Source organism: Bradyrhizobium sp. AC87j1 (genome assembly GCF_002936975.1).
Classification (GTDB): domain Bacteria; phylum Pseudomonadota; class Alphaproteobacteria; order Rhizobiales; family Xanthobacteraceae; genus Bradyrhizobium; species Bradyrhizobium shewense.
On the sequence record NZ_PTFE01000007.1, the window covers coordinates 1 to 114,300 of the forward strand.

Genomic DNA, 114,300 nt, shown 5'->3' on the forward strand with positions numbered 1-114,300 from the left:
GGCGTGACGGCGTCGTTCTCGGCGGAAGACGCGACGGCCTACTACCAGGCCGGCAACGTGAACCTGACCGGCGCGACCGTCGGCAGCATGGTCGGCGGTACGTACGGCACCAACGCCATCGGCGGCTCGCGTTCGCCGAACCTCGTCGGTATGGTCCGTGTCGACCAGGCCTGGGGCATGTTCCAGGCGTCGGTCGCTGCGCATGACAACCACGTCGCCTACTACGGCGCGACCGAAGCCACCGGCCACCCCGACGACAAATGGGGTTGGGCTGTTCAGCTCGCTCTGTCGATCAAGAACATCCCGACCGGTGCGGGTGACGTGATCAACATTTCGGGCGTCTACACCGACGGTGCGACCCGCTACAACTTCCAGAACTTGGCGGGCAGCAGCTACTCGATGTTCGGCAGCTCGGGCGTTGCCTATCAGAGCGTCGGCTTCGCCTATGCTCCGGACACCGTGTTCGTCACGGGCGGCCAGCAGGAAACCGTCAAGACCTGGGGCTTCCGCGGTGCTTACACCCACAACTGGGATCCCTACTGGAACACCGCGCTCTACGGCGCCTACGCTCAGGCGCAGTATGGCTCGGTCGCCAAGACCGCTCTCTGCGGCGCTGGCGGTGCAGGCGGCGTGTTCGGCGGTCTCGCCGGCGTCACGGGTTGTAACCCTGACTTCGCCGTCGGCCAGGTCGGTATCATCACCCGCTGGACCCCGGTCAAGAACCTGACGTTCTCGGGCGACCTGAACTGGACCCGTCTCGACCAGAAGTACTCGGGCACGGTTGGTTACGCCGGTGCCGGCACGACGGCCAAGCCGGCCGCCCTGTACCAGCTGAAGGATCAGGACAGCGTCACCCTGCTGCTCCGCGCCCAGCGCAACTGGTAAGATCTTTCGAACCACGTGATGAACACCCGGCGGGAAACCGCCGGGTGTTTTTTTGTGCGCCCATTCCGCGTGATGCCTGACGCCCCCGTTGCCCGGATCGAGCCAACGGGTCGCGCGAATGCGCTGCCCGATGGTGTAGGGACCGCTCGCCCGGCATCGTGCGCCGTCCCGGATTACGCTGGCGCTCCATCCGGGCTACGGCACCGAGCCTGTTTCGCTGCTCTGAGAATCTCCTCGCGCAAATATTCCGTTCTATCGAAATTCGGTTTCGGCGACAGTGGTGATTGCAGGACGCTCAATCATTGCGAGGAGCCCGCGACAAATTGCGAAGCAATTTTGCGCTGGTGATGAAGCACTCCAGAATCTTTCCGCGGAAAGACTCTGGATTGCTTCGCTGCGCTCGCAATGACGGCGTGGAGAGAGCGGGCGTCATAACACTGCTCGCCGGGGCCCATCTATCCGCGTCGCACTCTGTCGCTTTCTGGGTCCCGGCTCTGCGCCGCAACGCTGTCAGCGTTGCGGCTTGTCCGGGACACGGGAGAACTGCATGCGTCGTTCAGAGACAGGCGCTGCGAAGTTGTCCGCGGGCTGTGCCGCAACCACTCGCGCGGAAATTGCGTGTGCCTCAGCCCTGGCTTGCCATCCGCGCGCGGTCGAGATGCTCCTCGATCTTGGGGCGGTCGCGGGTGCGCTCGAAACTGGTGCACAGCAGTTCGGTCTCATCGAGCGAGACCGGAGCGCGATACAGACGGCACATGAATTCGGCGCTCGCGCGACCTTTTGAGGTGCCCGGGCCGCGTTCGGCGAGAAACATGCAGTCCCGGCAGACGCTGGCATCGAGCCGCTGATGGGCCGCGTCGAGGTGATTGAGAACTTCGCGGAGCGAGTCGCGCAGCCTGACGCATTCGTCGTTTCCAAGCGAGGTGACCGCATTCACCACGTGATTGATCGGGTCGTGCTGGTTCAGGCATTTCTCGCCCTGGGCGGTGACGTGCAGGACGACAGAACGCTTGTCCTCTTGCGACGGCTTGCGCACCAGAAAGGATTTGCTCTCCAGCGTCTTCACGATCTGCGATGCAGTTGCTCTGGTGGCGCCGATGAAGCCGGCCAGCGCGGATGGCGTGCGCGAAAACCTGTTGGCGCGGCCGAGAAAGCGCAGCGCCATCCATTCGCGATCGCGCAATCCATGCTGATTGCCTTCGAAATACCAAGCCCTCGCCGCCTGAACCAGCAGCTCGACGGCTTCCCGTGCCAACGGCATGAATCTACCTCGTCCCCGGAACTTCGTCTGCGGCGCCCCGAAGCCGCTTTGCACCCTGGCCCGCGAAACCATCGAAAGACATCGAACGGTTGCAGCTGTCCGGCGAACACGTCGTGTCGAGCTCTCGTTCGAAGGAACGAATCGCAGTGCGCCCGATCTGGACCGATGCGCGTCGCGTGCTTCGGAGTGACGAACTGCGTCGTTGGCGTCCCAACAGCGTCGTCGCACGGGAGCCCGAGTTGCCGTCGCCAGCCGACGATGGATCGGAATAGTTCAACCGAAGCCCCTGAGTTCAAGTCACACGCAGACGTTTCTTATATTCCATTGAAACGATGAATGAGCTTCTCAACAAAATCAAGTAGAGACGCTCGCGAGCCCAGATGTCGTTGCAGGCGAATGTAACGTTCAAGACAATCTCGCTCATCGGGACACATGATAGTGAACGCAATACGCTGCCCGGCAAGCAACATGCACTCAATTCTGCGACGCCATGATTGCACGGCATCCTGCTGACCGTGATCGACGCAAATTGATCGAAGCTTGTGCACGACGACGATGAGTTCGGCACGTCATCCACAACTTGTGGGTGGAGCCGGAGAATCGTCAAGGGAACTCGGAGGAACTACACGCGTCGGTTGTTGACCGTTATGCTCGCAGAATCGCCGGTGCGGTCGCTTCTAGCGCTGTCGTCCGCTGTTCTCACCCGAGTGGTGACGGCGCTCAGGACGGAAAACCGGCGACGGCCGTGCGGCGCATGCGCCGGCGGCGTGGCGGCATGCGCAATCTCCTGTCGAAAACAACGGGCAGGAGCAGGATAGCGGCCCATGTTGCGAGCGGTCGCGGCCTCTTGCGCGGTTATTCGCCCTTCAGCATGTCCCGCAGCTCGCGAAACGGATCGGCACTCGGCGGAGCCGAAGCGTCTTGCCGCATCGCGCCGTAGATTCCCGGAACCATGTCGACCGCCTGGTCGAGGCCCGAATCACGTCCCGACTGATAGCCGCCCATCAGGCGAAGGTCGCGCGTGTCCTCGTATTTGGCGATCAAGGCGCGCAGCTTGCTGACCAATTCGCGCTCTTCGGGATCCCAGACGTTGTGGGCGAGGCGCGAGACCGAAGCCAGCACATCGACGGCCGGATAGCGCGCCTGGTCGGCAATGTGCCTGGAGAGCACGATGTGCCCATCGAGCGTGCTGCGGATGGTATCGGCGATCGGCTCGTTGTGATCGTCGCTGTCGACCAGCACCGAGAAGATCCCGGTGATGGTGCCGGAACCTTCCTCGCCGGGCCCGGCGCGCTCCAGGAGGCGCGGCAGATCGGTGAAGACCGTCGGCGCGTAGCCGCGCGCGACCGCAGGCTCGCCGGCGGCGAGCGCGACCTCGCGGGCGGCGTGGGCGAAACGCGTGATCGAATCGACCATGAGCAGCACCGATTCGCCCCGGTCGCGGAAATATTCCGCGACCGCCATGGCCGTCTTCGGCGCCAGCCGCCGCATCATCGGGCTTTCGTCTCCGGTCGACACGATGGTGACGGCGCGCTGGCGATCGTTGCCCAGCACGTCCTCGATGAACTCGCGCACCTCGCGGCCGCGCTCGCCGACCAGGGCCAGTACGACAGTATCGAAACCCTGGCTGCGGGCGAGCATCGCAAGCAGCGTCGATTTGCCGACGCCGGAGCCGGCAAAGATGCCGACGCGCTGGCCGGCGCAGATCGGCGCGAACAAATCGATGACACGTACGCCGGTGCGCAGCGGCTTGTGCACGCGTGCGCGCTTCATGGCCGGCGGCGCCTCAGCCTCCGCCGAGACCGCTTGTGGGCCCGGCGTGAGGGGCCCCAATCCATCCAGCGGCGCACCGAGAGCGTTGATGACGCGACCCTTCCAGCTCGGATCGGGCGCAAAGGACAAGGGCGGCATCCGGTAGGCGACCGAGCCGAGGCCGCCGGCGAACTGCCGGTCGAACGGCTTGGCGATGATGCCCTCGCTGTCGATTCGCACCACCTCGCCGATCTGCGGCTTGCCGCCCGAATTGACGCCGATGAGCTCGCCGAGCCTGACGAAGCGCGACAGGCCGGAGACACGGAAATGCGTCGGCGCGATCTCGGAGATCGCGCCGCTGACGCTTGCCAGGGGAGTGCTCTGCTGAAGCTCCAGCAGCGCCCACTCGAGTTGCCGAAGAGCGTTCAAGGAAACCGTCCAACCTCAATCTCAATGCGCGCGGGGCGCGGTCTACTTGCCGGGTTCGCCCAGCGTCCGGATGGCGTTCTGCAGCGAGCTCTCGGTGCCCTCGATCATCGAATTGGTGCCGTCGAAGGCGCGTGAGGCCGCGATCAGTTTGGTCAATTCCATCATCGGATTGGCGCCGGAGCCCTCGACATAGCCTTGCTTGAAGCCGTCGCGGGAGAAATCGGCGATGGCGCTCGCGGGCCGGTCCGGCGTCACGCCGGAATTGCCGTAGCGCTCGAGATTGGCGTCAGCGGGGATGTTGAACAGGCCGATGGTGCCGATCTCGTTGTTGTCCTGGGTGATCGCGCCGCTGCGCGAGATCGAGACCGGTCCGCCGTTCGGGTCCAGCGTGATCTGCGCGCCGCCGGAATCGACGACGGGAAAGCCGCTCACGGTCTGAAGATCGCCGTTGGCGGCGATCTGGAGCCGGCCGTCGCGGGTGTAAACCGTGCCGTTGGGACCTGCGAAGGCGATCCAGCCCTGGCCGACCACGGCGACGTCGAGCGGATTGCCGCTCTCGGTGATGTTGCCTTGCTCGCGCGAGATGATGTTGTCGCCGGGCGAGGAGAAGGCGACCGGGTTCGCGCCGGCCTTGGACAGCACGGTCTCGAACTTCACCACGTCGGTGCGGAATGCCGCCGTGTTGACGTTGGCGACGTTGTTGGCGATCGTCTGGAGGCGCTTTTCGAGAGCGACCTGGGCCGACAATCCCACATAGAGGGCCGATTGCATGATCTACTTTCCGAACCGGAGGGACTGAAGTTTCGAGAGCATGTCGATATCCATGCTGGCCGAGCTGGCGCCGCCGATCAGGACCAGCGCGGGATTGGTCGAGCTGTTGCTCTGGGCCTGGGTCGCATCCCACATCGCCGCGAAGCGCTGCACGAATTTGGTGACCTTGGCCGGGTCCTGGAAATCGGTGAGCTTGACCCTGTTCGTGATCATCTTGGCCTGGGCGTCGATGTTGGCCGCGCTGATCGTCGAGGGCAGGCCGAGCGCAGTCTGAACCACCTGCGTCAGCGCCTTGTCCGCGAGGACCTGGTAGGCGGTCGTGATTGTGGACGCCTTGCGGGTGAAATAGAGCGCCAGCCGCAGGCCCTCGTTCTGGTCACCGGCTTTCTGCTCCATCGTCTGCGTGACATAATGGGTCGCCGTCCCGGTCGTGGCCTGGGTGGTCTTCGTCGCGTTGCTGCCGAGGGCGGCGAAATTGAAGGTGGTGGCGAATTCCCGGTAGCGGATGTCGGTCAGCTTGTTGGCGAAGGTGTTCTTGTTGCCGACACCCTCGGTCAGCACCTTGCGCATGAACGCCTTGGCGTAGGTCATGTCACTGAGGCCAAAGGCCTTCATCGCGTAGGAATAGAGGCGAAAGTCCTTCAGGAAGTCGTCGATCGTCTTCACGTTGCCGATATGGCTCAGGAAATAGTCGGTCTCGCGGCTGACATCCGGCTGTGTCGCGACCTGCGTCAGCGACTTGCCCATGTCCTTGGTCAGTCTGGTGTAGTCCGCGATGGTGGATAGCATGACACGCGCCCCTCTGGCCGCTGTTGCGACGCCGCCCCAAGCTGCCGCCGATTGCTTGCGCGGGGCTGGCGAGGCGGGAAGCCAGCTTCGCGCAAGGCTCGCCGGCTAGATATTCCCGGTGGGATTGGCGATGGAGCGGCGCGTTGGGCAGTTTCGTGGGGATTTTCATCACGGTAGCGGCGCTGCTCGGCGGATTTGCCGCCATGGGCGGGCATCTGGCCGTGCTCATGCAGCCGTGGGAGTTCGTCATCATCATGGGGACCGCGGTCGGCACCTTCATCGTCGCCAATCCGTGGAAGACGGTGGTGGATACCGGGGTTGCCTGCATGCAGGCCATCACCGGCGCGGTGCCCGGCCAACGCTACTACCTTGATCTGCTCGGCGCGCTCCACGCCCTGATGCGAGAGCTCAGGGGCAAGGGCCGCAACGAAGTCGAGGCCCATATCGACGATCCCGCGTCCTCCGAGATATTCAAGGCGTTTCCGAGCGTGCTCGGAGACCCCTCGCTGCTCCAGTTCATCTGCGACTACGTCCGCCTCATCATCATGGGCAACGCGCGCACGCACGAGATCGAGGCGCTGATGGACGAGGAGATCCACACCATCGTGAAGAGCAAGCTGGCGCCCTATCATGCGCTGGTGACGGTGTCCGAGGCGCTGCCGGCGCTGGGCATCGTCGCCGCGGTGCTCGGCGTCATCAAGGCCATGGGCGCGCTCGACCAGTCGCCGAAGCTGCTCGGCGGCTTCATCGGCGCGGCCCTGGTCGGCACCTTCGCCGGCATCTTCCTGTCCTACGGCGTCCTTTCGCCCTTCGCGATCAAGATCAAGATGACGCGCGAGAAGAAGTGCCGGCCCTACATCATCGTCAAGCAGACGCTGCTGGCGTTCATGAACGGCGCCATGCCGCAGATCGCCGTCGAGCACGGCCGCAAGATGATCGCGAGCACCGAGCGGCCGTCGATCGACGTCGTCGAGAACGAGACCATCGCAGGTCCCAAGGCCGTCGTCACCGAGCCCGAACCCAAGGCTGCCCGCGCATGATGATGGAAGACGTCGAGGTCGATCAGCGCAAGCAGCTGCCGAACTACCTGCTGGACGCGGCCGGCATATCGATCGAACGCATGCCGATGCTCAATGTGATCTTCGATCGCATGGCGGCATCGTGTACCGACAGCCTGCAGCCGATGGCGGGAACACCGTGCTATTTCTCGGTCAACGGCATCACCAACGATCCACTCGGCGACATTATCAAGGACTACGAGGGCAACGCGGTCGCGGCGGTGCTCTATGCGGAGCAATGGGACTCGCGCGTCATCATCATGCTGGACCGCGACTTCGTGTTTACGATGGTCGAGGCGATGTTCGGATCCGACGGCGCGGAACCGCCGCTCGATGTCGAACGCACGTTCTCGAACATCGAGATCCGCCTGGTCCAGGCACTGTTCGAGCGGTTCGCCAAGGCGCTGCAGAGCGCCTTTGCCGGCACGTCGAACGTCACCTTCCGCGTCGAGCGGGTCGAGACGGCGATGGCCTCGCTGGCGATCGGGCGCGCCAGCAACATGTCGATCTGCGCGAACATGATGGTGCAGGCACTCTACCGCGGCGGCCAGATGTTCCTGATCATTCCGCACTCCGCGCTCAACCCGCTCAGGCAGAAGCTCGCTCACGTCGTCGTCAGCGACGGCCGGGCGACCGATCCGCGCTGGCGCGAGCAGATGGAGAGCGAGGTTCACCGCACCGAGGTGACGCTGAGCGCGGTGCTCGACGAGAAGATGATTTCGCTCGAGGACGTCGTCAAGTTCAAGGTGGGGCAGGTGCTCGAGCTGGAGGCGACGCCGCGCACGCTGGCCCGTCTCGAGAGCAACAACCAGGTGCTGTTCTGGTGCCAGATCGGCCAGCTCGATGGCTATTACGCCATGCAGGTGGCCGATCCCGTCGATCAGAAACGGGAGTTCGTCGATGATATCCTATCTCGTTGATGCCGTGCTGTTGATCGCGCTCGCCTTCACCAGCATGCGGGTGACCCGGATGCACCGCGAGCTGGCGCGGCTGCGCAGCTACCAGGGTGAATTCTCCACCATCGTCCACGAGACCGCGGGCGCCTTCGACACTGTCATCACCGCGGCGCATGATTCCACAGCCAATCTCGGACGGCTCGCCAACGTGCTGACCACCAAGATCGATCAGGCCCATGAGGCGATCGCAGCACTCGATGCGAGGAGCGGGCTCACGTCGGCCGCGACCGCAGGCGGCGCTGAGGTGAACAAGCACTGAAGCGAGAGCCGGCAGAACCAATACGAGCGGAACGCCAAGGCGCTCCGGGAGCGGAAATACCAAGAGGCGATACCAGATGGCGCAATCCTTCGACTATGAGTCTGCCACACGAGCACCGGCCGCCGACGAGGGCCATACCGAAGCGTCTCCGTTGGAGCGGCTGGCGGAGATCGCCGCGCGCACGGCGGAGGAGAGCGGCAAGTTCGCCAACGTCGATGCCATCCTGCGCATTCCGGTCACCATGCAGGTGGTGCTGGGATCGGCGACCATTCCGGTGGCAAACCTGATGAAGCTCGGGCGCGGCGCGGTGGTTCCGCTCGACCACCGGGTCGGCGAGCCCGTCGACGTCGTTGTCAACGGCCGCATCGTCGCCCGCGGCGAGGTGGTCGTCGTCGAAGAGGACAATTCCCGCTTCGGCGTCTCGCTCACGGAGATCGTCGGTCCCTTGGGGCAGGGTGACAGCTGACCATGGCGGCACAGGTCGGCATCGCTCCCGTAAAACAGCGAGGCGTTGCCACGCTGGGCGGTACGGAAAAGGTCGCGGCGCTCCTGCTGGCCATGGGCCGGCAGGCGGCCGCGAGTGTGCTTGCGCAATTCGAGCCGCAGGACATTCGCATCGTTACCAAGGCCGCGGCCGAGCTGCGGCCGATCACGGCGCAAGAACTCGAATCCATCGTGGAGGAGTTCGCCCAGCAATTCTCGATGGGCGCGAACATTCTCGGCACCCTCGGTGGCTTGGAGGCGGTGCTCGGCGACGTGCTTCCAGCCGACCAGGTGTCGGCGATCATGTCGGACCTGCTCGGCAATTCGAGCCGGTCGGTGTGGGACCGTGTCTCGTCGGTGTCCGAGAACTCGCTCGCGAGCTACCTGTCTAAGGAGCATCCGCAGACCGCGGCGCTGATCCTGTCCAAGGTCAAGCCGGCCTGCGCCGCCAAGGTCATGAGCCAGCTGCCCTCGAGCCTGCGCAACGAATTGATGCGGCGCGTGCTCAGCCTCAAGCCGATCGCCGACGACGCCATGAGGGTGCTCGAGAAGACGCTGCATGAGGATCTGACGCTGAACTTCGCCCGCAACCTCGGCGCCGACACCTACGCCCGCGTCGCCGACATCATCAACAAGATGGAGCGCGGACATATCGAGGACATGCTGAAGAGCCTCTCGGAGAAGCGGCCGAAGTCGGCCGAAGTGCTGAAGGAGCTGCTGTTCACCTTCGACGACGTCATCAACCTGGCGCCGAAGGCGCGCACCATGATCTTCGATCAGGTGCCGACCGATCGTATCGTCGTCGCGCTGAAGGGCACCGACAAGCATTTCCGCGAACTGATCCTGTCCGCGGTCGCCTCGCGCGTCCGCCGCGTCGTCGAGCACGAGCTCGCCATCGGCGAGCCGTCGAACCAGCGCGACGTGCTGGAGGCGCGCCGCGTCATCACCGACCTGGCGCTCGACCTCGCGGAGAAGGGCGAAATCGAGCTCAACCCCGATCAGGAGGATGAGCTGGTCTTCCGCTGACCGCTGAACGGGCATGGCAGAATCATCCGATCAGGAGAGCAAGACAGAAGAGCCGACCGAGAAGAAAGTCCGTGATGCGCTCGAACAGGGCAAGATCCCGGTCTCTCGGGAGGCCTCTATTTTCGCCTCGATGGCCGCGCTGATGGTCATTCAGGCGTTCCTGATCGGCCAGGGCGTGCAGCAATTGACGCCGACGTTGAAGAACCTCCTGGACGATCCCGAGGGCTTCCCGCTCTCGACCGGCGCGGACGCACAGAACCTGCTCACCGTGGTCGGTCTCGAGGCGCTGCGCTTCCTGGTGCCGCTGGTCGTCACCCTCGGCGCGTTCGGACTCGCCGCCTCGCTGCTGCAAAACGCACCGCGTCTGGTGCTGGAGCGCATCAAGCCCGACCTGTCGCGAATCTCACCGATCAGCGGCTGGAGCCGGCTGTTCGGAACGCAGGGACTGGTCGAGTTCGCCAAGTCGCTGTTCAAGCTGGCCGCCGTGACCTCCGTAGTTGCCTTCGTGCTGCGCGCGTCGGAGGCGAAGGCGTTCGAGGCGATGTACACCGATCCGGTTGCGCTGCCGGAGATGATCCTCAATATCGCGATGCGGATCGTCTCGGCAATCTGCATCGCGACCATCGTCCTGGTGGCGATCGATCTCGCCTGGGCGCGCTTCCACTGGCGGCGCCAACTACGCATGACCAAGCAGGAGATCAAGGACGAGCACAAGCAGGCGGAAGGCGACCCGCTGATCAAGGCGCGCCTGCGCTCGCTGGCGCGCGACCGCTCGCGGCAGCGGATGATTGCATCCGCATCGCGCGCGACGCTGGTGATCGCGAACCCGACGCATTTCGCGATCGCGCTGCGCTACAAGCGCGAGGAAAATCCGGCGCCGCTCGTGGTGGCCAAGGGCATGGACGTGATCGCGCTGAAGATCCGCGAGGTCGCCGAGCAGAACCGGATTCCCGTGATCGAGAACAAGGCGCTGGCGCGCGCACTCTACGAGGCGGTCCAGGTCGATCAGGTGATTCCGGCGGAATTCTTCCGCCCCGTGGCCGAGATCATCTACTTCCTCCAGTCGAAGCAGGCGTCGCGGACCGAGAAGGTCCAGTAGAATTCAGAGGACGACGTCCGGCCCAACAGCTTGACGAAAGCTTAACGCCCTAGGCTTCTCCCGAATGGACCAGAACGGGGCTGTCGTGGGACCGCTTTATCTCTTCGAACTCGCATCGTCGCAGGCGCGGTACCTCGAACTCCGCCAGTCGACCATCGCCACCAACGTCGCCAACGCCAACACGCCCGGTTTCAAGGCGCGCGACGTCGAGCCCTTCAACAAGGTGCTCGACGGCATGCCGGTGAGGCTTGCCATGACGTCGCCGTCGCACATGCAGCTGGCCGCGGCCGAGACCGACACGCGGGCGACCGCGAAGAAGGACAGCTGGGAAGTGGTTCACTCCGGCAATTCGGTCAGCCTCGAGCAGGAAATGATCAAGGGTAGCGACGTCAGTCGCGATTACTCGATGAACTCGGCAGTCGTGCGGTCGTTTCACCGCATGCTGCTGTCGAGCGCGAAGAGCTGAGGTGAATTGAGATGCTGGACTCACTGCAAGCGTCATTGACGGTCGCGAGCTCCGGGCTCGAAGCGCAGTCGACGCGTATGCGCATCGTCTCTGAGAATCTCGCGAACGCGACCTCGACGGGGCGTGCCGCCGGCGCCGATCCGTATCAGCGCAAGACCATCACCTTCGATGCCGCCATGGACCGCGCCTCGGGCGCGCAGCTGGCGAAGGTCAAGGAGATCGGGGTCGACACCACGCCGTACCGCGTGGAGTACGACCCGGGACATCCCGCTGCCGACAAGGCCGGCTACGTCAAGCTGCCGAACGTCAACATGATGATCGAGATGGCCGACATGCGGGAAGTCAACCGGTCCTATGAAGCCAATCTCCAGGTCGTGAAACAGGTGAGGTCGATGCTCGGCATGACCATCGACCTCTTGAGGAGCTGACAATGCTTGAGGCAATTTCATCCACTGCGATTTCCGCTGGGCAAGCGGCGAGCCGTGCGACCGAGGCGCAGGCCATCTCGCCGGCGGCGCCGACCGCCATTCAGTCCACCGACGATGTCGGGTTCGAATCGGTGATGAAGCAGGTGACGACCGACGCGATCGGGACGCTCAAGGCAGGCGAAGCGGCGTCGATCTCGGCGATGCAGGGCAAGGAATCTACCCGGAAAGTCGTGGAGGCGCTGATGTCGGCCGAGCAGGCCCTGCAGACGGCGGTCGCGGTTCGCGACAAGGTCGTGCAGGCCTATCAAGAAGTCGTCCGGATGTCGATTTGATCTGAAGGAATGAAGCTGTGAAATCGCTCGCCATTGCGGCCACGGGCATGAACGCCCAGCAGACCAACATCGAAGTCATCGCGAACAACATCGCCAACATCAACTCGACGTCGTACAAGCGCGCCCGCGCGGAGTTCACCGATCTGTTCTACCAGATGGACCGCATGCAGGGCGTCGCGAACGTCAACGGTTCGTCGCCGATCCCGGAAGGCGCCAATCTCGGTCTCGGCGTCAAGTCGGCGGCGATCCGCAAGCTGCACATCCAGGGCGCGCTGACGCAGACCGGCAACCCCTACGATATGGCGATCAACGGTCGCGGCTGGTTCCAGGTGCTCGGTCCGAACAACGAGGTGCAATACACCCGCGCGGGCTCGTTCAACACCAATGCCAACGGCCAACTCGTCACCATCGACGGCTATCTGCTGGATCCCGCGATCACAATACCGCAGGGCACGGTCGAGGTCACGGTCAACCAGACCGGCCAGGTCTTCGCCAAGCTGGATACCGAGGTGAACCCGCGCCAGATCGGCCAGCTCAACCTCGCCAACTTCGCCAACGAGGCGGGCCTCGAGCCGCTGGGCAGCAATCTCTACAAGGAGACCACGGCGTCGGGCACGCCGGTCGTCGGCCTGCCGGGCGATTCCGGCTACGGCAAGATCAACCAGAAATGGCTCGAAGCCTCCAACGTCGACCCGGTCAAGGAGATCACCGAGTTGATCTCGGCGCAGCGCGCCTACGAAATGAACGCCAAGGTCATCCAGGCCTCGGACGAAATGGCCCAGACCGTATCGAAGGGCATGCGCTAGTTCCGGTGTCTCGATGTTGAACAGGGTGGGCCTGATCGTGCGCGGGTTGGCCGCCGTGCTGCTGGTTCTGGCTTCGGCGCGCCTCGCCATGGCCGAGGAGAAGCGGCTTCCCGTGCCGGCGGTTGCGATCCGCGCCGGCGAGCTGATCCGGGACGACATGATCACCGAGCGCGCCTTCGCGCCGAGCCTGCTCGGCGTCGCCATGTTCGTCGAAGGGCGCCAGGTCCTGGTCGGCCGCATGGCGCGGCGCGCGCTGCTGCCGGGCCAGCCCATCCCAACCAACACGGTGGAAGACCCCTGGACCGTCGCCCGCGGCGCCATGGTCAAGGTCGTGGTGGAAGACAGCGGCCTGTCCATCGTCACTTACGGCTCGGCGATGCAGTCGGGTGCGTCCGGCGCGCTCATCCCGGTGCGCAACACGGATACCGGGGTGATCATCAGGGGCGTGGTCCAGCCGGACGGCACCGTGAAGGTCGTGGACGGGTCATGACCAGAATCCTGCTTGCGCTCGTCCTGCTGCTTTCGGCTGCCAGCGCCCATGCCGCCGTCCGCATCAAGGACATCGCGGACATCAAGGGTCTGCGCGAAAACCAGATCGTCGGCTACGGCCTCGTCATCGGCCTGAACGGCACCGGCGACACGCTTCGCAACGCTCCGTTCACGGAGCAGTCCCTGCAATCGATGCTCGAGAACATGGGCATCAACGTCAGGAACGAGACCACGAGCACCAACAATCCGACGCGTCCGACGACGCTGCGCACGCGCAACGTCGCGGCCGTGATGGTGACTGCTGACCTGACGCCCTCGATCGGGCCTGGCGAGCGCATGGACGTGACCGTGTCGTCACTCGGCGATGCGACGTCGCTTCTTGGCGGTACGCTGGTCATGACATCGATGCGCGCAGCGGATGGCGCCGTCTACGCGGTGGCGCAGGGCGCGATCACGGTGGCCGGTTACAGCGTCGGAGGCCAGGCGCAGAACGTCAGTCAGGGCACGCCGACGGCCGGGCGCATCCCGAACGGTGCGCTGGTCGAGCGCGAGGTGCAGGGAAGTCTCCACGAGATGGAGTTCCTGGTGCTGCAGTTGAAGAACCCCGACTTCGTCACCGCAACGCGCATCCTGGACGCCATCAACCGCTACGCCGGTGGACGCTACCGCGCGCAGATCGCCTTCGAGCGCGACTACCGTACCATCGTGCTGTCGAAGCCGCGCCACATCGGCCCTGTCCGCTTCCTTGCCGAGATCGGCGAACTGACGGTCGAACCTGATACGCCGGCACGGGTGGTGATCAACGAGCGCACCGGCACGGTCGTGATCGGGCGCGACGTGCGGATATCGACCGTGGCCGTGACGCACGGCAATCTGACGGTGCGTGTCACGGAGATGCCCGTGGTGTCGCAGCCGGCGCCGTTCTCGCGAGGGCAGACCGTGGTGGTCCCGCAGACCGTGGTCGAGGCCAACGAGGCCGGATCGCAGGTGGCGATCCTCAGCGGGGTCGATCTGCAGCGCCTGGTGCGCGGGCTGAACCAGATCGGCCTGAAGCCGTCGGGCATCATCGCGATCCTGCAGGCGATCAAGACGGCTGGTGCGCTCCAGGCCGATGTCATCGTCCAATGATGCGCAAGCGTCGTGCAAGCTTGGTCGCTCAATGCTCGGGTCTCGACCGAGAATCGCACGCCGCCCGATGCTGAAGCTGGATCACAAAGCCAAACTCCTCCTGCTGGTCGCGGCATCCGTGCTCGCGGGCGCGTCGCCCGCGCTGGCCCTGGATGAGGCCAAGCAATCGAAGCCGCTCAACCTGCTCTCCTTCGCGCGCGCCCGCGCCCCCGGCCCGCAGAAGCCGCAGCCGGTCACGGCGATGCCTGGCGACAATGCGTCGATCCGGGCGACGGCTTGGGCGGCCGAAGACCAGGGACCTGCGACCACTGGCGCAGTGCCCGCTTCCGAGACGCCAGCGGCTGCTGCACCACCATCTGCACCGGCGCGTCCGGCCAAGCCCGGCAGCGTCACGGCACCGCCGAAACCTGCGCCGCCGCAGGCCGCGGTATCCGCGGACAACGAGGTCGCCCTGTTCTGCAGCAACGTCGCCGATCCCGCCGTCGATGCGAGGCTGGCCTGGCAGCTCAAGGAGCTGGAAAAGGCCGAGAACCTGCTGCGCGAGCGGCTCGCCGAGGTCGAGGCCAAGCGCGTCGAATACGAGAAGTGGATGGCGCTGCGCGACGACTTCCTGAAGAAGGCCGAAGCCAGCGTCGTCGAGATCTATTCGCGCATGAAGCCCGAAGCCGCGGCGACCCAGATTGCCGGCATGGCGGACGAGACTGCCGCCGCCGTGCTCGCCAAGCTCAGCCCGAGGAATTCGAGCGCGATCTTCAACGAGATGGATACGGCACGCGCGGCGCACCTCGCCGACCTGCTTGGCGGAATGCGTCGCGTGGATGACGGAAAGACCAAATAGATGAAGAAGCCGATCCTCATCCTCTCGCTGGTGCTGGCGTCCGTGCCCCTGGCCGGATGCTTCCATGATCCGTCCGAGGTCCTGACCGGCCCGCAAATGTCGCCGGTCGGCAGCGGCCTCCGGACCCAGGCCGATCCGATTCCCGTGACGCCGCGCATGCGCACGCCTGTCAGCTATCGCTCGACCTGGGACGACGGCACCGACCTCTACCGCGATCCCCGCGCCCGGCGCACCGGCGACGTCGTGACGGTGATCATCTCGATGCAGGACAAGGCCAAGCTCGACAACAAGACCGGCCGCTCGCGCGATTCGCAGGTCAAGTTCGGGCTCGACTGGCTGATGGACGTCGCAGGGTGGAGCGACAAGGGATCGACCAACGCCAACCTCAGCACCAATACCCAGATCAAGGGCAACGGCCAGATCGATCGCACCGAGGATATCAAGCTCTCGATCGCGGCCATCGTCACCGACGTGTTGCCGAACGGCAATATGATGATCAGCGGCTCGCAGGAGTTTCGCGTCAACACGGAGATGCGCGTGCTCAACGTCGGCGGCATCGTGCGTCCGCGCGATATCTCGCGCACCAACACGATCTCCTACGAGAAGATCGCCGAGGCCCGCGTGTCCTATGGCGGTCGCGGAAATCTGTCCGACGTGCAGCAGCCTGGATGGGGACATCGGATCTATGACGCCGTGGCACCATTCTGAAGTTCGCGCCGGTCTGGCCGCATCGCGAGGGCAGGGGACGTGATGCGCCTGATTGGGGCCATCGTAGCGCTGACCCTTGTCGCGATCGGTGCGGGCGCGCTGGCCGGGCTGCATCTATTCGCGGCCGCCGAGCGCGTCGCCGACGCGAAGAAGACCGCCACGCCGCCGCCGCTTGCCTCGAGCTACGCCGGCAGCGCGCGGCTCAGGAAGCTGTCCCCGATCGTGACCAATCTCTCCGCGCCGGCCAACAACTGGGCCCGCATCGAAGCCTCCATGGTGACCGAGAGCATGAGCGACGAAGACGCCGGCATCCTGGCCGCCCACATCAGCGAGGACATCGTCACCTATCTGCGGTCGGCGACGGTGACGCAGTTCGAGGGATCGCGCGGGCTTCAGCATCTGCGCGACGACCTGACGGAGCGCGCCAATATCCGTTCGTCGGGCAAGGTGCGCGAATTGATCATTGAGACCCTGGTGATTCAGTGAGAGTGAAAATCCTGCTGCTCGCGTTGGTTCTGGTCGTGCTGCCCGAAGTGGCGCTCGCCCAGATTCCGGACCTCAACTCGCTGCTGCCGCCCGGAAACGGCTCGACCAGCGGCCGGATCATCCAGCTGATGGCGCTGATCACGGTGCTGTCGGTGGCACCGGGACTGCTCATCGTGGTGACGAGCTTCACGCGATTTGCGGTGGCGCTGTCGTTCCTGCGCGCCGGTCTCGGCCTGCAGACCACGCCGGCCAACCTGGTGCTGATCAGCCTCGCGCTGTTCATGACCTTCTACGTGATGGCGCCGACCTTCGACCGCGCCTGGGAGACCGGCGTCCAGCCGCTGATGAAGAACGAGATCTCGGAAGAGCAGGCCTATCTGAAGATCACGGATCCGTTCCGCGAGTTCATGCTGGCTCATGTCCGCGACAAGGATCTGCAGACCTTCGAGTCGCTCGCCGCGGAGAGCTTTCGCAAGAAGTTCGACGACAAGCGCGTCGATTTGCGCGTCATCATCCCGGCCTTCATGATCTCCGAGCTGAGGCGTTCGTTCGAGATCGGATTTCTCATCATCCTGCCGTTCCTTGTCATCGACATGATCGTGGCGACGCTGACGATGTCGATGGGCATGATGATGATGCCGCCGACGATCCTGGCGCTGCCGTTCAAGATGCTGTTCTTCGTGCTGATCGACGGCTGGAATTTGCTCGCCTCCGGACTTGTGCGGTCGTTCTCGTAACGGCGGCGATCGTCGGCCCGGCTCGTTATGGTTAGCGGAAAGTAATATTAACCATATGATATTGCTGAGGAATTCAAGCCGATCTTAATCCGCCGGCAAGATTCGACGTGTTAGCAAGGCGTCACGGCGGGTTGGACCTCACCCATATCGGTCCAAAGGCATGATGCCGCCCCTCCGTACCGGTGCAAGTCCGGTATGTCCCCTGATGAAAATGTAACGCGTACATAAAGGGACATTCGCAATGTCAAGCCTGCTCACGAACTCGTCCGCCATGACCGCGCTCCAGACCCTGCGGTCTGTCAGCTCGCAACTCTCCACCACGCAGAGCCGGATCTCCACCGGCCAGCGCGTGGCTACCGCCGCGGACAACGCCGCCTACTGGTCGATCGCGACCTCGATGCGCGCCGACAACGCCGCGCTCTCCGCCGTCTCCGACTCGCTCGGTCTGTCGGCCGCGACCGTCGACACCGAGTACACCGCTCTGAACAAGGTCCTCGGCGACAGCAACTCCGGCCTGACCAAGCTCCAGTCGCTGCTGGTCGAAGCCAAGACCGCCGGTATCGATCGCAGCAAGATCCAGTCGGAAATCACCCAGATTCAGCAGGACATGAAGAACGTCGCCAGCGCGGCGACCTTCAACGGCGTCAACTGGCTGAGCACGAACGCCTCCACGCCGACGACCGTCAATCTCGTGTCGTCGTTCTCGCGTGTCGGCTCCACGCCGACCACCAGCTCGATCACGGTGACCGTCGCCAACTACTCGCTCTACACTTCGAGCACGAGTGGTATCCTCGACACGGTGAGCGGCAGCGCGTCGGTCGACAGCCTCAACATCGGAGCACTGACCGACTCGTCTGCTGACCAGACCATTCTCGATGGTTACATCGCGAAGGTCACCGCAGCGATCGGCACGGTGTCTTCGGGCGCCGCCAACCTCGGCGCCATCAAGAACCGTATCTCGAACAACTCGGAGTTCGTGAAGTCGCTGATGGACTCGGTGGATCGCGGTATCGGCCAGCTCGTCGACGCCGACATGAACCAGGAGTCCACCCGCCTGGCGGCCCTCCAGGTCCAGCAGCAGCTCGGTGTTCAGGCGCTCTCGATCGCCAACAACAACAGCCAGAGCATCCTGTCGCTGTTCCGCTAAGCCTTTAGACGATCTCGGGAGGGCCGCGCTTCTCGCGAAGCGCGGCCCTTTCGTTTGCCCGACGCGCGCACCGTGATTTCGGCTGCCCTGTTGCAGCGGGGGCACGGTGCCACAAGCCCCGCACAAGCTTCGCTGGCTAGTCTCGCCGCTACGACGGATTGGGTTTACGCGCATTTCCGCAGCCCAAAGGCATGATGCCGCCCTGTCGTACCGGTGCAAGCCCGGTATGTCCCCATCCAATCTGTTTTCAAAGGGACATCAAAGATGGCTTCCAGCCTGCTTACCAACTCCGCTGCAATGACTGCGCTCCAGACCCTCCGGAATGTCAGCGCCAGCCTGCAGACGACCGAAAACCGCATCTCCACCGGCCAGCGCGTCTCGACCGCTTCGGACAACTCGGCCTATTGGTCGATCGCGACCTCGATGCGCGCCGACAACGCCGCGCTCTCCGCCGTCTCCGACTCGCTCGGTCTGTCGGCTGCGACCGTCGACACCGAATACACCGCTCTGAACAAGGTCATCGGCGACCAGAACTCCGGCCTGACCAAGCTCCAGGCGCTGCTGGTCGAAGCCAAGACCGCCGGTATCGACCGCAAGAAGATCCAGTCGGAAATCACCCAGATCCAGCAGGACATGAAGAACGTGGCCAATGCGGCGACGTTCAACGGCGTTAACTGGCTGAGCACCAACGCCTCCACCCCGGCGACGGTCAACCTGGTGTCGTCGTTCTCGCGCGTCGGCGCCACGCCGACGATCAACACCATCACGGTGACGGTCGCCAACTACTCGCTCTACACCTCGAGCACGAGTGGTATCCTCGATACGGTGAGCGGCAGCGCGTCGGTCGACAGCCTCAACATCGGTGCGCTGACCGACTCGACGGCCGACCAGACCACGATCGATACCTACATCGCGCAGGTCACCGCCGCGATCAACACGGTCAGCCAGTCCGCCGCCAACCTCGGTGCCATCAAGAACCGCATCTCGAACAACACTGAGTTCGTGAAGTCGCTGATGGACTCGGTGGATCGTGGTATCGGCCAGCTCGTCGACGCCGACATGAACGCGGAATCGACCCGGCTCCAGGCGCTGCAGACCCAGCAGCAGCTCGGCGTTCAGGCGCTCTCGATCGCCAACCAGAACAGCCAGAGCATCCTGTCGCTGTTCCGCGGCTAAGCGACGCTTTCGAAAACGACCGTGCTCCCTTAAGGGAGCACGGTCCCCGCCGTGACCGGCGGACGCGACGGCGCGACGTGCCCGCAATCGATCTCCCGACGTTGAATTTCATGCGACGCGCAGCGGCCGATCGTGCGGCCAGGCGTCCCGGCGCACGTTGCCGCTGGCCCGATTGCGTCGCCCCGGGCTGCTTGTAAAATTGCAACGCCTCGCCTGCGAACTGACACATTCGTGTCCTCGCGCAACCTTCAGACAAGGTTGGCAGCGGAGTGTCCCGTACGTTCGCATTGGTACGAGGTCATATGCTCAGTCGTGCGCAGGTACAGCAACTGCTCAACAATCTGCTGGAGCTTGGGCCGCGACGCCTGATGGCCCTGGGCCTGATCGGTTTTGCCGTTCTCGTGACCGTCGTCGGCGGCGCGTACTATCTGAGCCGACCTGAATTCGAGACGCTCTATACCGGCCTCACCCGCGAAGACGTGACGCGCATGGGCGCCGCGCTGCGCGAGCAGAACATCACCTTCGACGTCAATACGGCCGGCGACGCGCTCTCGGTGCGCCCGAGCCAGACCATGCAGGCGCGGATGCTGCTGGCCGAGAAGGGGCTGCCGACCAGCGCCAATTCCGGCTACGAGCTGTTCGACAAGATCGGCTCGCTCGGCCTGACCTCGTTCATGCAGGAGGTCACCAAGCTCCGGGCGCTGGAAGGCGAGATCGCGCGCACGGTGCAGTTGATGAAGGGCGTCAAGGCGGCGCGGGTGCATATCGTGCTGCCGGTGCGCGGCTCGTTCCGCGCGACGCAGCAGCCGCCTTCGGCATCGGTCGTGCTGCGCACCGACGGCGCGATCGAGGCCCGCACGGCGCAGTCGATCCGCCATCTCGTCGCCGCCGCCATTCCAGGCATGAACCGGGACAAGGTGACGGTGCTGGATGCCGACGGCTCGATGCTGCTCGCCGAAGAGGACGAGGCGACCGCTGCCCCGACCAAGATGGCGAGCCTGCAGAAGACGGTCGGCGGCATGGTGCAGGAGAACATCCGCAAGGCGCTGACGCCCTATCTGGGCCTCGACAATTTCGAGGTCAGCGTCGCACCACAGCTCTCCACCGACAAGCGGCAGATCAACGAGACCGTCTACGATCCGGAAAGCCGGGCCGAGCGTTCGGTGCGGAACGTGCGCGAGAAGGAATCCTCGCAGAACGCCGACCGTTCGACGCCGACCACGGTGCAGCAGAACCTTCCCGATCAACAGGTCAACGCCGGCGGCGGCAAGAACTCCAGCGAAGACAAGACCCGCCGCGAGGACGTCACCAACTTCGAGGTCTCGTCCAAGACCACGACGACGGTGAGCGACGGCTATTCGGTGAAGAAGCTCTTCATCGCCGTCCTGGTCAATCGGGCGCGGCTGGTCGCCGATCTCGGCGACAAGAGCAACCAGGCCATCGTCGACAGCAAGCTCGCCGAGATCAGCCAGCTCGCGGCGACGGCCGGCGGACTTGACAAGCAGCGCGGCGACCAGATCCAGGTGACGGCCGTCGACTTCATCGAGGGCTCGCGCGAGATGGCGCCGGTGCCACCGATCAGCTTCGTCGAGATGATCAACAAGCAGCTCGGCAGCGTCATCAACGCGGTGACGATCCTGGCCGTTGCGTCGATGCTGGTCTGGTTTGGCTTGCGGCCGGCGGTCAACGGTATTCTGACCCATCGCGCGGAGCAGGAGCAGGTGGAGGCCGCCGAGGCGGCTGAGATCGAGGCTGCTGCGGCCCTTGCATTGGCCGAGAGTCAGGACCCCGAGCTCAATCTCGTCGAAGATCTCGAAGGCAAGATGCAGCGAACGCCGCAGAAGCGACTGGAGCAGATCGTCCGGCTCGACCAGGCGCAAGCCGCAGCGATCCTTAAAGACTGGATGCGACGCGAGGAGGCGGCATGAACGCGGCAATCGGAAAATTCCTGACGCAGTTCGACGCGAACGGCCGGGTCAAATCGCCGCCGCCTCCGCCGCCCAGGATCCAGGACGTGCTGACGAGGCCGAAGGAGGTCATGCGCGAGCCTCCGCCGCAGCCCCAGGCCCATTCGCAGCCGCTGCCGCAGTCGCCGTCTCCAGCGCCGAAGGCGGAAGCCCCGCCGGCCAATCTCCTGGACGACGCCTACCGCCGCGGCCATGCGGCCGGCGTCGCGGAAGGCGACGCCAGGCTTGCCGAGGAGCGCGTCCGCAGCGCGATCCGTCTCGGCGAGGAACGCGCCAAATGGTCCGACCAGCAGGCAGTCGCGGTCGTCAGCGGCTTCGAGACGGCTTGCCGCGAGATCGAGACCAACATCGCAAGCTCCGTGGCGCGGATATTACTGCCGTTCCTCACCGAGGCGGTCCGCGACAAGGCGATCGGATCGCTGGTCGAGCAGATCGCGGCGCTGACCGGCAACTCGTCGGTGCCGGCGTTCAAGGTCACCGGTCCGAGCGAGCTGCTCGACCTCGTGAAGACGCAGCTCGAGGCATCCAGGCGCACCGGCATCGAGTACGAGGCGGCCGACAGCGTGGAGGTCCGCGTCGTGGCCGACCAGACCGTGATCGAGACGCAGATCGCGGCCTGGGGCGAACGCCTGAAGGAAGCACGCCGGTAGCCCATCATGGAAGAGGTCAAGCATGAACTCGTGATCGTCCGCCGGCGCAGCGCTTTCGCTGAGGAGGCGCATCACGGCGGCGTATGGAAGATCGCCTATGCGGACTTCATGACCGCGATGATGGCGTTCTTCCTGGTCATGTGGCTGCTCAACGCGCTCAACCAGGATCAGAAGCAGGTCGTCGCGAGCTATTTCAATCCGATCCAGCTGGCGGAAAATGCCCCCGCGCCGAAGGGCCTGAAGAATCTCTCAAAGAAGGAGCCGACCTCGTTCGAAGGTCAGGATGGCAAGCGTCAGCCGGCCGGCTCGAACGAGGAACGTCGCGGCGACTCGCCGACGGCCGAGAAGCCGGCCTCCTATGAAGAGAAAGTCCTGTTCCGTGATCCCTATGCGACGCTCTCCGAGATCGCGAACAGCGCGAACCAGTCCACGGGACAGCGGCGCGCCGGCGCGCTGACGTCCGCCGAAGAGGATGGTCTCAAGGGCGGCGACGCCTACCGCGATCCCTTCGACCCCGGCTATTGGAAGCTGGCGCCGCAAGCATCCAAGGACGCCGATCGCATGATGGAGAGCGAGCCCAAGCCGAATGCCTCCGCGCGCGACGGCGCCTCAGGCACAAATCAGGGCGAGCCGCAGGCCCGTCGTGCCAAGGCGGACGATGCCGGCGGAAGCCTGGCGCCGAACGCGGATGCGTCGTCCGCAAACCTGTCGCCGTTGCTGCCGCCGGGGCCCGCGCCGGCGCAAGCCCCGCGCGAGGGCAGCGCTCAGGCGAGCCTTCAAGCCAACGCCGCCGCGCAGGCACGTCCCAACGATACGACGAAGGAGTCCGAGCCGCGCGATGCGGCGCAAACCCAGCAGCCGACCGTCAAGCAGCTTCAGGCCGCGATCGCGGACGCGCTCTCGGACATCAAGGCGGGCGCCGGGCCGGCGGCCGAGGTGCGTCAGGTCGAGGAGGGCCTCCTGATCAGCCTGACCGACGATGCGAGCTTCGGCATGTTCGCGGTCGGCTCGGCCGAGCCGCGGCCCGAGCTGATCCGCGTGATCGACAAGATCGGGCCGTTGCTGACGAAACGCCAGGGCATGATCATCGTCCGCGGCCATACCGACAATCGACCGTATCGTTCTGAGACTTACGACAATTGGCGGCTGTCGACCGCCCGCGCCCAGATGACCTATTACATGCTGGTTCGCTCCGGCGTCGACGCAATGCGGATCGAGCATGTCGAAGGCTATGCCGACCGACGGCCGAAGCTTCCGAACGATCCGGCGGCCGCGCAGAACCGCCGGATCGAGATCCTGATTCGTGAGAAGCGCCCTTGATGAGGCCGCTCCTCTGCGCCGCCTTGCTGCTCCTGCCGTTCACGGCAGCGAACGCGCTCGCACAACCCGCGCGCCAGTCGGGCGAGCCCTATGAGCTCGTCCGCGCGTTGCAAGCCGTGCAGGACGGCATCGCCAACGGTGACACGGCCGCGCATGGCAGCCACATCGCGCTGATCCGGCAGATCGGAGAGAAGTTTCTCGCCGCCGATCCGGGCGTGTGGAGCAATGCGCAGAACAGCCAGGCTGCGGTCATCTACCTGCTCAGCGGCGGCGCGCCGCAAATCGTACGCAAGCTGCCGCGCGACAAGATGAACGTCGACGAGCGGCTGTTCAACGGCGCGCTCGCCTATGTCGAGGGCCGTCAGGAGGAAGCGCGGGAGCTGCTCAAGGACGTCAGGCCGCGGACGCTGTCCTCCGGCCTCGGCGGACAGGTCGCGCTGGTCCAGGGTGCGTTGTTCGCACGTTCCGAGGCATCGCTCGCGATCGAGCGTCTGGACGACGCGCGCCTGCTCCTGCCTGGCACGCTGGTGGAGGAGGCGGCGTTGCGGCGCGAGATCCTGCTGGTGGGGCAGGCGGAGGATTTCGACAAGTTCGAGTTCCTGGCGCTGGCCTATATCCGCCATTACCGTAACTCGATCTATGCCGGCGATTTCTGGCAGCGCTTTTCCTCGGGCCTGACGCAATCGAGTCTGGCGCTCGATGATCGCCGCTTCGCGCGGATCGCAGCGCTGCTCGAGCAGATTGATCGCGCGAGCCGCCTCAAGCTCTATCTCGTGATCGCGCGCGCGGCGATGGTGCGCGGGCAGCTGGCCGTGACGCGGCTTGCCGGCGAACGGGCGCTGACGCTCAGCGCCGACGCCTCGGCGGATCGCGAGCGGGCGCATTTCTTCCGCGGCGCCGCGCGGGCGCTCGCCAACGAGTATGACGGCGGTCTTGCCGAGCTGAAGGCAGTCGACCGGTCGAAGCTGCCCGAGCGGGACGTCCCCCTTTTGAATGCCACGGTGCAGCTCGCGCTCGATATTCGCAAGCCGCTTCCGGGCGGATCCGCCACTGCTGCCGACAAGCCTCCGGCAACGCCGGCGCGTCTCGATCTGGCGTCATCAACCGTGACGCTCGCGCGCGCGCAGAAGCAGCTCGGCGAACTCGAACTCCTTACCAGGGACCGCCGCCCATGACCAAGCTCAGTGGAACCTCCGGACAGCTTTTCTCGGGTCTCGCCGAGAGCCTCAACATCCGCGGCACGTCGCGTTCGGCAAAGAGCGCCGGGGGCAAACCGCAGGCTGGCTCGTCGTTCAACGATCTGCTCCACACCGTCTCGAACCTCGCCAAGCAGGCACTCAACGATGAGGGCAGCGATACGACCGCGAAGGCCGGAGCGCTGCGCACGCGTCTGGCCCACCCAGCGGGCAAGGACAAGTCGAAGGACGAGACGGACGAGCGCACCGAGGCGACCGACGTGCTCAAGGCTGGCGATCAGACAACCGACAAATCGTCGGAGACGCAAAGTCCAGTCGGGCATGATCCGAAGCCGGACGTTTCGAACCGCCCGAACGCTCCCGCGATCGTGGCACAGGATCTCGTTGCCGCATCGGCCGCGAAGCCGCAAATGCCGTCGCAGTCGGGCGACAGGAAAGACGTGCCCGCGCGCGACGAGCGCTCATCCGGGACGAAGCGCGAAGTTGCGGCCACAGGCATGGCGAAGGCAACGACGGCGGATTCCGCGCCGTCTGCTGCCGTTCCGACCGGCGCGCGTGCACAAGGCGATGCATCGCAAGCCGCGGCCGCACAGCCAGGCAGCGAGGCTTCCGCCAAAGCCATGCCCGCGACATCAGGCTTCGAGGCGGTCACGGCCAATGTCGAACGCGCCGCCAAGGTCTCGACGCGCGACGCGTTGCCCGAGACGACCAAGGTCACCGTGGTCCAGCAGGAGACCCATCTGCCCCCGGCGCAGTTCAACGCCCCGCAACAAGTCGCCAATGCGGTCGTCGCCGAACTGAAGGACTCCGCAACCCCGGCGGCGTCCGCAGCGCCCGATCTCGCAGCATCCCAGACCAATGCGCCGGATCAGCCGCTCAAGATCCTGACCATCAATCTTGAGCCGCCCGCGCTCGGCAACGTCACCGTGCGCCTTCGTCTCGTCGGCACCGAAGTGTCCGTCCACCTTGCGGCCGCGCGCAAGGACACGAGCCAGATGCTGGATCAGCAGCGCGACCAGATCCGCGATCTCATGCAGACGGCGGGTTATGTCGCCGACGTCGCGCCCGTGCAGCACGGCTCGCTGGATGGATTCCAGAGCGGCTCCGGCCAGTCGCAGCCGCAGCTCTCGGGCCAGCAACAGCCCTCGTCGCAGTCGCAAGGTGCGTTCGGTGGCGCAGGCACGTCGTCGGGGCAATCCGATGGCGGCGCGAAGCAGGCCCGCCAGGAGCGCCAGCCCAGCCAGGAGACGCGTCATGACCAGGACGTGGCGCCGCATCTTCGTCGCGGCCCTGTTTATCTGTAATGCGGGCGCCGCGGACGCGGCCGCCGACGCCGCGCGCCCCTGCGAGCGCGAGATGGCGCGCGCGGCCCAGCAGCATGGGATTCCGCTCGGCATTCTCTATGCAGTCGGTCTCACCGAGACCGGGCGTCGCGGCGCGCTGCATCCTTACGCCCTCGGCGCCGACGGCCAGACCGTGTTCGCCAGGGACATGGACGATGCGATCGCAAATTTCGAGGCCATGCGCGGCAAGGGCATCAAGCTGATCGATCTCGGCTGCATGCAGATCAATCATTACTATCACGGCGACAAGTTCGTCTCGGTGCGCGCGATGTTCGATCCCGCGAAGAACGTCGAATATGCCGCGCGCTTCCTGAAAGAGCTGAAGCAGCGCGAGGGCAGCTGGACCATGGCGGTGGCTCGCTACAATGCCGGCCCCAACAATCAGCCGGCGCAGAAGCGCTATGTCTGTCACATCGTGGCTCACCTCGTGTCGAGCGGCTTCGGCGCCTGGACCGACAAGGCGCGCTCGTTCTGTCAGCCGAAAACGACATGACGACGTGAAGTTGTGCATGGTTCCGAACCATCAGCCCCGCGCAAGCAAGATCCCCCATTGTAACTGCAACCTACCAAAGGAGCCCACTTCATGAGCCTGTATGGTGTTATGCGCACCGGCGTTTCCGGTATGAGCGCGCAGTCCAACAAGCTGTCGACGGTTTCGGACAACATCGCGAACGTCAACACCACCGGTTACAAGCGGGCTTCGACCGAATTCTCCTCGCTGATCCTGAAGAGCGGCTCTGGCAATTACGACTCCGGCGCTGTCGAGACGACCGTCCGTTACGCCATCAGCGACGCCGGGCATACGCAGTTCACGACGTCGTCCACGGACCTTGCCGTGCAAGGCAACGGCTTCTTCGTGGTCTCGAACGCCACCAACACGCAGCAATATCTGACGCGCGCCGGCTCCTTCGTGCCGGACGCTCAGGGCAACCTCGTCAACGCGGCCGGCTACTACCTTCTGGGCCAGCCCGGTAAAGTGACCAATTTCTCGCAGAACAGCCTGGCTGGAATGCAGATCGTGAACATCGCCCAGGTCTCGCAGGTGCCGGTGCCGTCGACTGCGGGGACCTTAACGACCGGCAATCTCGATCCGAAGGCGGCTGTCATTGCCGGTCCGCCAGGTCCGGCGTCATATTCGTCGAAGAGCTCGATCGTCGCCTACAACAATATCGGTCAGGCCGTTACGCTCGACGTCTATATGTCCCACACCGCGACGGCGGCCGGCTCGGATACCTGGCAGGTTCAGGTCTACAACTCCGCGACGGGCACCTCGCTCGCCGCCGCCACCACTTTCACCTTCGACACCACCGCGACCGGAAAGGGCGCGCTGGCCGCGGCGAGCCCGACGGGCCTTACGTTCACGGTCCCGGGCGGCGCGGCGATGACCATGGACCTGTCGAACATGACGCAGGTTGGAGCCGACTTCAGCTTCAAGGCCACCGTCAACGGCAGCGTGCCCGCGGCGATCGACAAGGTCGATGTCGACGAGGCGGGCCATGTGACGGCGATCCTCAAGAACGGGCAGCAGTTGACGCTCTACACGATCATGCTCGCCGACGTCGCGAGCCCCGACAATCTGACCCCCGAGCCGGGTAACGTCTATTCGACCAACATGAATTCCGGCAATGCGCAGGCCGGGAATGCCGGCACCGGCGGGCTCGGCACGGTCCAGTCCGGTGCGCTGGAGGACTCCAACGTCGATCTCGCGGACGAGCTCACCGGGATGATCGAGGCGCAGCGCGGCTTCACCGCCAACTCGAAATCGTTCCAGACGGGCGCCGACCTGCTCGACGTCGTCGTCAACCTGAAGCGCTGAATTCTTCGGCGCTCACCCCCGGCAAGAGCAGATCATGTCCCTTACCGCCGCTCTCGACTCCGCTCGCGCCTCGCTCATGGCGTCGGGCATCCAGTCGTCGACGATCTCGCGCAACATCGCCGGTGCCAGCGCCACCGGCTATTCGCGCAAGATCGCCGTGCTGGACAACCTCCCCGGCACCGGCGTCTATGTTGCGGCGATCCAGCGTGCGGCCAGTTCGGGTCTCTATTCGAACGTGCTGACCGCGACCTCGTCGTCGGCCAAGCAGAGCGTGATCTATGACGGCCTGCAGAAGATCGCGGCCGCGACGGTGGACGATCCCGAGCTCGAGCAGTCGCCGACCGCCCAGCTCAACAAGCTGAAGCAGGCGCTGCAGCAATACGCCAACTCCACCGACAATGCGACCCTGGCGCAGGCCGCCGTGACGTCCGCCAAGGACATGGTGACCGGGCTCAACCAGGCCACCAAGACGGTGCAGTCGGTCCGCGAGGGGGCCGACGCCGACATGGCGAATTCGGTCGCCAACATCAACCAGCTGCTGTCCCAGTTCCAGACCGTCAACACCGCCGTCGTGAAGGGCACGATCTCCGGCGACGACGTCACCGACTATCTCGACCAGCGCGATAGCATCGTATCGAGGCTGTCGCAGGAGGTCGGCGTCTCGATGTCGATCCGGCCCAACGGAGACGCCGCGCTCTATACCGACAGCGGCGTCGTGCTGTTCGACAAGACGGCGCGGACCGTGAGCTTTGCGCCGACCAACGCCTATACCGCCGGCACCACGGGCAATGCCGTCTTCATCGACGGCGTTCCCGTGACCGGTGCCAATTCCGTCATGCCGCTCAAGTCCGGCAAGCTCGCCGGCCTGGCCCAACTGCGCGACAAGGACACGGTCACGTATCAGAGCCAGCTCGACGAGATCGCGCGCGGCCTGATCGACGCCTTCAAGGAAAGCGACCAGTCAGCTGTCCCGACGCTGGCGGACCGGCCCGGCCTGTTCACTTATCCCGGCGCGCCCGCGATGCCCGCGAGCGCCACGATCTCGGTGGGCCTCGCCGGGAGGATCTCGGTTGCCGCTTCGGTCGATCCGGCCGTGGGCGGAAACCCGAACCTGCTGCGCGACGGCGCGATCAGCGGCGTTGCCGCCTATAATTACAACACGACCGGCAATGCCGGCTTCTCGGCGCGGCTGCAGCAGCTCATCAACAAGATGGAAGCGCCGCAGCCGTTCGACGCCTCGGCCCAGGGCAAGCCGAGCGGCAGCGTGATCGAGTTCGCGTCTTCCTCGGCGAGCTGGATCGAAAGCCAACGCAAGACCGCCGACGACAATGTCCAGTACCAGAATACGCTGCTCGACCGCAGCACCGCGGCACTGTCCAACGTCAGCGGCGTCAATATGGATGACGAGATGTCGTTGATGCTCCAGGTCGAGCGCACCTATTCGGCGTCGTCGAAGATCATTTCCACCGTCGATGAGATGCTGCAGAGCCTGCTGGCTGCCGTGGGGAATTAAGTCATGATGAGCGCGAACTACATCTCGACCCTGATGCTGTCTTCATCGTTGAGGTCGTCGATCACGAACAACCAGAGCGCGCTGACCAAGGCCTCGAAGGAGGCGACCACCGGCCGTTTCGCCGATGTCGGCCTCGAGCTCGGCACGGGAACGGGCCGCGACGTGGCGCTGCGCGCCGATTTCAACTTCGCCGATCAGCTCGTCGACACCAACGAGCTGGTTGCGGGGCGCCTCGACGTGACCCAGAACCGGATCACGCAACTCGGCAAGACCGCGTCGGAATTCCTCAAGAACCTGATCGCGGCCCGCGACGCCGAGAGCGGCGCGAAGATCATCCTGCCGAGCGCGTCCGCGAACCTTCAGGACGTCATCGGCGCGCTCAACGTTTCCTACAACGGGTCGTATCTGTTCGGCGGAATCGATACGCAGACCGTGCCCATCACGAACTACACGGCCGGCTCGGCCAGCAAGAACCAGGTCGATGCGGACTTCCTGGCGACGTTCGGCTTCTCGCAGTCTGCACCCGGCGTGAGCACCATCACGCCGGCGCAGATGCAGAATTTCCTCGACAATGCCTTTGACACCGAGTTCGCAAGCCCGGCCTGGAACGCCAACTGGTCGTCGGCCACGGACCAGACGTTGTCGAGCCGCATCTCCACGACCGAGGTCGTCGACAGCTCGGTCAGCGCCAACCAGCCCGGCTTTCGCAAGCTGGCCGAGGCCTACACCATGCTCACCGATCTCGGGAACACGAGCCTGAGCAAGGACACGTTTCAGGTCGTCGTCGACAAGGCGATCGGTCTGGTCAGCGGCGCGATCAACGATCTCGCCGTGCTCGGCGGTACCGTCGGCTCGATCCAGCAACGGGTCACCGGAGCGACCGAGAAGCTGAAGATCCAGAAGGACATCCTCAACGACCAGATCGTCAAGCTGGAGGCGGTCGACCCGACCGAGGCCTCGGTCCGCGTCAACACCCTGCAGACCCAGATCAAGACGGCGCTCGCGCTGACCTCGCAGCTCCAGCAGATCAGCCTCATCAACTACCTCTAGAGCCGAGGCTCGCAGGCCTCGTCTTGTTATCCGGTCTCCTGCGCAGAGTGATGCTGATGACGTTTGAAGCCTATGAATCGGTCGTCGACGAGAGCGGTTACGAGGCGCGGGGCCGCGAGCGGCAGGCGCTCAGCCTCGGCATTGACCGGCTCGAGCGGATTCAGAGAGGCGTGTTCCGCCTCGAGGATCTGGTCGAGAGCCTGCTCTATGTGCGGCGGCTGTGGACGATCTTCATCGAGGACCTCTCGCACCCCGAGAACGGGCTCCCGGACAAGCTGCGCGCCGACATCATCTCGATCGGCCTGTGGGTCGTGAAGGAGGCCGATCGCCTTCGCGAGGAGAGATCGAACGACGTGATGCAGCTCATCGAAATCAACCGCCTGATCCGAGACGCTCTTTGATGAAGATCTCCTTGCGGGCGGGCGAACGGATCTACATCAACGGCGCGGTGCTGCGCGTGGACCGCAAGGTCTCCGTCGAGCTCGTCAACGACGTGATGTTCCTGCTCGAAGGGCAGGTCATGCAGGCGTCCGACGCCACCACGGCGCTGCGGCAACTCTACTTCATCGTCCAGCTCATGCTGATGAACCCGACCGACATCCGCGACGCCGCGGCGCTCTATGCCCAGCATCATGCAGCCCTGTGCGCGGTGTGCGAGAGCCGCGAGATGCTGGACGGACTGGGCGCGGTCGACGAGCTGGTCGAGGCGACCCGCTACTTCGAGGCGCTCAAGCGGATCCGGGCCCTGTTCCCGGTGGAGCAGGCCATCCTGGCCGGCGCCATCACCGAGTCCCCATTCCAGGCTGCCTGACAGCGGAGAGGTACATGAACGTCAACAGTGCGACCGACAGCACGAGCAAGTCGTCCAGTTCGACCGGCTCCACCAATTCGACCTCGAGCAACAGCGTCGACTACAACACGTTTCTTCAGCTTCTCGTCGCCGAGATGAAGAATCAGGATCCGACCAATCCGATGGATACCTCGCAATATATGAGCCAGTTCGCGCAGCTCTCGACGGTCGAGCAGGCCATGCAGACCAATTCGAAGCTGGATGCGCTGCTGTCCTCGCAGTCGTTGTCACAGGCCAACGGCCTGATCGGGAAGACCGTCAGCTTCACCGACGCCACCGGCGCCAGCTTCAGCGGCAAGGTGGTCTCGGTCTCCATCAACGCCGACGGCTCCATCGCGACCCTCGAGAACGGCACCAAGGTCGCGGTCGGGCCGGGACTCACGATCAGCCAGTCATGAACGAACGCGACGCTCTCGACATCGTCCAGGCGGCGATCTGGACCATCATCGTCGCCTCCGGGCCCGCGGTCGGCGCCGCGATGCTGGTCGGCACCATCATCGCGCTGATCCAGGCCCTGACCCAGATCCAGGAGGTGACGCTGACCTTCGTTCCGAAGATCATCGTCATTCTCCTGGTCGTTGCCGTCTCCGGCTCCTTCATCGGCGCGCACCTGTCCACCTTCACCGAGATGGTCTATTCGCGGATCGAGCGCGGCTTCTGATCCGTGCGGGCTTCGGCCACCATCCCCGCGTAAGCTTTGCGGGGCAGATTAGGGGTGGACCCTCTGCCGGTGACCCATGGCCGATACGTTAGCTGCTAGCCTGCCGACCCCACGACGATTGGGGGCCGACGCCTTTTTCGCCGGCGGTATCGTGGCCATGCTCACGATCCTGTTCCTGCCGATCCCGCCGATCCTGATCGATCTCGGCCTTGCGTTCTCGATCGCGCTGTCGGCGCTGATCCTGATGGTCGCGCTGTGGATCCAGCGACCGCTCGACTTCTCGGCCTTCCCGACCGTGCTGCTGATCGCGACCATCTTGCGGCTGGCGCTGAACGTCGCGACCACCCGTCTGATCCTGTCGCGCGGCGGGGAAGGCGAACAGGCCGCCGGCCACGTCGTCGCCGGCTTCTCCAAGTTCGTCATGGGCGGCGACTTCGTCATCGGCCTGATCATCTTCGCCATCCTGGTCACCGTGAATTTCGTCGTGATCACCAAGGGTGCGACGCGTATCGCCGAAGTCGGCGCCCGTTTCACCCTCGACGCCATCCCCGGCAAGCAGATGGCGATCGACGCCGATCTGTCGGCGGGCCTGATCGACGACAAGGAGGCCCAGCGCCGGCGCCGCGAGCTCGAAGAAGAAAGCGCGTTCTTCGGTGCCATGGACGGTGCCTCGAAGTTCGTTCGCGGCGATGCCATCGCCGGCCTGCTCATCACCGCGATCAACATTTTCGGCGGCATCATCATCGGCGTCACCCATCACGGGCTGACCCTGTCGCGCGCCGCCGACGTCTACACGAAGCTCTCCGTCGGCGACGGTCTGGTGTCGCAGATGCCGGCACTCATCGTGTCGCTGTCGGCCGGCCTGCTGGTCTCCAAGGGCGGCACGAGAGGATCGGCCGAGCAGGCCGTTCTGCGTCAGCTCGGCGGCTACCCCCGTGCTGTGTCGGCCGCCGCGCTGATGATGTTCGTGCTCGCCTTGATGCCGGGGCTGCCGTTGGCGCCCTTCGTGCTGCTCGGCGGCGTCATGGCCTTCGTCGGCTACTCCCTGCCGAAGCAGCAGGCGGCCTTGAAGCAGAAGGAGGACGCGCGCAAGGCCGACGAGCGCGCCCAGGCTGAGGCCAAGGAATCCGTCAAGGACCAGCTCAAGACCGCCGAGATCGAGCTTGCGCTCGGCGGCCATCTTTCGGTCCATCTGCTGGGCTCGCGCACCGAGCTTGCCCACCGCGTCGCCAAGATCCGAAAGAAGTTCGCCAAGCAGTACGGCTTCGTCATTCCCGAGATCAAGCTCAGCGACAATCTGTCGATCGATCCCAAGGGTTATCAGATCCGGATCCACGATACCCGCGTCGCCCATGGCGAGCTCAGGCTCGGCGAGGTGCTGGTGCTGGTCGACAAGGACGGCAAGCCCGACGTGCCCGGCGAAGAGGTGGTCGAACCCGCTTTCGGCATGAAAGCGTTGTGGGTGACGGAAGCCTTCACGGACGAAGTCAAGCGGCAGGGCTGCAAGCCGGTCGACAATCTGTCGGTGCTGCTCACGCATTTGAGCGAAGTGATCCGGGCGAACCTCGCCCAGCTCCTGTCCTACAAGGACATGCGCGCGCTGCTCGACCGGCTCGATCCCGAGTACAAGCGTCTCGTCGAGGATCTCTGCCCGTCGCAGATCTCCTATTCCGGCCTGCTGGCGATCCTGAAGATCCTGCTGGCCGAGCGCGTCTCCATCCGCAATCTTCACCTCATCCTTGAGGCGATCGCCGAGATCGCACCTCACGTGCGCCGCTCCGAGCAGGTCGCGGAGCACGTGCGGACGCGGCTTGCCCAGCAGATCTGCGGCGATCTCTCCGACAACGGCGTGCTCAACGTCGTCCGTCTCGGCAACCGCTGGGACCTGGCGTTCCACCAGAGCCTGAAGCGCGACGCCAAGGGCGACGTCGTCGAGTTCGACGCCGATCCGCGCCTGATCGAGCAGTTCGCGACCGAGGCCAGCGCCGCGATCCGCAAGTTCACCGAGAACGGCACCAGCGTGGTGCTGGCGGTGACGCCGGAAGCCCGGCCCTATGTCCGGATGATCCTGGAGCGGGTGTTCCCGACCTTGCCGATCCTGTCGCATGTCGAAGTCGCGCGCAGCGCCGAGATCAGGGCGCTCGGAGCCGTGTCGTGATCAGCGGCCTTGCCGACAGCGTGCTGGTGACGTTCATCGTGTTCTGCCGCATCGGCGCCTGCCTGATGCTGGTGCCCGGCTTTTCCAGCGTCAACGTTCCGGCCCAGGTCCGCCTGTTCGTCGCGCTCGTCACGACGTTCGCGCTGACGCCGATCCTGATCGCGGTGCTGAAACCGCTCACGGACAACGCCGCGCCGCTGACGCTGGCGCTCCTGATCTGCTCCGAGCTCGTGGTCGGCAGCGTCATCGGGCTCGGCGGGCGGGTGTTCTTTCTCGCGCTCCAGACCATGGCGACGGTGATGGCGAGCGCGATCGGGCTCAGCAACATCCCGGGAACGCCGGTTGCCGACAGCGATCCGGCGCCGGCGCTGGTGCCGCTGATCATGGTGTCCGTTACCACGCTGTTCTTCATGACCGACCAGCATTGGCAGGTCCTGCGGGGGCTGATGAACTCCTACGACGTCTGGCGTCCCGGCGACAGGCTCGGCGGCGGCATGGCGCTCGACCTGCTCGTCGGCCGCCTGTCGGAAGCATTCGTGCTGACGCTGCGGATCGCCAGCCCGTTCATCGTCTATTCGGTGATCGTCAACCTGGCGGTCGGTCTGGTCAACAAGCTGACGCCGGCGATCCCGGTCTATTTCATCTCCGTGCCCTTCGTGTTGTTCGGCGGCTTCCTGCTGCTCTACCTCACGAGCGACGAGCTGCTGACGCAATTCATGCTCGGCCTCTCGTCCTGGCTGGCGGAGTGAGCCTGTGATGACGTCGCGCGCGGACAAGCTCGGCCGGATGGTCTCGTTGGTGAGGCTCCAGCTCCGGCTGTCCGAATGGCAGCTCGCGCAGCTGCGGCAGCAGGAGAGAAGCCTGCAGGACGAGCAGGAATGGCTGGTGGGAGCCCTGAATGATGGCAAGCCGCCGGTGGGATCGTCGAGCGAATCGATCGCGCGGCGCTTGAACAGGACGAGCGTCGGTGCGCGCGCGATCCAGACGCAGGCCGCGCAGCAGCTCGACCAGGTCCGCGCCGAGAGCCGCCGCGTGAAGCAGCTCGAGCAGGTCGCGAAGGCGGCGCTGGCCGACAAGCTCCGTGACGCCGAGAAGCGCTCCCTCGAGGAGATGACGGGAATAAGCCCAGCCGTGCGCGCGTGGACGCCACGGCCAGCCAATCGGAACAAGCCATGATCGTGACCGCGACGCCCGACCTCGTTCTCGACGTCCTCGAGGCCGCCGATCCCGTGACCCAGCGCACGGCGACCGCGAAACTCGATGCACTGAAATCCTCCGATGCCGACTTCGCCGCCACGATGGACGCGGAGGCCGGCAAGGCGGCGGCAGCTGCCGAGCAGCCCGCCACGAAGGTTTCCGAGGCGCAGTCGGATGCAGTGAACGGGGCCCCGGTGCGGATGATCAAGGCGCCGGCGTCGGGCGAAGTGTACCGGAAGTTCGAAGCTTTCATCCTCCAGACCTTCGTCGAGACGATGTTGCCGAAGGAATCCGAGCAGGTCTTTGGCAAGGGCACGGCCGGCGGCGTCTGGAAGTCGATGCTGGCGGAGCAGCTTGGCAGCCAGCTGGCAAAGGGCAACGGCATTGGCATCGCCAAGCAGCTGGCCGCCGCCAATCCGGCGGGGCCGAACGGTGCCGGCAAGGCCGGATGATGATCCGCGAACGGGTGACAGAAGTTGAAGGGTGAATTTCCTATGCAGGCACAAGACAGCGCGGCGGCCATGGTGATCGAGCAGCCGGTCGTGGACACCGGGGTGATGACGACGGAAGCAGCAGAAGCCGATGCGCTTCTGCCGGTGCTGCTGCCGATCATGAGCGGCGAGGCCGTGGTCGGCGGCGCGGATGCGGCGAGATCGGATGAAGTGCGGGGCCTGCTGGCAGCGATCCGCCGGCTCGAGAGCATCGTAGAGGAGGAGACGGTCGCGCTCACGACGCGTCAGAAGATCGATTTCGACGACTTCAGCGCGCGGAAGAGCCGGAGCATGCTCGAATTCGTCCGCCTGATGCGGGCGCGGATGCATCTCGGCGGCGACGTCGAGGTCACCGAGGAAATTCGGCGGCTGCGCGAGAAGCTCGAGCGGAATCGCTCGATCCTCGAAATGCACTACGACGCGGTGCGCGAGGTCGCGGGCATCATCGTCAAGGCGATCAAGGAGGCCGAGTCGGACGGTACCTATACCGGCCGCGCAGCGCAGGACGGAAAATGATCAGACTGGTGCTAGCCGGGCTCTGGGTATGCATCCTCACCGCGGGCACGAGCTATGGCGTGGCCTATTGGAAGGAGAACGGCAGCCTGCTGCCGGCGAAGGACGAATATCTCGACGGGCTGCAATACCAGAAGACCCGGGCATTGAGCGTGCCCATGGTCGAGAACGGCAATGTGCAGGGCTATATCGTCGCGCGCTTCGTCTACACCGTGGAGGCGCGGACGATGCACCAGCTCAACGTTCCGCCGGAGCCGTTCGTCGTCGACGAGGCCTTTCGCAGGATCTATGCCGACGACCGTCTCGACTTCAGGAAGCTCGCCCGCTACGACCTCTCCATCCTGACGACCGCCATCAAGCAGCGCGTCAACGAGCGGATGCAGGCTGACGTCGTCCAGGACGTCCTGGTCGAGGATTTCAATTACGTCTCCAGGGAAGAATTCCAGCAGAAGCCGTAAGTCGGGATGGCTTGGAGGCAATTGAGTTCGGCCGACAGCAGCGCTCTCTCCGTTCCCTCCCCCACAAGGGGGGAGGGAACGCATCTCCATCGAGGTGCTAGCGGGGCTCATCCCATGTCTCCGCCCCCGAACGTGCAACGGCCTCTGCGAAGGTGCTTCGCAGAGGCCGTTGTCGGTTTCGCCCGCAGGCTTGTGCCGTGTCAGTTGCCGACCGGGTAGGCCGCCGGGACGGCATGCGCCCTGTTCAGGATGATGCCGACCTCGTCGAGCTCCTGCATCGGCAAGTCGAGGGTCTCGCCGGCCGGGATGTCGAGGCGGTATCCGACGTAGCGCCGGGCCACGATCGCGTCGAAGCCGAGGCGGTCGCGGAGTTTCTTGCGCAGCTTGCTGACGTGGCTCTCGATCACGCTCTCGTCGAAGGTGGACTCGAAGATGCCGTAGACCGCGTTGAAGATCTGCGTCTTGGTGATCCACTTGCCGTGATTGCTGACCATATATTCGAGAATGCGCAGTTCGCGGCGGGGCAGCGTGAGGGCGTGGCCCGCGATCTCGGGGTCACGGCCGTTGAAGAAGACCTGGATCCTGCTCTCGCAGGGCCTCGGCAGCTCGCCCACCCGGCGGCGCGCGATCGCGGCCGTTCGGGCAAGGATCTCACGCAGGTGGATCGGCACGTGCACGACGTCGTCGACGCCCGATTCGAACAGCTCCAGCGTGTTCTTGAGCATCTTCTGGCCGCTCATGGCGATGATGGGAGCCGAGGAACGCTTGCGCATCGCCCGCGGCAGGCTTCCGCGGGCATCGCAATCCCCGAGGAGGAAGGCGTCCACCGCTGCCAGATCCGATTCACTCGCGGATTGCAGCCAGTCCCAGAATTCTCCGGAGGAGAAGCCGATCGACGATACGCCTTCGCGAACGAGCCCTCCGACATAGCTGTTCGCGACGCTCTCGCGATCATCAACGATAATATACATCAGTCTTTCGCCCCTGTTTCGCACCTGTCGCGGCCGGTTGGTTGTTGTGATGCCCGGCTCGGCAACGATGCTGTTTGACGACATTCCTTCCCGCGAACCGTTGTTATGGTTTCGATATTCGCGGGCAGCCCTACGCATTCAGTGCCTGCGTCTCGCAGACCTGGTACTTCAACTCGATACTGAACGCTTACTGCGTGAGGCCCGGCGGGTGTCTTACGGATCACCTCGCGGGGCGGATTGAGAAACGACCTAGAACAGTTGCGCCAAGTTGCTCATCGCGTCCGAACGCCACTGAATCTGTGTCGATCTCCTCGCCAACTGGCGAGAATCACTTGAGTAGGACCGTAACAATTGCCGATTTCCGATCAAGCGTGCGTAACAAAGCGATTGCTACGTGTGCTTGATGCTGTTGGTTTGTTTCGGGTTGTTTCTTGATATATGCAAACGCATCAGTTGATTTGGAAACTAAACTAGTTCTGCATCGTGATGGGTCTAAGGTTCCGCATCCCCGTACAATCACAGCTATTTTAGGTGGTGTGGTGGATCAGGCATATCGAGGGGTTTTCAACCCGGGATTGACTCTCGTGGGCGTGTTTCCCCGTGCGACAATTCGACTCACGTGTGGCGGCGAGACTCCAGCCTGGCGAAATCTTGGCGAGTGTGTGTCTTTCGAGTCGCACTCTTGCCACGTCCATGACGCGATTGACTCATGCGACGTCGCATCGCGCGCGATGGAAAAGTTTTCGATGCGCACGTTTCAGGCAAGCTTCGGCAAATAACGTCACCGTTCGACAGATCGAACCGAACGGAGCATTTTCACATGTTGTCCGATGGACAAGCTCGTCCCAACGCGACCGCTGATGTTTCCGCAACGACGAAGCCGGCTCCCGAAGTACGCGATACGAAGGACGATACGGCACGAGCGCCCAGGCCTGCTGCGGGCGCAAAGCGAGCGTCGGCCGCGGCAAGCGATGAAGCTCTCGCGAAGGAGGCACTCGAGGGGCTGAAACGTATTCGCGCCAAGGCGCGTCTCGACAAGATGGCGATCCCCAAGCCTGCGCCGACCGTGATCAAGCCGGCCGTGATCGTCGCCAAGCCGCCGCCGCCCCGTCCGACTTGGGTTGCGCCGCTCGCGACATTGGCGGTCGCCGCCATGTTGGTGGTCTGCGCCTGCACCGGCGTGATCGCCTATCTCACCACGCAGCCCGCCCAGAACAACGTTGCAGCCAATACGGAGATCAGGAATCTGCGCGAGACCGTCGCGCATCTGCGCAAGCAGGTGTCGGGCGTGTCGGAAAATCTCGACGGCCTACGCACCGCGGTGGATCAGTCGAGCAAGGCGACCAATGACCGTTTCGGCAGGTTCGCCGAGAATTTGGACCGCATCGAGCGGGTGAGCTCGTCCTCGACGGTGAAGCTCGACAAGCTCGCTCAAGCGCAGGTTCAGACGCCGGCTCCGGCGCCGGCCATGGTGCAATCGCAGCCCTCGCCACAGCAAGGATCGATGATGGCCTCGGTCGCAGCGCCCGAGTTTACGGGCTCGGTATCCCCGTCCGAGCGCGCGCCGGCGCCGCGGAAGGTGATCAAGGGTTGGTCGGTCCGCCAAGCCTATGAAGGCATTGCGATCCTGCAGGGTCCGAACGGCGTCATCGAGGCCGTGCTGGGACAGCAGGTGCCAGGTCTTGGCCGCATCGAGGAGATCAGGAGCGAGAACGGGCGCCTGGTGGTGGAGGCGAGCGGCGGCGTCATCTATTCGTCACGCAAGGCGACGCCCTGATCGAGGGCTGTCCTCTATTGGCGGTGATGCTCGAAGCTGGTGCATAGCAGATCGACCTCCGCCTCCGCGATCGGCGAGCGGAACAGGCGGCAGCTGAACTCGGCCGCTGCCTTGCTGTCGTTGGTGGTGCGCTCCTCCCGGAGGAAGATGCATCGTTTGCAAACGTCGGTGTGGTGCCGCTGCTCGGCCGCGTCCGACTGATCCAGCACGTGCCGGAAGGTGTCGCGGAAGCGGATCTTGACCTCGTCGTCGAGAACGGCAATCGCCTCGATGAGAACGCTGACGGGGTCGCGCACCAGGAACTTCTTGCCCTGCTGCGTCACGCTCAGCATCACCGAGCGCTTGTCGGTGGCCGAGCGTTTTCGCTCGATATAACCCAGCCGCTCGAGCTCCCCGATGATGAACGAGGCGGTGCCGCGCGTAGTGCCGACGTAACTCGCGAGCGCCGAAGGCGTCCGCGAAAAGCGGTTGGCGCGGGAAAGGAAGCGCAGCGCCATCCACTCGCGGTCGCGCAAGCCGTGCTTGGTGCCTTCGAACCACAGGATTCGTGCGACCTGCTCCAACAGTTCAATCGATTCGCGAGCCAAATTCATTTCAATTCCAGATCGGATAAAGCTTTATTCAATTGAGCCTTGGGGTGCGCAATCTGTGTGGACGAGAATGAAGTCCTCGCGTGACCCTTCGTCCGTTGCCGGACGGCGGACCGCGTGGGGAAGAAGCTCTCCGTTGCAGAGATGGAACTTCCGGCCGTGGAACTAGGGCGTCACAAAGAAAGTTCGAGTAAATCGCACGGCTCAAGTCCTCCGAAAATTTCAATCAAATGACGACGGCTCGCGCGTGATTGACGGCGATGTGCGATGCGCGAGCAACATGATGTGTCATCGTGGCCACTGCGGTGCCCATTTGTTGCGGGTGAGCGTGTCGAATGCGCGCACATGCGCATCACCTGCAGCGCCTGGCGGTGTGGCCAGCCGAGGGAGAGTCTTCTTTTTCGGTTAATGGATGTTGCGATGCGGTGCAGCTAGACGGTTAAGTCGGCGCACGAGCGATCGCAGCCGCCGTCGCCTCCGGCGTGCCGCAGTCGTCTAACTTTGTCGCGATGAGCCCGATGCCCGAGACTGCGCCGGTGCAGAAACGGCACTGTCTGGCCTGAAAGCGCGCGTGCTCGCAGGCTGGTGATTTGCATCTCGCCGGCAACTATTGGCGAATGCGTCGCCCCCGGGGCACCAGCATAGGCAGCAGCAAGGGATAGACCGATGAGCTTCGAAACCACCATGACCTCCGACGTCGTCGGGTTGACGAAAGTCGCCCCGGTCTCGCGACGTGGATTCATGAGCGCGACCGCGGCCGTCGCCGCCGGCTACACGCTTGCGGCCGGGCCCGTGCGCGCCGAGGCGATCACGACCGACGCCAATGGTCTTCAAGTCGGTGACGCCAGGATCAAGGTCGGCTCCGAAGAGATGCCCGTCTATTTCGCCCGTCCCGCCGGCAACACCAAGGCGCCGGTGATCATCGTGGCGATGGAAATTTTCGGCCTGCACGAATACATCAAGGACGTGACGCGGCGCCTCGCCAAGCTTGGCGCGTTCGCCATCGCGCCCGATTATTACTTCCGCAAAGGCATCGATCTGACCAAGGTCGCCGAGGTCAAGGATCTGCTGCCGGTGGTCAATTCCAAGCCGGACGCGGAGCTGCTGTCCGATCTGGACGCGGTGGCGGCCTGGGCTGGATCACAAGGCGGCGACACCGCAAAGCTCGGCATCATCGGCTTCTGCCGTGGCGGGCGCACCGTCTGGGAATATGCCGCCCATAGCAGCACGCTCAAGGCCGGCGTCGCCTTCTACGGCACCTTGGTCGACCCCGAAAATCCGCTGCTGCCGAAGAGCCCGATGCAGCTCGCGCCCGAGATGAAGGCGCCGGTGCTCGGCCTCTACGGCGGCGCCGATACCGGCATTCCCGTCGCCCAGGTCGAGCAGATGAAGGCCGCACTCGAGCAGAGCAAGAAGACGGCCGAATTCAAGATCTACCCCGAAGCGCCGCACGGCTTCCATGCCGACTATCGCGGCAGCTACCGCAAGGACGCCGCGGAAGATGCCTGGAAGCAGGCGCAGGCCTGGTTCAAGAAGCACGGCGTGTTGAGCTGACGCTGGTCAAAACAAGGGGCGGCCCGATCGGCCGCCCTTTCTCTTTCAATGCGTGCCGATCTTACTTCACCATCGCGCCATAGACGATGTCCTGAACCTGCTCGCGATAATACTTCCTGAGCTCGCCGGGCGCAGCCGTTCCCACCACGACGACGAGACGCTCCTTCGGGTCGCAGAAGAATTGCGTTCCGTAGGCGCCGTTCCAGGTGAACTCCCCGGGATTGCCGGGGACCGACGACAGCCCTTCGCTGGTGCGAACCGCGACCGAAAGGCCAAAACCGAAGCCGCCGCGATGCGGCTCGACATTGGCCACGTTGTTCTTGATCTCGGGGCCAAGGTGGTTGGTCGTCATGTGATGCACGGTCTTCGGACCGAGGATGCGCTGGCCGTCGAGCTCGCCGCCGTTGAGCAGCATCTGCCCGAAGCGGGCGTAGTCGCCGACCGTCGCAAACGAGCAGGCGCCGCCGCAGTCGAACTTGGTCGGGGTGTCGAGCAGCTTGATCGCCTGCGGCTTGCCCGTCAGCGGATCGTTGGCAAAGGGGCGGGCGAGGCGAGGGCGTTGCGCGTCGGTCGGGTGGAAGGTCGCGTCCTTCATGCCGAGCGGCTGCCAGACATTGGCGGCGAGATACTCGCCGAGCTTCTGCTCGCTCACCTTCTCGACGACGGCGCCGAGCACGTCGATCGAAAAACCGTATTCGAACTCGGTCGAGGGCTGATGCGCCAGCGGCAGTTTGGTGATGCGGTCGATGAACGCCTGGGTGTCGCCTTCGATCGCGGGCGCGACGCCGTCAGGATATTGCCGGGCCACCGGGCTCGAACTGTCGGGCCGGCCGCCATACATCAATCCGGAGGTGTGCCGGTAGAGATCGTGGATGAAGATCGGCGAGGCCTGCGGCTCCAGCTTGAGCGAACCGTTGGCCTCGGTCACGCCGACCTTCATGTCGGCAAAGCCGGGATAGTAATCGGACAGCTTGGCCTGGAGCGGCAGCCGTCCCTGCTCCATCAGCGTCAGGCTCGCGACCGCGGCCATCGGCTTGGTCATCGAGGCCAGCGCGAAGATCGCATCGATCGGCATCGGCGTGCCCTTGTCCGGATCCAGCATGCCGTAAGCCTTGTAGTGCACGAGCTTGCCGTCGCGCGCGATGGCGACCACCGCGCCGGGCACGCGCTTGGCGGCGATCTCGCGGGCGAAGAAATTGTCGAGGCGCGCAAGGCCCTGACTGGAGAAGCCGACGTCATCGGGTTTGGCTTCGGGCAGCGGCGCGGCGATGGCCGTGCCGAATGTGATGACGGCAGCCGCCGCCGCGATCATAGCGATCGTCTTGTTCATTATGTCCTCCCGCACGAGCTCGTTGTGTGAGTGGCTCGTTGCACGCCTAGATCACGACTGCACCGGCGCGAAGTCAAGCGCGGGCAGGGCATGTCTGGGACGTGCCGGACGCGGCGGTGCCTTATCGTGCTTCGCCTGCATGCCACAGCGCATCAAGGCCGTGCCGATAGGTCGGGTGGACAAGCGTGACGCCGAGCTCGCGCTTCAGTTTTGCGTTGGAGACGCGGGCGCTGCTGGTATAGAAGCTGCGGGCCATCGCCGACATCTCGGCCGTCGCGAACGCCTCTTCGGGCGGCGGCGCAACGCCCATCAGTTTCGCCGCATAGGCGATCACATCCTGCGGCGGCGCCGGCGCGTCGTCGCAGAGGTTCCAGATGCCGCCGCCTCGGTGGTGAATGGCAGCCATGATCGCATTCGCGATGTCGTCGACGTGGATGCGGTTGAAGACCTGTCCCGGCTTGATGACGCGGCGGGCTGTCCCGGCCCGCAGTGTCGCCAGCGCGTTACGGCCGGGGCCGTAGATGCCCGCAAGCCGCAGGATCGCGGCATCGCCGCGCGCAATGTCCATCCAGGCCTGCTCGGCGGCAACCCGCATGCGGGCGCGGTCGAGCGTTGCCTGCGGCGGAGTACTCTCGTCGACCCAGCCGCCGGCGTGATCGCCGTAGACGCCGATGGTGGAGAGATAGACGATCTTGAGGCGGCCCGTCGCAAGCACATCGCCGAACGTGGCGATGGCAGGATCGTCGGCGCCGCCGGGTGGGATCGACACCACAAGGACATCGGCATCGCGAACCTGCTCGACCGTCTCGCGTGCAGGAGGCTCGCTCGAAAAGGCGTGGACCTCGATGCAGGCGAGGTCATCCCGCTGCGCGGGATCGCGCACGGTGCCGGCGATATGCGAGAAGCTGCCGCCATGTTTGCGGACGAAATGCCGGGCACTATAGCCGAGGCCAAGGATGAAGAGCCGCATGCGTCTCCTGTGCAGGTCGAAAGTTCCCGTCCGCGCCGTCGCGTCGTTTGCTCATAAGAGATTTTTGGGTCCGGCAAAAGATATTGCGATTTGTCTCGCCTCCTGCCTCGGGCGATGTTCGCCTGTCACAGGGAGGCATCGATCATGCAGGCAGAAGCGCTCGCCTTGGTGCCGGCGGACGCCAATGAGCTGGTCCGGCGCGCGGCCGCGCTGATCTTCGACGTCGACGGCACCCTGGCCGAGACCGAGGAGCTGCATCGGCAGGCCTTCAATCATGCCTTCGCCCGCCACGGTCTCGACTGGCAGTGGGACCGCGCCGTCTACAAGGACCTGCTGCGGGTGACCGGCGGCAAGGAGCGCATGCGCGCCTACCAGGAAAGGCTAGGGATCGCGCCGGCCCTGTCGGATGCGGACATTGCAGCGCTTCACCGCATCAAGACCGCGCATTACGCCGGGCTGGTCGAAACCGGCTGCTGTTCCCTAAGGCCGGGCGTGATCGAGCTGCTCGCCGCGGCGAAGGCGCGCGGCCAGCGGCTCGCGATTGCGACCACGACCTCCCACGGCAACATCGATGCGCTGCTGTCGCAGGCGCTGGGGGCGGATTGGGCTGCAGAGTTCGACGCCATCGTCGCCGGTGACGATGTCAGGCACAAGAAGCCGGCACCGGACGTCTATCTGGAAACGCTGGCATGGCTGCAGCTGAGCGCGGCCGACTGCGTCGCCATCGAGGATTCCGCCAACGGGCTGATCGCGGCCTCACGCGCCGGCATTCCGGTTCTGATCACCCGGAGCATGTTCTTTGCGGATGATGATTTTTCCGCGGCGCGGGCCGTGCTGGATGACCTGTCGGAACTCGGGGTCGCCAAACAAGAAACTGAAAAACAACCCCATGCACAGTAGCTCACGCCCGGGTGCTGGCAGCGTTCAGTGGACCCGGTGGCTCGCTCTATCGTCCTCAGCCTGCTCGACAATCTGCGCGATCGGGCTCGACTGGTGGTGCACCAGGCGCCACTCGTCGCCAACGCGGCGAAAATGGTTGGCGGCGGCCAGAGCGGTGCCGTCGACGATCTCGATGCAGAGCACGCGGGCGCTGTCGCCGTCGACGATGACCTGCGGCTCGGCGCAGACGATCTGCGGCCGCTCGGGGTTTTGCAGGATGTCGCGCCAGCTTCCGATCACCGTGGCGCGCCCGATGATGGCCGGCCAACCGGGATGGATGCAGGAGATGCCGTCGTCGTCCGCCCACATCTGTTCCATGCCGTCGAAGTCGCCGGTCGAGAATGCGGCGTAAAAGGCCGCGTTGGCGGCGATGATCTTACTGTCTTTTGCCATCGCTCTCGGGTGGGGCAAGGCCAGGCAAAAATCAAGCGCGACTTCCGTTCGACTTTGAACGCAGTGCAGCATTGCCCGCTTTGTAGTCACACCGAGACGTGTGTCTCTACGGCACGCCGCGCGCCATCCTTGTAGAGCCGGCCGAGCGCCGTGGTCACGGCCTCGCGCAGGCGCGGCTCGGCGCCCAGCGGCCCGAATACCTTCTCGACCCCGAGCAGCGCAGGCGCGAGCCGCTCGGCAACAGGCCCGGCCTCGCGCGCCAGCGCGGCGAATTCGGCGGCAAGGGGATCGCGCACGTCGATGGTGCGGCCCTGCTCGTCGAGGCCGGTGACGTAGCGCATCCAGCCCGCCACCGCGAGCGCATGCGTTGCGATCGGGAAGTTCCTGGCGAGGCGGTCCTGCATCGCGCCGAGCAGCCGCTGCGGCAGCTTTTGCGAGCCGTCCATTGCGATCTGCCAGGTGCGGTGATGCAGCGCCGGATTGGCAAAGCGCTTGAGCAGCGAGGCGCGATAGGCGGCAAGGTCAGTGCCGACAGGCATCGTCAGCGTCACCGCGGCTTCCTCCATCACTTGCGCGGCAAGCCGGGCGAAGTGCGGATCCTGCATGGTGTCGGCAATGGTCTCGTAGCCTGCGAGATAGCCGAGATAAGCCAGCGCCGAATGGCTGGCATTGAGCAGCCGCAGCTTCATCAGCTCGAACGGCTTGACGTCGGCGACGAGCTCGACGCCGGCGGCGGCAAGGTCGGGCCGGCCGGCCGTGAAACGATCCTCGACCACCCATTGCGTGAACGGCTCGGTCATCACGGGCCAGGCGTCGCGCATGCCGAGCGCGTTCGCGACCGCATCGCGGTCGGCATCATTCGTCTCCGGCACGATGCGGTCGACCATGGTTGAGGGGAAAGCGGCATTATCCACGATCCACTTGCCGAGTTCCCTGGAGCGGAGCGCGGCGAACTGCGTCACGATGCGCTGCAGGGTGTGGCCGTTTGCGGCGAGGTTGTCGCAGCACAGCACGGTGAAGGGCGGGGCGCCCAGCGCGCGCCGCCGCGCCAGTGCAGCGACGATGAAGCCAGGCGCCGAGCGCGGCACGTCGAAATTGTTCAGATCGTGCACGATATCAGGATGCCGTCCGTCGAGATCGCCAGTCTGCGGCGTGTGGCAATAGCCTTTCTCGGTGACCGTCAGCGAGACGATGCGAATGGCGGGATCGACCATCCGCTCGACCAACGCTGCCGGGCTTTCGCGCGCGACGACGCTGTCGAGCAGCGCGCCGATAACGCGATGCTCGGTGCCTTCGGCGGCGCGCACGGCAACGGTGTAAAGATGATCCTGCGGGGCGAGGGCGTCGCGCGTATCCGGGCTGCGCAGGCTGGCGCCGACGATGCCCCAGGACGAGCTGCCTGCCGCAAGGCAATCGTCGATGACGACGGCCTGATGCGCGCGATGAAACGCGCCGAGGCCGAGATGCACGATGCCGGGCGTGATGCGCGACCGGTCGTAGGCCGGACGGCGGATGCCAGCTGCCAGCCGGTCGAGATTGGCGCGGCCAAGGCGCGTTGAACCTGGGCGCATGGACGTCTCCCCTTTGCTTTGCCGCTGCTTGACATGGCGCCCGTATCGGGTCAATGCTCCGGTCAATTGGTAAGACCAATTTTCCAAAATTGGCGGGCCGTGGGCATTTCAGGTGCCCCGCGCGACCCTTTCGGGAGGACCAGCGTGCCGCTGGAAGCTGTGGAGGCGAGACGGCTCTATCGCCAGGTCGCCGATCAATTGCGAAGCCTGATCGACAGCGGCGAGTACGCGGTCGGCAGCCGCTTGCCGACCGAGCGCGAGCTCGCCGAGCAGCTCAGGGTGTCGCGGCCGACCGTGCGCGAAGCCCTGATCGCGCTCGAGGTCGAGGGCCGCCTGCGCATCCGCGTCGGCTCCGGCATCTATGTGATCGAGCCCGCCGCAATCGCCGCGCCCGCAGCCGCGTCCGTCATCGAGGGCCCGTTCGAGCTGCTGCGCGCCCGCGAGTTCCTCGAAAGCGCCATCGCCGAACAGGCCGCGCGCGTCGCGACCAGGGACGATATCGCCCGCATCGACGCCTCGCTCCTCGCAATGGAGAATGTCGAGCATCCCGGCGAAGCCTCGATGGTGCACGACCGCGCGTTTCACGTCGCGATCGCCGGCAGCCTCGGCAACGCCGTTCTGGTGCGCGTAGTCGGCGAGCTGTTCGACCAGCGCCTCAATCCCTATTTCGCGCAGCTCGCGCATTATTTCGAAAGTCCGGGCACCTGGCGCACCGCGCTCGACGAGCATCGCGCCGTACGCGAGGCGATCGCGGCGCACGATCCGAAAGCCGCGCGCGATGCGATGCGCGCGCATCTGGCGCGGTCGCAGGAGCGCTTCGCGCAGAATTTCGGCGCCGAGAACGCGCCGGGATCGTCTTCGGGGCGGAGCCGCACCGCGCGATCCCCGGCGAAGCCGGCGGCACCAAAGCGTCCACCGAAGAAGCAGGCCAAGAGCGGCAGCGCGCGGCGGCGATGAGATTGTACGGCCCGCATCCGTGCTGGGGCGGGCGAACAAGAAGCAGACTTGAACGATGGAGGAAAAGTCGATGTTGAAGAAAATGACGATTGCAGCAGTGATGTCCGCCGCCACGCTGTTGGCTGCCACCCAGGCCAGCGTGGCGCAGACCAAGCTCAAATGGGCCCATGTCTACGAGACCTCGGAGCCGTTCCACACCGCTTCGGTCTGGGCCGCGCAGGAGATCGGCAAGCGCACCAACGGGCGCTATGCGATCGACGTCTATCCGGCCTCGCAGCTCGGCAAGGAAGCCGACATCAACCAGGGCCTGTCGCTCGGCTCGGTCGACATCATCATCTCCGGCTCGAGCTTCGCGGCCAAGAGCTTCCCCCCGATCGGCGTGACCTATTATCCCTATACGTTCCGCGATGCCGATCATCTGCTCGCCTACACCAAGAGCGACATCTTCAAGGAGCTCGCCAAGGGCTATGAGGACAAGAGCGGCCACCACATCGTCGCGGTGACCTATTACGGCGTACGCCAGACCTCGTCGAACAAGCCGATCAAGACCTGCGCCGACATGAAGGGCCTGAAGATGCGCGTGCCGGACGTGCCGGCCTATCTCGCGATGCCGCGCGCCTGCGGCGCCAACACCGCGCCGATCGCCTTCGCCGAAGTCTATCTCGCGCTCCAGAACGGCACCGTCGAGGCCCAGGAAAACCCGCTGACCACCATCGAGGCCAAGAAGTTCTACGAGGTGCAGAAGCACATCGTGCTGACCGGCCATATCGTCGATCACCTCAACACGGTTGTCGCCGGCGCGCTGTGGAAGAAGCTCTCCGACGAAGACAAGAAGATCTTCACCGACGTCGCCCAGGAGGCCGCCGCCAAGGCGACCGCGGAGATCAAGCAGAACGAGGCCAAGCTGGTCGCCTTCTTCAAGGAGAAGGGCTTGAGCGTGACCGAGGTCGACAAGAACGAGTTCCGCGACACCGTGCTGAAGAACGTCGCCTTCGAGACGTTCGGCTATCGCAAGGCCGACTGGGAAAAGATCCAGGCGGTGAAATAACTAGCGCTGTCGTTCCGGGGCTCGCGAAGCGAGAACTACGGTGCGCAATTGCGCACCTGAGAACCTCGAGATTCCGGGTTCGGCTCTTCGAGCCGCCCCGGAATGACGTGTTAATCACGTGCTGCAAGTTTGAGGAGCAACCCATGTCCACCGCCGAAATACACCGGCAGATCACCGCGGACGAGATCGCCCATACCTTCGAGGAGGAGGCGACGCCGAAGGTCGACCTCGGCATCTACGCGTTCGAGGACTGGGTGGCGCTCGCGATCTTCTGGGTGATGGCGCTCGCCGTCTTCCTCCAGTTCTTCACCCGCTACGTGCTCAACGACAGCTACGCCTGGACCGAGGAGATCGCGACCTATTGCCTGATCGGCGTGGTCTTCATCGGCGCCTCGATGTGCGTGCGGCTGTCGCGGCACATCCAGGTCGATCTCGTCTATCGCTACCTGCCGCACCTCGTGGCGCGGGCTCTGTCGACGGTGATCGACCTGATCCGGATCGCCTTCTTCGGCTACGCCATCAAGCTGGTCTGGGTCTACATCCAGATCATCGGCGATGAATCAATGACCACGATCAATTTTCCCAAGAACTACGTCTATTACGCCGTGCTGCTCGGCTTCGTGCTGATGTTCGTGCGCTCGTTGCAGGCGGCGCTGCAACACTGGCGGCAAGGCTACTCGGTCCTCGAACGACCCGGTGCCTACGACGGATCGGAGATTTGACATCATGCTGCTGTTGCTCGGAGGCTTTCTCATCCTGATGCTGCTCGGCGTTCCCGTGGCGATCGCCATGGCCGCGTCGTCGCTGCTCTACATCCTGGTCAGCGGCGTGACGCCCGACGTCACGCTGGCGCAGCGCATGATCGCCGGCGTCGAGAGCTTTCCGCTGCTCGCCGTGCCGTTCTTCATCCTGGCCGGCAATCTCATGAACATCGCCGGCGTCACCGGCCGCATCTATAAATTCGCGGTCGCCCTGGTCGGCTGGATGCGCGGCGGCCTCGGCCACGTCAACATCATCGGCTCGGTGATCTTCTCCGGCATGTCCGGCACCGCGATCGCGGATGCCGCCGGTCTCGGCACCATCGAGATCAAGGCCATGAAGGATCACGGCTACTCCACCGAGTTCTCGGTCGGCGTCACCGCGGCCTCCGCGACGCTCGGCCCGATCATCCCGCCGTCGCTGCCCTTCGTGATCTACGGCATGATGGCGAACGTCTCGATCGGCGCGCTGTTTTTGGGCGGCGTCATTCCCGGCGTCGTCCTGACGTTGTTCATGATGGCGACGGTCACCTATTTCGCGCACAAGAACAAATGGGGCAGTGACACGCCGTTCTCCTGGCCGCAGCTCGGTTCGGCCGGCCTCGAGATCGCCATCGTGCTGGCGTTCCCGATGGCGATCTGGCTGATGGTGCTTGCGGGCATGTCGGTCAACATGGCAGTCGTCATCGGCCTCGGCACGCTGCTGATCATCGACTGGTATTTCGACTTCTCGGCGGTGATGGCGCTGATGGCGCCGGTGATCCTGATCGGCGGCATGACGCTCGGCTGGTTCACGCCGACGGAAGCCGCGGTCGCCGCCGTGATCTGGTCGCTGTTCCTCGGCCTCGTCCGCTACCGCACCATGACCTTGAAGACGGTGGCGAAGGCGACCTTCGACACCATCGAGACCACGGCCTCGGTGCTGTTCATCGTCACGGCGGCTTCGATCTTCGCCTGGCTGCTGACGGTGTCGCAGGCGGCGCAGACGCTGTCGGACTGGATGCTCAGCGTCACCCACAACAAATGGGTGTTTTTGGCGCTCGCCAACATCCTGATCCTGTTCGTCGGCTGCTTCATCGACACCACGGCGGCGATCACCATCCTGGTGCCGATCCTGCTGCCGATCGTGCTCAAGCTCGGTATCGACCCGATCCACTTCGGCCTGATCATGACGCTGAACCTGATGATCGGCCTGTTGCATCCGCCGCTCGGCATGGTGCTGTTCGTGCTCGCCCGCGTGGCAAAACTCTCGGTCGAGCGCACCACGGTCGCGATCCTGCCCTGGCTGGTGCCGCTGATGCTCGCCCTGATCGCAATCACCTACATCCCCGAACTGACCCTCTGGCTGCCTAAATACATGGGACTCTCCAAATGACCTCCGTTGCTCTCGCCGCTACCCTGTTCGGGCCCGAAGATCTGCGCATGGTCGAGCATCCGCTCGACAAGCTCGCGGACGGCATGGTGCGCATCCGCTTCGGCGCCGGCGGCATCTGCGGTTCGGACATGCACTATTTCCGCCATGCCCGCACCGGCGATTTCGTGGTGAAGTCGCCGCTGGTGCTCGGCCACGAGATTTCGGGCGAGGTCGTGGAGATCTCCGGGGCGGCCGCGAATTTGAAGGTCGGCGACCGCGTCGCCGTCAATCCGTCGCGCTGGTGCGGCCATTGCGTCGCCTGCCGCGAGGGCCGGCCGAACCTGTGCGAGAACATCTACTTCATGGGCTCGGCCTCGAAGACGCCGCACATGCAGGGCGGTTTTGCGAACTATTTCGACGCGATCCCCGCGCAGTGCGTGAAGATTCCCGACCATGTGTCCTACCAGGCCGCAGCCCTGGCCGAGCCGCTTTCGGTCTGCCTGCACGCGGTGGCGCGTGCCGGCAATATTGAGGGCAAGCGCGGCATCATCTTCGGTGCCGGCCCGATCGGGCTTCTGACCATGCTCGCCGCGCACCGCGCCGGCATGGCCGATGTGACGGTCGCCGACATCGCGCCGGCACCGCTGGCTTTTGCGACCAAGCTCGGCGCCTCGCATGTCGAGAACGTCTCGGCCGGCGAGGAAGGTCTGAAGGCGCAAGCCGCCGCGCGCCCCTACGACGTTGCGTTTGAAGTCTCCGGCACGGCGGCGGGCCTTGCGAGCGCCATCGGCATCGTCAGGCGCGGCGGCATCGTGGTGCAGATCGGCAATCTGCCGGGCGGCCAGATCCCGACGCCGTCGAATGCGGTGATGGCGAAGGAGATCGACCTGCGCGGCTCGTTCCGCTTCGGCTTCGAATTCTCAACCGCCGTGGAACTGATCTCCAATGGCAGCGTCGACGTGCTGTCGCTGGTCACGGCCGAGCGTCCGCTGTCGACCGCGCCCGATGCGCTCAGGCTGGCGCTCGACCGCTCGCAGAGCGTCAAGGTCGTGCTGACCGCGAACTGATCGGAGGGATCCATGATGTTAGAGGGATGGCGCTGGTACGGGCCCGACGATCCTGTGTCGCTCGACGATGTTAGGCAGGCCGGAGCGACCGACATCGTCTCGGCGCTGCATCAGGTGCCGATCGGCGAGGCCTGGACCCGCAAGGCGGTCGAGGAGCGCAAGAACTTCATCGAGCGCGGCCAGCCGGGGCGCTCGCAGCTGACCTGGTCGGTGGTGGAATCGATTCCGATCCCCGACGACGTCAAGCGGCTCGGCGGCAAGGCGACCAAGTCGATCGAGGCCTGGATCGCGAGCCTCGAAGCTGTCGCGGCCTCTGGCATCAAGATCATCTGCTACAATTTCATGCCTGTGGTCGACTGGTGCCGCACTGACCTCGAGTGGGAGCTGCCGAACGGGGCCCGCGCCATGCGCTTCGACCAGGACCGCTTTGCCGCCTTCGAGCTGCATATCCTCAAGCGGCCGGCTGCCGTACAGGAATATTCACCTGAGCAGCAGGCGCGCGCGAAAAAGCTGTTCGACCAGATGAGCCAGGCCGATATCGATTATCTCGTCATGGTCATTGCCAGCGCGCTGCCCGGCTCGACCACCGAGCCGATGACGATCCCGCAATTCCGCGACCGGCTCGAGACCTATCGCGACATCGCGCCAAAGATCCTGCGGCAGCATCTCGCCGAATTCCTCGGGCGCGTGACGCCGGTGGCCGAGCAGCTCGGGGTGTCCTTGACCCTGCATCCGGACGACCCGCCGCGGCCGCTGTTCGGCCTGCCGCGCATTGCCTCCTCAGCCGACGATTATCAGGCGCTGTTCGACGCCGTACCGTCGAAGGCCAACGGCATCTGCCTGTGCACGGGCTCGCTCGGCGTGCGCGCTGAGAACAATCTGCCTGAAATGGCCGAGCGTTTCGGCCCGCGCATTGGGTTCGCCCATCTCCGCGCCACCAAGCGCGAGGCCGACGGGCTGTCGTTCTACGAATCCGATCATCTCGACGGCAACGTCGACATGGTCGCGGTGCTCAAGGCGCTGCTCAAGGAGAACGCGCGGCGTGCACCGGACAAGCAAATCGTGTTTCGCCCCGATCACGGCCACCGCATGCTCGACGACCTCGCCGCCACCAAGCGCACCAACCCCGGCTACACCGCGATCGGCCGCCTGCGCGGTCTCGCCGAGCTTCGCGGCGCGATCCGCGCGATCGAGCATCGGTGATAGAGGCGGGGCTCGGCGACGGCCGACATCGCATCACCCGATGGCGAAATCTGCCGCCGTCTCGGCGTGAATGGCCGTCGTGTCGAAGGTTTCCACTGATGTGTCGTCAGGGCCGACCAGCATCGTGATCTCGGTGCAGCCGAGGATGATGCACTCCGCACCGGCGGCGACCAGCGCTGCCATCACCTCCTGGTAGCGGTGGCGCGAGGGATCGGCGACAACCCCAAGGCACAGCTCCTCGTAAATGATGCGGTTCACGTCGGCGCGCGCCTCAGTGGGAGGAACCAGCACGTCGAGATCATGCGCGCGCAGCCGGTCGATGTAGAAGTCCTCCTCCATCGTGAACTTGGTGCCGAGCAGCCCGACCCGCCGATATCCTTTCGCCCGGATCCGCTTAGCCGTCGCGTCGCCAAGGTGGATGAATGGAACGGTCACGCTGGAGATGATGTCGGGCGCCAGCTTGTGCATCGTGTTCGTGCACAGCACGATCGCCCGCGCGCCGGCGCTTTCGAGACGCCGCGCGACCTCCGCCAGGCTGGCCGCCGCCTCGCTCCAGCGACCCGCGTATTGCATCTGCTTGATCTCTTCGAAATCGTAGGAATACAGCAACAGTGGAGCCGAGTGCAGCTTGCCGATGCGGTCGCGGACCCGCTCATTGATGAGCTTGTAGTAGAGCGCCGTGCTCTCCCAGCTCATGCCCCCGATCAGACCGATGGTTTGCATCCGGTGTCCTCGACGATTTGGTTTCGGCCGGATCGTAAACGAAGACGTCGAAGCCCGGTAGCCCATCGCTTGATTGCGGCTTAATGCACCGTCAGGCCTAACCATCTCAGCGCTCGTAGCCCGGATGGAGCGTTAGCGTAATCCGGGGCCTTCGCCCGGCATCTCACACCGTCCCGGATTACGCTGGCGCTCCATCCGGGCTACGCCATCGTGGCTGTGTCGCCCGCTGTCAATCCAGAAGTGCAAAAATATTCCACTTTACCGAAATTCGGGTTCGGCGTATGTGTCGCCTATCCTGATCCGGCACAAGGGGCGGTCGTACGTCGTCACGAGCCGCGGATCGGGGAGCGGTGGACGCGGCAGCGTCGTGCACGAGAGGCGGGAGCAGGGCGGGAGAACCCCGTGAGGTCCCGGCGGCGTGCGGACGAACGGCGCTGATCCGTACGGCCAAATCGCGTGGTCCTGGCTGTCGTTGCTACAGCCAAGCCTTGCGGAGGTGCGCCGAGCCCGACCGGGCGAAGCGCGCCGCCAATTCGCGGGGTGACGGAGGCAAGCAGGAACTCGTCTCCGGGGAGAGCGCGCCATACGCCGTCAGACCATCGCGCAGGGAAGGCCGGACGTTTCGGCTTCACCTGTTGATCCGTTGTGCATTGCGTGTGCATCTCATCGCACGACGGACCCGCGGGTGCCAGCCGGCGCCCGGCCTTCCCTGCGCCCTTTCTGTTGAGGGGGATGCGGAGCGCAAAGCTCGGGCGGAAGCGCCGCGGGAATGCGAAAGCGTGTCTGCATGTCACAAACTCCGACATCGTAGGGTGGGCAAAGCGCAAGCGTGCCCACGCATCTCGTGCCGCATTTGAATCTGATGGGCACGGCGCAGTGCGCCTTTGCCCACCCTACGGCACTGTGTCTGGGCCATAAGCGCGTTCACGCGCGTCTTCGACGCGCTAACAGGCGTTGCGTCCGGGACAGGCAGGCGGCGGTGTATCAACCGCACTCCTTCCATCAAGCCCACAAATGGGCGGTCGTGCAAACGGCAAAGGCGGGCATGACGCCTGCGCAGGGGGCGAAAAGCCTTTCGATCTTGCGCGCTCTACCTGCCTGTCCTACGCCAGCGTCGAACCAAATGATCGAGAGGCGGTGAGGCGCATCGCCCAAGCCTTGATCGCCAGAGCCTTGAGGGAGCCGTCATGACCATCCGCAACACCCGCACCGGGGGCCAGATCCTGATCGATCAGCTCGTCGCCCAGGGCGTCGAGCGCGTCACCTGCGTGCCGGGCGAGAGCTATCTCGCCGCGCTCGATGCGCTGCATGACAGCCCGATCGACGTCATGATCTGCCGCGCCGAGGGCGGCGCGGCGATGATGGCGGAGGCCTATGGCAAGCTCACGGGCCGGCCCGGCATCTGCTTCGTCACCCGCGGCCCCGGCGCGACCAATGCCAGCCACGGCGTCCACATAGCGATGCAGGATTCGACGCCGATGATCCTGTTCGTCGGCCAGGTCGACACCGGCATGCGCGAGCGCGAGGCGTTCCAGGAGCTGGACTACAAGGCGGTGTTCGGCACCATGGCGAAGTGGGCGGTCGAGATCGATCGTCCCGATCGCATTCCGGAGCTGGTGGCGCGCGCCTTCCGCGTCGCCATGCAGGGCCGTCCCGGTCCCGTCGTGATCTCGCTTCCCGAGAACATGCTGACCGAGACCGCCGCCGTAGCCGATGCCATGCGCATCGAGCCTGCCGTGAGCTGGCCCGCGCCGACCGATATCGAAAAGCTCGGTGCCATGCTCGCCGGCGCCAAGGCGCCGCTCGTCATCCTCGGCGGCTCGCGCTGGACCGATGACGCCACCAAGAGCATTGCCCGCTTTGCCGAGCGCTTCGACCTGCCGGTCGCGACCTCGTTCCGCCGGGCCTCGCTGATCGATGCCGACCATTCGCATTATGCCGGCGATCTCGGCATCGGGCCGAGCCCGGGCCTGAAGGCGCGCATCGATAACGCCGATGTCGTACTTCTCGTCGGCGGCCGCATGTCGGAGATGCCGTCCTCGTCTTACACGCTGCTCGATATTCCGAACCCGCAGCAGAAGCTGATCCATGTGCATCCGGGCTCCGAAGAGCTCGGCCGCGTCTATCAGCCGACGCTCGCGATCCAGGCGACGCCCGCCGCGTTCGCCGCCGCGGTCGAGACGCTCAAGCCATCAGGCGCGGTGGCCTGGAAGGGCGAGGCCGCCAAGGCGCACGCCGATTATCTCGCCTGGACCGAGAAGGCCCGCGAGCTGCCGGGCACGTTCCAGTACGGCCAGGTCATGACCTGGCTGCGCGACCGGCTGCCGAAGGACGCGATCGTCTGCAACGGCGCCGGCAATTATGCCGGATGGATTCACCGCCATCACCGCTTCCACAGCTTTGCGGCGCAGCTGGCGCCGACCTCGGGCTCGATGGGATATGGCGTGCCGGCGGCGGTTCTCGCCAAGCGGCAATATCCGGATCGCACCGTGGTCGCCTTCGCCGGCGACGGCTGCTTCCTGATGAACGGTCAGGAGTTCGCGACCGCCGTGCAGTATGACGCGCCGTTGGTCGTGATCGTCGTCGACAATTCGCAATATGGCACCATCCGCATGCACCAGGAACGCGACTATCCCGGCCGCGTCGTCGGCACCCAGCTCAAGAACCCAGATTTCGCGATGTATGCGAAGGCGTTCGGCGGCCATGGCGAGCGCGTCGAGCGCACCGAAGAGTTCGCGCCGGCGTTCGAGCGCGCGCTGGCCTCCGGCAAGCCGTCGATCCTCCACTGCATCATCGATCCGCGCGCGATCTCGGTCGGCAAGGACTTTGCGCCCGCGGTGAAGGCGTAAGCGATGACGACCGGTCGCCACGTTGCGATCATCGGAGCCGGCGCGGTCGGTGTCATCAGCGCCATCGAGGCGCTGCGCGAGGGCCATCGCGTCACGCTGATCGATCCGGGCGAGCCCGGCGGCGAACAGGCGGCGAGCTATGGCAATGCCGGCTGGCTGTCGTCGCATTCGGTGATCCCGCCGGCGGAGCCGGGCATCTGGAAGAAGGTGCCGGGCTATCTAATGGACCCGCTCGGGCCGCTCGCGATCCGCTGGTCGTATTTGCCGAAAGCGCTGCCCTGGCTGGTCAAATATTTGCTCTCGGGCTGGACCGAGGCGCGGGTCGAGAAGACGGCGTTTGCGCTGCGCGACCTGTTGAAGGACGCGCCGCTGCTGCACCGGAAGCTGGCGGAGGAGGCCGGCGTGCCCGAACTGATCGAGCGCAACGGCGTGATGCATGTGTTTCCGTCGCGCGGCAATTTCGACAACGATCTCGGCTGGCGCCTGCGCAAGAAGGTCGGCGTCGAGTGGATGGAGCTCAACGCCGACGAGATGCGCCAGCGCGAGCCCGATCTGCATGCGCGCTACACCTTTGGCGTGGTGGTGGAGGAGGCCGGGCGCTGCCGCGATCCCGGTGCTTATGTCGCGGCGCTTGCCAATCATGCGATCGCGAGCGGCGCCCAGCATGTGCGGGCCAAGGCGACGGGCCTAAAGCTGTCCGGCGACAAGCTCGTGGCCGTCCTTACCGAGACCGGCGAGATCGCCTGCGATGCTGCCGTCGTCGCGGCCGGAGCCCGCTCGAAGCAGCTCACCGCATCGGTCGGCGATCCCTTGCCGCTCGAGACCGAGCGCGGCTACCATGTCATGATCGAGCACCCGGAATCAGGTCCGCGCAGCTCGATGATGGCATCCGACGCCAAGATGGTGGTGAACTGGACCAACAAGGGCCTGCGCGCCGCCGGCACGGTCGAGATCGCGGGCCTTCAGGCCGCGCCGAACTGGAAGCGCGCCGAGATATTGCGCAACCACCTCATCAGCATGTTTCCAAAACTTCCGAAAGATATTCCGCCCTCGCGCATAAAAACCTGGTTCGGGCATCGGCCGAGCATGCCCGACGGGCGTCCTTGCATCGGCTATGCGCGCGCCTCGCGCGACATCATCTATGCCTTCGGCCATGGCCATGTCGGCCTGGTCGGCTCGGCCCGCACCGGCCGGCTCGTGGCGCAGCTCCTCAGCGGCAAGCCGCCTGAGATTCCGCTGGCGCCGTTTGCGCCTGAACGTTTCCTCTGAGGTCGCAACATGACCCATTCAGCCAATTTACCCTCTCGCATCGCCCGCGGCGGCAAGGCCATCTATGGCGCGCCGCTCGGCATCTTGATGCTGGAAGCGCGCTTCCCCCGCATTCCCGGCGACATGGGCAACGGCACGACCTGGCCGTTTCCGGTGCTCTATCGCGTGGTGAGCGGCGCTTCGCCGGAGAAGGTGGTGCTGAAGGGCGCGGCGGGCCTGCTGCCCGACTTCATCGATGCCGCCAAGGATCTGGTCCGGCTCGGCGCCGAGGCCATCACCACCAATTGCGGCTTTCTCTCGCTGTTCCAGAAGGAGATCGCCGCCGCAGTCGGCGTTCCCGTCGCGACCTCGTCGCTGATGCAGGTGCCGTGGGTGCAGGCGACCTTGCCGCCGGGCAAGCGCGTCGGCCTCGTCACGGTGTCGGGCTCGACCTTGACGCCGGCCCATCTCGAAGGCGCCGGCGTGCCGCTCGACACGCCGCTGGTCGGCACCGAGAACGGCAAGGAATTCTTCCGCGTCCTGATCAAGGCCGAGAAGGACGACATGGACATCGCGCAGGCCGAGCGCGACGTGGTCGAGGCCGGCAAGCAGCTCGTCGCCAAAAATCCCGATGTCGGCGCGATCGTGCTCGAATGCACCAACATGCCGCCTTATGCGGCAGCGCTTCAGGCCGAGGTCGGCCTGCCGGTCTACGACATCTATTCCATGATCACCTGGTTTCACGCCGGACTGCGCCCGCGCGTCTTTGCGTGATTCCGATCGTCGCAAAGGCTTGAACAACTTCTGCTAGCTCTGCCCCCGCGCATTGCCATCGCGCCCGCGTCCCCCCTATATTCGGCTGTGTTCGAGCCCAAGTGCAACTTATGAACAGCAACGTGGAACTCGCTTCCGACAGTATCGTCGATCGTGTCTATGAACAGCTCAAGGCAATGGCCGTGAGCTACGCGTTCAAGCCGGGCGAACGGCTCAACGAAGGCGAGCTGGCCAAACGCCTCGGCGTCAGCCGTACGCCGCTGCGAGAGGCGCTGAACCGTCTCAACACCGAGGGTTTCCTGCGCTTCACGCCGGGCAAGGGTTTCTTCTGCCGCGAGCTCGACGCGCGCGAGATCTTTGATCTCTACGAGCTGCGCAAGTCGATCGAGGTCGCCTCGATCCGCCTTGCCATCAAGCGCGCCAGGGACGAAGATATCGACTCGCTCTTGAAGTTCCTCGAAGCCACCGGCCCCGATCCCGGCGAGCGCTCCTCGCTGGAGCAGGTTGAGCTCGACGAGACCTTTCACGAGCGGCTGATGGCGATGTCTGAAAATGCCGAGATGCTGCGCGTGCTGCGCAACGTCAACGCCCGCATCCGCTTCGTGCGCTGGATCGACATGGACCGCGTCAACCGCTCCAACACGCAAGGCGAGCACCGCGCCGTGGTCGAAGGCCTCAAGGCGCGCAATGAGGGGACTTGCGTCTCCGTGCTGGAAAAGCACATCGACCGCCGCCTCGACCGCATCACCGCCGCGATCAAGGAAGGCTACGCGCAGATTTACATGCCGGCGACGACGCGGTCGGCGGCGAATTGAGGTTCTCTTATCTGGAGTGAGACCATGAAGCTATCCGGTAAGGTCGCCGCCATCACTGGCGCAGCGCGCGGCATCGGCAAGGCCTGCGCGAAGAGATTTTTGGATGACGGCGTCAAGGTCGTGATCTCGGATGTCGATGCCGAGGGCCTCGCCAAGACGGCTGCCGAGCTCGGACATCCGGAGGCCTTGCGCACCGTTGTCGGCAACGTCGCCAGGCGCGCCGACGTCGACCAGCTTGTCGCCACCGCCGTGAAAGAGTTCGGCCGGCTCGACATCATGGTCAACAATGCCGGCGTCGCCCGCAACCGGGACATCTTGGAGATATCCGAGGAGGAATTCGACGAGATCATCGGCATTAATCTGAAGGGCGCGTTCTTCGGCGTCCAGGCCGCGGCGAAGCAGATGATCGCGCAAGGCGGCGGCGGGGTCATCATCAACATGTCCTCGGTGAACGCGCTGCTGGCGATCCCGGCGCTGGCGACCTACGCGATGTCCAAGGGCGGCATGAAGCAGCTCACCTCGGTCGCCGCGGTCGCGCTCGCCCCGCACAACATCCGCGTCGTCGCGGTCGGGCCGGGCACGATTTTGACCGACATGGTGGCGTCGTCGATCTACACCTCGGAGGACGCGCGCAAGACCGTGATGTCCCGCACGCCGGCAGGCCGCGGCGGCGAGCCGAGCGAGGTGGCCTCGGTCGTCGCGTTCCTGGCGAGCGACGATGCGTCCTACATCACGGGGCAGACGATCTATCCGGATGGCGGAAGGCTGGTCCTGAATTACACGGTGCCGGTGAAGGACAAGTAGGCCCTCACTCCGCCGCAACCGTCATCCCATAGCCGAGCCGCTTCGAGATTCCGCCGGCACAATCCCGCAGAGCATGCGCGATCGGGCTGTCCCAGCGCGCATCGAACGTGCCTTCGGGTCCCATCGCCGTGATGACCAGCGCGACATGGCCGGAATGATCGAACACGGGGGCCGAGAACGCGTTGACGCCGGGCAGGGGATCGCCGAGCGCGCGGGCGAGACCGTGCTTGCGGACCTCAGTCAGCATCTCGGCGACCTTCGGGCCCTTCACGGTGCGCTTCGGATTGTAGCCGACGCCGTGACGATCGAGCCCGCTCTCCAGCGCGGCGTTGATGGTCTTCTCCGGCAGGAACGCCGCAAAGGCGCGGCCCGTGGCCGTCTCCAGCAGCGCCATCACCGACCCCGCGCGCATCACGATGTGGACCGGCTGGGCTGGCTCTTCGAGCTGGACGACGGTCGGGCCGTAGGTGCCCCAGACTGCCAGTGAGACCGCATGTCCGATCTGGCTCGCGAGCGCGGCGATCTTCGGCCTTGCGATGCGCACGCCGGAGAGCCGGCGCAGGCTGATCAGGCCAAGCTCCAGCGCCAGCGCGCCGATCTCGTAGCGGCCGGTGGTCTCGTCCTGCTCGATCAGCCCGATGCGGGAGAAGCTGGCGAGGTAAGGGTGCGCCTTGGCGGGCGACATGCCGGCCTCGCGCGCGAGATCGCGCAGCATCATCGGCTCGCCACACCTTGCGAGCGCGCGGAGCAATTCTCCGCCGACCTCGATGGACTGGATGCCGCGGCTTTCCCTCTTCATGCGCCTCCTGGCGTGGCTTACGCCGCGTCGCGCTTGGCGGCGCTGTCGGCGAGATGACGCCCGGCAATGTAGCCGAAGGTCAGCGCTGGCCCAAGCGTAATGCCGGCCCCCGGGTAATTGCCGCCCATGATGCTCGCCATGTCGTTGCCGGCGGCATAGAGCCCGGGAATGACCCGGCCCTCGGCATCGAGCGCCCGCGCGTTCGCGTCGGTGACGATGCCGGCATAGGTGCCGAGATCGCCGACCACCATCTTGATGGCATAGAACGGCCCGTTCTCGATCGGCGCGACGCAAGGGTTCGGGCCGTGCATCGCGTCGCCCTGGTAGCGGTTATAGGCCTTCGAGCCCTTGCCGAAGGCGGCATCATGGCCTTGCGGCGCGGTGGCATTGAACTGCTTGACGGTATCGATGAACGCCGCCGCGTCGATGCCGGTCTTGGCCGCCAGCGCCTCCAGCGTATCGCCGCGCATGAGATAGCCGGTATCGAGGTGATGACCCAGCGGCATCGGGAAGGGCGGCACGCAGCCGAGGCCGTATTTGCGCAGCGTCTTGTGATCGCAGACGAGGAAGGCGGCGATCTCCTCGCCGGGCTTGGCGGCCTTGATCATGGCCTGAACGAAGTCGTGATAGGAATTGCCCTCATTGGCAAAGCGCTTGCCGTCGCGCATCACCGCGATCACGCCGGGTTTGGCGCGATCGATGAAATGGGGCATCACGCCCTTCGAGCCGTCCTTGCGCGTGGTCAGCGACACCGGCACCCAGGCCGCCGCGTTCGGCAGTCGATTCTCGACTTGGCCGCCAGCGGATTCTGCGAGACGCAGTCCATCGCCGATGTTGCCGGTCGGCCCCGGCGAGAAATGCTCGTTGCCGGTCGGTGCGTGCGGAAACATCTTTCTGCGGCGCTCGACGTCATGCGGGAAGCCGCCGCAGGCGAGCACGACGCCCTGGCGTGCGCGGATTCGCACCTCGCGTCCCTCGCGCGAAACGATCGCGCCGGTGACCGCGCCGTTCTCGACCGTCAGCTCGCGCACCGGCGAGGACAGCCACATCGGAATCTTCAGATCCTGCGCGGATTTCGCCAGCCGTCCGGCGAGCGCATTGCCGTTGGTCAACGTCATGCCGCGGCCGTAGCGCAGCACGTCCATCAGGTGACGCGACAAGCGCTTGGCGACGTAGACCGCGGAGGTCAGCGACTTCGTCACCCGCATGAAGTGGATGATCTCCTTGCCGCTTCCCAGCATCATGCCGAACACGGTCAGCTCGGGGAGCGGCATGCCCAGCGTCTTGATGAGGTCGCCGAGCTCGCGGCCGTCGAACGGGCGCGTTACCATGGAGCGACCGCCTTGCGCGCCGCCCGGAGCTTCGGCGTGGTAGTCGGGGAACACCAGCGGCATGTCGAAGCGGAGCGCGGTCTTGGTGGTGAAGAAATCGACGGCCTCGGGGCCGGCCGAGAGAAATGCATCGACGCGCGCGGCGTCGTAATTGTTGCCGGCCTCATGCCGCAAATAGGTGCGGGCCTGCTCCGGCGTCTCCGCGATGCCGTAGGCCTTTGCCAGCGAGGTGCCGGGAATCCAGAGCCAGCCGCCGGAGCGGGCGGTGGTGCCGCCGAAGCGCGGCTCCTTCTCGACGATCAAGACGTCGAGGCCGCGATGGCGCGCGGTGATCGCGGCCGACATGCCGGAGCAGCCGGATCCGGCCACGAGCACATCGCACTCGTAAATCTCAATTGCGCTATGCTCGCTGCCGGTCATCTTGGCCTCACTTCTTCAGGAGCGGACATTTGGACTCGGAGACCGGGCGGAAGGCGTCCTCGCCCTTCACGGTCTTGACGATGTCCAGATAGTCCCACGGCTCCTTCGACTGCTCGGGCTTCTTCACCTTGGCGAGATACATGTCGCGGATGACGCGGCCGTCCTCGCGCAACTTGCCGCCATGGACGAATGTATCCTCGATCGGCAGCTCGCGCATCTTGGCCATCACCTTGGCGGAATCGTCGGTGCCGGCCGCCTTGATGGCCTTGAGATAGTGCAGCACCGAGCCGTAGACGCCGGTCTGGATCATGGTCGGCATCACCTTGGTGCGCTCGTAGAACTTCTTCGACCAGGCGCGCGTTGCCTCGTCCATGGCCCAGTACGAGGCCGTGGTCATGTAGGTGCCCTGCGCGGCCTTGAGGCCGATCGCGTGCACGTCGGTGTCGAACATCAAGAGGCCGACGAGCTTCTGGCCGCCCTGGACGAGGCCGAACTCGCCCGACTGCTTGATCGCGTTGTCGGTGTCCTGGCCGGCATTGGCGAATGCGACGACGTCGGATTTCGAGCTTTGCGCCTGGAGCGCGAAGGAGGAGAAGTCCGCGGTGTTGGTCGGATGCTTCACGCCGCCCAGGACCTTTCCGCCCATCTCGTTGACGAAGCGCGTAGCGTCCTTCTCGAGCTGCTGGCCGAAGGCGTAGTCCGCGGTGATGAAGTACCAGGACTTACCGCCCTCCTTGATCACGGCGGAGGCCGTCACCTTCGACAGCGCGTAGGTATCGTAGGTGAAGTGCACGGTGTTCGGGCTGCACAGCTCGTCGGTCAGCGAGCTTGCGCCGGGGCCCGAGAGCAGCGCGACCTTGCCCCGCTCGCGCACCATGTTGTGGACGGCGATCGCGATGCCGGAATTGGGGATGTCGACGACCGCGTCGACCTTGCCGTTGTCGAACCAGCCGCGCACGATCTGCACGCCGACGTCGGTCTTCATCTGGTGATCGGCGCTGATGATCTCGATCGGCTTGCCGAGCACGGTCGGCCCGAATTCTTCCACCGCCATTTTCGCGGCCTCGACCGAGCCCGGCCCTGAGTTGTCGCGGCCCCAGCTCGACAGATCCGTCAGCACGCCGATCCGCACCGCGTCGTCGGAGACTTGTGCAGTGGCCGCTGTGGTCATGGCTGCCGAAGTCATGGCCGCGAGCATGGCGCAGGCCAGAAGCCCTCTCATCGTCGTTTCCTCTCTTTTATTGGCCGCATGGCGCGGCTGGCTGTTCTTGAGATAAATTAGATATAAGCAAATTAGTTTGTCAATGATGAATTAGGCATTGGAATGAGTTCCTCTCGGCGGGTCGGACGACAGGGGGCACCGCTGCTTCAGCACCCGTCATTGCGAGCGCAGCGACTTGTCCGCCGAAGCCTTGGCGAAGGCGGAAGCAATCCAGACTCCACGGAGGCAGCCTGGATTGCTTCGTCGCAAGAGCTCATCTCAAGAAGGATGTTGCGACACAGGCGCACAAAATCCCGCGTTGTTATCCTGTGAGAGCCATCACCCCTGCAGGTTGCAACCCTCGGCACGATTGGCCATGATGCTCTCGGGAATCTCTGGGGCAGGGCATGACGGCAGCAACGGAAGTCTCCGCGGCGGCGGAGAAATCGACGACGGCGCATGTGGTGTGGGCGAGCGCGCTCGGCACCGCCATCGAATGGTACGACTTCCTGATCTACGGCACGGCGGCGGCGCTGGTCTTCAACAAGCTGTTCTTCCCGAGCTTCGATCCCTTCGTCGGCACGCTGGCGGCGTTCTCGACCTATGCGGTCGGTTTCGTGGCGCGGCCGATCGGCGGCGCCATCATCGGGCATTACGGCGACCGGCTCGGTCGCAAGACCATGCTGGTCGCGACCATGATCGCGATGGGGCTCGGCACCTTCCTGATCGGCTGCCTGCCGACCTACAACCAGATCGGCGTGTGGGCGCCGATCCTGCTCATCGTGCTGCGCTTCGTCCAGGGCATCGGCCTGGGCGGCGAATGGAGCGGCGCGGTCGTCATGGTGATCGAGCATGCCGGCAATCGCCGCGGCTTCTATGGCAGCCTGGTGCAGATCGGCTTTCCCGTCGGTGTTGCCGCTTCGACCGGCATTTTCGGCTTGATGACCAAGCTGCCCGAAGCCGATTTCCTGAGCTGGGGCTGGCGCGTGCCGTTCCTGATCAGCATCCTGCTCGTCGGTGTCGGCTTCATCGTGCGGCTCAAGCTTGCGGAGACGCCGCACTTCAAGGAGGTGGTCGAGCGCAAGGAGGTGCTGGCGCAGCCGGTGCTGGAAGTGCTCCGCCGCGACTGGCGCAGCTTTCTGCTGGCGATCGGCATCACGGTGTCGGAGGTCGGGCTTGCTTATCTCCTCACCGTCTTCACGGTGGTCTATGCCACGACGAAGCTCGGGCTGCCGCGCCAGGTGATCCTGGATGCCGTGGTCTATGCCGCCCTCGTCGAGTTCGCGACGTTGCCGCTCGCCGGCTGGCTGTCCGACATCTTCGGGCGCAAAGCGCTGTATCTCGCCGGCGGCGTGTTCTCGGTGGCGTTGGCGTTTCCGTTGTTCTGGTTCCTCGATACGAAGGAGCCGGCGCTGATCACGCTGGCGCTCGTCGTCACGATGACGCTGACACATGCGCTGCTGTTCGGGCCGAAGGCCGCGTTCATGCCGGAGCTGTTCCGCACCCAGGTCCGCTACAGCGGAGCCTCGCTCGGGGCCAATGTCGCAGCGGCGCTGAGCGGCGGCTTCTCGCCGCTGATTGCGACCGCGCTGCTGGCGTGGGCCGGCTCGTACTGGGCCGTGTCCGTCTACATCATCGCACTCTCGATCATCACGATCGTCGCGACGCTGATGGCGCCGGAGACGGCGCGGAGTTCGCTGAAATCATGATGTCGATCATCTCGCGACTCAAGGTGTAGCGGACGGGCCATTGGCCTGCCGGTCGTTTGGTTCTAAGAACGCCCTTGAGGAAACTTCCCCCAAGCCAGGGAACAGAACCATGACGAAGACGTCTCGACGTGACGTGCTCACTGCCGCAGCCGCGATGACCGCGGCGGGCATCGCCGAAGCGGCGCCGGCCGCAGCGCAGGCCGGACCGAAGCCGATCTTTCCGGTGCCGATGGTCACGATCCCGATCGTCGGCGAGAGCCAGGTGTTTCAGGTCCGCCGCATCTACTGCATCGGGCGCAACTACGCCGCGCACGCGATCGAGCGCGGCTCGGACCCGAACCGCGAGCCGCCGTTCTTCTTCCAGAAGCCGACCGACGCGATCCAGAACGTCGCGGTCGGCGAGGTCGCCGATCATCCCTATCCGTCACTGACCAAGAACTATCATCACGAGGTCGAGCTGGTCGCCGCGCTGAAATCAGGCGGCACCAATATCCCGGTCGATCAGGCACTCGACCACGTCTATGGCTACGCGCTCGGCCTCGACATGACCCGGCGCGACCTCCAGAACGGCATGGCCGCGGAGAAGAAGCCCTGGGAGATCGGCAAGAGTTTTGACCACGCCGCGGTGATCGGCCCGATTCATCCGGCCAGCAAGACCGGGCATTTCGACAAGGGCGCCATCTCGCTGGCGATCAACGGCACGGTGAAGCAGAACTCGGATCTCAGCAAGATGATCTGGAACGTGGCCGAGCAGATCGCAAAGCTGTCGGAAGCCTTCGAATTGAAAGCCGGCGATATCATCTATTCCGGCACGCCGGAGAATGTCGGTCCCGTCGTGAAGGGCGACGTGCTGCTGTGCAAGCTCGAGGGCTTGCCGGATATGTCGATCAAGATCGTGTAGTTGCTCTCGCTTCGTCCCGCGCGGCGGGGCGAACGCGTTTGAGAGCAGTTCCTGCGGCCACCCTTCGAGACGCCCGCTTTAGGCGGGCTCCTCAGGATGAGGACGGATGCGTAGCGGCAGTTCAACGGGTACGATGCTGCTTAGCCTCATCGTGAGGAGACTGCGAAGCGGTCGTCTCGAAGGACGAGGCGCGCGGCGAGGTGTTGCCGAAGTCAAATGCGACGACCCTCCCGCTCGCGAGGAGAGGGAAACCATCGTCAATCCGCTGCCGGGTTCCACCAGTCGATTGCCATTAGTTGGCCGGCAAGCGAACCTCCTGTGGCCATATTTGAGAACGAGTGATTTCCCGCGAGGGAGGCGCTCCGATGACCAAGGCTCTAATTACTGCTGTCGCAATGCTGGCGTGTGTGCCCGTGAGCGCGGTTGCGCAGGAGCGCGCGGGCGATGCGGCGCTCGGCGCCGTCTCCGGCGCGGTCGTGCTGGGCCCAGTCGGTGCGGTTGCCGGAGCCTTGATCGGCTACACTGCTGGACCGTCAATCGCTCGGTCCTGGGGTATGAGAGGTTCTCACTCGGCAGGACATCGGCCGCCGCCGCGCCGCGCGGCCGCGACCAGAAGCCCGACGCGCACCCGCGAGGCGATGGCAGCCAACGGTCAGATGCGAGCTGCCGGCAATCCGGCTCCGCCGGTTCAGGCCGCTCCCGCCGCTCCGGCGCAAGCCTCGGCGCCGCCGGTTCAGGGGTTCGACTAAGGCCGCAGCTTCAAGCCGACGCTTTCGGCCGCAGCCCCCGGCTGCCTAGGGCTGGCCGAGGATCTTCTTCGCGGCGCGAAGATGCGGCTTGTCGATCATCTGGCCGTCGAGCCGCAGCGTGCCGGAATTGGGATTGCTGGCGAATGCCGCGATCACTTTTTCCGCCCAGGTGCGTTCGGCCTCGGTCGGTTCGAACGCCGCGTTGACGACATCGACGTGCTTGGGATGGATCAGCGCCTTGGCGGAAAACCCGTCGCGGCGCGCCGCGCGTGTTTCCTGCTCGAGACCGGCGAGGTTGTCGATGTCGGTATAGACCGTATCGATTGGCGCCACCTCGGCCGCAGCCGCCGCCATCAGGCAGAGATCGCGCGCGAGACGATAGGGGCTGTGGAACACGCCGCCGGAGGCCTTCTCGGTGGCGCCGAGCGAAGCCGAGAGATCTTCAGCGCCCCACATCAGGCCGGCGAGGCGAGAGGAGCAGCCCTTGTAGCTGCCGAGCCCGAAGATCGAGCCCGCGGTTTCGGTCGCCACGCAGACGATGCGGGTGGTGCCGATCGCGATGCCGGCCGCGGCTTCCAAGGCTTCGAGCCAGGTTGCGACCTGCCTTACGTCATCACCGCCCTGCGATTTCGGCAGCACGATGCCGTCGGGCCTGCCCGGCATCACCGCGGCGAGATCGGCGAGCGTCATGCCGGTGTCGAGCGCGTTGACGCGGACATAGAGCTGGTGCGAGCCGCGTTGGCCCTTGAGCATCGTCAGCGTCAACCCGCGCGCCTCCGCCTTCTTCTCGGTGACGACGGAATCCTCGAGGTCGATGATCAGCGCGTCGGCCTTGCCTTCGCTCGCCTTCTCGAATTTGCGCGGGGAATCGCCCGGCACGAACAGCATCGAACGCATCAGACCGGCCTCTTGTGCATCATCGCCATGCGGCGGCATTTGCCGACGATCTCGTCGTTCTGGTTCAAGGCATGGTGCTCGAACTCGACGATGCCGGCTTTGGGCCGCGATTTGGATTCCCGCACCGAGAGCACCTTTGTCGTGGCCCGTAACGTGTCGCCATGGAAGACCGGTTTTGGAAAGGTGACGTCGGTCATGCCAAGATTGGCAACGGTGGTCCCCATGGTCGTATCATAGACCGTCATGCCGATCATGATGCCGAGGGTGTAAAGGCTGTTGAAAATGCGCTGGCCGAACTCGGTCTTTTCGGCGAAATGCGCATCGATGTGCAGCGGCTGCGGATTGAGCGTCAGCAGGCTGAACATGGTGTTGTCCATCTCCGTGACGGTCCGGGTTAGCGGATGCCTGAACTCCTGGCCTACGGAAAAGTCTTCGAAATAAAGTCCGGCCATCGCGGTTTCCTCCCTGCGAAATAACGGCGCGCTAATAGCTTTACGTCGCATGACCCTATGCATGGTAGACACACTTGATAGACAAATTCACGTATCTGTACGCGGTTTTTCGAGCTAAGAACCCAGGCAAGGGCACGTCAGGGCGCGAAGCAAGCGGCCCGGCCTTTGAGCGGGGAACGCGAAGAGACGGGAGATGGCGGTCGCGGCTCCCGAAAAGGAGATCAAGAACATGGATTTCGCGCTCACCGATCAGCAGGAAGCCATTCGCGATGCCATCGCCAAGATCTGCGAAGGCTTTCCGGATGCCTACTGGCTGAAGAAGGACCATGACGGCGGCTTCCCGCACGATTTTCATAAAGCACTTGCCGACGCCGGCTGGCTCGGCATCTGCGTGCCGGAGGAATATGGCGGCTCGGGGCTCGGCATCACCGAAGCTGCGATCATGATGCGCACCATCGCCGAATCCGGTGCCGGCATGTCCGGCGCATCCGCCGTGCACATCAACGTGTTCGGACTCAATCCCGTCGTCGTGTTCGGCACCGAGGAGCAGCGGAGGCGCATGTTGCCGCCGATGGTGGAGGGCCGTGAGAAGGCCTGCTTCGCCGTCACCGAGCCCAACACCGGCCTCAACACCACGCAGCTCAAGACCCGCGCGGTCGCCAAGAACGACCGTTACATCGTCAACGGCCAGAAGGTGTGGATCTCGACCGCGCAGGTCGCGCACAAGATCCTGCTGCTGGCCCGCACCACGCCGCTGGAGGAGGTGCGTTCGCCGACCCATGGCCTCAGCCTGTTCTACACCGATTTCGACCGCAACAAGATCAAGGTCCACGAGATCGAGAAGATGGGCCGTAAGATCGTCGATTCCAACGAGCTGTTCTTCGAAGATTTCGAGATCCCGATGGAGGATCGCATCGGCGAAGAGGGCAAGGGTTTTCAGTACATCCTCGAAGGCATGAACCCCGAGCGCATCCTGATCGCGGCGGAGGCGGTCGGCCTCGGCAAGCTGGCGCTGGCGCGGGCCACGGAATATGCCAAGACGCGCGTGGTGTTCAACCGTCCGATCGGCAAGAACCAGGGCATCCAGCATCCGCTCGCGGTGAATTGGGTCGAGCTCGAGGCGGCCTGGCTGATGGTGATGTCGGCGGCGTGGCAGTACGACAAGGGCATGCCGTGCGGCGCTGCGGCCAATGCCGCAAAATACCTTGCGGGCGAAGCGGGCTTCACGGCCTGCGAGCAGGCCGTGATGACTCATGGCGGCTTCGGCTACGCCAAGGAATTCCATGTCGAGCGCTACTTGCGAGAAGTGCTGATCCCGCGCATCGCGCCGGTCAGCCCGCAACTCGCGCTCAGCTTCATCGCGGAGAAGGTTCTGGGGCTCGCGAAGTCGTACTGAACGAGCCTTGTGCGCAAACCAAATCGGCCCGCCTATTCGGCGGCGATCCGCTCCATCGCCATGGCGCGAAGCCTGGCGCGCTGGATCTTGACGCCGTTGGCGCTGTCGGTGACGGGGAAGGCCTCCACGACATAGATCCGGGCCGGGATCTTGTAGCCGGCGAGCCGCTCGCGCAGGCGCGCGACCAGCATCTCCTGCATTGGCGGCTCCTTCGCCGGGATCACGAAGGCGACGCAGCGCGCCTGACCCTTGAGATCGACTGCAACCACCTGGGCGTCGGCCACGCCGGCACAGGATTTGAGCTCGTCCTCGATCTCGCCGGGTGCGACGAGGAAGCCGCCGAGCCGCATGGCGTCGCCCGCGCGGGTCTCGTAGACGAAGGAACCGTCGCCGCGCAACCGGCCGATGTCGCCGGTGCGGAAGAACCCGTCCGCGGTGATCGCATCGCGCGTCGCATCCAGGTTGTTGAAATAGCCGAGGAAGCGTGACGGCGCGCTGATCTCGATCTCGCCGGAAACGCCTTCGGCCGCAAGTTCGCCGGTCTCGGTGTCGCGCACGCGCACGCTTGCCTCGGGTGACATCGGCCAGCCGCCGCCCTCAATTCGGTCGGAAAAGGTGTCGCTGGTGCGGGTGATCGAGAATAGGGCCTGAACCTCGCTCGACCCATAGAGGCCGAACAGCGGCAGGCCGCGCGCCTCGGCCTCCGCAGCAAGCTCGCGCCAGCCAGGCTGGAATGCGGCAAAGCCGCAGACTTCGAGATGCGGGAATGGGTGTGGCGCATCGTTGAGGGCGAGGATACGCCGGAACATCTCGTCCGAGCCGAACGAGTGGGTGACTTTGTGCTCGCCGAGGATCTTCAGCGCCGGCGCCGCCTCGAAGGCGTCGAGCACGTGAATGGTTGCACCGGCTGCGACAAAGCCGAGCAGGCTCGTCATGCCGAACGTGCCGCAGAACGGAAGCATGGCCAGCAGCGCGTGACGCTGCGGATCAAGCTGAAGCGCGTGGGCAACGGAGGTGGCGTGCGTGGCCAGCGTGCGCTGCGAATGCGCAACCAGCTTCGGCCCCTTGGTAGTGCCCGATGTCGTGTAGAGCAGTACCGGAAGATCGACGTCATCTTGAGCTGGCGCCGGCGGATAGGGCGTGTCGAAGGCATCGAAGCGCACGCAGGGCCAGTGCGCAGGGATCGCATCCGCGCCGATCACCGCGAGCCGTTGCAGCGCGGGAGTTTCGTCCTTGGCGACATCCGCGAGGATCGCGGCAAAATCCACCGAGCGGAATGCGGCCTCGACCACCATCAGCCTGGCGCCGGACAAACGAAGCAGATGCGCGACTTCCGCGCTGCGATAGCGGGTATTGACGGCCGCGACGATCGCGCCAAGGCGGGCGGCGGCGAACAGCAGCGTGACCCATTCGATCCGGTTGACCAGCCAGATCGCGATCACGTCGCCCTTGCCGATGCCTTGCGCCGCAAGCCAGGCCGCGGTTTGCTCGATCCTTTCGGAGAACTCAGCTCGCGAGACCCACGTGCCGTCGCATACGAAGGCGGGATCGGCGGCGGCCTCGGTCCGGATCAGCGATTGCAGCGAAAACGCGTTGGCACTCATGGCAAGGGGAGTAACCCGATCGCGCCAACCTGTCTACTTGGTGCCGAACATCCGGTCGCCGGCATCGCCCAGGCCCGGCACGATGTAGCCGTGGTCGTTGAGCCGCTCGTCGATCGCGGCGGTCCAGATCGGCACGTCCGGATGCTCGCTCTGGAATTGCGCGATGCCCTCGGGCGCGGCCAGAAGGCACACGAAGCGGATGTCGCGGGCGCCGCGAGCCTTGAGCAGGGAGGCGCCGGCGCAGGCCGAGTTGCCGGTCGCCAGCATCGGATCCATCAGGATCACGGTGCGATCCGACAGGTCCTGCGGCGCCTTGAAGTAATATTCCACGGCTTGCAACGTCTCGGGGTCGCGGTAGAGCCCGATATGGGCGATGCGCGCCGAGGGCATCAGCGCCAGCATGCCGTCGAGGAAGCCGACGCCGGCGCGCAGGATCGGCGCCAGCGTGAGCTTCTTGCCGGCGATCTTGGGCGCCTGCATCGGCGCGATCGGCGTCTCGATCTCGACCAGCTCCAGCGGCAAATCCCGGGTCACCTCATAGCCAAGCAGCATCCCGATCTCGTTCAGGATCTCGCGAAAGCTCTTGGTCGAGCGGTCCTTCTCCCGCATCAGCGAGAGCTTGTGCTGGACCAGGGGGTGGGCGACGACGTTGACATTGCCAGTGCTCATGCAACCGCTCTACACGGTTCCCTAGAATTGCGCCAGATCGGCCGGGTCTTTTCCGCCGGACAGGCGGCGTCAACCGGGCATCGCCACCGCGCTGCGCGCCCGGCTGCTCGTCTCATAGGCAGCCATGGTCAGTTCACGGTCGATCGCCATACGCATCGCGTCCGTGGCCGGTTGGCGCAGGCGCTTCTTTGCGGTTGCATGCGACGGCTTGTGGATCGCGCGCAATGCCACGATGACCTCCTCGAGCGTGATGTCGACCCTCTCCGGCGCGACCACGCGATCGAGAAAGCCGGCGGTCAGCGCCTCCTCGGGCTCGTACATTTCGCCGAGCGTGACGGTGCGGCTGAGCCAGGCCGGATGCAGGCGGCTGCGCGCGAGCTCGATGGCAAAGCTCGGCGGCGCGATGCCGATCGCGACCTCGTTCAGCCCCATGCGGTGCGGCCCGCGCGCGCCCAGCCTGACGTCGCAGGCGAGCAGCAGAAACGTTCCCATCGGAAAGGCATGACCTTCCATCACGCCGATTGTCGGATGCGGAAACGACATCAGCCGCAGCGCGAGCTCGGCGCCGGCGCGGACCATCTCGAGGCTCTTGGCGGCATCGCCGGCGGCGAACACCTTGAGATCGAAGCCGGCGGAGAAGATGCCGGGCCGCGCCGAGCGCAGCACCACGATCTCGGCTTCCGTCTCGGCCCGGTCGAAGGCGGCGCCGATCTCGCCCAGCATGGTGGTCGACATCACATTGACCTTGCCGTCGTCGAGCCCGATCCGCGCGACGCCGTCGTTTACCTCGAAGGTCACTCCCATTGGCATTTGCCTCTCCTGTTATGATCCAGGCTTGACTGTCGGAGGCTGATGTAGACCAATCAATATAATTTCGTGCGAGGGGGAGAGCGCCATGCCGGCCGTGCCAAAACACCGCCAGCCCATCATCAATGCCGCGGTGACGCTGTTCCGCCGCCAGGGCTTTGCCCGGACCGGCCTGAACGACATCGTCGACGTCAGCGGTGCACCAAAAGGCTCGCTCTACCATTACTTTCCGGATGGAAAATCCTCCATCGCGGTGGCGGCGGTGGAGGAGGCGGGCCGCCGCGTCGCGGCGACGGTCGCCAAGCTCGCGGAAGAGTGCAGCTCGACCGCCGACCTCTTGCGAGCGCACGCAAGACTACTGGCGGGGTGGATGCAGGGCTCCGGCTTTCGCAACGGCTGCCCGATCACGACCGTGCTGCTCGAGCTTGCGCCGCGCGAGCGTGCCGTGTCCGATGCCGGTCGCAAGGCCTATGCGGCGCGACTGTCCATCCTGCGTGACAAGCTTGTCGCTGACGGCTTCGTCAGATCTCGTGCGGAAACACTTGCCGTGCTCTGCACGTCGTCGCTCCAGGGTGCGCTGATCCATGCCCGCGTCGAGCGCAGCGGCCGGCCGATCGAGGTCACCGCGGCGGAATTGGCGCGGCTGATCGAGCGGGAAGCGAGGAGCTAGACGCCGAGCCCGCGCGCGACAAGCGTGATCACGAGCGTCAGGATCGCGCCCCAGATCAGGCTCAGCGTCATGGTCAGGATGGTCATTGTGACCGCCTGCTCGAGATTTCCCTTGAACGGCTGCATGCTAGCCGTCCGAGGCCGGGCGCGCGGTGACCCGCATGCCCAGCAGCAATGCGCCCATCAATGCGACCAGGATGACGATCTTGAGTTCGATCATGTCGTTACCTCGCAAGGTGGGCCAGATGTCGCGTCACGCCCTCCAGCCATCGTGCTGCCAGTGCGACCAGCGGATTGCCCTGGTTCTGGCTTGAAGAGCGATGGCAGCCATGGCGGCCTCCTCACACATCTGCAGGGTCATGATGTCTGCCGCTGCGGGTTCAGGCGTGGAGATGCCAGACATAGATTGCGGTCCGCAGCGCAATGAGCGCGGTGAGCACGCTGCCCATCGAGAGCAGGGTCAGAGCGCCGAATGCGAGGCGTTTGAGCTGGGCCTTGCGCGTTGCCGATATCTGTAGCGGGCGCTCCGCCCAGGCGAGAGGCCGTTCAAGGCCGTGGGTCAGCATCGACATTGTCGGAAGTCCTTCTCTGTGGCGCGGCGAGTGCCGCCCCAATCCATCCCGTAGGATGATGATCGCGGCATAGGATTGCGAGATGAGCCCCGGCGCCTCCGTATGGGAATGTCATAGTCAGGCGCCGACGCCATCGATCAGTTCCTCGTCTGCGATGGCGGCGAAGGCCCTGGCGATCTCCGCCTGGCCGGCGGGGTTGAGCGGCACGATCGGCAGCCGCGTGTCCGGCCGCATCAAGCCGAGCATGCCGAGGGCGCCCTTGAGGGCCGCCGGGCTCTCCCTGGAGAGGCAGGTGACGAGCGGGATCAGGCGCCTGTGCAGATAGCGTGCGGATTGCAGCCGGCCTTGCCTGACCTGCGAGAAGATCGTGCGGCAGAGATCCGGCGCGATGTTGGCGACCTCGGAGATCGCGCCATCGCCGCCGTCCGCGATGTAGGCGAAGGCGGTAACGTCGTCGCCGGATAGAAAGCGAAAGCCAGCCGGCAGATGCCGGGCGAGGCGCATCGGGCGAGTGATGTCGCTGCCGTCACGCAGGCCCACGAATTGGCGGGACTCGACCAGGCGCAGGAGCGTCTCGTCGGCCAGTGGCCGCAGCGTGCGGGAGGGCACGTCGTGCAGGATCACCGGCAATCCGATCGCGCCGGCGACCGCGCGAAAGTGCGCGAGCGTGCCCTCCCGCATCGGCTTGTTGTAGGCGGGCACGACCGACATGACGGCATCAGCGCCGGCAGCTTCCGCGCGCCGCGCGAGTTCGATGGCGTGGCTGGTCGCATTGGAGATCGCGCCCGCGATGATCCGCACGCGGCCGCGAGCGACGTCGACCGCGGTGCGAATGACGAGCTCCTGCTCGGCCGGCGAGAGCGTCGGTGCCTCGCCGGCCGTCTCGCAGACCACGATGGCTGGAGCGCCGGCCGCGACCTGCCGTTCACACAGCGCGGCGAACGCCTCGAGATCGACCGCGTCCGCCGCATCGAACGGCGTCGGCAGGTCCGGAATGAAGCCTGTGAACCAGGCAGCGGGAGGGATAAACATGGTGCTTCGCCGTAAGGTCGCCGGCTCAGGCGGCGCGGTGCGAGATGTCTGGAGTGGGGCTCCTGGCCATGTCGAGCTCGATCTCGCGCGGCAGCTCGACAATGGTCTCGGGATGCCGTCCGTTCTCGAACAGCGCATATTTGATCGCCTGCGCACGGCTGACGAACAGGCCGCCATAGAGGCCGTGTTGTTCCTGAGCGACCCATTGTCCGCGGCGATTCCTGCCGATGAAGACGATGGTCGAAAGCGAGCTGCACGAGGGAGGTTCGACGAGTTTCACGGATCTATTCCTTCTGAACGATGCCGGCTCGGGACGCGTGTCCCTGCCTGCGCGCTCAATATCCTTAGTGACGAATATGATTTCGAGGGTGGAGCCGCGGCGATCTCATAGGAAGGTCATAAAGCCGGGAACGGCGGTCGCTCAGGCTACATCGTTGACGAGGTGGACCTGCGCGAACAGTGCGAGGTTGCCCTAGCCGAAATTGTCGCAGGCGAGGGGCTCGTAAAGCGGATCCAGCACAGGACGAACGGAAGGAACGCTCGGCCGCGGCACGTCCGCGGCCAATGTCCGGACCTCGATGAAGGCCGACAGCAGAGCCAGCGCGAGGTCGGAATGGCGCGCCTCGACCGCGGCATCCAGCCAGTCCGGCAGCTCTCGCTCGCGCGACAGTGCACAATGCCACTCGCCCTCGTCATAGGCGATGCGGCGGACCTGCCACATCGGCAGCTCGAGCTCGATCAGCGCCAGCGCCGCATCGGCCCAGGCTTCAACGTCGATCAGGCGCATGATGCGTGCGGCGCGTTCGCCTTGGCCGAGCGAGGGGACGCGCCTGCCGGCGTGCGCGATGATGTCGAGCATCAGCGGCCGGGTCATCGCCGGTGCTGCACGAAGCTGCTGGCCGAGGGAAGGTGGGTCGAGGCGTCGGAGAGCGGCGGTCATGTCAGGCCTCCTGGAATTGGCGTCGGTCAGTCGGCCGGCATTGCCAGGATGGCGGCGAGTGCATTTGAAAACGAGATGGGGATCGGGCGAGAGATATAGGGATTTCATAAGTGGGGGGCGGGTGAGAGGCGCAGTCTTGTCGCCCAATTCACGACTGTCGTCCTCGCGAAAGCGGGGACCCATAGCCCCAGGGAGATGTTGTCGTACGAAGCTCGTCACCACGAACCTTCGTCAAACTACTCCCTGTGGTTATCGCGACGAGCGCAAGCGCTCGCGCTGAGGTCCCGGATCTGCGCTTCGCGGGGACGACAGCCGGGGTGCGCGACCATCGCCCAATGGAGCATCGCCCCCGCCTTTATGAGATTCCTATATCTTTGCCATAGCCCTCATCTCGAAAACCTATGAGCGGGGTGGCACTTCAGCACGGTCAAAAGTCCGGGCTGTCGCCCGTGGAAATGCGTTCCATTTCCTTCGCGAGCCGCCGGGTCACCGAGAGAAAGTTGCGCCGGATTTGATGGCGCAATGAGGAGTATCGCCATGATGGACATTCTGATGCTGGCGCTGGGCTTCGGCTTCTTCGCCCTCGCGATCGGCTACACCTACGCCTGCGAACGGCTATGACGGAGCAAACCATGATCTTCGATTATGCGCTCGCCGGTGCCGTCTCGTTCGGTCTGCTGGTCTACCTCACCTATGCACTGCTGCGGCCCGAGCGGTTCTGACCCGTGCTGCTGCTCGTCGAATTGCTGCTGGCGGACGCCGTGCTCGTCGCCTGCCTGCTGACGGTGCTCCTGCTGCTGTTGCGCCGGACACCAAGCCTGAAGGGTTGATTCCATGACTGTGATCGGTTGGCTCCAGATCATTCTGTTTTGCGCCATCATCGTCGCGCTGACCAAGCCGCTCGGCTGGTACATGACGCGGGTGTTCGGCGGCGAGCGGACGTTCCTGTCGCCGGTGCTGCGCCCGATCGAGGCCGGCGTGTACTGGATTTCCGGCGTCGACGAGAAGCGCGAGCAGCATTGGCTGACCTACACGGTCGCCATGTTGCTGTTCCATGTTGGCGGCTTCCTCATCATCTACGGCGTGATGCGGCTTCAGGCCGTATTGCCCTTCAATCCGGCCGGGCAGGGCGCGGTCGCCGAGGATCTCTCCTTCAACACCGCGGTCTCCTTCATCACCAACACCAACTGGCAGAACTACGGCGGCGAGAGCACGCTGTCCTATCTCGTGCAGATGCTAGGCCTGACGCCCCAGAACTTCCTGTCGGCGGCAACCGGCATCGCGCTGGCGATGGCCCTGATCCGCGGCTTCTCGCGCGCCTCGATGCGCACGGTTGGCAATTTCTGGGTCGACGTCACCCGTTGCACGCTCTACGTGCTGCTGCCGATCTGCGTGGTCTACACGCTGTTCCTGGTCTGGCAGGGCATGCCGCAGACGCTCGGCCCGTATATCGAGGCGACCACGCTCGAGGGCGCCAGGCAGACCATTGCGGTCGGCCCGGTCGCTTCCCAGGTGGCGATCAAGATGCTCGGCACCAATGGCGGTGGGTTCTTCAACGCCAACGCGGCGCACCCGTTCGAAAATCCGACTGCGCTGTCGAATTTCGTGCAGATGCTTTCGATCTTCGCACTTGGCGCCGCGATGACCAACGTGTTCGGCCGTATGGTCGGCAACCAGCGCCAGGGCTGGGCGATCCTGTCCGTGATGGGCGTGCTGTTCGTCGCAGGCGTCGCCATCACCTATTGGGCGGAAGCGAACGGAACCTCGATGCTCCATGCGCTGGGCCTGACCGGCGGCAACATGGAGGGCAAGGAGGTCCGCTTCGGCATCGTGGCGTCCTCGCTGTTCGCCGTCGTCACCACGGCTGCCTCGTGCGGTGCCGTCAACGCCATGCATGACAGCTTCACCGCGCTCGGCGGCATGATCCCGCTGATCAACATCGAGCTCGGCGAAATCATCGTCGGCGGCGTCGGCGCCGGCATGTACGGCATGCTGCTGTTCGTCATCCTAGCGATCTTCGTCGCCGGACTGATGGTCGGCCGCACCCCGGAATATGTCGGCAAGAAGATCGAGGCGCGCGAGGTCAAGATGGCGATGCTGGCCATCCTGGTGCTGCCGCTGATGATTCTCGGCTGGACCGCCGTCGGCGTGGTCTATCCTGCGGCCGTCGCCTCGATGGCGAATGCCGGACCGCACGGCTTCACCGAAGTGCTCTACGCCTTCACCTCTGCGACCGGCAACAACGGCTCGGCCTTCGCAGGCCTCACCGGCAACACCTTCTTCTACAACCTGACGCTCGCAAGCGCGATGTTCGTCGGCCGCTTCTTCATGATCGTCCCGGCCATGGCCATCGCGGGATCGCTCGCGGAGAAGAAGTCGATCCCGCCGTCCACGGGCACGTTCCCGACCACGGGGGGGCTGTTCGTCGGCCTCGTCGTCGGCGTCATCCTGATCATGGGCGGCCTGACCTTCTTCCCGGCGCTCGCGCTCGGCCCGATCGTCGAACATCTGGCGATGAACGCCGGCAACCTCTTCTGATTGTCTGGAGTGACCTCCATGGATACGATGAAACTGCAAAAACGTGCTGCCGTCTCGGCAATGCTCGACCCAGGGATCGTGATGCCCGCGATCCGCGCCTCCTTCACCAAGCTCGATCCGCGGCTGATGGTGAAGAACCCCGTGATGTTCGTGGTCGAGGTCGTGGCCGCGCTGACGACGGTGATCTTCCTGCGCGACGTCGTCACCGGCGGCGCAGGCCTCGGCTTCACCTTCCAGATCATCGTCTGGCTCTGGTTCACGGTGCTGTTTGCCAATTTCGCCGAAGCGGTGGCCGAAGGCCGCGGCAAGGCGCAGGCAGAATCGCTGCGCAAGACCCGCACCGAGAGCCAGGCCAAGCTCCTGACCGGCGCGGGCCGGGCCTTCAAGATGGTGCCGGGCACGAGCCTGAAGGTCGGCGACATCGTGCTGGTCGAGGCCGGCGACACCATTCCGTCCGACGGCGAGGTGATCGAGGGCGTCGCCTCCGTCAACGAGGCCGCCATCACCGGTGAGTCCGCGCCTGTCATCCGCGAATCCGGCGGCGACCGGTCGGCGGTAACAGGCGGCACGCAGGTGCTGTCCGACTGGATCCGCGTCCGCATCACCGCCGCCCAGGGCTCGACCTTCATCGATCGCATGATCAAGCTGGTCGAAGGCGCTGAGCGGCAGAAGACGCCGAATGAGATCGCGCTCAATATCCTGCTCGCCGGTCTCACCATCATCTTCGTGTTCGCAACCGTCACCATTCCGAGCTATGCGGCCTATGCCGGCGGCTCGATCTCGGTGATCGTGCTGGTCGCACTGTTCGTGACGCTGATCCCGACCACGATCGGCGCGCTGTTGTCGGCGATCGGCATTGCCGGCATGGACCGCCTGGTGCGCTTCAACGTGCTGGCAATGTCTGGCCGCGCCGTCGAGGCCGCCGGCGACGTCGACACGCTGCTGCTGGACAAGACCGGCACCATCACTCTCGGCAACCGGCAGGCGACCGCGTTCCGCCCGGTGCGCGGCGTGTCCGAGCAGGAGCTCGCCGACGCAGCCCAGCTCGCCTCGCTCGCCGACGAGACGCCCGAGGGCCGTTCCATCGTGGTGCTGGCAAAGGAGAAATACGGCATCCGTGGCCGCGACATGGCGGAGCTTGGCGCCACCTTCATCCCGTTCACGGCGCAGACCCGCATGAGCGGCGTCGATGCCGGTGGCTCGTCGGTGCGCAAGGGCGCGGTCGATGCCATGCTGAATTATGTCGGTGGCGGTGCGCCGTTGGCCGTTGCCTCCGGCAACACCGCGCGTGCCATTCAGCCCGCCGGGCTCTCGGACCTCGCTCGCGAGATCCAGGCCATTGCCGACGATATCTCGAAGGCCGGCGGCACGCCGCTGGCGGTCGCGAAGGATGGCAAGCTGCTCGGTGTCATCCAGCTCAAGGACATCGTCAAGGGCGGTATCCGCGAGCGTTTTGCCGAGCTGCGCCGCATGGGCATTCGCACCATCATGATCACCGGCGATAACCCGATGACGGCGGCTGCCATCGCAGCGGAGGCAGGGGTCGACGACTTCCTGGCGCAAGCCACCCCCGAAGACAAGCTCAAGCTGATCCGCGACGAGCAGGCCAAGGGCAAGCTGGTTGCGATGTGCGGCGACGGCACCAACGATGCGCCGGCGCTGGCACAGGCGGACGTCGGTGTCGCCATGAACACCGGCACGCAAGCCGCCCGCGAAGCCGGCAACATGGTCGACCTCGATTCCAACCCGACCAAGCTGATCGAGGTGGTCGAGATCGGCAAGCAGCTCCTGATGACGCGCGGTGCGCTGACGACGTTCTCGATCGCCAACGACGTCGCCAAGTACTTTGCGATCATCCCGGCAATGTTTTTGGCATTCTATCCCCAGCTCAATGTGCTCAACGTCATGAACCTGTCGAGCCCGCAGAGCGCCATCCTGTCGGCGATCATCTTCAACGCATTGATCATCATCGCGCTGATTCCGCTGGCGCTGAAGGGCGTCGCCTATCGCGCGGTCGGTGCCGGTGCGCTGCTCCGGCGCAATCTGTTGATCTACGGCCTTGGCGGCATCGTCATTCCCTTCATCGGTATCAAGGCGATCGACCTCGTTGTGACCGCCTTGCACCTGGCTTGAACCGTCGGCGCGCGGCGCAAGGCACCGCGCGCAACGACGAAGACTTAGGAGACCAACATGCTCAGAGAAATCCGCCCCGCCATCGTCCTCTTGCTGGTGCTCACCGCCATCACCGGCCTTGCCTATCCGCTGGCGATGACGGCCATCGCCGGCGCGCTCTTCCCGGCGCAGGCCCAAGGCAGCCTGATCGAGAAGGACGGCAAGGTGATCGGCTCCGCCCTGATCGGGCAGGAGTTCAGGGACGACAAATACTTCCACGGCCGTCCCTCGGCGACGGTTGCGCCGGACCCCAATGATTCGACCAAGACGGTGCCCGCGCCCTACAATGCCGCCAATTCCGGTGGCTCCAATCTCGGCCCGACCAGCAAGGCGCTGGCCGACCGGCTCAGGGAAGTTGTAGACAAGCTCAAGGCTGAGAATCCGAACGCTGCCGTGCCGGTCGACCTGGTGACGACGTCGGCCAGCGGCCTCGATCCTGATATCTCGCCGGAAGCGGCGCAATTCCAGGTGCCGCGCGTGGCCAAGGCGCGGAATATGCCGGAGGATCAGGTCAAGCAGATCGTGACCGCCAACACCGAAGGCCCCTTGCTCGGCCTGATTGGCGAACCCAGGGTTAACGTTCTGGCACTGAATCTCTTGCTGGATCGCGCCGCCGCCAGGTAGCGGTCTAGGCTCGCGTCAGGCAGATGATTATATTGGCAAAATGGTCCGAGAGCGCCGCGATCCCGAACAACGTCCGTCGCCCGAGGCGCTGCTGGAAGCAGCGCGGCGGGAAGGGAGCGCGAGCGGCAAGCTGAAGATCTTCGTCGGCGCCGCTCCCGGCGTCGGCAAGACCTATGAGATGCTGCAAAGCGCCCACGCCAAGCGCAAGTCCGGCATCGACGTCGTGGTCGGCTTCGTCGAGACCCACGGCCGCGCCGAGACCGAGGCGCTGGTGCGCGGGCTCGAGATGGTCCCGCGAAAGCGGCTGGACTATCGCGGGCAGATCGTCGAGGAGATGGACCTCGATGCGGTGATCGCGCGTCGGCCGCAGATCGCTTTGGTCGACGAGCTCGCCCACACCAACGCGGCCGGCAGTCGCCATCCCAAGCGCTATCTCGACGTCGAGGAGTTGCTGTCCCACGGCATCGACGTCTACACCGCCGTCAACATCCAGCACATCGAGAGCCTGAACGACGTCGTCGCCCAGATCACCCATGTCAGGGTGCGCGAGACCGTGCCGGATTCGGTGTTCGATCGCGCCGACGCGATCGAACTGATCGACCTCACGCCCGACGATTTGATCCAGCGCCTGAAGGAGGGCAAGGTTTATGTGCCCAAGCAGGCCGAGCGGGCGCTGGAGCATTATTTCTCGCCGGGGAACCTGACGGCGTTGCGCGAGCTCGCTTTGCGCCGCACCGCGGAGCGGGTCGACGAGCAGCTCCTCAACCACATGCAGGCCAATGCGATTCCCGGGCCCTGGGCTGCGGGCGAGCGCATCCTCGTCTGCGTCAGCGAGGATCCGCGCGCGGCCGGTCTCGTCCGCTACACCAAGCGGCTGGCGGACCGGCTGCATGCGCCATTCACCGCGGTTTCGATCGAGACGCGGCGATCGCTGCAATTGTCCGACGAGCAGCGCGACCGGCTGGCCGATACGCTGCGGCTCGCGGAATCGCTCGGCGGCGAGGCGTTGACCATTCCCGCGGTCGGTCGCCGCATCGCCGACGACGTCGTCAACTTCGCGCAAGGCAACAACGTCACCCAGATCGTGATCGGCAAGTCGACCCGCTCGCGCTGGTTCGAGATGACACGCGGCTCCGTCGTGCACGATTTGGTGCGCCGCGCCGGCAACATCACGGTTCATGTCATCGCCGGCGACGAGCTGCCGGGCGAAGCGGCGCCCAAGACGGCGGTGCAGACCGCCGTGCGGTCCGAGCCGTTCAATCCGTTGCCATATCTGAAGGCTCTCGGCATCGTGCTGATCGGCCTTGGCGCCGCCGAACTGATTCAGCCGCGGTTCGGCATCGAGAACGTCGACCTCGTGCTGCTGACGGCGGTGGTGGCGGTCGCGGTCCGCTACGGACTATGGCCGTCGCTGCTGGCGACTGTCGCAGCCTCGCTCTGTTACAATTTCTTCTTCCTGCCGCCGATCCACACCTTCACGATCACCGACCCGACCAACGTCGCCGCCTTCGTGCTGTTCATGGTGGTGGCGATGATCGTCGCCAATGTCGCGGCGCGCGTGCGCACCCAGGCCGATGCCGCCATCGGCCGGATCAGGATGAACGAGCAGCTCTACGCTTTCAGCCGCAAGCTCGCCGGCACCGCGACGCTCGACGACGTGCTGTGGGCGACGGCCTACCAGATCGCGTTGATGCTGAAAGTCCGGGTGGTGTTGCTGCTGCCGGAAGAAGGCCTGCTCACGGTGAAATCCGGCTATCCGCCCGAGGACGAGCTCGATCAGGCCGATCTTGCCGCCGCCAACTGGGCCTGGAGCAACGACCGCCCCGCCGGCCGCGGCTCGGATACGCTGCCGGGTGCAAAACGGCTGTTCCTGCCGATGCGCACCGGGCGCGGCCCGATCGGCGTCATCGGCATCGACGATGACCGCACCGGTCCGCTGCTGACACCGGACCAGCGCCGCCTGCTCGACGCGCTGGTCGATCAGGGCGCGCTGGCGATCGAGCGCGTGCTGCTGGTCGAGGACATGGACCGTGTCAAGCGCACCGTCGAGTCCGAGCGGCTGCGCTCGGCGCTGTTGACCTCGATCTCGCACGATTTGAAGACGCCGCTCGCCTCGGTGCTGGGGGCGGCCTCGACCATGCGCGATCTCGCCAGCGCCCTCTCCGACACCGAGAAGCGCGACCTGCTCGCGACCGTGATCGACGAATCCGAGCGGCTGAACCGCTTCATCGCCAATCTGCTCGACATGACCAAGCTCGAATCGGGTGCCGTCGTACCCAACGCGGCGCTACACGACCTCAGTGAGATCGTGGGCAGCGCGCTGCGGCGCGCAGCCAAGATTCTCACCGCGCACGAGGTCGATCTCGTGCTGGCCGCCGATCTGCCGATGCTGCAGCTCGATGCGGTGCTGTTCGAGCAGGTGCTGTTCAACCTGCTCGACAACGCCGCCAAATATTCGCCGCCCGAGACCACCATCTCGATCCGCAGCCGGCGCGACAGCGATCATGTCGTGCTCGAGATCGCGGACGAGGGGGGCGGCATCCCGCCTGATGAGCTCGAGAGCGTGTTCGACAAGTTCTACCGCGTGCAGAAAGGCGATCATGTCCGACCCGGCACCGGGCTCGGGCTCGCCATCTCGCGCGGCTTCGTCGAGGCAATGCGCGGCACGATCTCGGCCGCCAACCGCAGCGACCGCAGTGGCGCTGTCCTCACCATCCGTCTTCCCGTTCCGGCAGAGAGCCGCGCATTGGATACCGCCGCATGAGCGCTGCCCCGATCAAGGTCCTGGTCATCGACGACGAGCCGCCGATCCGCAAATTGCTGCGGATGGGGCTGACGACGCAAGGCTATGAGATCCTGGAAGCGTCGAACGGCAAGATCGCACTGGAGAAGCTCGTTGAGGAGCCGGCGCTGATCATCCTCGATCTCGGCCTGCCCGACGTGCAGGGGCACGAATTGCTGCGCACCATCCGTGCCCGCAACGAAGGCGTGCCGATCGTGGTGCTGTCGAGCCGCGGCGACGAAGCCGGCAAGGTACAGGCGCTCGATCTCGGCGCCGACGATTATCTCACCAAGCCGTTCGGCATGGACGAGCTCCTGGCACGCCTGCGCGCTGCGCTGCGGCATCAGCTCCAGGTCCAGGGCGAGCGCCCGGTGTTCCGCGCCGGCGATCTCTCGGTCGATCTCGTCCGCCGCATCGTCAAGGTCGGCGAACGTGATGTGAAGCTGTCGCCGAAAGAATACGACCTTCTGCGCGTCCTGGTGCAGCACGCCGGCAAGGTGCTCACCCACCGCTTCCTGCTGAGGGAGCTCTGGGACGAATTGACCGATGCGCAATATTTGCGAGTCTATGTCCGCCAGCTCCGCCAGAAGATCGAAGCCGATCCGGAACGGCCGCAATATGTGCTGACCGAGACGGGGATCGGGTATCGGTTGAAGGCGGGGGATTAGCTGTCGATCCTCATCCTGAGGAGCTGTAGGGTGGGCAAAGCGAAGCGTGCCCACGATCTTTCGCGATCATGGAAAGTTGGTGGGCACGGCGCGTTGCGCCTTTGCCCACCCTACGATATCGAGTGCTGCGCAAGCAGTTAACCCGCCTTCCGATGTCGCGCCGTCGAACGATGCGCCTTCTTCGCAGGCCGTTGCCGCCCCGTGGCACGGCGGGCATGCGACTTCGCAGCCGTCTTTTTCCCGCCACGTCCTTTCAGGCTCTGCTTCAGCGCGTCCATCAGGCTGACGACGTTGCTGGGGCGCTCCTCGGGTTCCGGCAGCTCGATCTTCTTGCCGCTGGCCTTGCGTTTCACCAGCGCCTTCAGCGCGTTCTCGTACTCGTCCTTGAACTTGCCGGGGTCGAAATGGGCGGCCTTGGTCTGGAGGATGTGGCCGGCGAGCTCGACCATGTCCTTGGTGATCTTCGGGCTCTTGATGTCGTCGAAGAACTGGTCCTCGTCGCGCAGCTCGTAAGGAAAGCGCAGCGTGGTGCCGAGCAGGCCCTTGCCGAGCGGCTCGATCGCCATGATGTGCTCGCGGTTGGTGAGCACGATCTTGGCGAGCGCCACACGCTCCTGGTCCTTCATGGCGTCGCGGATCACCGCGAACGCGTCGACCGCGGCCTTGCCGTCGGGTGCCAGGTAATAGGGATGGTTGAGGTAACGCTGGTCGATCTCCTCGCTCGGCACGAAGCTCTCGATGTCGATGGTATGGTTGCTCTCGATCTGGACCGCCTCGAGCTCCTCCGGCTCGATCTCGACATATTTGCCCTTGCGCAGCTCGTAGCCGCGGCCCTTCTGGTCGCTCTCGACGACATCGCCGGTCTCGGCATCGATCATCTGCTGCTTGAGCCGGTTGCCGGTCTCGCGGTTGATCAGGTGAAACCGCGTCTTCTCGGCCGCCGTGGTCGCCGGATAAAGCACGACCGGGCAGCTGACCAGCGAGAGCTTCAACGTTCCCTTCCAATAGGCGCGCGGGGCCATTCCATTCTCCAGCGTTTTCAAGGCGTTTTGGAACCCCAACCGCCCCGCGGGGTTTTGGTTCCGGATGGGACTTTGGCCGTGATAGGCTTGAATCCCCGAAAGAGAAGCGGGACCGGTCGTGCTGCAAAAACTCTCCACCTATCGACAGAAACGTGATTTCGAGAAAACGCCGGAGCCGTCGGGCAAGACCGTGGTGACGCCGTCGAAGCAGCGGCGCTTTGTGATCCAGAAGCACGATGCAAGCCGGCTGCATTACGATTTGCGGCTCGAATTCGACGGCGTGTTCAAGTCCTGGGCGGTGACCAAGGGTCCCTCGCTCGATCCGCACGACAAGCGGCTGGCGGTCGAGGTGGAAGACCATCCGCTCGACTATGGCGATTTCGAAGGCACGATTCCGGAGGGGCAGTACGGCGGCGGCACGGTGATGCTGTGGGATCGCGGCACCTGGGAGTCGGAAGATCCCGAGCGCGGCTTCAAGAAGGGCGATCTGAAATTCACCCTGCATGGGGACAAGTTGCACGGAAGCTGGGTCCTGGTCCGCATGCGCAACGACCGTACCGGCGGCAAGCGCACCAACTGGCTCTTGATCAAGCATCGCGACGAATTTGTCCGCGAAGGGGCCAGGAACGACATTCTCGATGAGGACAAATCCGTCGCCTCCGGCCGTGCGATGGAGCAGATCGCCGAGGGCAAGGGGCGCGCGCCAAAACCGTTCATGCTGGCCAAGGGTGCCAAGACCAAGGCCGACGCGGTCTGGCAATCCAACCGGGCCGAGGAAGCGAAAGGCCAGACGGTCAAGCCGGCGCCGCGCACGGCGTTGAAGGGCGGCAAGATCTCTAAGAGCGGGGCGGCGAAGAAGAAGGCCACAACTGCCACCAGTGGCAAGAAGGTCACCGAGATACCGGATTTCGTGCCGCCGCAGCTCTGCACGTCGGTCGAGCGGCCGCCGGGCGGCGAGGGCTGGTGCCACGAGATCAAATTCGACGGCTACCGCGTGCAGCTCCGGGTCGAGGACGGCAAGGCGACGCTGAAGACGCGCAAGGGCCTCGACTGGACCGACAGGTTTGCGTCGATCGCGAAGGAAGCCGGGGCGCTGCCGGACGTGATGATCGACGGGGAGATCGTGGCGCTCGATCACGACGGTGCGCCGAATTTCTCCTCGCTTCAGGCCGCGCTGTCGGACGGCAAGACCGAAGAGCTGATCTTCTTTGCCTTTGACCTCCTGTTCGCGGAGGATCTCGATTTTCGGCGTCTGCCGCTCGGCGAGCGCAAGGCGCGGCTGAAGCAGCTGCTGGGAGCGCGCAAGCGGAAATCGGCTCAGATCCGCTATGTCGAGCATTTCGAGAGCGGCGGCGATGCGGTGCTGCAATCGGCCTGCAAGCTCGAGCTGGAGGGCGTGGTGTCGAAGAAGCTGGACGCGCCCTATCGCTCCGGCCGCACCGAGAGCTGGACCAAGGCGAAGTGCCGCGCCGGCCATGAGGTGGTGATCGGCGGCTACAAGACCACCAACGGCAAATTCCGCTCGCTGATGGCCGGCGTGCATCGCGGCGATCATCTCGTCTTCGTCGGCATGGTCGGCACCGGCTTCGGCGCCGACACGGTCAAGCGCATCATGCCGTCCCTGAAGGCCATGGAGGCCAAGGAGAGCCCCTTCGGCGGCAAGAACGCGCCGAAGAAGAGCCGCGAGGTTCACTGGTTGAAGCCGGAACTCGTGGCCGAGATCGAGTTCGCCGGCTTCACCGCCGACGGCAATATCCGCCAGGCCGCGTTCAAGGGCTTGCGGCAGGACAAGCCCGCCGAGGAAATCGAGGCGGAGACGCCCGTCGACACCGAGCTCGCCGAGCCCACGCCCAGCAAGCGCGCGGCGAAGACAGCCAAGCGATCGAAGGACACCGGCACCGCCGAGGTGATGGGCGTCGTCATCTCCAAGCCGGACAAGAAGCTGTGGCCCGACGGCGGTGACGGCGAGGGCGCAACGAAGCTCGATCTCGCGCGCTACTTCGAGGCGGTCGGCGACTGGATGATCGAACATCTGAAAGGGCGCCCGTGCTCGATCGTGCGTGCGCCCGACGGCATCGGCGGCGAGACGTTCTTCCAGCGTCATGCGATGCAGGGCACCTCGAATTTGCTCGAACTGGCCAAGGTCTCAGGCGATCGCAAACCGTATTTGCAGATCGATCGCGTCGAAGGGCTGGCCGCCGTCGCGCAGATCGGCGGTGTCGAGTTGCATCCCTGGAATTGCGCACCTGATGCCTATGATACGCCGGGCCGGCTGGTGTTCGATCTCGATCCGGCGCCGGATGTGGAGTTCGCCGGTGTCGTCGAGGCCGCCAAGGAGATGCGGCAGCGGCTGGCCGACGTCGGTATGGAGAGCTTCTGCAAAACCACGGGCGGCAAGGGCCTGCATGTGGTGGTGCCGCTGCTTCACGGCGCGCGCGACAAGGTGAGCTGGAAGGAAGCCAAGGCCTTCGCGCAAGGCGTCTGCCAGTGGATGGCCGACGACGATCCAGAGCGCTATCTGCTCAACATGTCGAAGAAGCTGCGCAAGGGGAAGATCTTCCTCGATTATCTGCGCAACGACCGGATGTCGACGGCGGTGGCCCCGTTGTCGCCGCGGGCGCGGGCCGGTGCCACGGTCTCGATGCCCGTCACCTGGGCGCAGGTGAAGAGCGATCTCGATCCCAAGCGTTATACGCTGCGGACCGTGCCGGGCCTGCTGCCGCGGTCAAAGGCGTGGGAGGACTATGACGATGCGGCCGCGTCGATCAAGGCGGCCATGAAGAAGCTTGCGGGGAAGAAGAAGTAGGTCGCGCTCCGGGCACCGCGCCCGTAGGGTGGGCAAAGCGAAGCGTGCCCACGTTTTTTTCGTTGTAACGAATCTTTTTCATTACGACGAATAGGTGGGCACGGCGCAAGAGCGCCTTTGCCCACCCTACGAGTCCTCTTCCTAGATCCGTCCCAGCAGCAGCAGGATCAACAGGATGACGATGACCAGTCCGAGGCCGCCGCCGCCGTAATAGCCGGTGCCGTAGAACGGGCCGCCGCCGATGCCGCTGAAGCCGCCAAGCAGGGCGATGACCAGAATGATCAGAATGATCGTACCGATTGACATGCGAATCTCCTCAGCCCTTCAATGAAAGGGTCGTTTGCACCTGTCCCCTTGTGCGAGGGCAACTTGCCGCAGGTTTTTAAGTTCCGGTTTTGAAACAGGGCTACAGGTCCAAGTTGCATGGAACCTTTGCCGCTTCGTCCGGCATGACTATGTGAGGATCGATCATCACGGGGCAAGGCCATGTCAGCACCGCTTGTCGTTTCAATTCCGCATCATCTCGGCCGCGAGGAGGCGGTCCGCCGGCTCAAGACCGGGCTCGGCCGGGCGGCAGCCAGCATTCCCGTGATGCAGGTCGAGGAGGAGCGCTGGACCGGCGACAGCATGGCGTTTCGCATTCGCGCGCTCGGGCAGATCGCGACGGGTCAGGTCGACGTCGCCGAAGACCATGTCAAGGTCCAGGTGGTGCTGCCTTGGCTGCTGCAGCGCTTTGCCGAGATGGCGCAGGCCACGATCAGGAAGCGCGGGCAGTTGCTGCTGACCAAGGACGACGGAAAGTAGCTTCAGGCGCGCACGCGCGGGCGCGCCGGCCTGATGGCGCTTGCCGTGCGGGCCTCGATGACAGCGGCGGGAAATTCACGGAAAGCCTGCGTGACCGGCAGTTCGTGACCCTCATGGCCCGTCGCGCTATAGCCTGTGATATCGACGGCCGCGTCAAATCCTGCCAGCGCGGGCCATTCCCGGCCCGCTTGGGTGAACGGCGCGAACTGGCGCCCGACCACGACGATCGCCGCAGCGCGGCCATCGCGGCGGGCGAAGGCAATGACATGGTCGGCATGTGCGCCGCGCACCGCCAGCGGCTGATAGTCGCCTTGAGCGAAGACGTCGGCGAGTTCATTGCGCAGTTTGAGAAGACGCCGTGTCCAGGCCAGCTTGATCAGGCCGTCGGGCCAGCTCTTGGTCAGGCCACGCCAATCCGGATCGTCCAGTGAACTCAGCGCCGCGTGCCGCGCGCCAAAATCGACCGGGCGACGGTTGTCGGGGTCGACCAGTGACAGGTCCCAGAACTCGGTGCCCTGGTAGAAGTCGGGCACGCCGGGCAGCGTCGCCTTGAGGGTGAGCTGGCTCAGAGAATTCAAGGCGCCGAGCAGGGCCAGGCGCCGGGCCAGCGTTTGCAGTGAATCCAGGAATTCACTGGATAGTGCGGGATCGAGGATCTTGTCGATGAAGCTCTTGAAGCCGTTCTCATAGGCTTCATGCGGGTTGAGCCAGCTCGTCTCTTCCTTGCCCTCGCGCGCGGCCTTCAGCGCATAGGCCTGGATGCGCTCGACGAAGCCGGCATCGACCGGTCCCTGCAGCGGCCAGGCTCCGAGCAGGGTCTGGTAGAGCATGTATTCGAACGTCGCCGACGGCGCGCGGTAATTGCCGTGGAGCGTGAGGTGCGGCGCGTTCAACACCTTCCAGCGCGCCACCGCGCTGGTCCATTCGCCGGGAATTTCGCTGATCGCCGCGATGCGCGCGCGGGCGTCCTCGCCGCGCTTGGTGTCGTGGGTGGCGGTCGCCGTCATTCCCAGCGGCCATTCCCTGGCGCGGGCCTGCATGGTCTCGTGGAAGGCGGAAATCGTGAGCCCGGTGCTGGCGGGATCGCCGCCGACCTCGTTCAGCGCGAGCAGTCGGTGGAATTGATAGAACGCGGTGTCCTCCAGCGACTTCGCCATCATCGGCCCGGTGAATTGCTGCACCTTCAGCGCGAAACGACGCACGCGCGGGGCGCTGTGCGGAGGGCGGCCAGGCTTGAGCAGGTCCATGGTCAGCGCGTCGCGCAGGAAGTCGAAGATGCCTTCGTCCGCGGCGAACCATTCCGCGCGGGCGCGCGCGATGGTGTCATCGATCAGCTTGCGGTCGGGCGCCGTCGGGCCGCTGTTGGTCAGATAGGTGCGGTACACCGGGAAATGCAGCACATAGAGTTCCAGCGCCTGCCGCAGGCTGTCGGCGGAGAAATCGCGCGTCGAGTAATGCCCGTTGGCGATGCGCGCGAGCAGGCGGGTCAGCACGGTGAACTCGCTGGTGAGCAGCGTCTCCAGCACGCGCCGCTTGGCGTCCTTGACGTAAGGCGCAAGCCGCGGCGGCCGGTTGCTGACCTGCCGCCAGGTCTCGTCCAGCGCCGCCAGTCCCCCGGCCTCGACCAGCGCATGGGTGATGACGTTCATCCATTCATAGCCGGTGGTGCCCTGAACGCCGGCGAGGTGCGGCAGGCGTTCGTGCTCGCACAGGATCTTCTCGATCACGGTATAGAACGGCTTTGTATTTCCTTGCGCGTCGCGCACCAGCCGGCGCAGCCGCTGGCAATATTGCGCGGGATCGCGCAGGCCGTCGATGTGATCGAGCCGGATGCCCTGCAGCTTGCCGCTGGCGATGAGCTGCTTCACCAGCCGGTGCGTGGCGGCGAAGGTGCTCGCGTCCTCGACGCGCAGACCGGCGAGCCCGTTGACGTCGAAGAAGCGGCGATAGTTGATATCGCTGGAGGCGAGCCGCCAGTGCCCGAGCTTGTAGTGCTGGCGTTCGAGCAGATGATGCAGCGCCAGCGTCTGCGCGGGACGGTCCTTGGCGGCACGATAGGCGGCAAGGCCGCGTGCGATGATTTCGGCGGCACCAGGGATCTCCCTGAGCTCGGCCTTGAATGCCGGTGCCTCCTTGCGGTTGGGACGGCGCAATCCGGTATAGCGCTCCGCGAGCGAGAGCAGGCGTTTGCCGGCCTCCGTCTCGGCGGCATCCGCTTCCTTCACGATCATGCGCAGCATCTCGCCATAGCGCTCCGGCGCGACGGGTAGGCGATGCTCGAAATACCAGGCGGAAAGACTGCCCTCATCAGGATCGTAGCGCAGCTCGATGTCGCCGCCTTCGAGCGCCTCGCCATAGGACGCGCCGAGGATGGGCAGCAGCACGCCGCCGCGGGCGCGGTAGGCGAGCTGATCCCAGTCGATGTCGAAGGAGACCGCGTGGGGCGAAGCCTGACCCCATTCCAGCACGTCGAGCCACCAGGGATTGTCGGCGAAATGCACGCCGACATGGTTGGGCACGAAGTCGATGATGAGGCCGAGGTCATGCTTGGTCAGCGCCTCGCTCAGCCGGGCGAAGCCGGCCTCGCCGCCAAGCTCCGGACTGAACTGGCTGTGATCGACGGTGTCGTAGCCATGGGTCGAGCCCTTGCGCGCCTTCATCACCGGCGAGGCATAAAGATGCGTGATCCCCAGCGCTTTCAGATAGGGCACCACCGCGGCGGCCTTGTCGAAGTCGAAATCCGCGGTGAGCTGAAGCCGGTAGGTCGCGAGCGGAATGGCGGGAGGCATCCTAACCTCCGAGGCGCCAGACCACCGACCAGGGCGGAAGCCGGTCGCCGGTCTCGCCGCCCCAGATCGGCGTACCCGCGCTGACATTGGAGACGATCTCGTGGTCCGACAGGTTGGCGGTCAGGCGCAGCACGGTGCCGTCGCCCATGCGCCAATGCGCGGTGAGCAGGCCGCTGTCGGCCGCCTCGGCCTCGCCGAAGCTCGCGCCCCTCAGCCGCGGCATGATCTCCTTGCGGCGAAGCGCGAGCAGCTCCCGGACCAGCGCGAGCCGCGCGTCCTGCTGCGGCGTGCGGCCGGTCCAGTCGAGCACGGCCGATTGCAACGTTGCCGGATCGAGCGGGTCGGGCACCTCGTCGCCGTACTTCTCGTAAGCCCAGGCATATTCCTGCTTACGTCCCTTGCGGACAGCATCCGCCAGTTCGCCGTGGAAATCGCAGAAGAACGGAAAAGGCGCCGTGGAGCCCCATTCCTCGCCCTGAAACAGCATCGGCACCATCGGCGCGAGCAGGGTCACTGCAAGCGCCGCTTCGATCTGCTGCGATGATGCCAGGCTCTCGAGCCGGTCGCCGAGCGGACGGTTGCCGATCTGGTCGTGGTTTTGCAGGAAATTGACGAAGGTCGCCGGCGGCAGCTTGCCGCTCGGCTCGCCGCGCGGCTTCTTGCCCCAGAACTCCGAAACCTCGCCCTGGTAGACGAAGCCGGAGGCCAGCGCGTGGGCGAGATCGAGCCGCGGCGTCTGATAATCCGCGTAGTATCCGGCGAGCTCGCCGGTCAGCATCACGTGCCAGACGTGGTGATAATCGTCGTTCCACTGTCCCCGATATTTGCCGTTCGGCGGCTCCTGCGCCGCGTCGAGCAGGCTGGCGCGATTGTCGCCGTTCTCCAGCACGAGATGGATGTGCCGCCCCGTGGCCTTGGCAAGCTCGCCGGCGGCGACGCTGAGGTCCTGCAGCATCGACTGCTCGCCGGGGATTGCCATGATGTGATTGGCGGCATCCAGCCTCAGGCCGTCGAAACGGTAGTCGCTGAGCCAGGACAGCGCGTTCTCGACCGCGAATGCGCGCACCTGCGGCACGCGATAGTCGATCGCACTGCCCCAGGGCGTGTGTGCGTCGGTGAAGAAGGTCGGCGCATAGCGGCCGAGATAATTCCCCTCGGGCCCGAAATGATTGTAGACGACGTCGAGGAACACCATCAGCCCGCGCAGATGCGCTTCGTCGATCAGCGTCTTCAGGTCTTCGGGCCGGCCATAGGCGCTGTCGGGCGCGTACCACAGCACGCCGTCATAGCCCCAGCCGCGGCGCCCGGCGAAATCGGCGAGCGGCATCAATTCCAGCGCGGTGATGCCGGTTGCGACGAGATGATCGAGCTTGTCGATCATGGCGCGATAGGTGCCTTCAGAGGTGAAGGTGCCGACATGGGTCTCGATCAGCACCGTCTCTTCCCAGGGCCGGCCGCGCCAATCGCGCGCACGCCACGAAAAGGTGTCGTGATCGATCACCTCGCTCGGCCCGAACACATCCTCGGGCTGGAAGGCCGAAGCCGGATCGGGCACCTCGATCTCGTCGTCGATCCTGAACTTGTAGGGACTGCCGGCGGTGAGGCCGGAAATCTCGGCCACGTACCAACCATCCTGCCGGCGCTGCATCGCGTGTCTTCGGTCGAGCAGGAGGTCGACACGGCGCGCGCCAGGCGCCCACAGGCGGAACGACGCGCCGTCCTTCGTCGGCCTCGCCCCGAAGGATGGCCTCATAGCGCCCCCGCGAAGGCGAGCACGGAGCGCGGCGGCGCCTTGCTATCGCTCCCGGGCGGGAACTCGACGGTATTCAGCTTGGCATCGGTCGTGTTCAAGATCTGCTGCCAGCTCTTGTATTCGGTCATTTTGGGCAATTTGAATGCGATCTCTTCGGGGGCGGCGTTCAGTACGATAAAGATCGCGGCCCCACCCGGTTCCACCGGGCCCATCACATAGGAGAGGAATCTTCCCTCCGGGAATTTCCAGTCGTTCTCCGTCATTTCGTCACCCGCAGGTGTCAGCCACAATGCGCCGTACGACACGCCGTCGGCGGGGCGGCCGTCGAGCCAGCGATGGCTGCGAAGCTGCGAGAACCGGCGGCGGATGTCGGCGAGATGGCCGACGAAATCGACCATGTCGTCGCCCTCTTTACCGAGATTGTCCCAGCCGACCCAGCCGATCTCGTTGTCCTGGCAATAGGCGTTGTTGTTGCCGGATTGCGAGTTGCCGACCTCGTCGCCGGCGAGGATCAGCGGAACGCCTTGCGCCAGCATCAGGCAGGCCAGCACGTTCTTGCGAAGCTGGCGGCGCAGGCCGATGATATCAGGATCGTCGGTCGGACCCTCGACACCGCAATTGTTGCTGTGGTTGTCGTTGGAGCCGTCGCGGTTGTCCTCGCCGTTGGCCTCGTTGTGCTTCTCGTTGTAGCTGAAGAGGTCGGCGAGCGTGAAGCCGTCGTGGACGGTGATGTGATTGATGCTGGCGCGCGGCCGTCGTCCGTCATGGTTGAACAGGTCGGAGGATGCCGTCATCCGGCTGGAGATGTCGCCGATCAGGCTGCCTTCGCCGCTCCAGTAGCGGCGCATGGCGCTGCGATAGCGATCATTCCATTCCGACCATTGCGAGGGGAATGCGCCGACCTGGTAACCGCCGAGGCCGAGGTCCCAGGGTTCGGCGACGAGCTTGACCGTCGCCAGCACCGGATCCTGCCGGATCGCGGTCAGGAACGAGATGCCGCGATCATAACCGTTCGGTCCGCGCGCGAGCGTGGTGGCAAGGTCGAAGCGGAAGCCGTCGACGTGGCAGACCTCGACCCAGTAGCGCAAGGAATCCATCACCATCTGCAGCACGCGCGGATGGGTGAGATTCACCGACGAGCCGCAGCCGGTGAAGTCGTCGTAATAGCGCGGGTTCTCGCGGTTGAGCCAGTAATAGGAGGCGTTGTCGATGCCGCGGTAGCACAGCGTCGGGCCGAGATGGTTGCCTTCGGCGGTATGGTTGTAGACGACGTCGAGCATCACCTCGATCCCGGCATCGTGCAGGCGCGCCACCGTGGTGCGGAAGGAGTCGAGCGCATTGTCCTGGGCGTAGCGCAGCTCCGGCGCGAAGAAGGAGAGCGAGTTGTAGCCCCAGTAATTGGCGAGCTTCTTCTCCACCAGGATGCGGTCATCGACGAAGCTGTGCACCGGCAGCAGCTCGACCGTGGTGACGCCGAGCTTCTTCAGGTGCTCGATCATCGCCGGCGAGGACAGCCCGCCATAGGTGCCGCGCAGGTTCGGCGGCACGTCGTCGCGCTTCTGCGTCAAACCCTTGACGTGAGCCTCGTAGATGACGGTGTCTTCCCAGGGGATGTTGGGACGAATCTCGCGGCGGCCCCAGTTGAAGGTCTCATCGACCACGACGGCCTTTGGCATGCCGCGGGCGTTGTCGCGCCGGTCGAAGGACAGATCCTCGCGCGGGCTCCCGGTGCGATAGGCGAAATGCGCATCGCTCCAGACCAGGCGTCCCGCGAGCCGCTTGGCATAGGGATCGAGCAGCAGCTTGTTCGCATTGAAGCGGTGGCCGTGCTCGGGCTCGTAGGGGCCGTGCACGCGATAGCCGTAGAGCTGACCCGGCGAGACGTCGTTCAGATAGCCGTGCCAGACATCCTCGGTTCTTTCAGGCAGCTCGATGCGCTCGAGCTCGCGGCGGCCTTGCGCGTCGAACAGGCAGAGTTCCACCTTCTGTGCGTTCGCCGAGAACAGCGCGAAATTGGTGCCGCGTCCGTCCCAGCTTGCGCCGAGGCGTGCAGGCGATCCAGCAGTCAGGCGCATGTGTCAGCTTTCCGGAACGAGGAAGATCGCGGCGAGCGGCGGAATGGTGAGGCGCAGCTCGGGCGCCTTGCCTCCAACGGCATGAACCTCACCGATGTTCCCGACATTGCTGCCGCCATAATGGGCGGAGTCCGAATTGAACACTTCCTTCCACTTGCCGGCAAAGGGCACGCGAACGCGATAGTTGCGATAGACATTGGGAGAGAAGTTGATGATGACGAGACACCGCGCCTGCTCGTCGAATCCCTTGCGCAGCCAAGCGAACACGTTGCGGTTGGCGTCATCCGTGATCAGCCATTCAAAGCCGGCCTGGTCGCAGTCCATCTGGTGCAGCGCCGGCACCGCGCGGTAGAGCCGGTTGAGGTCGCGGATCAACTCCTGGATGCCGGAATGATACTTGTATTCGAGCAGGTGCCAGTCGAGCGACTGGTCGTGATTCCATTCGCGGCTTTGGGCGATTTCCGCGCCCATGAACAACAGCTTCTTGCCGGGATGGCCGAACATGAAGCTGTAATAGGCGCGTAAGTTCGCAAAGCGCTGCCACTCGTCGCCGGGCATGCGGCCGAGGATCGAGCGCTTGCCGTGCACGACCTCGTCATGCGAGAGCGGCAGGATGAAGTTTTCCGAGAAGGCGTAGTGCAGGCCGAACAGGATGTCGCCGTGGTGGTGCTTGCGATGGATCGGATCCTTGCTGATGTAGTTCAGCGTGTCGTGCATCCAGCCCATGTTCCACTTGTAGCCGAAGCCGAGCCCGCCGAATTCGACCGGGCGCGAGACCTGCGGCCAGGCGGTGGACTCCTCGGCCGCCGTAGTCGCCTGCGGGAAGCGCGCGAAGACTTCCGTGTTGAAGCGGCGCAGGAAGTTGATGGCCTCGATGTTTTCGCGGCCGCCATATTGGTTCGGGATCCAGGCGCCGGGCGGCCGGCTGTAGTCGAGATAGAGCATGGACGCGACGGCATCGACGCGTAAGCCGTCAATGGCATAACGCTCCATCCAGAACAGCGCGTTCGACACCAGGAAGTTCGTCACTTCGGTGCGGCCGTAATTGTAGATCAAGGTGCCCCAGTCGAGGTGGCGGCCCTGGAGCGGGTTGGCGTGCTCGTACAGCGCGGTGCCGTCGAAACTGCCGAGCCCGTGCGGATCGTCGGGGAAGTGACCGGGCACCCAATCGAGCAGCACGCCGACGCCTTCGCGGTGGCAGGCATCGACGAGGGCGGCAAAATCCTCCGGCGTGCCGAAGCGGCTGGTCGGCGCATAGAGGCCGGTCGGCTGATAGCCCCAGGAGCCATCGAAGGGATGCTCGCTTACGGGCAGGAATTCGAGATGGGTGAAGCCCATGTCGCGGGCATAGGCCGGCAACTGTTCGGCCAGCTCGCGATAGGTCAGCCATTCATCGCCGTTCTTGCGACGCCACGAGCCGAGATGAACCTCGTAGATCGACATCGGCGCCGACAGCGCGTTGATGCCGTCGGGCGCCGGGCGCGGACGCGCCAGATCCGCCTCGTCGAACACGATAGAGGCCGTCTTCGGCCGCACTTCGCTGGCAAAGGCCATCGGGTCTGATTTCAGCGGAAGCAGATGGCCGTGCGGGCCGATGATCTCGAACTTGTAGTGATCGCCGGCTTTGGCATGCGGAATGAACAATTCCCAATACCCGGCGCCGCGCACCCGCATCGGATGGCGCCGTCCGTCCCAGAAATTGAAATCGCCGACCACGGAAACGCGGCGTGCGTTCGGCGCCAGTACCACGAAGCCGATGCCGTCGATGCCCTCGAGCCGCATCGGATGCGCCCCGAGCTTGTCGTAGAGGCGCTGATCGGTGCCTTCGCCGAGCAAATAGAGGTCGAAATCGGTCAGGATCGGCGGAAAGCGGTAGGCGTCCTCGAACTCGACGACGTTGCCGCCGAACTTTGCGCGCAGCTGATAATGCTTCGAGCCATTGGGCAGGGCCCCGATGAACAGGCCGGAATCGTGCACGCGGTCCAGCGGAGCGACTTCGCCATGCTCGCCGACTGCCTCGACATTTGAGGCCTCGGGGAGAAAAGCGCGCACCACGCTTTTATCGCCCTCGGGATGCCGTCCGAGATAGTGAAAGGGGTCGGAGTGGCGGCCCTCGATGATCGCATAGGCCTCGGCAGGCAATTTAGGCATGGGCTTCGCTCCCGGCACTGGACAGAATGCGAAGCAGTCCGGTCAGCGGCGCATGGAGCCCCTCAGGCCGGTTGGACAGCTCGTACTCTACTTCATCGAAGGCTTGATCAAGCAGGAAAAACCTTAACAGGCCTTCCGCGGATTGCCGATCCTCCGGCCATAGCCGTCGATCGGTCACGGCCTCGCGATAGGCGGACAGGAAGGTCGCGGCGGTTCGCTCGCGCCATTCGTCGAGCGCGGCGGTGATCCGGCCCTGCTCGTCGGCAGCACCCGTGAGCGCACGGCTCAGCGCCGCGTTAACCGAAAGATCGATCGAGCGGATCAGGCGGGCGACGTCGCGCGCGGCCGGCGCCTTGCGCCGCTTGTCGGCCAGCGGCAGACGCGGATCGCCGTCGAAGTCGATGATGAAGATATCGTCCTTCACGATCAGAGTCTGCCCGAGGCGGAAGTCGCCATGATGACGGATGTTCAGCCCGCCGATCCCGGAAGGCAATAGCGCGTTCAGGTGGTCGGGCAGGGACGCGCGCACGGCGGCGAGCCGGTCGATCAGCGGCCGATCCGCCTCCCGCAGGCCGTCGCGGCTGTCGGCCAGCCGTTCGAAAACCCGCTCGGCCCGCGCCTTGAGGTCGGACACGAGGCGTTTGACGTGCGCAGGGCTGATCGGCTCCGGGGCGAGATCGTCCGGCTTTGCCGCCGCAAGGGCGACATGCAACTCGCCGAGCCGCCGGCCGATCTGCGCGATGAAGTGCAGATAAGGCGCTTGCTCCTGGGTCTCGCGCGGCGCTTCGCCTGCCGACAACACGCGTTGCTCGTCAATATAGCGATCGAGATAACCCGTGGTCACGGTCCAGCCGTCACCCTGGTTCTCGACATAGGCATGGAGCACGCCGAGCGTGCTGCGCTGATTGCCTTCGACCAGCTCGACGCTGCCGAGCAACGCCGGCGTATTGGCAAAGCGCGCAACCTCGGTGAGATAATGGCCGATCTCGATCTCGGGATTGATGCCGCTTTCGAGCTGGCGATAGAGCTTGGCGACGTACTGGTTGTCGACCAGCGCGGTGCTGTTCGATTGCTCGATCGCGCGGATGCGTTCGGGCTCCTTGATGGTGTAATCGGCGAAGCGGCTGGTCGCCTTGAACTCCAGCCGCAGATTGTTCTCTTCCACCACCAAATTCTGCGACAGGTTGCGCAGGAACAGGCCAATGAAGATCTGATCGGTCGCCACGTCGAGCAGCGTGCCTTCGCGCGCGCCCTGGCGCACGGCGGCGAGTGCCTTCGGGTTGAAGCGCTCGCGGTCGAAGCGCACCCACTCGATCTGCATCGGCAGCACGTAGCGCGACGCGGCGTCCTGGTCGGCCTTCTCGAAAAAGGCGATCCAGGGCCTGTTGTCGCCGATGTCGCAGAACGGCACCGCCGAGGTCAGCGTGGTCTTGATCTGCTTGGGATTGTGCTCGGGATACCACCGCGTCCGTGACAAGAATCCCGGCAGCACGTCGCGCTCGAACACGCCGCGCTCGCGGGCGAGCGACACCCAGTTCGAGTTCACCGGCACTACCAGCGTCTCGAACTCCGGCACCGCGCGCGGCGTCACCGGCTCGGACTTGTCGCGCTCCTGGAGCTGGAACCAGTAGAAGCCGTAGGGCCCCAGCGTGATCATGTAGGGCAGTTCGCCGATCGCGGGGAAGCGGGTGCGGCCGAGCATCTCCTGCGGGATCCGGTCCTTCCAGGGCGACAGGTCGAGCTCGGTCGCTTGCGCGGCGCGCGACAAATTGGCGACGCAGAGGATCACCTCGTCGCGGTATTGGCGGACATAGGCGAGCACGGCGCGATTGGCCGGGCGAATGAAGGTCATGGTGCCGCGGCCGAAAGCGAGCGTCGACTTGCGCACCGAGATCAGCCGCTTGGTGGCGCTGAGCAGCGACGACAGGCTGCGCGACTGGGCTTCGACATTCACGGATTCGTAGCCGTAGACGGGGTCCATGATCAGCGGCGCGTAGAGGCGGGCCGGGTCACAGCGCGAGAAGCCGCCGTTGCGGTCGGGGCTCCACTGCATCGGCGTCCGCACGCCGTTGCGGTCGCCGAGATAGATGTTGTCGCCCATCCCGATCTCGTCGCCGTAATAGATGATCGGCGTGCCGGGGAAGGACAGCAGCAGCGAGTTCATCAGCTCGATCTTGCGCCGGTCATTGTCCATCAGCGGCGCAAGGCGCCTGCGGATGCCGACATTGATGCGGGCGCGGGGATCGTTGGCGTAGGTGGTCCAGAGATAGTCGCGCTCGACGTCGGTGACCATCTCCAGCGTGAGTTCGTCATGGTTGCGCAGGAACAGCGCCCATTGGCAGCTCGCCGGAATATCAGGCGTCTGGCGCAGAATGTCGGTGATCGGAAAGCGGTCCTCCTGCGCGATCGCCATGTAGATGCGCGGCATCAGCGGGAAGTGGTAGGCCATGTGGCACTCGTCGCCACGGCCGAAATATTCCTGCACGTCCTCCGGCCATTGATTGGCCTCGGCGAGCAGCAGCTTGCCCTTGGAGTAAGAATCCAGCTCCTGGCGCAGGCGCTTGATGATCGCATGCGTCTCGGGAAGGTTCTCGTTCGAGGTGCCCTCGCGCTCGCACAGATAGGGAATGGCATCGAGCCGGAAGCCGTCGACGCCGGCGTCCAGCCAGCGCTTCATCACCTGGATCAGCGCGCTGACCACGCGCGGATTGTCGAAATTGAGATCCGGCTGGTGCGAGAAGAAGCGGTGCCAGTAGAAGGCGCCAGCCTCGTGATCCCAGGTCCAGTTCGACTTCTCGGTGTCGGTGAAGATGATCCGCGTGCCCTGGTATTTCTGGTCGGTGTCGCTCCAGACATACCAATTGCGGGCGCTGGAGCCCGGATGGCTGCGGCGCGCGCGCTTGAACCAGTTGTGCTGGTCCGAGGTGTGGTTGACGACGAGCTCGGTGATGACGCGCAAGCCCCGCTTCTGCGCTTCCTGGATGAAGCGCTTGAAATCCTTCATGGTCCCGAAATCGGGATTGACCGAGCCATAGTCGGCGATGTCGTAGCCGTCGTCGCGGCCGGGCGAGGGGTAGAACGGCAGCAGCCACAGCGCGGTGACGCCGAGCTCCTGGAGATAGGGCAGCTTCTCGGTCAGACCGGCGAAATCGCCGATCCCGTCATTGTTGCTGTCGGCGAAGGCCTTGACGTGGAGCTGATAGATAATGGCGTCCTTGTACCAGAGCTCATCCACGATCTCAGCAGCCTCAAGCTTCTTGGTGTCGACGGAAGACAGAACATTCATGGCGTGACCCCTTACGCCAGGCTGCGGAACAAGAGCGCCGGATCGCGGTCGGGATCGATACGCAACTTGATCCCGCCCCATTCGATGCGGGACTGTTCGCCGGTGAGAAGGTTTTCGAGTGTCGTCACATGGTGCCGCTGACCGCCGGCGTCAACGGTGACGTCGCCGAGCGGCAGCCAGCATTCGCGCGAATGGCCCGAAAGCGCGATCACGACGACGACGGTATTGGCCGGCTCAGCCGCTTCCTTGACGAAGGCGATGGTCTCGCCGTCGTCGATGCCGAGAAACCGCAAGTTCGCCGTTTGCTGGAGCGCGGCGTTGTCGTTGCGGATGCGGTTGAGCGCGGCGATGTAGGACTTGATGTTGCCGGCCCGTTCCCAGTCGCGTTGCCGGATCTGGTATTTCTCGGAATCCAGATATTCCTCGCGGCCGGGCATCGCCTCGTGTTCCAGCAGCTCGAACCCGCTGTAGACGCCGTAACTGCCCGACAACGTCGCCGCCAGCGCAACGCGTGACTTGAACGCCCAGGCTTCGCCGCCCTGGAGATGATAGGGAAGCAGGTCGGGCGTATTGACGAACAGGTTCGGCCGATAGAAGTCGCGCTCGGGATAGCGCGTCAGCTCGCCGAGATATTGCTCCAGCTCCCACTTCGTCGTGCGCCACGGGAAATAGGTGAAGGACTGCGCAAAGCCGAGCTTGGCGAGGCCCTTCATCAGCTTCGGCCGGGCAAACGTCTTGGAGAACAGGATCACCTCGGGATGCCGGCGGCGGATGTCGCGGATCAGCCAGTCCCAGAACGCAAGCGGCGCGGTGTCGTGGTTGTCGATGGCGAAGATGGTGACGCCTTGGTCGATCCAGAACAGCATGGCGTCGCGAAACCCATTCCACAGCCCGGCCCTGTCGACGGAGTTGAAATCGGGGATCACGATGTCCGAATAGGGTCCATCCGCGGTCCGCACCGAGCGATCCGGCCGCCATTTGAACCATTCCGGATGCTGCGTCAGCCAGGGATGGTCGGGCGAGCATTGCACGACGAAATCGAGCGCGAGCTCGAGGCCGTATTCCAGGCAGGTCGCGACCAGTGCGCGGAAATCCTCGATGGTGCCGAGCTCGGGATGCAGCGCATCGTGGCCGCCCTCAGCGGCTCCGATCGCGTAGGGCGAGCCGGGCTCGCCTTCGGTTGCCACCGGCGCATTGTTGCGGCCCTTGCGGCGGCGACGGCCGATCGGGTGGATCGGCGTGAAATAGAGCACGTCAAAACCCATCGCGGCGATATCAGGCACGCGGGCGATGCAGTCGCGCAGCGTGCCGTGCTGGCCGGCGACCTGGCTCTGGCTGCGCGGCATCATCTGATACCAGGCGCCGAAGCGCGCCTTGTCGCGGTCGACAGTCAGCGGGAAAGGCTGCGAGCGGGTCAGGTCCGGCCGGGACTGGCTCTCTGCCATGGCATTGCCGAGCTCGGCCGCAAGCAGCGAGGCGACGTCGCCAGTCTGAAGATAATCCTCGCACTGTCTGACGATGACCGCCGCCGCGTCCTGTCGCGCGCCATGCGCCTTGGTCAGGAGCCCGGCCCCCTCGATCGCATCGAGGCTGACATCGGCACCCATTCGCTGCTTGCGCGCGACCCCGTGCGACCAGGTGGCGAACTCGTCGGTCCAGGCCTCGATCGCGTAGATATATTGGCCGGGCTCAACGGGTGTGAATCCGCCGGACCAGCGGTCATTGCCCCGATGGTCCATCGGCTCGCGCTTCCAGTCGCGGTCCTGTTCGCGGCGCCAGATCAGCGCGGCCCCGACCACGGCGTCGCCATCGCGGTAGACATCGGCCCACACCTCCATGCGCTCACCCGCGATCCGCTTCACGGCGAAGCGGCCGGCGTCGATTGCGGGATAGACGTCCTCGATCAGGAAAGCGCTGCCGGCTGCGGCACTTTCGACAGTTTGAATTGTCTTGTTCACGGTGATGCCATTGACAAGAAAGCAGGAGCCCGTTTCCCTTGTCGGGAACCTACGCTTGGTACCTATATAGAAAGCCGGTTGTGTGTCATTAGTTCCCTCGGGAACGGGTAGCGCGGTCTGCGAGTTAGGGCTGACTAACGTCTTCCACCGTCTCGTTAAAATTGATGCCCCCGGCAAAAGGGTGGCCTGCAAGCTGCGTGCCGAATGGATCTTTTAGCTCAAGCCCGCATCAAGGGCGTTCAATCCGAATTCATCGACGCCCTCGGAAAGCTGCGGGTCACCGATCCCGTGGCCCTCAAATCCATCCTCGACGCCCTGCCGGAGAAGCGGGTTTACCGCTTCGTCAGCGGGCCGGTCGTGGTCCGCGCCTTAGGGCACCCGCGCACCGAATTGGCGACGATCGGCGCGCCGCCGCTGAAGTGGAAATTGACCGCAAAGGCGGAGGTGATCGCCGAGGGCGAGGCTCGCGAGCCCGTGATCGCCTGGCCTGCCGGCCTGCCGCTCGGCTACCACCGGTTGACACTGACGGATGCCGAAGGTGTGACGGAAGAGGTGCCGATGATCGTGGCGCCCGAGCGCGCCTTCGGCGGCGATTTCGACCGCGGCTGGCTGCTTGCCGTGCAGCTCTACAGCGTCCGTTCGGACCGCAATTGGGGCATCGGCGATTTCACCGATCTTGCCGATCTCGTCCGGCTCGCAAAGCAGCTCGGGGCCGATGGCGTCGGGCTCAATCCGCTGCATGTCCTGTTCGACGACCACCCGGCCGATTGCAGCCCCTATTCGCCGAACAGCCGGCTGTTCCTCAACCCGCTCTATATCGACGTCGAGGCCATTCCTGAATTCTCCGCAGACCTCGTCCCCGACGCCGCCGCGACCGCCGCCCGTCTGCGCCAGGGCGATCGCGTCCCCTATGCCGACATGGCGGCGTTGAAATGGCTGGGCCTGCGCGCCGCCTTTGACAGCTTCGTGACGACGGCAAGCGCGGCGCGCCGCAAGGCGTTCGACGCCTTCCGCGCCGCCCGCGCGCCGCTATTGTCCCGCTTCGCCTGCTTCGAGGTGCTGCGCCATCGTTTCACCGCGCCATGGTGGGAATGGCCGGTCGAATGGCAGCAACCGGATGAGGCGAAATGCGCCGGCTTGCGCAATGGGCCTGACAAGCGCGAGGTCGAGTTCGTCGAATTCGCGCAATGGACCGCAGATAGCCAGCTGCATGCGGCCAAGGAGCTGGCCGGCCAGCTCGGCATGCGCGTCGGGCTCTATCTCGACGTCGCCGTCGGCGTGCAGTCCAACGGCTTCGATGCGTGGAACGAGCAGATGGCGATCTCCCGTCATCTCGCCGTCGGCGCGCCGCCCGACGTGCTCAACACCATCGGCCAGGACTGGGGCCTTGCCGGCTTCAACGCCGGCGGCCTGGAAGCGCAATCCTTCGTGCCGTTCGCCGACATGCTGGCGGCCTCGATGCGCCATGCCGGCGCCATCAGGCTTGATCACGTGCTGGGCCTGAAGCGGCTTTATCTCGTGCCGCGCGGCTTCAAGCCGGATAACGGCGCCTATGTGCAGATGCCGTTCGAGGCGCTGCTTGGCGCCGTGGCGCGCGAGAGCGCGGCCCACAAATGCATCGTGATCGGCGAGGACCTCGGCACTGTGCCGGAAGGTTTTCGCGAGACCATGCAGGATTTCGGCATCTGGTCCTATCTGGTCATGATGTTCGAGCGCGACGATGCCGGCCATTTCCGCAACGTCGACCATTACCGGCCCAACGCGCTGGTCACGCTAAACACCCATGATTTGTCGACCTATGCCGGCTGGCGCTCCTTCGGCGACCTCAAGATGAAGCGCTCGCTCGGGCTCGATCCTGGCGAGAACGACCAGGCGCGCTGGGATGCGCTCGGCAGGCTCGACGAGATCCTGCGCCAGAACGGCATTCGTGCTAACGACCTCTATTCGGTGCTGGCCTTCCTGTCGCGCACGCCGTCGCGGCTGCTCGCGGTCTCCATGGAGGATCTGCTCGGAGTGATCGACCAGCCCAACATTCCCGGCACGATCGACGAACATCCGAACTGGCGTCAGCGCCTTCCCGTTGCGCTCGACAAGATCGCCTCGAAGGTCGACCTCACGGCCTTGCGAGCCGCGACGCGGGAACGTTCGCTGAATGGCGGGAGTTGACGCGCGAGGGTTACAAGGGCTCTTTCAAGGCTCGCACGACATTGTCTCAGAGGATCGAGGACTATGCGCTGATCGGTGATTGCGAGACCGCGGCGCTGGTCGGGCGCAACGGCTCGATCGACTGGCTGTGCTGGCCCGCCTTCGATTCCGATGCCTGCTTTGCAGCGATCCTCGGCAGCGATAAGAACGGCCGCTGGCTGGTTACGCCGGCCGAGGACGTCACCAGCATCTCACGCCGCTATCTGGGCAACACTCTCATCCTCGAAACGCGTTTCGAGACGAACAGCGGCGCCGTCGCGCTGATCGATTTCATGCCGCCGCGCGGCAAGGCGTCCGACATCGTGCGGCTGGTCCGCGGCGTCAGCGGCGCGGTGAAGATGCGGATGGAGCTCGTCATCCGCTTCGGCTTCGGTGCCGATATCCCCTGGGTGCGGCGGATCGACCATTCGCTGATGGCCATCGCCGGCCAGGATATGACCGTGCTGCGCACGCCTGTCGAGACTCGCGGCGAGGATCTGACCACGGTTGCCGATTTTGAGGTGAAGGCCGGCGAGACGGTACCCTTCGTGCTGACCTACGGCCCCTCGCATCTGGAGCCGCCCGCGCCGATCGATCCGGAGATCGCACTTCAGGACACCGAAAAGTTTTGGCAGGATTGGTGCGGCCATTGCACCCGCGACGGCGACTATCAAGACCTCGTCATGCGCTCGCTGATCACGCTGAAGGCGCTGACCTTCGCACCGACCGGCGGCATCGTCGCGGCACCCACCACCTCGCTGCCGGAAAAGCTCGGGGGCAGCAGGAACTGGGACTATCGCTTCTGCTGGCTGCGCGATGCCACCTTCACGCTGCTGGCGCTGATGAACTCGGGATACACCGAGGAAGCGCTGGCCTGGCACAATTGGCTGCTGCGCGCCGCCGCCGGCTCGCCGGCGAACATGCAGATCATGTACGGCATCTGGGGCCAGCGGCGGCTCTTGGAATGGGAGGCGGGCTGGCTCGACGGCTATGAGGGCGCCAAGCCGGTGCGCGTCGGCAATGCCGCACATGCGCAGCTCCAGCTCGACGTCTACGGCGAGCTGATCGACGCCTTCCACCAGTCGCGCATGGCCAAGCTCAAGCTCGATGATGAAACGACATGGTCGCTGGAATGTGCCGTGCTCAATCATCTGGCCGAAGTCTGGGACCAGCCCGATCACGGCATCTGGGAGCGGCGCGGCCAGCCCAGGCACTACGTCTTCTCCAAGGTGATGACCTGGGTCGCGTTCGATCGCGGCATCAAGAGCGCCGAGACCTTCGGCTTCAAGGCGCCGCTTCTGCACTGGCGCACCTTGCGCGAGGCCATTCATCGCGACGTCTGCAACCGGGGGTTCGACGTGGAGGAAAATGCCTTCGTCGAATCCTACGGCTCGAAATTGCTCGACGCCAGCGTGCTGCTGCTGCCGGCCGTCGGCTTTCTGCCGCCGTCGGATCCGCGCATCCGCGGCACCATCGCCGCGGTCGAGACATGCCTGATGCGCGACGGCTTCGTGCTGCGGCACGATCCACGCGAGCTGCCTGCGGGGCAGCCGCCGCTCGAAGGCGCGTTCCTGGCCTGCAGCTTGTGGCTCGCCGATGCCCATGTGCTCGCCGGCGATCTCGACAAGGCGCAGGTCTTGCTCGATCGCGTCGTGGGCATCGCGAACGATGTCGGCTTGCTGGCGGAGGAATATGATTCCGACGCTCGGCGCCAGACCGGCAACTTTCCGCAGGCGCTGACGCACATCGCGCTGATCAACACCGCGCATAATCTGTCGGCGGCAAGACAGGAGAGCGAGAAGCCGGCGGTGCAGCGGTCGAAGTAGTCGTAGCCGCTTGCCTCTAGACCCCGAGCCACTCCAGGCCGCCCGCAAGCTCGCCTATGGCAAAGTCCACTTGCAGGACGCGGCGATGCATCGGAGTGGTCGCCGCGTCCGATGCATGGAGAATCGGCGTCGCGTAGAGCCAGATATCGCCTGCCTCGGCCACACACGCGATGGTGCCACAATGCCGGACGACGTCCTTTACGTCCTCCTCGGCAATCCGCCCAAGCTTATGCGATCCGGGCGCGATCAGAAGCGGCGCATTGCTTGCCGGGACAGGATCAATATGAACTCGCAAAGTTACCATACCCGATAGCAATGCGAAGGGCGGCTCGACATGTTGCATGCCGCTCTTGACGCTCCATGTTTGGAATCCGTCGACCGGTACGCGCGCTTTCACGGCGACCGTGCGATCTTGATGCCAGCCCAACGCCCAGTTCGTCGCAGCTGTCTTGTCAAACAGGATGGCCCTGACCGGGCGGCAGGCTTCTCCAAGCGCCGACGCGGCACAGCTTCCGATATCTCCGCTCGTGGCCAGGAAGGGCGCGAGGCCTTCGACGCCTCTTAGTCTCAGGCCCGCGTGGTCAGGCGGCAGACGGGACAGGATTGCCTTGAGCTGGCTCACCGCATCTGAGGTCAGCGCCCGCCGGAATAGCTGCGCGCCATCATCCAGAAGAGTGAGATGTTCAATTCCCAAGATCGCACACTAGGCCGATCGCTCAACCCACCCCATTCCGCTTCAAGATCATCTCCATGGCCTCCGCAAAACCATCCTGCTCATTGGTCGCAGTGACGTGCGTCGCCTGGTCCTTGACGTTGTCGGTGGCGTTGCCCATGGCGATCGAGATGCCGCTGACGGCGAACATCGCAAGGTCGTTCTGCATGTCGCCGATGGTGGCGACGGCGCCGGTCGCAATGCCCAGGCGCCTGGCCATTGCCTCGACGAACGTGCCCTTGTTGAAGCCCGGCGGGGTGATGTCGAGATAATAGGCCTGCGAGCGCACCGCGGTGGCCTCGCTGCCGAGCGCCTCCTGCATCGCTTTCTCGCAAGCCTCGAGCCCGGCGGCGTCGGCGCTGGCGCCGACGATCTTGCAGGCGCTCGACAGGTAAGACGAAAAGTCCGTCACGATGGTGGGATCGGAGCGGATCGTATGCTGCTCGTGTGCGACATATTTGCCGCTGGGGTTGTCGATCAGCCACTTGTCGGTGGTGAACAGCCAGATGTCGGCGCCGAACTTGCGGAGGATCTGCAAGGACCGCTCGGCCGCGCTGGCCGGGATTAGGTGCTGCTCGACCGGCCGCATCTCCGGATCGACGATCGAGGATCCGTTGAACGGGCCGACCGGCAGCCAGAGCGCCAGCGGCTCGATCAGGAAGCGCATGCCGAGGGCGGGACGGCTGGAGGTGATGGTGAAGCCGATGCCGGCCTTGTGCAGCCGCTGCACCGCACTCCTCGCGCGTTCCGTCAGCGTCTTGTCCTTGGTCAGCAGCGTGCCGTCGACGTCGGACACCACGAGTGATATTTGTGTCATGACAGGAACCTAACGGTTTTGCCTCAGCGTTTCGCAGTACCCAGTTTCAGCTGCCGCACCACGCCGTCCACGATCGCTTCGACGGATTCGTCGATCGAGACGGTAATGACGTGCTCGCCCGCCTCCGGCGGCTCCAGCGTGTCGAACTGGCTCGTCAGTAGCCCAGGCGGCATGAAATGACCCTTGCGCTGCGCGAGCCGCTCGGCGATCAGCTCCTTGGTTCCCTTCAGGAACACGAAGCGGACGTCGTCGCGTCCACGCAGCAGCACGTCGCGATAGGTGTGCTTCAGCGCCGAGCAGGCGATGATGATATGCCCGCCCTTGTCGCAAACCTGTGCGATTTCGTCGGCGATGGCGTTGAGCCAGGGCCAGCGGTCCTCGTCGGTGAGGGGATGGCCGGCCCGCATCTTCTCGACGTTGCTGGCGGGATGAAAGCTGTCACCGTCCTCGAAGCGCCAGCCGAGCCGCTCGCCAAGCGCTTCCGCAACCGTGCTCTTGCCCGAACCCGACACGCCCATCACGATCAATGCACAAGGTGCTTCAACGCCCGCCACGAATTCCCTCCGGAAGCGCGGCCCTGTCGACCAGCCAGACGGTCTCACCATTCGAGCGCGCGCGCAACGCCGGCAGAGTCTCGCCATTGACGAGGCGCGTCAAGATCGGCTGCTTGTCATGCCCGGCAATCTCGAACAGCATTTCGTGGCAAGACGCCAAAGCGGGCAAAGTGAGCGAGACCCGCGGCACGAAAGGCGCGACATTGGCCTTGGGCACCCCGACGACCCAGCGTTCGGTCTCCTCGATTTCGGGGAAGCCCGGGAAGAGCGAGGCGGTGTGGCCGTCAGGGCCGGCGCCCATCAGGACCAGGTCGAACAACGGCCGGGCCGGATCGAGGCTTTCAGACCCGTAGAAGGCCTGCAGCTCGCGCGCATAGGCCTCGGCGCTTCGGTCCGGATTGTCAGCCGTGGTCGGGATCGGGTGGATATGGCCGGACGGCGCATTGCGGTCGAGAAAGGTGGCGCGCGCGACCGCCATGTTGTTGAGGGGATCGCTCTCGGGCACGAAGCGTTCGTCGCCGATGAACCAGTGCACGCGGTTCCACGGGATCTTGCCGCGCCAGGGGTCGCTGCCGAGCAATTGATAGAGCTTCTTCGGGCTGGAGCCGCCGGTGAGGCAGATCGCGATGCGGGAGGGGTTGGCCGTGATCCGCGCCATCACCCGCTCGGCTGCGGCCTGGGCCAGCGCCCCGGCGTCGGCCGCGACGATCAGCTCCGGCAGTCCGGCCGCCGCCATCACGAAAATTTCCGCCAGCTTCGCCCGTCGCGCCGGAGCAGCTCGTCGGCGCAGGCCGGGCCGTCGCTGCCGGCTTCATAGGTCTCGATGCCGTTGGTGCCCGCGCTTTTCCAGGCGTCCAGGAACGGCTGCACTGCCTGCCATCCGGCCTCGATGCCGTCGGCGCGCTGGAAGAGGATGTTGTCGCCGATCATGCAGTCGTAGATCAGCGTCTCGTAGCCGGTCGAGGGATCGGCCCGGAAATAATCGCCGTAGCGGAATTTCATCTCGACGCCGTCGATGGTGACGCTCGGTCCCGGAATCTTGGCGTTGAACTGAAGCTCGATGGTCTCGGTCGGCGCGATGCCGATGGTCAGAAAATTCTGCGACAGGCGATCGACGGTCGTGCCTGAGAACATCGACAGCGGCGCCTGCTTGAACTTGATCGCGACCTCGGTGCGCTTGTGGCCCAGCGCCTTGCCGGTGCGCAAATAGAACGGCACGCCGGCCCAGCGCCAATTGTCGATCATCAGCTTCAGCGCAACAAAGGTCTCGGTGCCGCTGCCGGGCTTGACGTCCTCGGTCTTGCGATAGTCCGGGATATCGTCATCGCCGACGCGGCCTGCGAGATATTGCGCGCGGACCGAGTTCTTCAGCGCCTCCTCCCGGCTCGGCTGCTGGATCGACGTGAGCACCTCGGCCTTCTCGGAGCGCACGGAATGGGCGTCGAATCTTGCCGGCGGCTCCATCGCCACCAGCGACATCAGCTGGAACAGATGGTTCGGCACCATGTCGCGCAGCGCGCCGGTGGCATCGTAGAAGCCGCCGCGATGGCCGACGCCGAGCTTCTCCTCCACCGTGATCTGGATGTGGTCGATGTGGTTGCGATTCCAAATCGGCTCGAACATGCCGTTGGCAAAGCGCAGCACCAGGATGTTCTGCACGGTCTCCTTGCCGAGATAATGATCGATCCGGTAGATCTGGTGCTCGTCCATGATCTTCAGCAACTCGGCGTTCAGCGCCTTGGCCGAGGCGAGGTCGGTCCCGAACGGCTTTTCGATCACCAGCCGCCGCCAGGCGCCGTTCTCCTTCATCATGCCGGTGCGGCCGAGCTCGCGCGCCGTCGGTGCGAACGCAGTGGGCGGCGTTGCCAGATAGAACAGCCGGTTGCCGCCGGTGTCCTGCGCGCATTCCAGCGAATCCAGGTGCTCGCGCAGGCGATCGAACGACGGCGGGTCCTTCGGATCGGCCTCGACGAAGGTCACGCATTCCAGCAGCTTCTTTGCGATGTCGTCGTCCACGGGACGGGTCGCGAACTGGCGCAGTCCCTTCAATAGGCTGTTGCGCAGCTCGTCATCTGACTGCCCTCTGCGGGCCACGCCGACGACGCAGAACTTTTCCGGCAACAGATGCTCGGCCGCCAGATTGTAGAGCGATGGCATCACCAGGCGATGGGTGAGGTCGCCGGTCACGCCAAAGATGACGAAGGCGCAATTTTCCGGCTTGCGCTTTACTTGCGGGTCTTTTGTCACGAATTGTCGGCCTTCGCTTGGGTACGCTTACTGAGCTCTTATTTGGGCTTCGCCGCGCCCAGCTGCTTCGGCTCCTTGTGGCCGCCAAAACCTGCGCGCATCGCGGAGAGAATTTTTTCGGCGAAGGTGTGTTCCTGGCGGGAACGGAAACGTGTGTAGAGCGCCGCGGTCAAGACTTCGGCCGGCACAGCCTCGTCGATCGCCGCATTCACGGTCCAGCGTCCTTCGCCGGAATCTTCCACGAAGCCGGAATATTCCGTGAGCGCCGGACTGTCGGCGAGGGCCGTCGAGGTGAGGTCGAGCAGCCAGGACGGGATCACGCTGCCGCGCCGCCACACTTCAGCGATGTCGGCGAGATCGAAATCGTAACGATGATCGGCAGGAAGCGCTTCGATGTTGGCGTTCTTGAGGATGTCGAAACCTTCGGCATAGGCCTGCATCAGGCCGTATTCGATGCCGTTGTGGATCATCTTGACGAAGTGGCCGGCGCCGACCGGGCCGGCATGGATGTAGCCCTGCTCGATGCGGGGATCGCGGCCCTCGCGTCCTTCCGTGCGTGGAATGTCGCCGGCGCCGGGCGCCAGCGCGGCGAAGATCGGATCGAGCCGGTCGACCACCTGCTTCTCGCCCCCGATCATCATGCAATAGCCGCGGTCGAGGCCCCAGACGCCGCCCGACGTGCCGACGTCGACATAGTGGATGCCGCGTTCCTTCAGCGCCTTGCCGCGGCGGACATCGTCCTGCCAGAAGGTGTTGCCGCCATCGATGATGACGTCGCCCGCCTGCATCACGCCCGCGATGGTGTCGATCGTCGTCTCGGTGATGTGCCCCGCAGGCAGCATCACCCAGGCCGTGCGCGGCCGCTCGAGCTTCGAGATGAAGTCTTCGAGCGTTGAGGAGCCGACCGCACCGTCCGCGGCGAGGCTAGCTACGGCCTTGGCGTCCTTGTCATAGACCACGGTCGAATGTCCCTGGCGCATCAGGCGGCGAACGATGTTGCCGCCCATTCGACCGAGGCCGATCATGCCGAGTTGCATCTGCGATATTCCTTTAGTTCAGCGCGTCGTTGAGTGCCGCATTGAGTGCCGCAAGGCCCTTCTTGAGCCCGCCCTTGAGGTGGACGCGCAGCGCGCGCCGGCCGCGTTCGGTGAGCACGTCGAAATCGCCGCGTGCCTGCGCCGCCTTGATCACGCCAAAGCTGGCCTTCTGGCCCGGCACCGCCAGGTCCTTGGCATCGTCAGCGGTGATCTGGAGGAACACGCCGCTGTCGGGCCCGCCCTTATAGGCCTGCCCCGTGGAGTGCAGGAAGCGCGGTCCGAATTCGGCACAGGTTGCGACCTGCCGCTTCTCACGGACTTCGAGCCGCATGGCCTGGAGCGCGTCGATGGTCACCTTGTCCCGCGCGATATAGCCGAGCAGGGCGACGTAATCGCCGTCGCCGGAGCGCGACAGATGCGCCTTGAGCCACGAGGTGAGGTCGCCGTTGGCGCCGGCGGCGCGCAGCGCGGTGGCGTTGACCTCGTCGGTGTAGAGATCGGCCTCATCGGTGCTGACCACCGGCTGCTCTTCCGGCAAGGCGCCGGTCTTCTCGAACGATGCCGTGAGCTCGCGGGTCTTGATCTTGGCGGCTTCCACGTCCGGCTGGTCGAACGGGTTGATGCCGAGGATCGAGCCCGCCACAGCGGTCGCCATCTCGAAGCGGAAGAACTCCTGGCCGAGATGGTCGATCGACTTCATCACGATGCGTACGACGGGATGCCCGGCCGCTTCGATCGCGGCAAGCTTGGAGTCATGGGCGGCGTCCGCTTCGCCTTCGATGCGGATGTCGATAAAGAACCGGTCGTTGCCGTAGACGGAAGGATCGCCAAGCGGCTCGCCCTCGATCGGGATCAGGCCCTTGCCCTCCTTGCCGGTCGATTCCGCGATGAGCTGCTCGGCCCAGGCGCCGAAATCGGCGATCTTCTTCGACGACAGGATCGTCACCTTATCGCGGCCTT

The 114,300-nt window shown here is 64.9% G+C and carries 106 protein-coding genes (1 of these 106 only partly in view); 67 read left to right on the top strand and 39 right to left on the bottom strand.

Features of this window, described 5'->3' with window-relative positions; translation table 11 throughout:
* On the top strand, positions 1-885 hold an 885-nt coding region (locus tag CV770_RS06315), incomplete at its 5' end, for a porin (RefSeq protein WP_201759719.1).
* A gap of 625 nt (positions 886-1,510) precedes the next feature.
* On the opposite strand, the gene CV770_RS06320 is transcribed toward CV770_RS06315, so the two are convergent.
* The 4 genes from CV770_RS06320 to CV770_RS06335 form a co-directional block, all read right to left on the bottom strand.
* Entirely contained in the window at positions 1,511-2,146 is a 636-nt protein-coding gene (locus tag CV770_RS06320) for a MarR family winged helix-turn-helix transcriptional regulator (protein ID WP_091960795.1), read from the bottom strand.
* 855 nt (positions 2,147-3,001) lie between these two features.
* Positions 3,002-4,327, bottom strand: coding sequence for a flagellar protein export ATPase FliI (fliI, locus tag CV770_RS06325; protein WP_104461700.1), 1,326 nt, complete (start codon positions 4,325-4,327; stop codon positions 3,002-3,004).
* Positions 4,328-4,369: 42 nt separating this feature from the next.
* A complete protein-coding gene (gene flgF / locus CV770_RS06330) occupies positions 4,370-5,098 on the bottom strand; it encodes a flagellar basal-body rod protein FlgF (protein WP_104461701.1) in 729 nt (242 codons plus the stop codon).
* Positions 5,099-5,101: 3 nt separating this feature from the next.
* The gene (locus tag CV770_RS06335; RefSeq protein ID WP_104461702.1) at positions 5,102-5,887 is read right to left on the bottom strand and encodes a DUF1217 domain-containing protein; all 786 of its coding nucleotides are present in this window, start codon (positions 5,885-5,887) and stop codon (positions 5,102-5,104) included.
* A gap of 143 nt (positions 5,888-6,030) precedes the next feature.
* Here CV770_RS06335 and motA point away from each other — a divergent pair, with 143 nt between their 5' ends.
* From motA to CV770_RS06520, 37 genes are all read left to right on the top strand, one after another.
* Complete coding sequence (motA, locus tag CV770_RS06340; RefSeq protein ID WP_028145751.1) at positions 6,031-6,927, top strand: flagellar motor stator protein MotA; 897 nt, start codon at positions 6,031-6,033, stop codon at positions 6,925-6,927.
* Positions 6,924-7,865, top strand: coding sequence for a flagellar motor switch protein FliM (locus CV770_RS06345; RefSeq protein WP_028145750.1), 942 nt, complete (start codon positions 6,924-6,926; stop codon positions 7,863-7,865). Before motA ends, CV770_RS06345 begins: the two co-directional genes overlap by 4 nt.
* The gene (locus tag CV770_RS06350) at positions 7,846-8,160 is read left to right on the top strand and encodes a hypothetical protein (RefSeq protein ID WP_091960813.1); all 315 of its coding nucleotides are present in this window, start codon (positions 7,846-7,848) and stop codon (positions 8,158-8,160) included. Before CV770_RS06345 ends, CV770_RS06350 begins: the two co-directional genes overlap by 20 nt.
* 76 nt (positions 8,161-8,236) lie before the next feature.
* Positions 8,237-8,626: a flagellar motor switch protein FliN gene (gene fliN / locus CV770_RS06355; RefSeq protein WP_091960816.1), complete on the top strand. Its 390-nt coding sequence runs from the start codon at positions 8,237-8,239 to the stop codon at positions 8,624-8,626.
* Positions 8,627-8,628: 2 nt separating this feature from the next.
* Positions 8,629-9,669, top strand: coding sequence for a flagellar motor switch protein FliG (locus CV770_RS06360; protein ID WP_091960819.1), 1,041 nt, complete (start codon positions 8,629-8,631; stop codon positions 9,667-9,669).
* A 13-nt stretch (positions 9,670-9,682) separates the two neighbouring features.
* A complete protein-coding gene (gene flhB, locus CV770_RS06365; RefSeq protein ID WP_038970828.1) occupies positions 9,683-10,768 on the top strand; it encodes a flagellar biosynthesis protein FlhB in 1,086 nt (361 codons plus the stop codon).
* 64 nt (positions 10,769-10,832) lie between these two features.
* Positions 10,833-11,234, top strand: a complete 402-nt coding sequence (gene flgB / locus CV770_RS06370; protein ID WP_091960822.1) for a flagellar basal body rod protein FlgB — start codon at positions 10,833-10,835, stop codon at positions 11,232-11,234.
* 11 nt (positions 11,235-11,245) lie between these two features.
* Positions 11,246-11,662 (top strand): flagellar basal body rod protein FlgC, encoded by a 417-nt coding sequence (gene flgC / locus CV770_RS06375; RefSeq protein WP_074120477.1) that lies wholly within the window; start codon positions 11,246-11,248, stop codon positions 11,660-11,662.
* 2 nt (positions 11,663-11,664) lie between these two features.
* On the top strand, positions 11,665-11,994 hold the full coding sequence (fliE, locus tag CV770_RS06380) for a flagellar hook-basal body complex protein FliE (protein WP_018318440.1): 330 nt from the start codon (positions 11,665-11,667) through the stop codon (positions 11,992-11,994).
* A 17-nt stretch (positions 11,995-12,011) separates the two neighbouring features.
* Entirely contained in the window at positions 12,012-12,800 is a 789-nt protein-coding gene (flgG, locus tag CV770_RS06385) for a flagellar basal-body rod protein FlgG (RefSeq protein ID WP_018318441.1), read from the top strand.
* Positions 12,801-12,813: 13 nt separating this feature from the next.
* A complete protein-coding gene (flgA, locus tag CV770_RS06390; RefSeq protein WP_104461703.1) occupies positions 12,814-13,290 on the top strand; it encodes a flagellar basal body P-ring formation chaperone FlgA in 477 nt (158 codons plus the stop codon).
* On the top strand, positions 13,287-14,417 hold the full coding sequence (flgI, locus tag CV770_RS06395) for a flagellar basal body P-ring protein FlgI (RefSeq protein ID WP_091960828.1): 1,131 nt from the start codon (positions 13,287-13,289) through the stop codon (positions 14,415-14,417). The genes flgA and flgI overlap by 4 nt, the downstream gene beginning before the upstream one ends.
* 67 nt (positions 14,418-14,484) lie before the next feature.
* Positions 14,485-15,255, top strand: coding sequence for a MotE family protein (locus tag CV770_RS06400; protein WP_201759720.1), 771 nt, complete (start codon positions 14,485-14,487; stop codon positions 15,253-15,255).
* Positions 15,256-15,963 (top strand): flagellar basal body L-ring protein FlgH, encoded by a 708-nt coding sequence (flgH, locus tag CV770_RS06405; RefSeq protein WP_091960834.1) that lies wholly within the window; start codon positions 15,256-15,258, stop codon positions 15,961-15,963.
* A 42-nt stretch (positions 15,964-16,005) separates the two neighbouring features.
* On the top strand, positions 16,006-16,449 hold the full coding sequence (locus CV770_RS06410) for a flagellar basal body-associated FliL family protein (RefSeq protein WP_201759721.1): 444 nt from the start codon (positions 16,006-16,008) through the stop codon (positions 16,447-16,449).
* On the top strand, positions 16,446-17,186 hold the full coding sequence (gene fliP, locus CV770_RS06415) for a flagellar type III secretion system pore protein FliP (RefSeq protein ID WP_104461706.1): 741 nt from the start codon (positions 16,446-16,448) through the stop codon (positions 17,184-17,186). Before CV770_RS06410 ends, fliP begins: the two co-directional genes overlap by 4 nt.
* 241 nt (positions 17,187-17,427) lie before the next feature.
* The gene (locus CV770_RS06420; RefSeq protein ID WP_104461707.1) at positions 17,428-18,333 is read left to right on the top strand and encodes a flagellin N-terminal helical domain-containing protein; all 906 of its coding nucleotides are present in this window, start codon (positions 17,428-17,430) and stop codon (positions 18,331-18,333) included.
* A gap of 264 nt (positions 18,334-18,597) precedes the next feature.
* Entirely contained in the window at positions 18,598-19,509 is a 912-nt protein-coding gene (locus tag CV770_RS06425; RefSeq protein ID WP_091960846.1) for a flagellin N-terminal helical domain-containing protein, read from the top strand.
* A gap of 302 nt (positions 19,510-19,811) precedes the next feature.
* Positions 19,812-21,437: a flagellar basal-body MS-ring/collar protein FliF gene (gene fliF / locus CV770_RS06430; RefSeq protein WP_165637520.1), complete on the top strand. Its 1,626-nt coding sequence runs from the start codon at positions 19,812-19,814 to the stop codon at positions 21,435-21,437.
* Positions 21,434-22,126 carry a hypothetical protein gene (locus CV770_RS06435; protein ID WP_104461708.1) on the top strand — a complete coding sequence of 231 codons (693 nt, stop codon included), beginning with the start codon at positions 21,434-21,436 and terminating at the stop codon, positions 22,124-22,126. The genes fliF and CV770_RS06435 overlap by 4 nt, the downstream gene beginning before the upstream one ends.
* A gap of 6 nt (positions 22,127-22,132) precedes the next feature.
* Positions 22,133-23,446 (top strand): MotB family protein, encoded by a 1,314-nt coding sequence (locus CV770_RS06440; protein WP_104461709.1) that lies wholly within the window; start codon positions 22,133-22,135, stop codon positions 23,444-23,446.
* Positions 23,443-24,621: a chemotaxis protein gene (locus tag CV770_RS06445; RefSeq protein ID WP_104461710.1), complete on the top strand. Its 1,179-nt coding sequence runs from the start codon at positions 23,443-23,445 to the stop codon at positions 24,619-24,621. Before CV770_RS06440 ends, CV770_RS06445 begins: the two co-directional genes overlap by 4 nt.
* Positions 24,618-25,946: a flagellar hook-length control protein FliK gene (fliK, locus tag CV770_RS06450; RefSeq protein ID WP_104461711.1), complete on the top strand. Its 1,329-nt coding sequence runs from the start codon at positions 24,618-24,620 to the stop codon at positions 25,944-25,946. The genes CV770_RS06445 and fliK overlap by 4 nt, the downstream gene beginning before the upstream one ends.
* Positions 25,897-26,478 (top strand): transglycosylase SLT domain-containing protein, encoded by a 582-nt coding sequence (locus CV770_RS06455; RefSeq protein ID WP_091960866.1) that lies wholly within the window; start codon positions 25,897-25,899, stop codon positions 26,476-26,478. The genes fliK and CV770_RS06455 overlap by 50 nt, the downstream gene beginning before the upstream one ends.
* A 90-nt stretch (positions 26,479-26,568) precedes the next feature.
* A complete protein-coding gene (locus tag CV770_RS06460; RefSeq protein ID WP_018318456.1) occupies positions 26,569-27,801 on the top strand; it encodes a flagellar hook protein FlgE in 1,233 nt (410 codons plus the stop codon).
* A 34-nt stretch (positions 27,802-27,835) separates the two neighbouring features.
* Positions 27,836-29,314, top strand: coding sequence for a flagellar hook-associated protein FlgK (gene flgK / locus CV770_RS06465; protein ID WP_091960869.1), 1,479 nt, complete (start codon positions 27,836-27,838; stop codon positions 29,312-29,314).
* A 3-nt stretch (positions 29,315-29,317) separates the two neighbouring features.
* Positions 29,318-30,364 carry a flagellar hook-associated family protein gene (locus CV770_RS06470; protein WP_091960872.1) on the top strand — a complete coding sequence of 349 codons (1,047 nt, stop codon included), beginning with the start codon at positions 29,318-29,320 and terminating at the stop codon, positions 30,362-30,364.
* Positions 30,365-30,420: 56 nt separating this feature from the next.
* Positions 30,421-30,765 carry a flagellar biosynthesis regulator FlaF gene (gene flaF / locus CV770_RS06475; protein WP_028145728.1) on the top strand — a complete coding sequence of 115 codons (345 nt, stop codon included), beginning with the start codon at positions 30,421-30,423 and terminating at the stop codon, positions 30,763-30,765.
* Positions 30,765-31,175: a flagellar biosynthesis repressor FlbT gene (flbT, locus tag CV770_RS06480; RefSeq protein WP_018318460.1), complete on the top strand. Its 411-nt coding sequence runs from the start codon at positions 30,765-30,767 to the stop codon at positions 31,173-31,175. The genes flaF and flbT overlap by 1 nt, the downstream gene beginning before the upstream one ends.
* A 14-nt stretch (positions 31,176-31,189) precedes the next feature.
* Entirely contained in the window at positions 31,190-31,612 is a 423-nt protein-coding gene (gene flgD, locus CV770_RS06485) for a flagellar hook assembly protein FlgD (RefSeq protein WP_018318461.1), read from the top strand.
* Positions 31,609-31,875 (top strand): flagellar biosynthesis protein FliQ, encoded by a 267-nt coding sequence (fliQ, locus tag CV770_RS06490; RefSeq protein ID WP_018318462.1) that lies wholly within the window; start codon positions 31,609-31,611, stop codon positions 31,873-31,875. Before flgD ends, fliQ begins: the two co-directional genes overlap by 4 nt.
* Positions 31,876-31,951: 76 nt before the next feature.
* Positions 31,952-34,033, top strand: coding sequence for a flagellar biosynthesis protein FlhA (gene flhA / locus CV770_RS06495; protein ID WP_091960878.1), 2,082 nt, complete (start codon positions 31,952-31,954; stop codon positions 34,031-34,033).
* The gene (gene fliR, locus CV770_RS06500; RefSeq protein ID WP_104461712.1) at positions 34,030-34,782 is read left to right on the top strand and encodes a flagellar biosynthesis protein FliR; all 753 of its coding nucleotides are present in this window, start codon (positions 34,030-34,032) and stop codon (positions 34,780-34,782) included. Before flhA ends, fliR begins: the two co-directional genes overlap by 4 nt.
* A gap of 7 nt (positions 34,783-34,789) precedes the next feature.
* The gene (locus CV770_RS06505) at positions 34,790-35,209 is read left to right on the top strand and encodes a hypothetical protein (protein ID WP_104461713.1); all 420 of its coding nucleotides are present in this window, start codon (positions 34,790-34,792) and stop codon (positions 35,207-35,209) included.
* Positions 35,206-35,682, top strand: coding sequence for a rod-binding protein (locus CV770_RS06510; RefSeq protein ID WP_165637521.1), 477 nt, complete (start codon positions 35,206-35,208; stop codon positions 35,680-35,682). The genes CV770_RS06505 and CV770_RS06510 overlap by 4 nt, the downstream gene beginning before the upstream one ends.
* A gap of 42 nt (positions 35,683-35,724) precedes the next feature.
* Positions 35,725-36,237: a flagellar biosynthesis protein FlgN gene (locus CV770_RS06515; RefSeq protein ID WP_104461714.1), complete on the top strand. Its 513-nt coding sequence runs from the start codon at positions 35,725-35,727 to the stop codon at positions 36,235-36,237.
* Entirely contained in the window at positions 36,234-36,692 is a 459-nt protein-coding gene (locus tag CV770_RS06520) for a hypothetical protein (RefSeq protein ID WP_104461715.1), read from the top strand. Before CV770_RS06515 ends, CV770_RS06520 begins: the two co-directional genes overlap by 4 nt.
* Positions 36,693-36,892: 200 nt before the next feature.
* Here the strand turns inward: CV770_RS06520 and CV770_RS06525 are convergent, their stop codons facing one another.
* Positions 36,893-37,663 (bottom strand): response regulator transcription factor, encoded by a 771-nt coding sequence (locus CV770_RS06525; RefSeq protein ID WP_201759722.1) that lies wholly within the window; start codon positions 37,661-37,663, stop codon positions 36,893-36,895.
* Positions 37,664-38,483: 820 nt separating this feature from the next.
* Between CV770_RS06525 and CV770_RS06535 the strand changes: the two genes are divergently transcribed.
* Entirely contained in the window at positions 38,484-39,440 is a 957-nt protein-coding gene (locus CV770_RS06535) for a hypothetical protein (protein WP_104461717.1), read from the top strand.
* A 14-nt stretch (positions 39,441-39,454) separates the two neighbouring features.
* Here the strand turns inward: CV770_RS06535 and CV770_RS06540 are convergent, their stop codons facing one another.
* Positions 39,455-40,033 (bottom strand): MarR family winged helix-turn-helix transcriptional regulator, encoded by a 579-nt coding sequence (locus CV770_RS06540; protein WP_104461718.1) that lies wholly within the window; start codon positions 40,031-40,033, stop codon positions 39,455-39,457.
* Between the two features lie 663 nt (positions 40,034-40,696).
* On the opposite strand from CV770_RS06540, the gene CV770_RS06550 reads away from it, so the two are divergent.
* Positions 40,697-41,584, top strand: coding sequence for a dienelactone hydrolase family protein (locus CV770_RS06550; protein WP_104461719.1), 888 nt, complete (start codon positions 40,697-40,699; stop codon positions 41,582-41,584).
* A gap of 61 nt (positions 41,585-41,645) precedes the next feature.
* Here the strand turns inward: CV770_RS06550 and CV770_RS06555 are convergent, their stop codons facing one another.
* Both CV770_RS06555 and CV770_RS06560 read right to left on the bottom strand, forming a co-directional pair.
* Entirely contained in the window at positions 41,646-42,914 is a 1,269-nt protein-coding gene (locus tag CV770_RS06555) for a serine hydrolase domain-containing protein (protein ID WP_091960912.1), read from the bottom strand.
* Between the two features lie 121 nt (positions 42,915-43,035).
* A complete protein-coding gene (locus CV770_RS06560) occupies positions 43,036-43,884 on the bottom strand; it encodes an SDR family oxidoreductase (protein WP_104461720.1) in 849 nt (282 codons plus the stop codon).
* Positions 43,885-44,028: 144 nt separating this feature from the next.
* On the opposite strand from CV770_RS06560, the gene CV770_RS06565 reads away from it, so the two are divergent.
* Positions 44,029-44,784 carry an HAD family hydrolase gene (locus tag CV770_RS06565; protein ID WP_201759723.1) on the top strand — a complete coding sequence of 252 codons (756 nt, stop codon included), beginning with the start codon at positions 44,029-44,031 and terminating at the stop codon, positions 44,782-44,784.
* A 24-nt stretch (positions 44,785-44,808) separates the two neighbouring features.
* On the opposite strand, the gene CV770_RS06570 is transcribed toward CV770_RS06565, so the two are convergent.
* Together CV770_RS06570 and CV770_RS06575 are read right to left on the bottom strand one after the other, a co-directional pair.
* Positions 44,809-45,216 (bottom strand): nuclear transport factor 2 family protein, encoded by a 408-nt coding sequence (locus tag CV770_RS06570; RefSeq protein ID WP_104461721.1) that lies wholly within the window; start codon positions 45,214-45,216, stop codon positions 44,809-44,811.
* Between the two features lie 86 nt (positions 45,217-45,302).
* A complete protein-coding gene (locus CV770_RS06575) occupies positions 45,303-46,787 on the bottom strand; it encodes a mannitol dehydrogenase family protein (RefSeq protein ID WP_104461722.1) in 1,485 nt (494 codons plus the stop codon).
* Between the two features lie 144 nt (positions 46,788-46,931).
* Here CV770_RS06575 and CV770_RS06580 point away from each other — a divergent pair, with 144 nt between their 5' ends.
* The 6 genes from CV770_RS06580 to uxuA all read left to right on the top strand — a co-directional run bounded on the left by CV770_RS06580 (position 46,932) and on the right by uxuA (position 53,174).
* Positions 46,932-47,744: a FadR/GntR family transcriptional regulator gene (locus CV770_RS06580; protein ID WP_104461723.1), complete on the top strand. Its 813-nt coding sequence runs from the start codon at positions 46,932-46,934 to the stop codon at positions 47,742-47,744.
* An 82-nt stretch (positions 47,745-47,826) separates the two neighbouring features.
* Complete coding sequence (locus CV770_RS06585) at positions 47,827-48,792, top strand: sialic acid TRAP transporter substrate-binding protein SiaP (RefSeq protein ID WP_409362392.1); 966 nt, start codon at positions 47,827-47,829, stop codon at positions 48,790-48,792.
* 143 nt (positions 48,793-48,935) lie between these two features.
* Positions 48,936-49,514, top strand: a complete 579-nt coding sequence (locus CV770_RS06590) for a TRAP transporter small permease (RefSeq protein WP_104461724.1) — start codon at positions 48,936-48,938, stop codon at positions 49,512-49,514.
* Between the two features lie 4 nt (positions 49,515-49,518).
* Positions 49,519-50,925, top strand: a complete 1,407-nt coding sequence (locus CV770_RS06595; RefSeq protein ID WP_104461725.1) for a TRAP transporter large permease — start codon at positions 49,519-49,521, stop codon at positions 50,923-50,925.
* Positions 50,922-51,971, top strand: a complete 1,050-nt coding sequence (locus tag CV770_RS06600) for an L-idonate 5-dehydrogenase (protein WP_104461726.1) — start codon at positions 50,922-50,924, stop codon at positions 51,969-51,971. The genes CV770_RS06595 and CV770_RS06600 overlap by 4 nt, the downstream gene beginning before the upstream one ends.
* A 12-nt stretch (positions 51,972-51,983) precedes the next feature.
* Entirely contained in the window at positions 51,984-53,174 is a 1,191-nt protein-coding gene (gene uxuA / locus CV770_RS06605) for a mannonate dehydratase (RefSeq protein WP_104461727.1), read from the top strand.
* 33 nt (positions 53,175-53,207) lie between these two features.
* Here the strand turns inward: uxuA and CV770_RS06610 are convergent, their stop codons facing one another.
* Positions 53,208-53,897 (bottom strand): aspartate/glutamate racemase family protein, encoded by a 690-nt coding sequence (locus tag CV770_RS06610; protein ID WP_104461728.1) that lies wholly within the window; start codon positions 53,895-53,897, stop codon positions 53,208-53,210.
* 1,187 nt (positions 53,898-55,084) lie between these two features.
* On the opposite strand from CV770_RS06610, the gene CV770_RS06620 reads away from it, so the two are divergent.
* The 5 genes from CV770_RS06620 (at position 55,085) to CV770_RS06640 (ending at position 60,387) form a co-directional block, all read left to right on the top strand.
* Positions 55,085-56,746, top strand: coding sequence for a thiamine pyrophosphate-binding protein (locus CV770_RS06620; protein WP_104461729.1), 1,662 nt, complete (start codon positions 55,085-55,087; stop codon positions 56,744-56,746).
* A gap of 3 nt (positions 56,747-56,749) precedes the next feature.
* Positions 56,750-58,015, top strand: coding sequence for an NAD(P)/FAD-dependent oxidoreductase (locus CV770_RS06625; RefSeq protein WP_104461730.1), 1,266 nt, complete (start codon positions 56,750-56,752; stop codon positions 58,013-58,015).
* A gap of 9 nt (positions 58,016-58,024) precedes the next feature.
* On the top strand, positions 58,025-58,768 hold the full coding sequence (locus CV770_RS06630) for an aspartate/glutamate racemase family protein (protein ID WP_104461731.1): 744 nt from the start codon (positions 58,025-58,027) through the stop codon (positions 58,766-58,768).
* A 110-nt stretch (positions 58,769-58,878) separates the two neighbouring features.
* Positions 58,879-59,583 (top strand): GntR family transcriptional regulator, encoded by a 705-nt coding sequence (locus tag CV770_RS06635; RefSeq protein WP_245453687.1) that lies wholly within the window; start codon positions 58,879-58,881, stop codon positions 59,581-59,583.
* 24 nt (positions 59,584-59,607) lie between these two features.
* Positions 59,608-60,387, top strand: coding sequence for an SDR family NAD(P)-dependent oxidoreductase (locus tag CV770_RS06640; protein WP_104461733.1), 780 nt, complete (start codon positions 59,608-59,610; stop codon positions 60,385-60,387).
* A gap of 4 nt (positions 60,388-60,391) precedes the next feature.
* On the opposite strand, the gene CV770_RS06645 is transcribed toward CV770_RS06640, so the two are convergent.
* From CV770_RS06645 to CV770_RS06655, 3 genes are read right to left on the bottom strand one after another with little or no spacing between them, the layout of a single operon-like run.
* The gene (locus tag CV770_RS06645; RefSeq protein ID WP_091960968.1) at positions 60,392-61,186 is read right to left on the bottom strand and encodes an IclR family transcriptional regulator; all 795 of its coding nucleotides are present in this window, start codon (positions 61,184-61,186) and stop codon (positions 60,392-60,394) included.
* A 17-nt stretch (positions 61,187-61,203) separates the two neighbouring features.
* The gene (locus CV770_RS06650; RefSeq protein ID WP_104461734.1) at positions 61,204-62,937 is read right to left on the bottom strand and encodes an FAD-dependent oxidoreductase; all 1,734 of its coding nucleotides are present in this window, start codon (positions 62,935-62,937) and stop codon (positions 61,204-61,206) included.
* A 7-nt stretch (positions 62,938-62,944) separates the two neighbouring features.
* Positions 62,945-64,159: an ABC transporter substrate-binding protein gene (locus CV770_RS06655; RefSeq protein ID WP_104461735.1), complete on the bottom strand. Its 1,215-nt coding sequence runs from the start codon at positions 64,157-64,159 to the stop codon at positions 62,945-62,947.
* Positions 64,160-64,545: 386 nt separating this feature from the next.
* On the opposite strand from CV770_RS06655, the gene CV770_RS06660 reads away from it, so the two are divergent.
* The 3 genes from CV770_RS06660 to CV770_RS06670 all read left to right on the top strand — a co-directional run bounded on the left by CV770_RS06660 (position 64,546) and on the right by CV770_RS06670 (position 67,497).
* Complete coding sequence (locus CV770_RS06660) at positions 64,546-65,847, top strand: MFS transporter (RefSeq protein ID WP_104461736.1); 1,302 nt, start codon at positions 64,546-64,548, stop codon at positions 65,845-65,847.
* 109 nt (positions 65,848-65,956) lie between these two features.
* A complete protein-coding gene (locus CV770_RS06665) occupies positions 65,957-66,748 on the top strand; it encodes a fumarylacetoacetate hydrolase family protein (protein WP_104461737.1) in 792 nt (263 codons plus the stop codon).
* Positions 66,749-67,113: 365 nt separating this feature from the next.
* A complete protein-coding gene (locus CV770_RS06670) occupies positions 67,114-67,497 on the top strand; it encodes a hypothetical protein (protein ID WP_049814890.1) in 384 nt (127 codons plus the stop codon).
* Positions 67,498-67,542: 45 nt separating this feature from the next.
* On the opposite strand, the gene CV770_RS06675 is transcribed toward CV770_RS06670, so the two are convergent.
* Both CV770_RS06675 and CV770_RS06680 read right to left on the bottom strand, forming a co-directional pair.
* Entirely contained in the window at positions 67,543-68,394 is an 852-nt protein-coding gene (locus tag CV770_RS06675) for an HpcH/HpaI aldolase/citrate lyase family protein (protein WP_201759724.1), read from the bottom strand.
* On the bottom strand, positions 68,394-68,897 hold the full coding sequence (locus CV770_RS06680) for a MaoC family dehydratase (RefSeq protein WP_349627966.1): 504 nt from the start codon (positions 68,895-68,897) through the stop codon (positions 68,394-68,396). The genes CV770_RS06675 and CV770_RS06680 overlap by 1 nt, the downstream gene beginning before the upstream one ends.
* Before the next feature lie 178 nt (positions 68,898-69,075).
* On the opposite strand from CV770_RS06680, the gene CV770_RS06685 reads away from it, so the two are divergent.
* Positions 69,076-70,242: an acyl-CoA dehydrogenase family protein gene (locus tag CV770_RS06685; RefSeq protein ID WP_104461785.1), complete on the top strand. Its 1,167-nt coding sequence runs from the start codon at positions 69,076-69,078 to the stop codon at positions 70,240-70,242.
* A gap of 32 nt (positions 70,243-70,274) precedes the next feature.
* Here CV770_RS06685 and CV770_RS06690 read toward each other — a convergent pair whose 3' ends face one another.
* From CV770_RS06690 to CV770_RS06700, 3 genes are all read right to left on the bottom strand, one after another.
* Positions 70,275-71,846, bottom strand: a complete 1,572-nt coding sequence (locus CV770_RS06690) for an AMP-binding protein (protein ID WP_104461739.1) — start codon at positions 71,844-71,846, stop codon at positions 70,275-70,277.
* A 33-nt stretch (positions 71,847-71,879) separates the two neighbouring features.
* Positions 71,880-72,515, bottom strand: a complete 636-nt coding sequence (gene upp, locus CV770_RS06695; RefSeq protein WP_104461740.1) for a uracil phosphoribosyltransferase — start codon at positions 72,513-72,515, stop codon at positions 71,880-71,882.
* A 69-nt stretch (positions 72,516-72,584) separates the two neighbouring features.
* Positions 72,585-73,325, bottom strand: a complete 741-nt coding sequence (locus CV770_RS06700) for a crotonase/enoyl-CoA hydratase family protein (protein ID WP_104461741.1) — start codon at positions 73,323-73,325, stop codon at positions 72,585-72,587.
* Positions 73,326-73,410: 85 nt separating this feature from the next.
* Between CV770_RS06700 and CV770_RS06705 the strand changes: the two genes are divergently transcribed.
* A complete protein-coding gene (locus tag CV770_RS06705; protein ID WP_104461742.1) occupies positions 73,411-73,992 on the top strand; it encodes a TetR/AcrR family transcriptional regulator in 582 nt (193 codons plus the stop codon).
* Here CV770_RS06705 and CV770_RS43855 read toward each other — a convergent pair.
* From CV770_RS43855 to CV770_RS06725, 5 genes are all read right to left on the bottom strand, one after another.
* Positions 73,989-74,117 (bottom strand): hypothetical protein, encoded by a 129-nt coding sequence (locus CV770_RS43855; protein WP_283808000.1) that lies wholly within the window; start codon positions 74,115-74,117, stop codon positions 73,989-73,991. The two genes, CV770_RS06705 and CV770_RS43855, sit on opposite strands and share 4 nt — an antisense overlap.
* A 254-nt stretch (positions 74,118-74,371) precedes the next feature.
* Positions 74,372-74,563 (bottom strand): hypothetical protein, encoded by a 192-nt coding sequence (locus CV770_RS06710; RefSeq protein ID WP_104461743.1) that lies wholly within the window; start codon positions 74,561-74,563, stop codon positions 74,372-74,374.
* A gap of 117 nt (positions 74,564-74,680) precedes the next feature.
* A complete protein-coding gene (gene dapA, locus CV770_RS06715) occupies positions 74,681-75,595 on the bottom strand; it encodes a 4-hydroxy-tetrahydrodipicolinate synthase (RefSeq protein ID WP_104461744.1) in 915 nt (304 codons plus the stop codon).
* Between the two features lie 25 nt (positions 75,596-75,620).
* On the bottom strand, positions 75,621-75,875 hold the full coding sequence (locus CV770_RS06720; RefSeq protein WP_165637525.1) for a hypothetical protein: 255 nt from the start codon (positions 75,873-75,875) through the stop codon (positions 75,621-75,623).
* Positions 75,876-76,067: 192 nt separating this feature from the next.
* The gene (locus CV770_RS06725; protein ID WP_201759725.1) at positions 76,068-76,535 is read right to left on the bottom strand and encodes a hypothetical protein; all 468 of its coding nucleotides are present in this window, start codon (positions 76,533-76,535) and stop codon (positions 76,068-76,070) included.
* A 632-nt stretch (positions 76,536-77,167) separates the two neighbouring features.
* Here CV770_RS06725 and CV770_RS06730 point away from each other — a divergent pair.
* The 6 genes from CV770_RS06730 to CV770_RS06755 all read left to right on the top strand — a co-directional run bounded on the left by CV770_RS06730 (position 77,168) and on the right by CV770_RS06755 (position 85,319).
* Positions 77,168-77,257: a K(+)-transporting ATPase subunit F gene (locus CV770_RS06730; protein WP_018641117.1), complete on the top strand. Its 90-nt coding sequence runs from the start codon at positions 77,168-77,170 to the stop codon at positions 77,255-77,257.
* Between the two features lie 112 nt (positions 77,258-77,369).
* Positions 77,370-79,073: a potassium-transporting ATPase subunit KdpA gene (kdpA, locus tag CV770_RS06735; RefSeq protein ID WP_104461746.1), complete on the top strand. Its 1,704-nt coding sequence runs from the start codon at positions 77,370-77,372 to the stop codon at positions 79,071-79,073.
* An 18-nt stretch (positions 79,074-79,091) separates the two neighbouring features.
* Positions 79,092-81,206 (top strand): potassium-transporting ATPase subunit KdpB, encoded by a 2,115-nt coding sequence (gene kdpB / locus CV770_RS06740; RefSeq protein WP_104461747.1) that lies wholly within the window; start codon positions 79,092-79,094, stop codon positions 81,204-81,206.
* 57 nt (positions 81,207-81,263) lie between these two features.
* Entirely contained in the window at positions 81,264-81,869 is a 606-nt protein-coding gene (locus tag CV770_RS06745) for a K(+)-transporting ATPase subunit C (protein ID WP_104461748.1), read from the top strand.
* 40 nt (positions 81,870-81,909) lie between these two features.
* Entirely contained in the window at positions 81,910-84,633 is a 2,724-nt protein-coding gene (locus tag CV770_RS06750; protein WP_104461749.1) for a DUF4118 domain-containing protein, read from the top strand.
* Positions 84,630-85,319, top strand: a complete 690-nt coding sequence (locus CV770_RS06755; RefSeq protein ID WP_104461750.1) for a response regulator — start codon at positions 84,630-84,632, stop codon at positions 85,317-85,319. The genes CV770_RS06750 and CV770_RS06755 overlap by 4 nt, the downstream gene beginning before the upstream one ends.
* A 137-nt stretch (positions 85,320-85,456) precedes the next feature.
* On the opposite strand, the gene ku is transcribed toward CV770_RS06755, so the two are convergent.
* Positions 85,457-86,341 (bottom strand): non-homologous end joining protein Ku, encoded by an 885-nt coding sequence (gene ku, locus CV770_RS06760; protein ID WP_104461751.1) that lies wholly within the window; start codon positions 86,339-86,341, stop codon positions 85,457-85,459.
* Between the two features lie 118 nt (positions 86,342-86,459).
* Here ku and ligD point away from each other — a divergent pair, with 118 nt between their 5' ends.
* Complete coding sequence (gene ligD, locus CV770_RS06765) at positions 86,460-89,147, top strand: DNA ligase D (protein WP_104461752.1); 2,688 nt, start codon at positions 86,460-86,462, stop codon at positions 89,145-89,147.
* A gap of 141 nt (positions 89,148-89,288) precedes the next feature.
* On the opposite strand, the gene CV770_RS06770 is transcribed toward ligD, so the two are convergent.
* On the bottom strand, positions 89,289-89,453 hold the full coding sequence (locus CV770_RS06770; protein ID WP_007595743.1) for a DUF3309 family protein: 165 nt from the start codon (positions 89,451-89,453) through the stop codon (positions 89,289-89,291).
* Positions 89,454-89,633: 180 nt separating this feature from the next.
* Here CV770_RS06770 and CV770_RS06775 point away from each other — a divergent pair, with 180 nt between their 5' ends.
* Positions 89,634-89,951 carry a polyhydroxyalkanoic acid system family protein gene (locus CV770_RS06775; protein ID WP_028145680.1) on the top strand — a complete coding sequence of 106 codons (318 nt, stop codon included), beginning with the start codon at positions 89,634-89,636 and terminating at the stop codon, positions 89,949-89,951.
* 2 nt (positions 89,952-89,953) lie between these two features.
* Here CV770_RS06775 and treY read toward each other — a convergent pair whose 3' ends face one another.
* Genes treY through CV770_RS06805 form a run of 6 tightly spaced genes read right to left on the bottom strand, consistent with a single transcriptional unit; the run spans position 89,954 to position 103,963 of the window.
* A complete protein-coding gene (gene treY, locus CV770_RS06780; protein WP_104461753.1) occupies positions 89,954-92,740 on the bottom strand; it encodes a malto-oligosyltrehalose synthase in 2,787 nt (928 codons plus the stop codon).
* Position 92,741: 1 nt separating this feature from the next.
* On the bottom strand, positions 92,742-94,493 hold the full coding sequence (gene treZ / locus CV770_RS06785) for a malto-oligosyltrehalose trehalohydrolase (RefSeq protein ID WP_104461754.1): 1,752 nt from the start codon (positions 94,491-94,493) through the stop codon (positions 92,742-92,744).
* Positions 94,490-96,568, bottom strand: a complete 2,079-nt coding sequence (glgX, locus tag CV770_RS06790; RefSeq protein ID WP_104461755.1) for a glycogen debranching protein GlgX — start codon at positions 96,566-96,568, stop codon at positions 94,490-94,492. Before glgX ends, treZ begins: the two co-directional genes overlap by 4 nt.
* Positions 96,569-96,571: 3 nt before the next feature.
* Positions 96,572-98,719, bottom strand: a complete 2,148-nt coding sequence (gene glgB, locus CV770_RS06795; protein WP_165637527.1) for a 1,4-alpha-glucan branching protein GlgB — start codon at positions 98,717-98,719, stop codon at positions 96,572-96,574.
* Positions 98,712-102,005, bottom strand: a complete 3,294-nt coding sequence (gene treS, locus CV770_RS06800) for a maltose alpha-D-glucosyltransferase (protein ID WP_104461756.1) — start codon at positions 102,003-102,005, stop codon at positions 98,712-98,714. The genes glgB and treS overlap by 8 nt, the downstream gene beginning before the upstream one ends.
* Before the next feature lie 11 nt (positions 102,006-102,016).
* Positions 102,017-103,963, bottom strand: a complete 1,947-nt coding sequence (locus tag CV770_RS06805; RefSeq protein WP_104461757.1) for a maltotransferase domain-containing protein — start codon at positions 103,961-103,963, stop codon at positions 102,017-102,019.
* Positions 103,964-104,167: 204 nt separating this feature from the next.
* Here CV770_RS06805 and malQ point away from each other — a divergent pair, with 204 nt between their 5' ends.
* Positions 104,168-106,129, top strand: coding sequence for a 4-alpha-glucanotransferase (malQ, locus tag CV770_RS06810; RefSeq protein ID WP_104461758.1), 1,962 nt, complete (start codon positions 104,168-104,170; stop codon positions 106,127-106,129).
* Positions 106,130-106,170: 41 nt separating this feature from the next.
* A complete protein-coding gene (locus tag CV770_RS06815) occupies positions 106,171-107,973 on the top strand; it encodes a glycoside hydrolase family 15 protein (protein ID WP_104461786.1) in 1,803 nt (600 codons plus the stop codon).
* Between the two features lie 16 nt (positions 107,974-107,989).
* Here the strand turns inward: CV770_RS06815 and CV770_RS06820 are convergent, their stop codons facing one another.
* The 7 genes in view from CV770_RS06820 to CV770_RS06850 are tightly spaced (at most 38 nt apart) and all read right to left on the bottom strand, a layout consistent with a single transcriptional unit that may run on beyond the window.
* A complete protein-coding gene (locus tag CV770_RS06820) occupies positions 107,990-108,667 on the bottom strand; it encodes a phytanoyl-CoA dioxygenase family protein (RefSeq protein WP_104461759.1) in 678 nt (225 codons plus the stop codon).
* Between the two features lie 22 nt (positions 108,668-108,689).
* Entirely contained in the window at positions 108,690-109,502 is an 813-nt protein-coding gene (locus CV770_RS06825) for an HAD family hydrolase (protein WP_104461760.1), read from the bottom strand.
* Positions 109,503-109,525: 23 nt separating this feature from the next.
* Complete coding sequence (locus CV770_RS06830; protein WP_104461761.1) at positions 109,526-110,056, bottom strand: gluconokinase; 531 nt, start codon at positions 110,054-110,056, stop codon at positions 109,526-109,528.
* Entirely contained in the window at positions 110,043-110,792 is a 750-nt protein-coding gene (gene pgl, locus CV770_RS06835; protein WP_201759726.1) for a 6-phosphogluconolactonase, read from the bottom strand. The genes CV770_RS06830 and pgl overlap by 14 nt, the downstream gene beginning before the upstream one ends.
* Entirely contained in the window at positions 110,792-112,303 is a 1,512-nt protein-coding gene (gene zwf / locus CV770_RS06840) for a glucose-6-phosphate dehydrogenase (RefSeq protein WP_104461763.1), read from the bottom strand. The genes pgl and zwf overlap by 1 nt, the downstream gene beginning before the upstream one ends.
* 38 nt (positions 112,304-112,341) lie before the next feature.
* Entirely contained in the window at positions 112,342-113,340 is a 999-nt protein-coding gene (gene gnd / locus CV770_RS06845) for a phosphogluconate dehydrogenase (NAD(+)-dependent, decarboxylating) (protein ID WP_104461764.1), read from the bottom strand.
* A gap of 13 nt (positions 113,341-113,353) precedes the next feature.
* A protein-coding gene (locus CV770_RS06850) for a bifunctional transaldolase/phosoglucose isomerase (protein WP_104461765.1) crosses the window boundary here: on the bottom strand, positions 113,354-114,300 show its 3' end. Its footprint extends 1,903 nt past the window's final position; 947 of the gene's 2,850 nt are visible here — the last part of the coding sequence; the start codon falls outside the window, past its right edge; it ends in the stop codon at positions 113,354-113,356.

What these genes read in the sequence shown, in the direction of transcription:
- CV770_RS06525 (WP_201759722.1), bottom strand. Translation starts at nt 37,663, where the DNA reads ATGTATATTATCGTTGATGATCGCGAGAGCGTCGCGAACAGCTATGTC.
- CV770_RS06650 (WP_104461734.1), bottom strand. Translation starts at nt 62,937, where the DNA reads ATGACCGGCAGCGAGCATAGCGCAATTGAGATTTACGAGTGCGATGTG.
- CV770_RS06505 (WP_104461713.1), top strand. Translation starts at nt 34,790, where the DNA reads ATGACGTCGCGCGCGGACAAGCTCGGCCGGATGGTCTCGTTGGTGAGG.
- CV770_RS06600 (WP_104461726.1), top strand. Translation starts at nt 50,922, where the DNA reads ATGACCTCCGTTGCTCTCGCCGCTACCCTGTTCGGGCCCGAAGATCTG.
- malQ (WP_104461758.1), top strand. Translation starts at nt 104,168, where the DNA reads ATGGATCTTTTAGCTCAAGCCCGCATCAAGGGCGTTCAATCCGAATTC.
- CV770_RS06335 (WP_104461702.1), bottom strand. Translation starts at nt 5,887, where the DNA reads ATGCTATCCACCATCGCGGACTACACCAGACTGACCAAGGACATGGGC.
- CV770_RS06825 (WP_104461760.1), bottom strand. Translation starts at nt 109,502, where the DNA reads ATGACACAAATATCACTCGTGGTGTCCGACGTCGACGGCACGCTGCTG.
- CV770_RS06555 (WP_091960912.1), bottom strand. Translation starts at nt 42,914, where the DNA reads ATGAACAAGACGATCGCTATGATCGCGGCGGCGGCTGCCGTCATCACA.
- upp (WP_104461740.1), bottom strand. Translation starts at nt 72,515, where the DNA reads ATGAGCACTGGCAATGTCAACGTCGTCGCCCACCCCCTGGTCCAGCAC.
- treY (WP_104461753.1), bottom strand. Translation starts at nt 92,740, where the DNA reads ATGCCTCCCGCCATTCCGCTCGCGACCTACCGGCTTCAGCTCACCGCG.
- ku (WP_104461751.1), bottom strand. Translation starts at nt 86,341, where the DNA reads ATGGCCCCGCGCGCCTATTGGAAGGGAACGTTGAAGCTCTCGCTGGTC.
- fliF (WP_165637520.1), top strand. Translation starts at nt 19,812, where the DNA reads ATGCTCAGTCGTGCGCAGGTACAGCAACTGCTCAACAATCTGCTGGAG.
- fliQ (WP_018318462.1), top strand. Translation starts at nt 31,609, where the DNA reads ATGAACGAACGCGACGCTCTCGACATCGTCCAGGCGGCGATCTGGACC.
- CV770_RS06775 (WP_028145680.1), top strand. Translation starts at nt 89,634, where the DNA reads ATGTCAGCACCGCTTGTCGTTTCAATTCCGCATCATCTCGGCCGCGAG.
- CV770_RS06660 (WP_104461736.1), top strand. Translation starts at nt 64,546, where the DNA reads ATGACGGCAGCAACGGAAGTCTCCGCGGCGGCGGAGAAATCGACGACG.
- CV770_RS06570 (WP_104461721.1), bottom strand. Translation starts at nt 45,216, where the DNA reads ATGGCAAAAGACAGTAAGATCATCGCCGCCAACGCGGCCTTTTACGCC.
- CV770_RS06575 (WP_104461722.1), bottom strand. Translation starts at nt 46,787, where the DNA reads ATGCGCCCAGGTTCAACGCGCCTTGGCCGCGCCAATCTCGACCGGCTG.
- CV770_RS06680 (WP_349627966.1), bottom strand. Translation starts at nt 68,897, where the DNA reads ATGCGACGTAAAGCTATTAGCGCGCCGTTATTTCGCAGGGAGGAAACC.
- CV770_RS06745 (WP_104461748.1), top strand. Translation starts at nt 81,264, where the DNA reads ATGCTCAGAGAAATCCGCCCCGCCATCGTCCTCTTGCTGGTGCTCACC.
- flgH (WP_091960834.1), top strand. Translation starts at nt 15,256, where the DNA reads ATGAAGAAGCCGATCCTCATCCTCTCGCTGGTGCTGGCGTCCGTGCCC.
- flbT (WP_018318460.1), top strand. Translation starts at nt 30,765, where the DNA reads ATGAAGATCTCCTTGCGGGCGGGCGAACGGATCTACATCAACGGCGCG.
- CV770_RS06515 (WP_104461714.1), top strand. Translation starts at nt 35,725, where the DNA reads ATGCAGGCACAAGACAGCGCGGCGGCCATGGTGATCGAGCAGCCGGTC.
- CV770_RS06455 (WP_091960866.1), top strand. Translation starts at nt 25,897, where the DNA reads ATGACCAGGACGTGGCGCCGCATCTTCGTCGCGGCCCTGTTTATCTGT.
- flgD (WP_018318461.1), top strand. Translation starts at nt 31,190, where the DNA reads ATGAACGTCAACAGTGCGACCGACAGCACGAGCAAGTCGTCCAGTTCG.
- treS (WP_104461756.1), bottom strand. Translation starts at nt 102,005, where the DNA reads ATGAATGTTCTGTCTTCCGTCGACACCAAGAAGCTTGAGGCTGCTGAG.
- CV770_RS06710 (WP_104461743.1), bottom strand. Translation starts at nt 74,563, where the DNA reads ATGTCGATGCTGACCCACGGCCTTGAACGGCCTCTCGCCTGGGCGGAG.
- CV770_RS06705 (WP_104461742.1), top strand. Translation starts at nt 73,411, where the DNA reads ATGCCGGCCGTGCCAAAACACCGCCAGCCCATCATCAATGCCGCGGTG.
- CV770_RS06685 (WP_104461785.1), top strand. Translation starts at nt 69,076, where the DNA reads ATGGATTTCGCGCTCACCGATCAGCAGGAAGCCATTCGCGATGCCATC.
- CV770_RS06675 (WP_201759724.1), bottom strand. Translation starts at nt 68,394, where the DNA reads ATGCGTTCGATGCTGTTCGTGCCGGGCGATTCCCCGCGCAAATTCGAG.
- gnd (WP_104461764.1), bottom strand. Translation starts at nt 113,340, where the DNA reads ATGCAACTCGGCATGATCGGCCTCGGTCGAATGGGCGGCAACATCGTT.
- CV770_RS06630 (WP_104461731.1), top strand. Translation starts at nt 58,025, where the DNA reads ATGACCCATTCAGCCAATTTACCCTCTCGCATCGCCCGCGGCGGCAAG.
- CV770_RS06460 (WP_018318456.1), top strand. Translation starts at nt 26,569, where the DNA reads ATGAGCCTGTATGGTGTTATGCGCACCGGCGTTTCCGGTATGAGCGCG.
- CV770_RS43855 (WP_283808000.1), bottom strand. Translation starts at nt 74,117, where the DNA reads ATGCAGCCGTTCAAGGGAAATCTCGAGCAGGCGGTCACAATGACCATC.
- CV770_RS06470 (WP_091960872.1), top strand. Translation starts at nt 29,318, where the DNA reads ATGATGAGCGCGAACTACATCTCGACCCTGATGCTGTCTTCATCGTTG.
- CV770_RS06750 (WP_104461749.1), top strand. Translation starts at nt 81,910, where the DNA reads ATGGTCCGAGAGCGCCGCGATCCCGAACAACGTCCGTCGCCCGAGGCG.
- CV770_RS06535 (WP_104461717.1), top strand. Translation starts at nt 38,484, where the DNA reads ATGTTGTCCGATGGACAAGCTCGTCCCAACGCGACCGCTGATGTTTCC.
- CV770_RS06690 (WP_104461739.1), bottom strand. Translation starts at nt 71,846, where the DNA reads ATGAGTGCCAACGCGTTTTCGCTGCAATCGCTGATCCGGACCGAGGCC.
- CV770_RS06410 (WP_201759721.1), top strand. Translation starts at nt 16,006, where the DNA reads ATGCGCCTGATTGGGGCCATCGTAGCGCTGACCCTTGTCGCGATCGGT.
- CV770_RS06725 (WP_201759725.1), bottom strand. Translation starts at nt 76,535, where the DNA reads ATGACCGCCGCTCTCCGACGCCTCGACCCACCTTCCCTCGGCCAGCAG.
- CV770_RS06510 (WP_165637521.1), top strand. Translation starts at nt 35,206, where the DNA reads ATGATCGTGACCGCGACGCCCGACCTCGTTCTCGACGTCCTCGAGGCC.
- CV770_RS06655 (WP_104461735.1), bottom strand. Translation starts at nt 64,159, where the DNA reads ATGAGAGGGCTTCTGGCCTGCGCCATGCTCGCGGCCATGACTTCGGCA.
- CV770_RS06665 (WP_104461737.1), top strand. Translation starts at nt 65,957, where the DNA reads ATGACGAAGACGTCTCGACGTGACGTGCTCACTGCCGCAGCCGCGATG.
- treZ (WP_104461754.1), bottom strand. Translation starts at nt 94,493, where the DNA reads ATGAGGCCATCCTTCGGGGCGAGGCCGACGAAGGACGGCGCGTCGTTC.
- dapA (WP_104461744.1), bottom strand. Translation starts at nt 75,595, where the DNA reads ATGTTTATCCCTCCCGCTGCCTGGTTCACAGGCTTCATTCCGGACCTG.
- CV770_RS06425 (WP_091960846.1), top strand. Translation starts at nt 18,598, where the DNA reads ATGGCTTCCAGCCTGCTTACCAACTCCGCTGCAATGACTGCGCTCCAG.
- CV770_RS06595 (WP_104461725.1), top strand. Translation starts at nt 49,519, where the DNA reads ATGCTGCTGTTGCTCGGAGGCTTTCTCATCCTGATGCTGCTCGGCGTT.
- CV770_RS06730 (WP_018641117.1), top strand. Translation starts at nt 77,168, where the DNA reads ATGATCTTCGATTATGCGCTCGCCGGTGCCGTCTCGTTCGGTCTGCTG.
- CV770_RS06590 (WP_104461724.1), top strand. Translation starts at nt 48,936, where the DNA reads ATGTCCACCGCCGAAATACACCGGCAGATCACCGCGGACGAGATCGCC.
- flgF (WP_104461701.1), bottom strand. Translation starts at nt 5,098, where the DNA reads ATGCAATCGGCCCTCTATGTGGGATTGTCGGCCCAGGTCGCTCTCGAA.
- CV770_RS06400 (WP_201759720.1), top strand. Translation starts at nt 14,485, where the DNA reads ATGCTGAAGCTGGATCACAAAGCCAAACTCCTCCTGCTGGTCGCGGCA.
- CV770_RS06620 (WP_104461729.1), top strand. Translation starts at nt 55,085, where the DNA reads ATGACCATCCGCAACACCCGCACCGGGGGCCAGATCCTGATCGATCAG.
- CV770_RS06520 (WP_104461715.1), top strand. Translation starts at nt 36,234, where the DNA reads ATGATCAGACTGGTGCTAGCCGGGCTCTGGGTATGCATCCTCACCGCG.
- CV770_RS06320 (WP_091960795.1), bottom strand. Translation starts at nt 2,146, where the DNA reads ATGCCGTTGGCACGGGAAGCCGTCGAGCTGCTGGTTCAGGCGGCGAGG.
- CV770_RS06770 (WP_007595743.1), bottom strand. Translation starts at nt 89,453, where the DNA reads ATGTCAATCGGTACGATCATTCTGATCATTCTGGTCATCGCCCTGCTT.
- CV770_RS06550 (WP_104461719.1), top strand. Translation starts at nt 40,697, where the DNA reads ATGAGCTTCGAAACCACCATGACCTCCGACGTCGTCGGGTTGACGAAA.
- fliN (WP_091960816.1), top strand. Translation starts at nt 8,237, where the DNA reads ATGGCGCAATCCTTCGACTATGAGTCTGCCACACGAGCACCGGCCGCC.
- flaF (WP_028145728.1), top strand. Translation starts at nt 30,421, where the DNA reads ATGACGTTTGAAGCCTATGAATCGGTCGTCGACGAGAGCGGTTACGAG.
- CV770_RS06700 (WP_104461741.1), bottom strand. Translation starts at nt 73,325, where the DNA reads ATGCCAATGGGAGTGACCTTCGAGGTAAACGACGGCGTCGCGCGGATC.
- CV770_RS06670 (WP_049814890.1), top strand. Translation starts at nt 67,114, where the DNA reads ATGACCAAGGCTCTAATTACTGCTGTCGCAATGCTGGCGTGTGTGCCC.
- kdpB (WP_104461747.1), top strand. Translation starts at nt 79,092, where the DNA reads ATGGATACGATGAAACTGCAAAAACGTGCTGCCGTCTCGGCAATGCTC.
- CV770_RS06350 (WP_091960813.1), top strand. Translation starts at nt 7,846, where the DNA reads ATGATATCCTATCTCGTTGATGCCGTGCTGTTGATCGCGCTCGCCTTC.
- CV770_RS06345 (WP_028145750.1), top strand. Translation starts at nt 6,924, where the DNA reads ATGATGATGGAAGACGTCGAGGTCGATCAGCGCAAGCAGCTGCCGAAC.
- flgA (WP_104461703.1), top strand. Translation starts at nt 12,814, where the DNA reads ATGTTGAACAGGGTGGGCCTGATCGTGCGCGGGTTGGCCGCCGTGCTG.
- CV770_RS06755 (WP_104461750.1), top strand. Translation starts at nt 84,630, where the DNA reads ATGAGCGCTGCCCCGATCAAGGTCCTGGTCATCGACGACGAGCCGCCG.
- CV770_RS06435 (WP_104461708.1), top strand. Translation starts at nt 21,434, where the DNA reads ATGAACGCGGCAATCGGAAAATTCCTGACGCAGTTCGACGCGAACGGC.
- CV770_RS06440 (WP_104461709.1), top strand. Translation starts at nt 22,133, where the DNA reads ATGGAAGAGGTCAAGCATGAACTCGTGATCGTCCGCCGGCGCAGCGCT.
- fliK (WP_104461711.1), top strand. Translation starts at nt 24,618, where the DNA reads ATGACCAAGCTCAGTGGAACCTCCGGACAGCTTTTCTCGGGTCTCGCC.
- fliE (WP_018318440.1), top strand. Translation starts at nt 11,665, where the DNA reads ATGCTTGAGGCAATTTCATCCACTGCGATTTCCGCTGGGCAAGCGGCG.
- flgI (WP_091960828.1), top strand. Translation starts at nt 13,287, where the DNA reads ATGACCAGAATCCTGCTTGCGCTCGTCCTGCTGCTTTCGGCTGCCAGC.
- flgB (WP_091960822.1), top strand. Translation starts at nt 10,833, where the DNA reads ATGGACCAGAACGGGGCTGTCGTGGGACCGCTTTATCTCTTCGAACTC.
- flhA (WP_091960878.1), top strand. Translation starts at nt 31,952, where the DNA reads ATGGCCGATACGTTAGCTGCTAGCCTGCCGACCCCACGACGATTGGGG.
- uxuA (WP_104461727.1), top strand. Translation starts at nt 51,984, where the DNA reads ATGATGTTAGAGGGATGGCGCTGGTACGGGCCCGACGATCCTGTGTCG.
- CV770_RS06645 (WP_091960968.1), bottom strand. Translation starts at nt 61,186, where the DNA reads ATGAAGAGGGAAAGCCGCGGCATCCAGTCCATCGAGGTCGGCGGAGAA.
- flhB (WP_038970828.1), top strand. Translation starts at nt 9,683, where the DNA reads ATGGCAGAATCATCCGATCAGGAGAGCAAGACAGAAGAGCCGACCGAG.
- pgl (WP_201759726.1), bottom strand. Translation starts at nt 110,792, where the DNA reads ATGGCGGCGGCCGGACTGCCGGAGCTGATCGTCGCGGCCGACGCCGGG.
- kdpA (WP_104461746.1), top strand. Translation starts at nt 77,370, where the DNA reads ATGACTGTGATCGGTTGGCTCCAGATCATTCTGTTTTGCGCCATCATC.
- CV770_RS06360 (WP_091960819.1), top strand. Translation starts at nt 8,629, where the DNA reads ATGGCGGCACAGGTCGGCATCGCTCCCGTAAAACAGCGAGGCGTTGCC.
- CV770_RS06625 (WP_104461730.1), top strand. Translation starts at nt 56,750, where the DNA reads ATGACGACCGGTCGCCACGTTGCGATCATCGGAGCCGGCGCGGTCGGT.
- CV770_RS06610 (WP_104461728.1), bottom strand. Translation starts at nt 53,897, where the DNA reads ATGCAAACCATCGGTCTGATCGGGGGCATGAGCTGGGAGAGCACGGCG.
- flgC (WP_074120477.1), top strand. Translation starts at nt 11,246, where the DNA reads ATGCTGGACTCACTGCAAGCGTCATTGACGGTCGCGAGCTCCGGGCTC.
- glgX (WP_104461755.1), bottom strand. Translation starts at nt 96,568, where the DNA reads ATGCGCCTGACTGCTGGATCGCCTGCACGCCTCGGCGCAAGCTGGGAC.
- CV770_RS06565 (WP_201759723.1), top strand. Translation starts at nt 44,029, where the DNA reads ATGCAGGCAGAAGCGCTCGCCTTGGTGCCGGCGGACGCCAATGAGCTG.
- CV770_RS06420 (WP_104461707.1), top strand. Translation starts at nt 17,428, where the DNA reads ATGTCAAGCCTGCTCACGAACTCGTCCGCCATGACCGCGCTCCAGACC.
- CV770_RS06540 (WP_104461718.1), bottom strand. Translation starts at nt 40,033, where the DNA reads ATGAATTTGGCTCGCGAATCGATTGAACTGTTGGAGCAGGTCGCACGA.
- CV770_RS06640 (WP_104461733.1), top strand. Translation starts at nt 59,608, where the DNA reads ATGAAGCTATCCGGTAAGGTCGCCGCCATCACTGGCGCAGCGCGCGGC.
- CV770_RS06635 (WP_245453687.1), top strand. Translation starts at nt 58,879, where the DNA reads ATGAACAGCAACGTGGAACTCGCTTCCGACAGTATCGTCGATCGTGTC.
- glgB (WP_165637527.1), bottom strand. Translation starts at nt 98,719, where the DNA reads ATGCCTAAATTGCCTGCCGAGGCCTATGCGATCATCGAGGGCCGCCAC.
- flgK (WP_091960869.1), top strand. Translation starts at nt 27,836, where the DNA reads ATGTCCCTTACCGCCGCTCTCGACTCCGCTCGCGCCTCGCTCATGGCG.
- CV770_RS06585 (WP_409362392.1), top strand. Translation starts at nt 47,827, where the DNA reads ATGACGATTGCAGCAGTGATGTCCGCCGCCACGCTGTTGGCTGCCACC.
- CV770_RS06560 (WP_104461720.1), bottom strand. Translation starts at nt 43,884, where the DNA reads ATGCGGCTCTTCATCCTTGGCCTCGGCTATAGTGCCCGGCATTTCGTC.